This window comes from Pseudomonas sp. TWP3-1, assembly GCF_049896625.1.
Lineage (GTDB): Bacteria > Pseudomonadota > Gammaproteobacteria > Pseudomonadales > Pseudomonadaceae > Aquipseudomonas.
In genome coordinates this window covers 114847-229228 of record NZ_JAFCUQ010000005.1, presented here as the reverse complement: position 1 = coordinate 229228, position 114382 = coordinate 114847, and the positions used below count along the sequence as shown (strand labels likewise).

Annotated in this window: 105 protein-coding genes and 1 pseudogene (2 of these 106 running past the window's edge); 66 read left to right on the top strand and 40 right to left on the bottom strand. The window is 58.2% G+C overall.

Going from position 1 to position 114382, the window contains the following annotated elements:
- Positions 1 to 283: the 3' end of an EAL domain-containing protein gene (locus ACP7BN_RS09870; protein ID WP_420650027.1), read on the top strand. Its footprint begins 1334 nt before the window's first position; the window shows 283 of its 1617 coding nt (coding positions 1335-1617); its start codon lies beyond the left edge, outside the window; its stop codon occupies positions 281 to 283.
- Here the strand turns inward: ACP7BN_RS09870 and ACP7BN_RS09865 are convergent.
- Positions 280 to 2067 carry an ATP-binding protein gene (locus ACP7BN_RS09865; protein ID WP_426203630.1) on the bottom strand — a complete coding sequence of 596 codons (1788 nt, stop codon included), beginning with the start codon at positions 2065 to 2067 and terminating at the stop codon, positions 280 to 282. The two genes, ACP7BN_RS09870 and ACP7BN_RS09865, sit on opposite strands and share 4 nt — an antisense overlap.
- 10 nt (positions 2068 to 2077) lie before the next feature.
- Positions 2078 to 3424, bottom strand: coding sequence for a sigma-54-dependent response regulator transcription factor AlgB (gene algB / locus ACP7BN_RS09860; RefSeq protein WP_420650029.1), 1347 nt, complete (start codon positions 3422 to 3424; stop codon positions 2078 to 2080).
- Positions 3425 to 3852: 428 nt separating this feature from the next.
- On the opposite strand from algB, the gene ACP7BN_RS09855 reads away from it, so the two are divergent.
- The 5 genes from ACP7BN_RS09855 to ACP7BN_RS09835 all read left to right on the top strand — a co-directional run bounded on the left by ACP7BN_RS09855 (position 3853) and on the right by ACP7BN_RS09835 (position 8216).
- Positions 3853 to 4137 carry a hypothetical protein gene (locus ACP7BN_RS09855; protein ID WP_426203628.1) on the top strand — a complete coding sequence of 95 codons (285 nt, stop codon included), beginning with the start codon at positions 3853 to 3855 and terminating at the stop codon, positions 4135 to 4137.
- A 64-nt stretch (positions 4138 to 4201) separates the two neighbouring features.
- Positions 4202 to 4366 (top strand): DUF1328 domain-containing protein, encoded by a 165-nt coding sequence (locus ACP7BN_RS09850; protein WP_003380232.1) that lies wholly within the window; start codon positions 4202 to 4204, stop codon positions 4364 to 4366.
- 2 nt (positions 4367 to 4368) lie between these two features.
- Positions 4369 to 4833, top strand: coding sequence for an inhibitor of vertebrate lysozyme family protein (locus tag ACP7BN_RS09845; RefSeq protein WP_426203624.1), 465 nt, complete (start codon positions 4369 to 4371; stop codon positions 4831 to 4833).
- Positions 4834 to 5552: 719 nt separating this feature from the next.
- Entirely contained in the window at positions 5553 to 6884 is a 1332-nt protein-coding gene (gltP, locus tag ACP7BN_RS09840; protein ID WP_420650032.1) for a glutamate/aspartate:proton symporter GltP, read from the top strand.
- A gap of 102 nt (positions 6885 to 6986) precedes the next feature.
- Positions 6987 to 8216 (top strand): nucleoside recognition domain-containing protein, encoded by a 1230-nt coding sequence (locus ACP7BN_RS09835; protein WP_426203622.1) that lies wholly within the window; start codon positions 6987 to 6989, stop codon positions 8214 to 8216.
- A gap of 148 nt (positions 8217 to 8364) precedes the next feature.
- Here ACP7BN_RS09835 and ACP7BN_RS09830 read toward each other — a convergent pair whose 3' ends face one another.
- The 9 genes from ACP7BN_RS09830 to ACP7BN_RS09790 form a co-directional block, all read right to left on the bottom strand.
- Positions 8365 to 8991 (bottom strand): ABC-type transport auxiliary lipoprotein family protein, encoded by a 627-nt coding sequence (locus ACP7BN_RS09830; RefSeq protein ID WP_426203620.1) that lies wholly within the window; start codon positions 8989 to 8991, stop codon positions 8365 to 8367.
- Positions 8988 to 9926, bottom strand: coding sequence for an MlaD family protein (locus ACP7BN_RS09825; RefSeq protein ID WP_426203618.1), 939 nt, complete (start codon positions 9924 to 9926; stop codon positions 8988 to 8990). Before ACP7BN_RS09825 ends, ACP7BN_RS09830 begins: the two co-directional genes overlap by 4 nt.
- A 1-nt stretch (position 9927) precedes the next feature.
- Positions 9928 to 10731 carry an ABC transporter ATP-binding protein gene (locus ACP7BN_RS09820; protein WP_426203616.1) on the bottom strand — a complete coding sequence of 268 codons (804 nt, stop codon included), beginning with the start codon at positions 10729 to 10731 and terminating at the stop codon, positions 9928 to 9930.
- Positions 10728 to 11876 (bottom strand): MlaE family lipid ABC transporter permease subunit, encoded by a 1149-nt coding sequence (locus ACP7BN_RS09815; RefSeq protein ID WP_426203613.1) that lies wholly within the window; start codon positions 11874 to 11876, stop codon positions 10728 to 10730. Before ACP7BN_RS09815 ends, ACP7BN_RS09820 begins: the two co-directional genes overlap by 4 nt.
- A 55-nt stretch (positions 11877 to 11931) precedes the next feature.
- Positions 11932 to 12960 (bottom strand): DUF5924 family protein, encoded by a 1029-nt coding sequence (locus tag ACP7BN_RS09810; protein WP_426203612.1) that lies wholly within the window; start codon positions 12958 to 12960, stop codon positions 11932 to 11934.
- A 156-nt stretch (positions 12961 to 13116) separates the two neighbouring features.
- Positions 13117 to 14505 carry a M16 family metallopeptidase gene (locus ACP7BN_RS09805; RefSeq protein WP_426203610.1) on the bottom strand — a complete coding sequence of 463 codons (1389 nt, stop codon included), beginning with the start codon at positions 14503 to 14505 and terminating at the stop codon, positions 13117 to 13119.
- 177 nt (positions 14506 to 14682) lie between these two features.
- Positions 14683 to 16341, bottom strand: a complete 1659-nt coding sequence (locus tag ACP7BN_RS09800; protein ID WP_426203608.1) for a Na/Pi cotransporter family protein — start codon at positions 16339 to 16341, stop codon at positions 14683 to 14685.
- 306 nt (positions 16342 to 16647) lie between these two features.
- The gene (locus ACP7BN_RS09795) at positions 16648 to 17415 is read right to left on the bottom strand and encodes a TerC family protein (RefSeq protein ID WP_420650041.1); all 768 of its coding nucleotides are present in this window, start codon (positions 17413 to 17415) and stop codon (positions 16648 to 16650) included.
- 83 nt (positions 17416 to 17498) lie between these two features.
- Positions 17499 to 18806 (bottom strand): CitMHS family transporter, encoded by a 1308-nt coding sequence (locus tag ACP7BN_RS09790; RefSeq protein WP_420650042.1) that lies wholly within the window; start codon positions 18804 to 18806, stop codon positions 17499 to 17501.
- Between the two features lie 321 nt (positions 18807 to 19127).
- Here ACP7BN_RS09790 and ACP7BN_RS09785 point away from each other — a divergent pair, with 321 nt between their 5' ends.
- Entirely contained in the window at positions 19128 to 19529 is a 402-nt protein-coding gene (locus tag ACP7BN_RS09785) for a GFA family protein (RefSeq protein ID WP_426203604.1), read from the top strand.
- Between the two features lie 122 nt (positions 19530 to 19651).
- Complete coding sequence (locus ACP7BN_RS09780; RefSeq protein WP_426203601.1) at positions 19652 to 20317, top strand: NAD(P)-dependent oxidoreductase; 666 nt, start codon at positions 19652 to 19654, stop codon at positions 20315 to 20317.
- On the opposite strand, the gene ACP7BN_RS09775 is transcribed toward ACP7BN_RS09780, so the two are convergent.
- Positions 20306 to 21241 (bottom strand): choline sulfate utilization transcriptional regulator, encoded by a 936-nt coding sequence (locus ACP7BN_RS09775; protein ID WP_426203599.1) that lies wholly within the window; start codon positions 21239 to 21241, stop codon positions 20306 to 20308. The genes ACP7BN_RS09780 and ACP7BN_RS09775 overlap by 12 nt on opposite strands.
- Positions 21242 to 21355: 114 nt before the next feature.
- On the opposite strand from ACP7BN_RS09775, the gene betC reads away from it, so the two are divergent.
- From betC to ACP7BN_RS09760, 3 genes are all read left to right on the top strand, one after another.
- Positions 21356 to 22870 (top strand): choline-sulfatase, encoded by a 1515-nt coding sequence (betC, locus tag ACP7BN_RS09770; RefSeq protein ID WP_426203596.1) that lies wholly within the window; start codon positions 21356 to 21358, stop codon positions 22868 to 22870.
- A gap of 16 nt (positions 22871 to 22886) precedes the next feature.
- Positions 22887 to 23807, top strand: coding sequence for a choline ABC transporter substrate-binding protein (gene choX, locus ACP7BN_RS09765; protein WP_426203593.1), 921 nt, complete (start codon positions 22887 to 22889; stop codon positions 23805 to 23807).
- Between the two features lie 280 nt (positions 23808 to 24087).
- Complete coding sequence (locus tag ACP7BN_RS09760; protein WP_426203591.1) at positions 24088 to 25656, top strand: SulP family inorganic anion transporter; 1569 nt, start codon at positions 24088 to 24090, stop codon at positions 25654 to 25656.
- Positions 25657 to 25747: 91 nt separating this feature from the next.
- On the opposite strand, the gene aroE is transcribed toward ACP7BN_RS09760, so the two are convergent.
- Together aroE and hemF are read right to left on the bottom strand one after the other, a co-directional pair.
- Positions 25748 to 26569 carry a shikimate dehydrogenase gene (gene aroE, locus ACP7BN_RS09755; protein ID WP_426203589.1) on the bottom strand — a complete coding sequence of 274 codons (822 nt, stop codon included), beginning with the start codon at positions 26567 to 26569 and terminating at the stop codon, positions 25748 to 25750.
- Between the two features lie 13 nt (positions 26570 to 26582).
- A complete protein-coding gene (gene hemF / locus ACP7BN_RS09750; RefSeq protein WP_426203588.1) occupies positions 26583 to 27497 on the bottom strand; it encodes an oxygen-dependent coproporphyrinogen oxidase in 915 nt (304 codons plus the stop codon).
- A 177-nt stretch (positions 27498 to 27674) separates the two neighbouring features.
- Here hemF and ACP7BN_RS09745 point away from each other — a divergent pair, with 177 nt between their 5' ends.
- On the top strand, positions 27675 to 28652 hold the full coding sequence (locus tag ACP7BN_RS09745; RefSeq protein WP_426203586.1) for an NADPH:quinone reductase: 978 nt from the start codon (positions 27675 to 27677) through the stop codon (positions 28650 to 28652).
- 23 nt (positions 28653 to 28675) lie between these two features.
- On the opposite strand, the gene ACP7BN_RS09740 is transcribed toward ACP7BN_RS09745, so the two are convergent.
- The 8 genes from ACP7BN_RS09740 to ACP7BN_RS09705 form a co-directional block, all read right to left on the bottom strand.
- The gene (locus tag ACP7BN_RS09740) at positions 28676 to 29989 is read right to left on the bottom strand and encodes a phenylacetate--CoA ligase family protein (RefSeq protein ID WP_426203583.1); all 1314 of its coding nucleotides are present in this window, start codon (positions 29987 to 29989) and stop codon (positions 28676 to 28678) included.
- Positions 29979 to 31247: an aminotransferase class I/II-fold pyridoxal phosphate-dependent enzyme gene (locus ACP7BN_RS09735; RefSeq protein ID WP_426203581.1), complete on the bottom strand. Its 1269-nt coding sequence runs from the start codon at positions 31245 to 31247 to the stop codon at positions 29979 to 29981. Before ACP7BN_RS09735 ends, ACP7BN_RS09740 begins: the two co-directional genes overlap by 11 nt.
- Positions 31244 to 32338 (bottom strand): DUF3419 family protein, encoded by a 1095-nt coding sequence (locus ACP7BN_RS09730; protein ID WP_426203579.1) that lies wholly within the window; start codon positions 32336 to 32338, stop codon positions 31244 to 31246. The genes ACP7BN_RS09735 and ACP7BN_RS09730 overlap by 4 nt, the downstream gene beginning before the upstream one ends.
- 33 nt (positions 32339 to 32371) lie before the next feature.
- Positions 32372 to 33106, bottom strand: a complete 735-nt coding sequence (locus ACP7BN_RS09725) for an iron-containing redox enzyme family protein (protein ID WP_426203578.1) — start codon at positions 33104 to 33106, stop codon at positions 32372 to 32374.
- Positions 33084 to 33755, bottom strand: a complete 672-nt coding sequence (locus ACP7BN_RS09720; protein WP_426203576.1) for a hypothetical protein — start codon at positions 33753 to 33755, stop codon at positions 33084 to 33086. The genes ACP7BN_RS09725 and ACP7BN_RS09720 overlap by 23 nt, the downstream gene beginning before the upstream one ends.
- Positions 33756 to 34025: 270 nt before the next feature.
- On the bottom strand, positions 34026 to 34583 hold the full coding sequence (locus ACP7BN_RS09715; RefSeq protein WP_420650059.1) for an L-threonylcarbamoyladenylate synthase: 558 nt from the start codon (positions 34581 to 34583) through the stop codon (positions 34026 to 34028).
- A 70-nt stretch (positions 34584 to 34653) separates the two neighbouring features.
- On the bottom strand, positions 34654 to 35754 hold the full coding sequence (gene dprA / locus ACP7BN_RS09710) for a DNA-processing protein DprA (RefSeq protein ID WP_420650060.1): 1101 nt from the start codon (positions 35752 to 35754) through the stop codon (positions 34654 to 34656).
- 79 nt (positions 35755 to 35833) lie between these two features.
- Positions 35834 to 36859, bottom strand: coding sequence for a LysM peptidoglycan-binding domain-containing protein (locus ACP7BN_RS09705; RefSeq protein ID WP_426203573.1), 1026 nt, complete (start codon positions 36857 to 36859; stop codon positions 35834 to 35836).
- Positions 36860 to 37028: 169 nt separating this feature from the next.
- Between ACP7BN_RS09705 and def the strand changes: the two genes are divergently transcribed.
- The 5 genes from def to ACP7BN_RS09680 all read left to right on the top strand — a co-directional run bounded on the left by def (position 37029) and on the right by ACP7BN_RS09680 (position 41742).
- The gene (gene def, locus ACP7BN_RS09700; RefSeq protein WP_166222103.1) at positions 37029 to 37535 is read left to right on the top strand and encodes a peptide deformylase; all 507 of its coding nucleotides are present in this window, start codon (positions 37029 to 37031) and stop codon (positions 37533 to 37535) included.
- Between the two features lie 57 nt (positions 37536 to 37592).
- Positions 37593 to 38552, top strand: coding sequence for a methionyl-tRNA formyltransferase (gene fmt / locus ACP7BN_RS09695; RefSeq protein ID WP_426203570.1), 960 nt, complete (start codon positions 37593 to 37595; stop codon positions 38550 to 38552).
- Entirely contained in the window at positions 38549 to 39859 is a 1311-nt protein-coding gene (gene rsmB / locus ACP7BN_RS09690) for a 16S rRNA (cytosine(967)-C(5))-methyltransferase RsmB (protein ID WP_426203568.1), read from the top strand. The genes fmt and rsmB overlap by 4 nt, the downstream gene beginning before the upstream one ends.
- A gap of 22 nt (positions 39860 to 39881) precedes the next feature.
- A complete protein-coding gene (gene trkA, locus ACP7BN_RS09685; RefSeq protein WP_426203566.1) occupies positions 39882 to 41255 on the top strand; it encodes a Trk system potassium transporter TrkA in 1374 nt (457 codons plus the stop codon).
- A 172-nt stretch (positions 41256 to 41427) separates the two neighbouring features.
- The gene (locus ACP7BN_RS09680; RefSeq protein WP_426203564.1) at positions 41428 to 41742 is read left to right on the top strand and encodes a tetratricopeptide repeat protein; all 315 of its coding nucleotides are present in this window, start codon (positions 41428 to 41430) and stop codon (positions 41740 to 41742) included.
- Positions 41743 to 41746: 4 nt separating this feature from the next.
- On the opposite strand, the gene ACP7BN_RS09675 is transcribed toward ACP7BN_RS09680, so the two are convergent.
- From ACP7BN_RS09675 to ACP7BN_RS09665, 3 genes are all read right to left on the bottom strand, one after another.
- The gene (locus ACP7BN_RS09675; RefSeq protein ID WP_426203562.1) at positions 41747 to 41986 is read right to left on the bottom strand and encodes a PilZ domain-containing protein; all 240 of its coding nucleotides are present in this window, start codon (positions 41984 to 41986) and stop codon (positions 41747 to 41749) included.
- A gap of 74 nt (positions 41987 to 42060) precedes the next feature.
- Positions 42061 to 42948 carry a lysophospholipid acyltransferase gene (locus tag ACP7BN_RS09670; RefSeq protein WP_420650067.1) on the bottom strand — a complete coding sequence of 296 codons (888 nt, stop codon included), beginning with the start codon at positions 42946 to 42948 and terminating at the stop codon, positions 42061 to 42063.
- 40 nt (positions 42949 to 42988) lie between these two features.
- On the bottom strand, positions 42989 to 43546 hold the full coding sequence (locus tag ACP7BN_RS09665; protein WP_426203560.1) for a DNA-3-methyladenine glycosylase I: 558 nt from the start codon (positions 43544 to 43546) through the stop codon (positions 42989 to 42991).
- Between the two features lie 81 nt (positions 43547 to 43627).
- Between ACP7BN_RS09665 and glyQ the strand changes: the two genes are divergently transcribed.
- The 4 genes from glyQ to ACP7BN_RS09645 all read left to right on the top strand — a co-directional run bounded on the left by glyQ (position 43628) and on the right by ACP7BN_RS09645 (position 48038).
- A complete protein-coding gene (glyQ, locus tag ACP7BN_RS09660; RefSeq protein WP_025112261.1) occupies positions 43628 to 44581 on the top strand; it encodes a glycine--tRNA ligase subunit alpha in 954 nt (317 codons plus the stop codon).
- A complete protein-coding gene (gene glyS, locus ACP7BN_RS09655; RefSeq protein WP_426203557.1) occupies positions 44578 to 46632 on the top strand; it encodes a glycine--tRNA ligase subunit beta in 2055 nt (684 codons plus the stop codon). Before glyQ ends, glyS begins: the two co-directional genes overlap by 4 nt.
- Before the next feature lie 4 nt (positions 46633 to 46636).
- A complete protein-coding gene (gene gmhB / locus ACP7BN_RS09650; RefSeq protein WP_426203555.1) occupies positions 46637 to 47176 on the top strand; it encodes a D-glycero-beta-D-manno-heptose 1,7-bisphosphate 7-phosphatase in 540 nt (179 codons plus the stop codon).
- Positions 47177 to 47258: 82 nt separating this feature from the next.
- Positions 47259 to 48038 carry a lysophospholipid acyltransferase family protein gene (locus ACP7BN_RS09645; protein WP_420650072.1) on the top strand — a complete coding sequence of 260 codons (780 nt, stop codon included), beginning with the start codon at positions 47259 to 47261 and terminating at the stop codon, positions 48036 to 48038.
- A 168-nt stretch (positions 48039 to 48206) separates the two neighbouring features.
- Here the strand turns inward: ACP7BN_RS09645 and ACP7BN_RS09640 are convergent, their stop codons facing one another.
- A complete protein-coding gene (locus ACP7BN_RS09640; RefSeq protein WP_426203554.1) occupies positions 48207 to 49736 on the bottom strand; it encodes a sensor histidine kinase in 1530 nt (509 codons plus the stop codon).
- A gap of 144 nt (positions 49737 to 49880) precedes the next feature.
- On the opposite strand from ACP7BN_RS09640, the gene ACP7BN_RS09635 reads away from it, so the two are divergent.
- Positions 49881 to 50600, top strand: a complete 720-nt coding sequence (locus tag ACP7BN_RS09635; protein WP_426203552.1) for a response regulator transcription factor — start codon at positions 49881 to 49883, stop codon at positions 50598 to 50600.
- Positions 50601 to 50655: 55 nt separating this feature from the next.
- Here the strand turns inward: ACP7BN_RS09635 and gyrB are convergent, their stop codons facing one another.
- Genes gyrB through dnaA form a run of 4 tightly spaced genes read right to left on the bottom strand, consistent with a single transcriptional unit; the run spans position 50656 to position 56863 of the window.
- A complete protein-coding gene (gyrB, locus tag ACP7BN_RS09630; protein ID WP_420650075.1) occupies positions 50656 to 53073 on the bottom strand; it encodes a DNA topoisomerase (ATP-hydrolyzing) subunit B in 2418 nt (805 codons plus the stop codon).
- 5 nt (positions 53074 to 53078) lie between these two features.
- Positions 53079 to 54182: a DNA replication/repair protein RecF gene (gene recF / locus ACP7BN_RS09625; RefSeq protein ID WP_157714406.1), complete on the bottom strand. Its 1104-nt coding sequence runs from the start codon at positions 54180 to 54182 to the stop codon at positions 53079 to 53081.
- Between the two features lie 17 nt (positions 54183 to 54199).
- Positions 54200 to 55303, bottom strand: coding sequence for a DNA polymerase III subunit beta (dnaN, locus tag ACP7BN_RS09620; RefSeq protein WP_420650076.1), 1104 nt, complete (start codon positions 55301 to 55303; stop codon positions 54200 to 54202).
- Positions 55304 to 55342: 39 nt separating this feature from the next.
- Complete coding sequence (dnaA, locus tag ACP7BN_RS09615; RefSeq protein ID WP_426203545.1) at positions 55343 to 56863, bottom strand: chromosomal replication initiator protein DnaA; 1521 nt, start codon at positions 56861 to 56863, stop codon at positions 55343 to 55345.
- A 567-nt stretch (positions 56864 to 57430) separates the two neighbouring features.
- Between dnaA and rpmH the strand changes: the two genes are divergently transcribed.
- The 21 genes from rpmH to glmS all read left to right on the top strand — a co-directional run bounded on the left by rpmH (position 57431) and on the right by glmS (position 77645).
- Complete coding sequence (rpmH, locus tag ACP7BN_RS09610) at positions 57431 to 57565, top strand: 50S ribosomal protein L34 (RefSeq protein WP_003213577.1); 135 nt, start codon at positions 57431 to 57433, stop codon at positions 57563 to 57565.
- 16 nt (positions 57566 to 57581) lie between these two features.
- The gene (gene rnpA / locus ACP7BN_RS09605; RefSeq protein ID WP_420650078.1) at positions 57582 to 57983 is read left to right on the top strand and encodes a ribonuclease P protein component; all 402 of its coding nucleotides are present in this window, start codon (positions 57582 to 57584) and stop codon (positions 57981 to 57983) included.
- Positions 57976 to 58221 (top strand): membrane protein insertion efficiency factor YidD, encoded by a 246-nt coding sequence (gene yidD / locus ACP7BN_RS09600; protein WP_010465488.1) that lies wholly within the window; start codon positions 57976 to 57978, stop codon positions 58219 to 58221. Before rnpA ends, yidD begins: the two co-directional genes overlap by 8 nt.
- A 2-nt stretch (positions 58222 to 58223) precedes the next feature.
- On the top strand, positions 58224 to 59906 hold the full coding sequence (yidC, locus tag ACP7BN_RS09595; RefSeq protein WP_426203543.1) for a membrane protein insertase YidC: 1683 nt from the start codon (positions 58224 to 58226) through the stop codon (positions 59904 to 59906).
- 81 nt (positions 59907 to 59987) lie between these two features.
- The gene (gene mnmE, locus ACP7BN_RS09590; protein ID WP_426203540.1) at positions 59988 to 61358 is read left to right on the top strand and encodes a tRNA uridine-5-carboxymethylaminomethyl(34) synthesis GTPase MnmE; all 1371 of its coding nucleotides are present in this window, start codon (positions 59988 to 59990) and stop codon (positions 61356 to 61358) included.
- Positions 61359 to 61909: 551 nt separating this feature from the next.
- On the top strand, positions 61910 to 63808 hold the full coding sequence (mnmG, locus tag ACP7BN_RS09585; protein ID WP_420650081.1) for a tRNA uridine-5-carboxymethylaminomethyl(34) synthesis enzyme MnmG: 1899 nt from the start codon (positions 61910 to 61912) through the stop codon (positions 63806 to 63808).
- Complete coding sequence (gene rsmG, locus ACP7BN_RS09580) at positions 63805 to 64449, top strand: 16S rRNA (guanine(527)-N(7))-methyltransferase RsmG (RefSeq protein ID WP_426203538.1); 645 nt, start codon at positions 63805 to 63807, stop codon at positions 64447 to 64449. The genes mnmG and rsmG overlap by 4 nt, the downstream gene beginning before the upstream one ends.
- 18 nt (positions 64450 to 64467) lie before the next feature.
- Complete coding sequence (locus ACP7BN_RS09575; protein ID WP_003229787.1) at positions 64468 to 65265, top strand: ParA family protein; 798 nt, start codon at positions 64468 to 64470, stop codon at positions 65263 to 65265.
- 9 nt (positions 65266 to 65274) lie between these two features.
- Complete coding sequence (locus ACP7BN_RS09570; protein WP_420650083.1) at positions 65275 to 66147, top strand: ParB/RepB/Spo0J family partition protein; 873 nt, start codon at positions 65275 to 65277, stop codon at positions 66145 to 66147.
- Between the two features lie 148 nt (positions 66148 to 66295).
- Positions 66296 to 66703, top strand: coding sequence for a F0F1 ATP synthase subunit I (locus ACP7BN_RS09565; RefSeq protein ID WP_420650084.1), 408 nt, complete (start codon positions 66296 to 66298; stop codon positions 66701 to 66703).
- A gap of 16 nt (positions 66704 to 66719) precedes the next feature.
- Positions 66720 to 67589, top strand: a complete 870-nt coding sequence (gene atpB, locus ACP7BN_RS09560; protein WP_420650085.1) for a F0F1 ATP synthase subunit A — start codon at positions 66720 to 66722, stop codon at positions 67587 to 67589.
- 134 nt (positions 67590 to 67723) lie between these two features.
- A complete protein-coding gene (atpE, locus tag ACP7BN_RS09555) occupies positions 67724 to 67981 on the top strand; it encodes a F0F1 ATP synthase subunit C (protein WP_003097235.1) in 258 nt (85 codons plus the stop codon).
- A 58-nt stretch (positions 67982 to 68039) separates the two neighbouring features.
- Complete coding sequence (locus ACP7BN_RS09550; RefSeq protein ID WP_420650086.1) at positions 68040 to 68510, top strand: F0F1 ATP synthase subunit B; 471 nt, start codon at positions 68040 to 68042, stop codon at positions 68508 to 68510.
- A 12-nt stretch (positions 68511 to 68522) separates the two neighbouring features.
- Positions 68523 to 69059, top strand: coding sequence for a F0F1 ATP synthase subunit delta (locus tag ACP7BN_RS09545; protein ID WP_426203532.1), 537 nt, complete (start codon positions 68523 to 68525; stop codon positions 69057 to 69059).
- A gap of 21 nt (positions 69060 to 69080) precedes the next feature.
- On the top strand, positions 69081 to 70625 hold the full coding sequence (gene atpA / locus ACP7BN_RS09540) for a F0F1 ATP synthase subunit alpha (protein WP_158830525.1): 1545 nt from the start codon (positions 69081 to 69083) through the stop codon (positions 70623 to 70625).
- A 50-nt stretch (positions 70626 to 70675) separates the two neighbouring features.
- The gene (atpG, locus tag ACP7BN_RS09535) at positions 70676 to 71536 is read left to right on the top strand and encodes a F0F1 ATP synthase subunit gamma (protein WP_420650088.1); all 861 of its coding nucleotides are present in this window, start codon (positions 70676 to 70678) and stop codon (positions 71534 to 71536) included.
- A 27-nt stretch (positions 71537 to 71563) separates the two neighbouring features.
- Positions 71564 to 72943: a F0F1 ATP synthase subunit beta gene (gene atpD, locus ACP7BN_RS09530; protein ID WP_042556890.1), complete on the top strand. Its 1380-nt coding sequence runs from the start codon at positions 71564 to 71566 to the stop codon at positions 72941 to 72943.
- A 45-nt stretch (positions 72944 to 72988) separates the two neighbouring features.
- Positions 72989 to 73414: a F0F1 ATP synthase subunit epsilon gene (locus ACP7BN_RS09525; protein ID WP_420650089.1), complete on the top strand. Its 426-nt coding sequence runs from the start codon at positions 72989 to 72991 to the stop codon at positions 73412 to 73414.
- Positions 73415 to 73532: 118 nt separating this feature from the next.
- Complete coding sequence (gene glmU, locus ACP7BN_RS09520) at positions 73533 to 74900, top strand: bifunctional UDP-N-acetylglucosamine diphosphorylase/glucosamine-1-phosphate N-acetyltransferase GlmU (RefSeq protein ID WP_426203530.1); 1368 nt, start codon at positions 73533 to 73535, stop codon at positions 74898 to 74900.
- Positions 74901 to 75033: 133 nt separating this feature from the next.
- Positions 75034 to 75810: a DeoR/GlpR family DNA-binding transcription regulator gene (locus ACP7BN_RS09515; RefSeq protein ID WP_426203528.1), complete on the top strand. Its 777-nt coding sequence runs from the start codon at positions 75034 to 75036 to the stop codon at positions 75808 to 75810.
- A gap of 2 nt (positions 75811 to 75812) precedes the next feature.
- A complete protein-coding gene (gene glmS / locus ACP7BN_RS09510; protein ID WP_420650092.1) occupies positions 75813 to 77645 on the top strand; it encodes a glutamine--fructose-6-phosphate transaminase (isomerizing) in 1833 nt (610 codons plus the stop codon).
- 118 nt (positions 77646 to 77763) lie between these two features.
- Here the strand turns inward: glmS and ACP7BN_RS09505 are convergent, their stop codons facing one another.
- Entirely contained in the window at positions 77764 to 78627 is an 864-nt protein-coding gene (locus tag ACP7BN_RS09505) for a helix-turn-helix transcriptional regulator (RefSeq protein WP_426203525.1), read from the bottom strand.
- A gap of 196 nt (positions 78628 to 78823) precedes the next feature.
- Here ACP7BN_RS09505 and ACP7BN_RS09500 point away from each other — a divergent pair.
- From ACP7BN_RS09500 to ACP7BN_RS09420, 17 genes and pseudogenes are all read left to right on the top strand, one after another.
- Positions 78824 to 79315: pseudogene (locus ACP7BN_RS09500) on the top strand (asparagine synthase-related protein); the annotation flags it as partial.
- A gap of 56 nt (positions 79316 to 79371) precedes the next feature.
- Positions 79372 to 80574 (top strand): MFS transporter, encoded by a 1203-nt coding sequence (locus tag ACP7BN_RS09495; RefSeq protein WP_420649398.1) that lies wholly within the window; start codon positions 79372 to 79374, stop codon positions 80572 to 80574.
- A gap of 395 nt (positions 80575 to 80969) precedes the next feature.
- The gene (locus ACP7BN_RS09490; RefSeq protein WP_426203523.1) at positions 80970 to 81362 is read left to right on the top strand and encodes a TauD/TfdA family dioxygenase; all 393 of its coding nucleotides are present in this window, start codon (positions 80970 to 80972) and stop codon (positions 81360 to 81362) included.
- 18 nt (positions 81363 to 81380) lie between these two features.
- The gene (locus ACP7BN_RS09485; protein WP_426203518.1) at positions 81381 to 82565 is read left to right on the top strand and encodes an amidohydrolase family protein; all 1185 of its coding nucleotides are present in this window, start codon (positions 81381 to 81383) and stop codon (positions 82563 to 82565) included.
- Positions 82566 to 82674: 109 nt separating this feature from the next.
- Entirely contained in the window at positions 82675 to 83556 is an 882-nt protein-coding gene (locus tag ACP7BN_RS09480) for a hypothetical protein (RefSeq protein ID WP_426203517.1), read from the top strand.
- Entirely contained in the window at positions 83553 to 83834 is a 282-nt protein-coding gene (locus tag ACP7BN_RS09475; RefSeq protein ID WP_426203515.1) for a hypothetical protein, read from the top strand. The genes ACP7BN_RS09480 and ACP7BN_RS09475 overlap by 4 nt, the downstream gene beginning before the upstream one ends.
- A 386-nt stretch (positions 83835 to 84220) precedes the next feature.
- Entirely contained in the window at positions 84221 to 84775 is a 555-nt protein-coding gene (locus ACP7BN_RS09470) for an ATP-binding cassette domain-containing protein (RefSeq protein WP_426203513.1), read from the top strand.
- Positions 84748 to 85950, top strand: a complete 1203-nt coding sequence (locus ACP7BN_RS09465; RefSeq protein WP_426203511.1) for an ATP-binding cassette domain-containing protein — start codon at positions 84748 to 84750, stop codon at positions 85948 to 85950. Before ACP7BN_RS09470 ends, ACP7BN_RS09465 begins: the two co-directional genes overlap by 28 nt.
- Before the next feature lie 584 nt (positions 85951 to 86534).
- A complete protein-coding gene (locus tag ACP7BN_RS09460; protein ID WP_426203509.1) occupies positions 86535 to 86681 on the top strand; it encodes a hypothetical protein in 147 nt (48 codons plus the stop codon).
- Positions 86682 to 86771: 90 nt separating this feature from the next.
- Entirely contained in the window at positions 86772 to 87764 is a 993-nt protein-coding gene (locus ACP7BN_RS09455) for a cupin-like domain-containing protein (protein ID WP_426203507.1), read from the top strand.
- A 157-nt stretch (positions 87765 to 87921) separates the two neighbouring features.
- Positions 87922 to 89154 (top strand): hypothetical protein, encoded by a 1233-nt coding sequence (locus tag ACP7BN_RS09450; RefSeq protein WP_426203506.1) that lies wholly within the window; start codon positions 87922 to 87924, stop codon positions 89152 to 89154.
- Positions 89155 to 89193: 39 nt separating this feature from the next.
- Positions 89194 to 90627, top strand: coding sequence for a hypothetical protein (locus tag ACP7BN_RS09445; protein ID WP_426203504.1), 1434 nt, complete (start codon positions 89194 to 89196; stop codon positions 90625 to 90627).
- Positions 90620 to 91600 (top strand): HesA/MoeB/ThiF family protein, encoded by a 981-nt coding sequence (locus ACP7BN_RS09440; protein ID WP_426203502.1) that lies wholly within the window; start codon positions 90620 to 90622, stop codon positions 91598 to 91600. The genes ACP7BN_RS09445 and ACP7BN_RS09440 overlap by 8 nt, the downstream gene beginning before the upstream one ends.
- Positions 91601 to 91603: 3 nt before the next feature.
- Positions 91604 to 92851: an MFS transporter gene (locus ACP7BN_RS09435; protein WP_426203499.1), complete on the top strand. Its 1248-nt coding sequence runs from the start codon at positions 91604 to 91606 to the stop codon at positions 92849 to 92851.
- Between the two features lie 95 nt (positions 92852 to 92946).
- Positions 92947 to 93873 (top strand): LysR family transcriptional regulator, encoded by a 927-nt coding sequence (locus ACP7BN_RS09430; RefSeq protein ID WP_426203496.1) that lies wholly within the window; start codon positions 92947 to 92949, stop codon positions 93871 to 93873.
- A gap of 103 nt (positions 93874 to 93976) precedes the next feature.
- Complete coding sequence (locus ACP7BN_RS09425) at positions 93977 to 94603, top strand: glutathione S-transferase family protein (RefSeq protein ID WP_426203494.1); 627 nt, start codon at positions 93977 to 93979, stop codon at positions 94601 to 94603.
- A gap of 45 nt (positions 94604 to 94648) precedes the next feature.
- Positions 94649 to 96679 carry a pyridoxamine 5'-phosphate oxidase family protein gene (locus ACP7BN_RS09420; protein WP_426203493.1) on the top strand — a complete coding sequence of 677 codons (2031 nt, stop codon included), beginning with the start codon at positions 94649 to 94651 and terminating at the stop codon, positions 96677 to 96679.
- Positions 96680 to 96683: 4 nt separating this feature from the next.
- On the opposite strand, the gene ACP7BN_RS09415 is transcribed toward ACP7BN_RS09420, so the two are convergent.
- The 8 genes from ACP7BN_RS09415 to ACP7BN_RS09380 are packed head-to-tail and all read right to left on the bottom strand — an operon-like array spanning position 96684 to position 105672.
- Positions 96684 to 97814: a glycosyltransferase family 4 protein gene (locus ACP7BN_RS09415; RefSeq protein ID WP_426203491.1), complete on the bottom strand. Its 1131-nt coding sequence runs from the start codon at positions 97812 to 97814 to the stop codon at positions 96684 to 96686.
- Positions 97815 to 98945 (bottom strand): glycosyltransferase family 4 protein, encoded by a 1131-nt coding sequence (locus ACP7BN_RS09410; protein WP_426203490.1) that lies wholly within the window; start codon positions 98943 to 98945, stop codon positions 97815 to 97817.
- The gene (locus ACP7BN_RS09405; RefSeq protein ID WP_426203488.1) at positions 98929 to 100296 is read right to left on the bottom strand and encodes a glycosyltransferase family 4 protein; all 1368 of its coding nucleotides are present in this window, start codon (positions 100294 to 100296) and stop codon (positions 98929 to 98931) included. The genes ACP7BN_RS09410 and ACP7BN_RS09405 overlap by 17 nt, the downstream gene beginning before the upstream one ends.
- Positions 100293 to 101546, bottom strand: coding sequence for an ABC transporter ATP-binding protein (locus tag ACP7BN_RS09400; RefSeq protein WP_426203486.1), 1254 nt, complete (start codon positions 101544 to 101546; stop codon positions 100293 to 100295). The genes ACP7BN_RS09405 and ACP7BN_RS09400 overlap by 4 nt, the downstream gene beginning before the upstream one ends.
- Complete coding sequence (locus ACP7BN_RS09395; protein WP_426203484.1) at positions 101546 to 102343, bottom strand: ABC transporter permease; 798 nt, start codon at positions 102341 to 102343, stop codon at positions 101546 to 101548. Before ACP7BN_RS09395 ends, ACP7BN_RS09400 begins: the two co-directional genes overlap by 1 nt.
- Positions 102344 to 103786 carry a mannose-1-phosphate guanylyltransferase/mannose-6-phosphate isomerase gene (locus ACP7BN_RS09390; protein WP_426203483.1) on the bottom strand — a complete coding sequence of 481 codons (1443 nt, stop codon included), beginning with the start codon at positions 103784 to 103786 and terminating at the stop codon, positions 102344 to 102346.
- Positions 103787 to 103789: 3 nt separating this feature from the next.
- Positions 103790 to 104761 (bottom strand): GDP-mannose 4,6-dehydratase, encoded by a 972-nt coding sequence (gene gmd, locus ACP7BN_RS09385; protein WP_426203482.1) that lies wholly within the window; start codon positions 104759 to 104761, stop codon positions 103790 to 103792.
- The gene (locus ACP7BN_RS09380; RefSeq protein WP_426203479.1) at positions 104758 to 105672 is read right to left on the bottom strand and encodes a GDP-mannose 4,6-dehydratase; all 915 of its coding nucleotides are present in this window, start codon (positions 105670 to 105672) and stop codon (positions 104758 to 104760) included. Before ACP7BN_RS09380 ends, gmd begins: the two co-directional genes overlap by 4 nt.
- A 427-nt stretch (positions 105673 to 106099) precedes the next feature.
- Between ACP7BN_RS09380 and ACP7BN_RS09375 the strand changes: the two genes are divergently transcribed.
- From ACP7BN_RS09375 to ACP7BN_RS09350, 6 genes are read left to right on the top strand one after another with little or no spacing between them, the layout of a single operon-like run.
- Positions 106100 to 107659 (top strand): glycosyltransferase, encoded by a 1560-nt coding sequence (locus ACP7BN_RS09375; protein WP_426203477.1) that lies wholly within the window; start codon positions 106100 to 106102, stop codon positions 107657 to 107659.
- Positions 107653 to 108957 (top strand): glycosyltransferase, encoded by a 1305-nt coding sequence (locus ACP7BN_RS09370; protein ID WP_426203475.1) that lies wholly within the window; start codon positions 107653 to 107655, stop codon positions 108955 to 108957. The genes ACP7BN_RS09375 and ACP7BN_RS09370 overlap by 7 nt, the downstream gene beginning before the upstream one ends.
- Entirely contained in the window at positions 108954 to 109868 is a 915-nt protein-coding gene (locus tag ACP7BN_RS09365; protein ID WP_426203473.1) for a class I SAM-dependent methyltransferase, read from the top strand. The genes ACP7BN_RS09370 and ACP7BN_RS09365 overlap by 4 nt, the downstream gene beginning before the upstream one ends.
- On the top strand, positions 109862 to 110677 hold the full coding sequence (locus ACP7BN_RS09360) for a class I SAM-dependent methyltransferase (RefSeq protein ID WP_426203472.1): 816 nt from the start codon (positions 109862 to 109864) through the stop codon (positions 110675 to 110677). The genes ACP7BN_RS09365 and ACP7BN_RS09360 overlap by 7 nt, the downstream gene beginning before the upstream one ends.
- Before the next feature lie 51 nt (positions 110678 to 110728).
- Complete coding sequence (locus tag ACP7BN_RS09355; RefSeq protein ID WP_426203469.1) at positions 110729 to 111925, top strand: DUF3142 domain-containing protein; 1197 nt, start codon at positions 110729 to 110731, stop codon at positions 111923 to 111925.
- A complete protein-coding gene (locus tag ACP7BN_RS09350) occupies positions 111912 to 114050 on the top strand; it encodes a hypothetical protein (RefSeq protein ID WP_426203467.1) in 2139 nt (712 codons plus the stop codon). The genes ACP7BN_RS09355 and ACP7BN_RS09350 overlap by 14 nt, the downstream gene beginning before the upstream one ends.
- Here ACP7BN_RS09350 and ACP7BN_RS09345 read toward each other — a convergent pair.
- Positions 114047 to 114382, bottom strand: partial view of a LysE family translocator gene (locus tag ACP7BN_RS09345; protein ID WP_426203464.1) — the 3' portion only. The gene runs 294 nt beyond the window's last position; 336 of the gene's 630 nt are visible here — the last part of the coding sequence; its start codon lies beyond the right edge, outside the window; its stop codon occupies positions 114047 to 114049. The genes ACP7BN_RS09350 and ACP7BN_RS09345 overlap by 4 nt on opposite strands.

The following is a 114382-nucleotide window of genomic DNA, read 5'->3' as shown; positions in this document are numbered from 1 at the left end:
GGTGGATTGCCTGAAGATCGACAAGGCGTTCATCGACGCCCTCGGCCATGACGCCGCCAGCAGCGGCGTCGCGCCGCACATCATTCACATGGCGCAGGCGCTGGACCTGAAAGTGATTGCCGAAGGCATCGAGCTCGAATCACAAGCGGCGCTGCTCAGTAGCGAAGGCGTGAAATTTGGTCAGGGCTGGCTGTTCGCGCATGCGCTGAGCGCTGTGCAGTTCATTGAACTGATCACGCGCGGCCGACGCCTCGCGGGCCGGCGCATCGACGACGAAGCCTAAACCGCCAGCGCCATGTAGAACTGCGTACCCTGCCCCGGCCGCGAATAAACGCCCATGCGGCCGCCATGCAACTGGACGATTTCCTTGCACAGCGCCAAGCCAAGCCCGGCGCCGCCCTTCTTGCGCCCGACCTGCACGAACGGCTCGAAAATCCGTCCCTGCTGGCCGTAGGCAATGCCTTCGCCGTTGTCTTCGACGCTGATGATCACCCGCTCGCCATGGCGACGTGCCTGCAAACGGATCCGTCCGTCGCGGGCAGTGTGGCGCAAGGCATTGTCGATCAGGTTATCCAACACTCGATCAAGCTGCGCCTGATCAGCCTGCAAGCGCGGGAGCGGCCCCTGCACTTCCACATTCAGCGCGATGCCTTTTTCAGCGGCCGAATCGACGAAGCGCGACTGCGCCTGCGTCAACAGATCCTCGATGCAGCACGGTGCCAGGGTGAGTTTCTGCAGGCCGCTCTGGTAACGGGAAAAATTCAGCAGATCGTTGATCAGCTGCATCAAGCGCTGCATCTCTTCATTGACCGTATCCAGCAGGTCAGCCTCGCGCGACTCTGGCGGAAATTTCGCCCGCTCGCGAAACAGGCCGAACGCCATGTGCATGCCGGTTACCGGCGTGCGCAACTCGTGGGATGCGCGCAGCACGAATTCGCTGCGCACCCGCTCGAAGGCGCGCTGCTCGGTGACGTCGTGCAACACCATCACCGCGCCGAGGATGTGCCCTTCGGTGTGGCTGACCGGGGTCAGGCTGTAGGTCAGCAGGCGCGACTCGCCATCGACCTCGATGCTCAAATCTTCCGGCGCGCGTTCCAGGCTGCCGCCGCGCAACACCAGCTGCAACTGATTGTCCAGCTCCGGGCGTTCCAGCGCGGTGCCCAAGCCTTGCCCGAAGCGGTCGCTGTCCCAACCCAATTGGCGCTGGGCCACCGGGTTGAGGTGCTCCAGATGGCCTTCGCGGTCGATCATCAGCAAGCCGTCGTCGATACTGTCGAGCACCGCTTGCAAACGTTGCTGACCGGCCAGCAGTTCATCGACATTGGTGGCCTGGTGCTCGCGCAGGGCTTCAGCCATCAGCCCGAAGCGCCGCGATAACAGATTCACCTCCATCGCCGACGATGCCGGCAAGATCACCTCAAAGTTGCCCTGACCGATATTGTCAGCCGCTTTGGCCAACGCCTCGATCGGCGCGCCGAACCTGCTGGCAATCCCGTGCGCGGTAACGAACCCGATGATCAACACCGCCAGCCCCACCAGCCCGAGCAGGCCAGCCACCAGCAGCGCTCGATCACGCGCCACGTGTTGTACTGAGTTGATATTGTCCAGCGCATGCTTGTGTTCGGTGATCAGCCCGTTGCGCAGGGTGTTGAAGCGCTCGCGCAGGTCGCCGCCGCTTAGAGCAAGGCCCGGATCGCGTGACGCATCGAAAGCCTCGAGGAACTTCAGATAATCTGACTTCGCCTGACTGAAGCCATAATGCCGACCGTCATCTGTTTGTTCTTGGGCGATACCTTCGTCCAGCAGCTGGAAGTAGTGCTGCTTGGAAGCCTCGAAAGCCGCCGGATCGCGCTTCTCGGCGAGCATCATGATCAGTTGATCGCCGAGGGTCTGACGCAGCTTGAGGCCCAGATCAAGGGTGACGAAGTTGTTGCGGATCGTCGCCTCCTGAGTGCCGGCCATCTGCATCACGCTGACCAGCCCGAGCAACAGCCCGAGCAGGGCCACGGTGATCAGTGCGGAAATACTCAGGAACAACCGCGTCCGCAACTTCATCGCCAGTTTCATCGGCGGGCGCTCACAAGTTGTACTGCTTGCGCTTGCGATACAGCGTCGAGGCGTCAATACCCAGGGTCTTGGCGGCTTGATCGAGGGTGCCGGCAGTAGCCAGAACCGCGCCGATGTGCGCCTTCTCCAACTCGTCCAGACTCAGCGCCGCGCCGACCCGTGGCGCGTTATTGGCCGGTTGTTCGGCCATGCCGAGGTGGCTGATCTCAACGCGTTCCTGCGGACAGATGATGCTCGCGCGCTCGACCACGTTGCGCAGTTCGCGAATGTTGCCCGGCCAGCGGTAACCCAACAGGGCTTCTCGCGCTTCATCACTGAAGCCTCGGGCCGGGCGCGCGTATTCTTTGACGAAACGCGCGAGGAATCGGTCGGCCAAGGTAAGAATGTCTTCGGTACGCTCACGCAGCGGCGGCAGATGCAGGGTGATGACGTTCAGGCGATACAACAAGTCCTCACGGAATCGCCCGTCGCGCACCATGTCTTCAAGGTTCAGGTTGGTCGCAGCGAGGATTCGCACATCGGCCCGGCGGGTCACTGGATCGCCTACCCGCTCGTATTCTTTGTCCTGAATGAAGCGCAGTAACTTTGGCTGCAACGTCAGGGGAAAATCGCCGATCTCGTCGAGAAACAGCGTACCGCCGTCAGCCTGATTGACTCGACCCAAGGTGCTTTCGCTGGCGCCGGTAAATGCGCCGCGACTGTGACCGAACAGTTCACTTTCCATCAATTCAGCGGTCAGCGACGGGCAGTTGATGGTGACGCAGGATTTCTTCTCGCGCTTGCTCCAGCCGTGAATGGCACGGGCCAGTTCACCTTTACCTGTGCCGGATTCGCCGAGGATCAGAATGTTGGCGTCGGTGCCGGCGACTTGCCGCGCCGTTTCGAGTACGACTTTCATCGCCGGGCTGTGGGAATCGAGACCGTCCTTCGGTTTGCGGATCTCGCCTTCCAGCGCTTCGAGGCGCGCCGAGAGTTGGCGCACTTCCAGTTGCTTGGCGGTGGCCAGACGCAATTGGTCTGGGCTGCACGGCTTGACCAGATAGTCGGCGGCACCCGCCTGGATCGCATCTACCGCCGTATCGACCGCCGAGTGGGCAGTGACGATCACCACACGCATCCACGGCGCCTGAATGCGCATCTGCGCCAATACATCGAGGCCGTTGTCTTCGCCCAGACGCAGATCGAGGAAGCACAGATCGAAAACCTGACGCTGCAATAACGCATCAGCCTGGGCCGCACTGTTGGCGGTGGCGACGGTATAGCCTTCGTCTTCAAGGCAGTAACGGAATGTTCGCAGGATGGCGGATTCATCATCCACCAGCAGAATGCGGCCTTGGTGCTCAGTGGCAGATTCCATTATTCCTACGCTCCAAAAGTGAATGTCCTGGGTTAGTCCCGGAAAAATCGGGCAAGTTGCATGGTTGATTCTGAACGATGCTGGCCATTGGAGGGTAGCCCTCTCCTGCGCTCATGGCTAATACGCTGATTTTGTTGGTTTTTTAAACAATTTTCGAGTTACAGGCGATTGCCTGCGTTCTTTTCTGACATCCGCGCCCTGCCCTCAATTCAAAAAGAATCAATTCTCCTGCGAAATAATCGTGCAATCCGCACGACCACGAATGACCCATCGTGCAGGATGCGTCGTGCACGATTTGCGTATCACCTTCAAGCTATTGATTTTGTTGATATTTTTTTAAATAAAAAACTGGCATGCAGGCTGCAATACATATGTCAGCCCGGGCAAAACAACAATTGCCCCAACCGAACAAGAGTGAGGAACTCAGGATGACTCGCCAACGTGCCGCCCAAATGCGTATCTCGCCACTGCATATCCAGCAGGGCCTGTTTGCTGTACTCGCATTGTTGATCACGTTGATCGCTTGTCAGCAGTACCTGCGCTGGGAAAACAGCCAGCAGCCTGAGCCTTTGATCTCGATCCAGCACACCACGCAGAAGCACTTCAGCGCCGTCAGCAGCGCTCAGGCGGACAACGCCTCGATGCGCATGATGGACGTCGACCAGCCGCAGCCGCTGGGCGACATGCCACGTGAAGAGCGTTGGATCTTTTAACCGAATCTGGACGTAACCGCGTCGAGACCAGCACTACCCCTAAATAGAAGCAAGGAGAATCACCATGTTGAGTTGGGCAATCACTTTCCTGATCATTGCCATCATCGCTGCAGTACTGGGCTTCGGTGGTATCGCGGGCACCGCCACGGGTATCGCCAAGATCCTGTTTGTCGTGTTCCTGGTGATGTTCGTTGTGTCGTTCTTCTTTGGCCGTCGCGGTCGAGGTTGACCATGAGTGCTTTAAAGACACTGGCAGCCGCCCTGCTTATGGGCGGTAGTGCCATGGCGATGGCGGCCAATGATGGCCAGACGCGGGTCAACGAGATACTGAACACCGACCCGCAGTACCGCGAAACCTGGCAAGGCGTGGTCAAGAACGAAGAACGTGTGCCGGAATGGGTGATGAACCTGTCCGGTACGTCGGAACAGCAGATGAACGCTGTGACTGAGGACGGTGACAAGTATCTGGTCGGCCCGCTCTGCGAAAGTGCCGACAAGTGCCTGAACCACCGCTTGATCGTGGCCTTCAGTTTCGACAAGGACGATGCCTACGGCATGCTGGTCGATGTGCCTGAGGCTCTGCCCGCCGACAAGTCGCCGACGCGCCACGCAACTTATCGGTTCTTCGGCAAACCTGATCAGGGCATGCAGGATCTGTTGATGGAAACATTGAAGAAAGATCCGCACTGGTACTGATTTAGGGTGCTGGTCTGAGATTCGAACATGAGTGCAGCTCCCCGCTGCCCTCTATTGTGCCCACCCGATGAAGGCCGGCGCATGACCATGGGGCCGGGATGTTCTGACTGTTGCAGGGTCGGAGTGACCTACGGGTACAGGGAGTGCCTGCGCTGAGGGCCGGGTCAGGGTAAAAGCTGCGCCGCAGGTTCGCCCACCCCAGGTGGTGAGACGGACTTGCGCAGGGCTTGGCCGGAACAAAACGTTGATCTAGAGCGTCCTGCTCAGAATTTTCCCAAGCAAAATGCCGACGAAAACATTTCGCAGTGTTTCGTGGCGACCGTATATCGAGAAAGCTTCGATTTAAACAGACGGACTTTTCGCCTTCGAATGTAGGCTTTTTCCGAAATTTCGGACTGAATTCAGTTGTTTAAAAATCAGCCAACCTGCGCTGAAATGGCCGGTTCACGGCACTTATGCCTGCCGAAATGTCATATTCGAACCGGTTGGGACGCCAGTTTCGTTTAAAAAAACTCATGCCGATTCGGCATAGGGTAGGCGTTTACGGCATTAGACGTCGCAACCTTGCATCGGAATAGTTGCGCCTTTTTTCGCCTGCCGGAGAGCCGCTAATGCGCGTCCCGGGGCACCTTATACGGAGGCAGATGCACAGACTTTTCCGCTAAAGAGCGTTCCAGTTCCTGCATGTGCCTGAGTCAAACGCAAGTAAGGGTAAAGATATGAAGAAGGCAAAGCTTAGCCTCGCCTGGCAGATCCTCATCGGTCTGGTATTGGGGATTGCAATTGGTGCGTTGCTCAACCACTTCAGTGCCGAGAAGGCGTGGTGGATCAGCAACGTCCTGCAACCAGCAGGCGATATCTTTATCCGTCTGATCAAGATGATCGTGATTCCGATCGTCATCTCGTCCCTGATCGTCGGCATCGCCGGTGTCGGTGACGCCAAGAAGCTCGGGCGCATCGGCCTGAAGACCATCATCTACTTCGAAATCGTCACGACCATCGCGATTCTGGTCGGTCTGGTGTTGGCCAACGTGTTCCATCCGGGCACCGGCATCGACATGAGCACCCTGGGCACTGTGGATATTTCCAAGTACCAGGCAACTGCCGCCGAGGTTCAGCATGAACACGCGTTCATCGAAACCATCCTCAACCTGATCCCGTCGAACATCTTCGCGGCCATGGCCCGCGGCGAAATGCTGCCGATCATCTTCTTCTCCGTGTTGTTCGGTCTCGGTCTGTCGAGCCTGCAATCGGACCTGCGCGAGCCGCTGGTGAAGATGTTCCAGGGCGTTTCCGAGAGCATGTTCAAAGTCACTCACATGATCATGAACTACGCGCCAATCGGCGTGTTCGCGCTGATCGCAGTGACCGTGGCCAACTTCGGCTTCGCCTCGCTGGTGCCGCTGGCCAAACTGGTGATTCTGGTTTACGTCGCCATCGCCTTCTTCGCCTTCGTGGTACTGGGCCTGATCGCCAAGCTGTTCGGCTTCTCGGTGCTCAAGCTGATGCGCATCTTCAAGGATGAGCTGGTGCTGGCGTACTCCACCGCTTCGTCGGAAACCGTGCTGCCACGTGTGATCGAGAAGATGGAAGCCTACGGCGCACCGAAAGCCATTTGCAGCTTCGTGGTACCGACCGGTTACTCGTTCAACCTCGACGGTTCGACCCTGTACCAGAGCATCGCGGCAATTTTCATCGCGCAGCTGTACGGCATCGACCTGTCGATCAGCCAGCAATTGCTGCTGGTGCTGACCCTGATGGTCACCTCCAAAGGCATCGCCGGCGTACCGGGCGTGTCCTTCGTGGTGCTGCTGGCAACATTGGGCAGCGTAGGTATTCCGCTGGAAGGCCTGGCATTCATCGCCGGTGTCGACCGCATCATGGACATGGCACGTACCGCACTGAACGTGATTGGCAACGCCCTGGCCGTGCTGGTCATCTCGCGCTGGGAAGGCATGTACGACGACGCCAAGGGCGAGCGCTACTGGAACTCCCTGCCGCACTGGCGCAGCAAGGAAAAGCTGCCGGCTGGCGAGATTTCCAAGCACTAAGCAACTGCCGCCAGGCACACAGACAAACCCCGGAGAAATCCGGGGTTTGTCGTTTCTGGCGACCCCGTTATCATTCGCCGCATCTTCCGGGGGATTTGACTGATGCTTAATGGCCTGTGGCTTGGCTTCTTCATCGTGGCAGCCGTGTCGGCGCTGGTGCAGTGGCTGGTCGGCGGTAACGCCGGGATCTTCGCGGCGATGGTCGAAAGCATTTTCGCCATGGCCAAGCTCTCGGTCGAAGTCATGGTCCTGCTGTTCGGCACGCTGACTTTGTGGCTGGGCTTTCTGCGGATTGCCGAGAAGGCCGGCATTGTCGATTGGTTGGCAAAAGTGCTCGGGCCGCTGTTTCTGCGGCTGATGCCGGAAGTCCCGGCCGGTCACCCGGCACTGGGCCTGATCACCCTGAACTTCGCCGCCAACGGCCTGGGCCTGGACAACGCCGCCACGCCGATCGGCCTGAAGGCCATGAAGGCGCTGCAAGAACTCAACCCCAGCGCAACCATCGCCAGCAACGCGCAGATCCTGTTTCTGGTGCTCAATGCCTCATCCCTGACGCTGCTGCCGGTAACCATCTTCATGTACCGCGCTCAGCAAGGCGCGCCTGATCCGACGCTGGTGTTCCTGCCGATCCTGCTGGCGACCAGTTGCTCGACCATCGTCGGCTTCCTCTCGGTGGCATTCATGCAACGCCTGCGCGTGTGGGACCCGGTGGTGCTGGCGTATCTGATTCCCGGCGCGCTGCTGCTTGGCGGCTTCATGGCGTTGCTGGCGACCATGTCGGCGACTGCACTGGCGGGCCTGTCGTCGATCCTTGGCAACCTGACGCTGTTCGGGCTGATCATGTTGTTTCTGGTGATCGGTGCGCTGCGCAAGGTCAAGGTCTACGAAGCGTTTGTCGAAGGTGCGAAAGAAGGCTTCGACGTCGCCAAGAATCTGCTGCCGTATCTGGTGGCGATGCTTTGTGCGATCGGTGTGCTGCGTGCGTCGGGCGCGCTGGACTTCGGTCTGGACGGCATCCGCCACTTGGTGGAGTGGGCCGGCTGGGACACACGGTTCGTCGATGCGCTGCCAACCGCGATGGTCAAACCGTTCTCCGGCAGCGCCGCGCGGGCGATGCTGATCGAGACCATGAAGACCTCGGGCGTCGACAGCTTCCCGGCGCTGGTGGCGGCGACGATTCAGGGCAGCACCGAGACCACGTTCTATGTGCTGGCGGTGTACTTCGGCGCGGTGGGCATTCAGCGCGCACGGCACGCGGTGGGTTGCGCGTTGCTGGCCGAGTTGGCCGGTGTGATCGGCGCTATCGCGGTCTGCTACTGGTTCTTCGGCTGATCACAATCCTTTGGCCAAACAGATCCCCTGTGGCGAGGGAGCTTGCTCCCGCTGGGTCGCGAAGCGGCCCTCGCTTCACCTTAAAAGCGAGGACTGCTGCGCAGCCCAGCGGGAGCAAGCTCCCTCGCCACAAAGGCAGTAACTGACTTCAAGGACGCGGTGAGGGAGCGAGTTTCTGGCCTTGATCGACCGCCCACGCGACAACTTTCGCGGTAAGACGATCACTCGCCTGACCAAATCCCGCAACTACCGCCGGCATCTGCACATCGCTCAACGGCTGGCGCTCTTCGAAGCGGCGGCTGGCGAGGATGCGCTGGTCGTAGCCGCGTACCAGTAACGCGTCGAGGCGCACCACGACGCTGGCCTGCGTGCCCTGATATTCGGTCTGAAACGCCTGCAAATTGCCGCCCAGTTCCAGATCCGCCTGGAAGTTGCTGTCGTCGGTACTCAACAGTGTCACCCGGCCGTCACGCTGAAAGCCGTCGAGCAAGCGGTTGCGCAGCAGCACCGGCGCCGGATCGCTCCAGCGCGAAGCCTTGTAGCTGCTGAGCAGATCACCCTGCGGAATCACCGCGATGGTCGGCCGGTTCAACGCTTCGCTGGCCTGCAATTTATTCAACCGCAGCGACCAATGCTGAGCCGCCGCCGAACTGGCCAAGGCGGGCGCCTGAGCCACCGGCAAGCGATAAACATCCAGCGGCTCGGACTTGGGCAGGATCGAACACGAACCGAGCAGGGTGACGCCAGCGAGGAGGGCGAGGTGCGACAGCTTCATGGCGTGAACTCCTTGTTCTTGTCACTGCCCAGCAGGTAACCACTGGGGTTGGCCTCCAGACGTTGAGAGATGGCGCGTAGCGAAGACAACGTTTCGCGCAGTTCACGCACGGCCGGCGCCAGGCCATTGAGGCCTTGCATGCCACTGTCGAGAGAGTTCTGATTCTTGCTCAGCAGGCCGTTGATAGTCGCGCTGCTTTGTTCCAGCGACTTCATGGCCTGCTCGGCACTGCCCAGTGCCTGTTTGCCCTGATCGTTGAGCAGGCCGTTGGCGTTGCGCATCAGCAGCGATGTCTGTTCAAGCATGCGGCCAGCCTGTTTGCCGACGGTCGCCAATTGCTGCATGGCTTGGCGCAGATCACCGCGCTGGTCGTTGATCGCGCCCGTGGTCTGTTCGAGGTGGGCGAGGGTGGCGCTGATGCGCGTGACGTTCTCTGCAGAAAACATCTGGTTGGCGTTGTTCAACAGTGTGCTGATCCCGCTCATCAAGTCATTGCTGTCATTGAGCAGCCGCGAGATAGGCGAGGGCGAGGCGACGATCACCGGCAGCTTGCCGTCGTGGCCCTTGAGCTGAGGACTTTGTGGCGTGCCGCCGCTGAGCTGGATGATCGAAGTGCCGGTGATCCCGGTCAGGGCCAGTTTGGCCTGAGTGTCTTCTTTGACCGGCGTGTCACCGCCCAGACGAATCCGCGCCAGCACCCGGCGCGGGTCCTGCGGATCAAGGCGCAAACTGACTACGTCGCCAACCTTGATCCCGCTGTACTGCACCGAACTGCCCTTGGACAGGCCGCTGACCGCCTCGTTGAACACCACGTTGTAATCCTTGAACTCGGTGTCGACGCTGGACTTGGCCAGCCACAGGCCGAAGAGCAGGGCGCCCGCCACCACGATTACGGTGAACAGGCCGATCAATACATGATGGGCTCGGGTTTCCATGTCAGACCTCGTTAAGCAGTTTGGCGGCGTCCAGCGCCGAGCGGCCGCGAGGGCCGTGGAAGTATTCGTGAATCCACGCGTCGTCGGTTTCCGAGACCACGTCGATGGCATCGGCCACCAGCACTTTCTTCTGCGCCAGCACTGCCACGCGGTCGGTGATGGTATAGAGCGTGTCGAGGTCGTGGGTCACCAGAAACACGCTCAGGCCCAGCGCATCGCGCAGGGTCAGGATCAATTGATCGAACTGCGCCGCGCCAATCGGATCGAGGCCGGCAGTCGGTTCGTCGAGAAACAGGATGTCCGGATCCAGCGCCAGTGCGCGGGCCAGCGCTGCGCGCTTGATCATGCCGCCGGACAGCGACGCGGGATATTTGTCCGCTGCCGACAACGGCAGCCCGGCCAGCGCCAGTTTGACGGCGGCCAGATGCTCGGCATCTTCGCGACTCAGGCCGGCGTGTTCGATCAGCGGCAGGGCGACGTTCTCGGTGACGGTCAGCGAAGAAAACAGCGCGCCTTTCTGGAACAGCACACCGAAACGCCGTTCAATCAGCGAGCGCTCATGCTCGGACAGGCTCGGCAGGTTCTGGCCGAACACTTTGACGATTCCTTCGCTGGGTCGGCGCAATCCGACGATGCTGCGCAACAACACCGATTTGCCGCTGCCGGAACCACCGACCACAGCCAGAATCTCGCCTTTGTACAAATCCAGATCAAGGTTCTCGTGCACGCTCTGGCTGCCAAAACGATTGCACAGGCCACGGACTTCGATCACCGCCTCGGCGGGCGCGCGGGGTAAACGACTCACCAGCCCATCTCCATGAAGAACAGCGCAGCCACCGCATCCAGCACGATCACCACGAAAATCGACTGCACCACACTCGAGGTGGTGTGCGCGCCGACCGATTCGGCGCTGCCGCTGACTTTAAAGCCTTCCAGGCAACCAATTGCCGCGATCAGGAAAGCGAAAATCGGTGCCTTCACCAGCCCGACCAGAAAATGCTGAATGCCAATGTCCGATTGCAGCAGCGAGAGAAACATCGCCGGCGAGATATCCAGCGACACCGCGCACACCACCGCACCGCCAACGATGCCGCAGAGCATCGCCAGAAAAGTCAGCATCGGCAGCGCGACCAGCAACGCCAGCACGCGTGGCACCACCAGCAATTCCATCGGGTCGAGGCCCAACGTGCGGATCGCGTCGATTTCCTCGTTGGCCTTCATCGAACCGATCTGCGCGGTGAAGGCACTGGCGGTGCGGCCGGCCATCAGGATCGCGGTGAGCAGCACGCCGAATTCGCGCAGGAACGCGAAGCCGACCAGATCCACGGTGAAGATACTCGCGCCGAAACTGGCCAATACGGTGGCGCCGAGAAACGCGACGACGGCGCCGACCAGAAAGGTCAGCAGCGCCACAATCGGCGCGGCGTCGAGACCAGTCTGTTCGATGTGCGCGACCATCGGCGTGATGCGCCAGCGCTTGGGCCGGAACAGATTACGGGCGATGGTTTCCAGAATCAGCCCGACGAAACCGAGCAGTTGCAGGGTGTCTTGCCAGACCGTGTCGACGGCGCGACCGATACGCGTCAGCAGCTGCACGCTGACGCTGACTTCCGCTTCCCTGACCGGCACGCAGAAGTCGGTCATCGACTGATACACGGTCTGCAGCAGCGCGCGGTCAGCGCTGGAAATTGTGCAATCGGGATGTTCGGCGGATTTGCCCAGACGCTCGCTGCCAAGCAGCTCCACCAGCAGCGACGCGCCCGCCGTATCGAGGGCGCCGAGGCCGTTAAGGTCGATGGCGGCGTTGCCGTCGTACTGCCCGCGCAGGGTGGCGCTCAGTCGCTTGAGCTCGGCGTAATGCGCAAGCGTCCAGTCACCGGTAACCCGAAGCTGTGCAGGGGAGGTCGAGGTGTCGAGTTGGGCACTACCGGTGATCGAGCTGCTGGTCATAAGCTCCGTGCTTTTTCGGCTGTTTACGCTGGCATAGGTAATAGCACGAACCCGGTTACTTTTCTTTGACCGGTGTGCTGTCGGTCACTTCGAAGCGCAGCACGCCGATCAGTTGACCGTCCTCGGTCAGCACCCGCACCTGCCATTTGCCCGCCGGGTTGCCGGGGAAATTCTGCTTGTGCGTCCACGCCCGGTAGCCTTCCTTGCGCCCACCGTGGATATCGAGAGCGATTCGATCGACCTCTTTACCGTTGAACTTCCACACGTGATAAATCCGCTCGTCCAGCCCGCGTGGCGCGTTGATCGCGGTGTAGGCGTAGAGCCCGCCGCCGCGAATCTGCTCGGCGCTGACTTTCTCGAGACTGGCGCCGGGCGTGCGATCCTGCAACTGGGTGCTGATCGCCACGTCGGTCATCCACAACGTGGCTGGCGGTACCCAGGAGCGCAGCACCCAACCAAGGCCACCGATGCCGACCGTGATACAGAGGATCGCCAAGGCGTTACGCACCGTGCGGATCGGGAAGATCGACGCCAGACTCGGGAACGACAGCACCACGGCAATCCCCAGCGCCCATTTGAAACTCTGTGCAGTGGTCAGGTGCATGATCACCGGCAGCGCGGTGAGCAGGGCGGCGAACAGGGTCAGGGTGTGCAGCGCGAGAAACGCCCAACGCCGTGGCGCCAGCCATTTGTAGTACAGCGGGTCGACAATCGAAATCAGTGCCGAGATGCACAGCATCCCGGTGAAGAATAGCTGGCCGCTGTTCCACGTCGTGGTGATGAAGAAGAACGGAAGGACGAAAAACAGGCTTTCCTGGTGAATCATCTGCGTCGCGTAGCGCAGCAGCGGCTGGGGGATTTCGCGTTTGAAGATCCGCGTGAACAGCTTGGTCAGGCTGTTTTCCAGCATCAGCCAGATCCAGCTCAGGAGCATGATCGTGGTGATCCAGCTCGCCAGCCCCTGTTGCCGGTCGACCAGAATGAAACTGCCGACCCCGGAGATAAATCCACCGAGCGCAATGACCCCGGGATAGCGCTTTATCAGTTCGAGAATGCGCTGGATCAGCAGGGTCAGTTTGGACATTTGGGCGCTTCGCTACACATTAGGAAAAAACCCCGACAGAGTACCTCCCGCAGGACATTGTGGCGAGGGAGCTTGCTCCCGCTGGGCTGCGTAGCAGACCCAGGATTTTTATGGGCGCTGCGCACCCAAGCGGGAGCAAGCTCCCTCGCCACAAGGTCAGTGTTTGGCTGATTGACGGTGGTGCAGGCGCCAGCCGAGCAGGAGCAGGATCACCACGCCCAAACCACCCGCCGCCAGCCACAACACCTGATCATCACTGACCAGCGGCTTCTCGATCCGCAGATAACCCGGTTGCATCAGCAACTCGCGCATGGCCTTGTTCGCCGCCTCCAGCGTCACGCCTTGCAGCTCTCTGGCGGGATCGGCGAAACGGCCGTCATCGTAGTCACCGAGCGCGCTCCAATAATAGTCGGCCATGGCGCTGTTGCCTTGCACGGCCCAGGCCTGATGGGCGATGGCTGCCTGTTTGAGGCGAGCGAACGTCTCAGGATCAAGCCCGTTTTTCAGCAGATCGGCCTTGAGGTCTTCGAGCACCTGCTCAGCTTGGGCAACGTCATCCCGATCAAGGTCAGCGTTGAGACTCATGAAACCTACACCGCCGAACACCTGTCGATCAGCCCACGGCCCGTAAGACAGTGCATGCTGCAGGCGCAATTGGCGATAGAGCGCCCAATCCAGATAATCCTTGAGCAGGTCGAAGGTTTCGTCGTGCCGTTCCTCCAGCACCGGCTCCGGCACCAGCCAGTGCAGCTTGGCGCTGTCGCCGATGAAGCCGCGCGTCAGCGTGCGCTCATGGGCGGCACTGACGCGGATGTCCGGCAATGGACGGTGCTCGCTCGGATCGACCGCTTCGAGCGCACCCCAGGCGCGTTCCAGATAGGCCGGCAGCAGTTTGTCGAGCTCACCGACGACGATCAGGGTCATGTTGTTCGGGGCGTACCAGGCCGCGCGCACTTTCTCCAGTTGCTCTTGGGTCAGGCCCCCGACTTCGGCGCGTTGCGGGCATTTCAGACCCAGCTCAACGGCCAGTTGATTGCTCGCGGTGTGGCCCAGATCCTGGCGGTCGAGGAAGCGTTGCAGACGTGTGTAATGCCCGCCGTCCTCGCGTTCGACCACGCGTTTGGCGGCGTTGATCGCGTTGTCATCGATGCGCGTTTGCGTCAGCAGAGCCAGCAACAGATCGAGGACTTTGCGCTGGTTTTTCGCCGGGGCTTCGATCACGAAGGTAGTGTCGGCGTTGCTGGTGAAGGCGTTCCAGTCGCCGCCGAGGGCTTGCATGCGTTCTTCGAGGCCGCCTTCGCCCGTGGCGTCGATGCCACTGAACAGCAGATGTTCGAGCAGGTGCGGCAGCTCTTTGTCAGCGCAATCGAAGTCATCGAGGCCGACGCCGACCACCAGCCGGATCGCCACATGCCCGCGCTCAGTGCCGGGTTTGAGCATCAGCTGCAAGCCGTTGGGCAGGGCATAGCCTTCGACCTGAAAACGATCCAGGGCAAACGCGGGCAAGGAACCGAGCAATAGACAAGCGAACAACAGGCAACGCATAACGAGCTTCCATACGGCTGAATTGGAGATCCGTGTCGTCAGTCAGGGCCCCATCGCTGGCAAGCCAGCTCCCACAAGGATTTACGGCGCTCACAAAACCCTGTGGGAGCTGGCTTGCCAGCGATGGGGCCCTTGAGACTGAACTCTGTGTTACTGACTGACCTCAGCCCCAGACGTTCAAGGCGAATGCGTAATGTCAGCCATATCATCCGCCGCCAGCGCGCCGGTGTCAGCCGTCTCCAGCACCACATAAGCACTGCTGCAAAACAGCGAATTCAAGCGTTTCATGTCGGCAATCAGCTCCAGATGCAGCGAACTGGTCTCGATACTCTGCACGATCCTGCGTTGCAAACGGCTGACATGCGCGTGGGCCAAACGCCGTTCCTGTGCGCGAAAACGGCGCTTTTCGCGCAGCAACTGGCGGGCGCTTTCCGTGTCGGCGCTGAGAAACACCGACAAACCCAGCCGCAGGTTGGCAATCAACTGACTGTGCAGATCCGCCAGCTCTTCCAGCCCCACTTCGGAGAACGAACGACGCTGCGAAGTCTTCTGCTGCTGCACCTTGCGCAGCATGCGCTCAATCAGATCACTGGCGAGTTTGAGGTTGATCGCCAGCTCGATGATCTCGGCCCAGCGTCGACTGTCACGCTCGCCGAGATCTTCACGCGGCATCTGCGCCAGATACAGCTTGATCGCGCTGTACAGCGCCTCGACGTCATCGGTCATGCGGCGCATTTCCTGAGTGACCGCCGTTTGCTTGCCGCGCAGCACATCGAGCATGGCTTCGAGCATGTTGTCGATCAAATCACCCAGACGCAGGGTTTCCCGGGCCGCGTTGGCCAGCGCCAGGCTCGGCGTGAGCAGCGCGGTCAGATCGAGATGGCGCGGTTTGGCCGTGCCGTTGACTTCGCTGCGCTCCGGCAGCAACCAGGCACACAGCCGCGCCATCGGCCCGACACTTGGCAGCAAGATCAGGCATCGAGTGGTGTTGTAGAGCAGGTGGAAGCCGATGACCATTTCCTGCGGGCTGAAGTCGAGGCTGTCGATCCAGTGCACCAGCGGGTCGAGCACCGGAATGATCAGCAGCAGCCCGATCAGCTTGTACAACAGACTGCCGAGCGCCACTTGTCGACCGGCGGCGTTCTGCATGCTGGTGCTCATGAACGCCAACACGCCGCTGCCGATATTGGCGCCGATCACCAGACCGATCGCCACCGGCAGACTGATCACCGCAGCACCGGCCAAGGTCGCGGTGAGCAACACGGCGGCCAGACTCGAGTAGGAAATCATCGCGAACAACGCGCCGACCAAGGCGTCGAGCAGGATGTCGCCGGTCAGCGAGGCGAAAATCACCTTCACCCCTTGGGCGTGGGTGATCGGCGCAGCGGCCTCGACGATCAGTTGCAGCGCTAGAATGATCAGGCCCAACCCGATACTCACGCGGCCCATCTGCCCAAGCCGCGTCTGTTTGCGCGACAGAAAGAAGATCACCCCGACAAAAATCAGCAGCGGCGACAGCCACGACAGATCGAGCGTCAGCACCCGCGCCATCAGCGCCGTACCGACGTCGGCGCCGAGCATGGTCGCCAGCGCCGGGGTCAGCGCCATCAGGCCCTGGCCGACAAACGAGGTGACGAGCATGGCCGTGGCGTTGCTGCTCTGCACCATCGCGGTGACGATAATGCCGGCAATGAACGCGAGCCCACGCTTGGACATGTTCTGGCCAATCACATGGCGCAAATTGGAACCGTAGACCCGCAGGATGCCGGTTCGGACGATGTGCGTGCCCCAGATCAGCAGGGCCACGGCGGAGAGCAGATTGAGCAGGGTGAGCATACTGGCCCCCTGTGATTGCAGGCGCCCCAGAGGGGCAAGTTGACGGTGCCGCGCGTTTTCTACTTTGTGTACTTAAGCTGTAGTTGGCTAACGGTCTGCGCGCCAGCATTGCACAGCTAAAGTGCCGATTGAAACAAAACTGTCATGAAAACCGGTTCATCCGCACATTCTGAAATCAACAAAAAACCTGTGGGAGTCTGGCTTGCCAGCGATGGCGTGCGTTCAGCAGACATTGATGTCGCTGACACTCCGCTATCGCTGGCAAGCCAGCTCCCACAGGTTTTGTCTTGTAGCTGATCTTCCGGGTTACTGCCCCGGAATATCCTTGCGCAGTTTCACTGGATCCTGCTGTTTGCGCTTTTTCGCCATCGCGCCGCGCAGCTTGATGTTGATCGCTTCGACCGCCAGCGAGAACGCCATGGCGAAGTAGACGTAGCCTTTGGGAACGTGCACGCCGAAGGCTTCAGCAATCAGCACGGTGCCGACTACCAACAGGAACGACAGCGCCAACATTTTCAACGACGGGTGCTTGTCGATGAACTCGCTGATCTTGCCCGCGGCCAGCATCATCACCAGTACCGCCACAATGATCGCCGCAACCATGACCGGCACATGCGAAACCATGCCCACGGCAGTGATCACCGAGTCCAGCGAGAACACGATGTCGATGATCGCGATCTGGATGATCGTGTAGAGGAAGTTGCCACCCTTGCCCGATGGGCCGTCGGCGCTTTCGTCTTCGCCTTCCAGCGCGTGGTACATCTCCTGCGAGCTTTTCCACAGCAGGAACAGGCCACCGAAGAACAGGATCAGGTCGCGACCGGAAATGCCCTGGCCGAACACTTCGAACAGGTCGGCGGTGAGGCGCATGACCCAGGTGATCGAGAGCAGCAACAGGATTCGCGTGATCATGGCCAGCGCCAGACCGAATATCCGGGTGCGCTGCTGCATGTGCTTGGGCATGCGGCTGACCAGGATCGAAATCATGATGATGTTGTCGATGCCCAGCACGATTTCCAGGGCAGTCAGGGTGAAGAAGGCAACCCAGATTTCAGGGTTGGTCAGCCATTCCATGTGTATTCCTTTGAGCAGTTGTTAAACCGCAAAAGGTTCTGACTTCAAACAACGAAGGCAGAACCCGAGCGGTGAGTCTTGAGTTATAGAGTGCTGAACAGTGGGAAAGTCCCCAGCAGCAGTGCAGCAATCAGGATGCAGATACAAACCAGAATCGCCCATTTCAGGGTGAATCGCTGGTGGTCACCGAAATCAATGCCAGCCAGGGCGACCAACAGATAGGTCGATGGCACCAACGGGCTCAGCAAGTGGACGGGCTGACCGACGATCGAGGCACGGGCCATTTCCACAGCGGTAATGCCGTAGTGGCTGGCGGCTTCGGCCAGGACCGGCAACACGCCGTAGTAGAACGCATCGTTGGACATGAAGAAGGTGAACGGCATGCTCACCAGCGCCGTGATCACGGCCAGGTACGGGCCGAGGAAATCCGGGATCACTGCCAACAGGCTCTTCGACATCGCATCGACCATGCCGGTGCCGGTCAGGATACCGGTGAAAATACCGGCAGCAAAGATCAGTCCGACCACTGCCAGCACACTACCCGCGTGAGCCGCGACGCGATCCTTCTGCTGTTGCAGACAAGGGTAGTTGACGATCATCGCGATACTGAACGCCACCATGAACAGCACCGGCAGCGGCAGCAGGCCGGCGATCAGGGTGCACATCAGGCCGAGGGTCAGGGCGCCGTTGAACCAGATCAGTTTCGGACGACGCGCATCCGGGAACTGCGAGACGCTGATTTCGCTGTGATCGATGTCGTCGCCGATCAGGTGCAACTCACCCAGACGCGCGCGTTCACGTTTGCCGTAGAAATAAGCGATCACCAGAATCGCCAGCACGCCTGCGGCCATCGCCGGGATCATCGGTACGAAGATGTCCGACGGGTCCACATGCAGCGCACTGGCGGCGCGCGCGGTGGGGCCGCCCCATGGGGTCATGTTCATCACGCCGCCGGCGAGGATGATCAGACCGGCCATGATCCGCGGGCTCATGCCGATGCGGCTGTACAGCGGCAGCATGGCGGCCACGCAGATCATATAAGTGGTCGCGCCGTCACCATCAAGGGAAACGACGAGTGCCAGAACGGCAGTACCGACCGAAACTTTCAACGGGTCGCCCTTGACCAGTTTGAGGATCTTGCGCACGGCCGGGTCGAACAGGCCGGAGTCGATCATCAGGGCGAAATACAGAATGGCGAACATCAGCATCACGCCGGTCGGCGCCAGCTTGGTGATGCCTTCGAGCATCATCGGACCGATCTTCGGCGCAAAACCGCCAAACAGCGCAAAAACAATCGGGATGATGATCAGAGCGATCAGCGCGGACAGGCGCTTGGTCATGATCAGGAACATGAACGTGATGACCATGGCGAAGCCAAGGAAAGTCAGCATGGGAATACTCCAGGCGTAGCGCGTCTAGGGAATGAGCAGATCGGACGGGATCAGCGCAGAACGGGAAGGACGAGGCGTACGGGCGGAGTTGCAGCAGGGAGGCGGGTTGCAGAGGACATCAGAATCACCATTGTTGTTGTTAATTGGACCGTGCGCGCGGGGTATCACGCGCATTGGCCAACCGGTCTGTTGCCGGTAGTTGGGCGATCCTAATCGGGGAACCTTTCAGCTACCTTTCGACGCTGAAAGCTTCAGGCGAATGGGCAACCGGTCGTCGGATGCGGCTAGAGTCAATAAACACAGGGTGAGGAGGGCGATGCGATGCATCAATTGCACAGCGGTGGCTGTCACTGCGGACATATTCGTTATCAGTTCAGCGGAGCGCTGCATGACATTGCGCATTGTCATTGCTCGATCTGCCGCCGCGTAAGTGGCGGCATAGTCACCACATGGATCACCCTGCCGGCGGCGAATTTCCAATGGCTGGCGGGGGTGCCGTCGCGCTATGACTCGTCGAACAGCTGCGCGCGGTTCTTCTGCCCGAACTGCGGCGCGCAACTGGCGCTGGTGACATTGCTCAGCCCCGAAAGCATCGACCTGACCATCGCCACGCTGGATCACCCGGAGCAGGCGCCGGCCGAGCGGCATATCTGGACCGACAGCCAATTGCCCTGGCTGCATCTGGATGAGCACTTGCCTGGTGAGCCTGAAGAAACGCTTTGATCAAATATAGACAGCTCCAGCGGTCGCACCCTGTGCATTGCAACGCCTGCGAATCGGTTCGAACCCTCGGCATTGCCCGTGTGTCACACACCATACAAGGGACAATAAAAGGGACCTCAGCCATGAAAAATGCCGAAACCCCGGCGGTGAAAGTGGTGCTCTACGGTGCCATGAGTAGCCTCGGCAGTGCGTTGATGGCTGAACTGCTGCGCCGCCAGCATGAAGTCATCGCCATCCTCGACGACCTGACCGCCCTCGCGCCACGCCCCGGTTTGCGCACCAAGAGTGGCGATCTGTTCGATGCCGAGCGGGTCAATCAAAGTGTTGCCGGCAGTTCGGCGGTGATTTGTCTGTTGAATGCGCCGGGCTTGCCGTTCAACAGCGAGCACATTGAGAAATCCGTAGTGCTCGGGCCGGTCGAGCAAGTGCTGGCGGTGGATGCGTTGATCGACGGCCTGCAAGCGGCGAGTGTTGCGCGACTGTTTGTGGTCGGCGAATTCGAAGCGCTGGAGGAGCCGGAACTGGATGATCGCCTGCAGCGCCACGCCGCCGAGGAAATCCGCGAAGCGCTGCAAAGCAGCCCGCTGCACTGGACGCTGGTGAATGCGCCGCGCGGCGTGGCGGGGCTGACGATTGAGCATTTCAGTCAGGTCAGCAGTTCGCTTGAGCCGGGGTTGGCCGAGCCGCTCGAGCGATTGCAACGGGTGGCGGTGGGGATTGCGGATGAGCTGCGGTTGAATTTGCATGTGGGTGAACATGTGAGTTTTGTGGCTGCTTCAGATAGCTAAAGGATCGCAGCCTGCGGCACTGCTCGCCTGCTCCGCCATCAGCCAATCCACAAACTGCTGAATCAACACTCCGCGCCGTTTGCGCTGCGGCAGCACCACGTAGTAACCAAGGCGCGATAGCGTTGTTTGCGCTATCGGCCGCACCAGCAACCCTTGGCTGAGCAAGTTATCCACAAGGTGCCGCCAGCCAATCGCCACCCCTTGGCCGCCAATCGCCGCTTGGATCAACAGCGTGTAATTGTCGAAACGCAATTGCCCCGGCGCTGGCGGGGTGGCGATGCCGAGCTCGCGGAACACACCACTCCAGTCAAACCAGTTGCTGCTGTTTTCCCCGCGCAGGTGCAGCAGCGGGAACTCCAGTAGCGCCTGAGCCGGCAAGGGCAGGGCGCGCTCCTTGAGCAATTGCGGGCTGCACACCGGAAACACTTCTTCGCTGAACAGCCAGTGGCTTTCACCCTGCTTGAAGCGCCCGTCGCCGAACAGGATCGCCACATCGATATCGGTGCGCAGCATGTTGTGATTGCGTTCGCTGGTAACCAGGCTCACATCAACCTGCGGGTTGGCCTCGTGAAAACGGTGGAGACGCGGCATCAACCAATACGCGGCAAAGGCAAAATCGGTGGCAACTTGCAGCACCTCATGTTGCTCTTGTGCACTGATCGCACTCAATCCTGCATCGATATTCTGCAAACCAAGGCTAACTTGCTCAAATAGCAGCGCGCCAACCTCAGTCAATTCGATGCCGCGATAGATCCGGTCAAACAGCCGCGTGCCGAGCTGTTCTTCCAGGCGTTTGATCTGCTGACTGATCGCCGGTTGCGTGGTGCCCAGCTCGACCGCCGCTGCGGTGAAGCTGCGCTGACGGGCCGCTGCCTCGAAGGCGCGCAGCAAATCCAGCGACAAATCGCCAAGGGCTTCATACATAAGCTGTGCTTATCCTAGTCATTGCCCGGCGCGGGCTTTACCGGGTAGAGCATGGACTCCATGCTCGATCGCAGCAATGTCGCATAAATATTCACTATGGAATGCCGCGATCACATGAAGCGCAAGAACATCCTCTTCATCATGGCCGATCAAATGGCCGCGCCAGTGTTGCCGATCTACGGCCCGTCTCCAATCAAACTGCCCAATCTCAGCCGCTTGGCCGCACAAGGCGTGGTGTTCGACGCCGCCTATTGCAACAGTCCACTGTGCGCGCCGTCGCGTTTCACCCTGGTCAGCGGCCAGTTGCCGAGCAAGATCGGCGCCTACGACAACGCCGCCGATTTCCCCGCCGACATCCCGACCTACGCCCACTACCTGCGCCGCCTCGGCTACCGCACCGCGCTGTCGGGAAAGATGCATTTTTGCGGCCCGGATCAGTTGCACGGCTATGAAGAACGCCTGACCAGCGACATTTACCCGGCCGATTACGGCTGGTCGGTAAATTGGGACGAGCCGGACGTGCGTCCGAGCTGGTATCACAACATGTCCTCGGTGCTGCAGGCCGGGCCGTGCGTGCGTACCAATCAGCTGGATTTCGACGAAGAGGTGGTGTTCAAGGCCCAGCAATACCTGTTCGATCACATCCGTGAGGACGGCGATCAACCCTTCTGCCTGACCGTCTCGATGACTCACCCACATGATCCGTACACGATTCCCAAGGCGTTCTGGGATTTGTACGACGATGCGGATATCCCGCTGCCTACGACGCCGGAGCAACATTCACTCGATCCACATTCCCAGCGTTTACTCAAAGTCTACGATCTCTGGGACAAGCCGTTGCCTGTGGATAAGATCCGCGATGCGCGCCGCGCCTACTTCGGCGCTTGCAGTTATATCGACGCCAACGTCGGCAAGCTCCTGCAAACGCTGGAAGAAACCGGGCTGATCGACGACACGATCATCGTGTTCTCAGGTGACCACGGCGACATGCTTGGCGAGAAAGGCCTCTGGTACAAAATGCACTGGTTCGAAATGGCCGCCCGCGTGCCCCTGTTGATAAGTGCACCAGGGCAATTCGCTGCGAGCCGGGTCAGCAACGCGGTATCTACGGCCGACCTGTTGCCAACCTTCGTCGAACTGGCCGGCGGCACACTGCAAGCCGACCTGCCGCTGGACGGCCGATCGCTGCTGCCGCATCTGCAAGGGCAGGGCGGGCACGATGAAGTGTTCGGCGAATACATGGCCGAAGGCACGATCAGCCCGCTGATGATGATCCGGCGCGGTGCCTGGAAATTTATCTACAGCGAAAGCGACCCTTGCCTACTCTTCGACGTAGCCAACGATCCGCGTGAGTTGGAGGAACTCAGCCAGTCGCCGCAGCACCGCCAGTTGTTCGACGACTTTCTCGCCGAAGCGCGGGCCAAATGGGACATCCCGACGATCCACCGCGATGTACTCGAGAGCCAACGGCGTCGGCGGTTCGTCGCCGAGGCGCTGACCATCGGCAAGCTGAAGAGCTGGGATCACCAGCCGCTGGTGGACGCCAGTCAGCAATACATGCGCAACCACATCGACCTTGATGATCTGGAACGCAAAGCACGTTATCCACAACCCTGCCAAAACCAATAATGCGAAGGGGAAGTCCATGCTCAAGTTATCCACAGTCGTCACCGTCAGTCTGCTGGCAATGGGCAGCGCTTCGGCCTACGCCGAGCAGAGTTGCGACACGGTAAAAATGGCCGATCCGGGCTGGAGCGACATTGCCGCGACCAACGCCATCACCGGGTTTCTGCTGGACGGCATGGGCTACAAGGCCAAGGTCGACACCCTTGCAGTGCCGATCACCTTTGGCGGATTGAAGGATGGCCAGGTTGATGTGTTCCTCGGCAACTGGATGCCCGCGCAGCAGGGGTTCTATGACAAGTTCGTCGCGACCGGCGACGTGACGCAACTGGCGAAGAACCTCGAAGGCACCGAGTTCACCCTCGCCGTGCCGGATTACGTGTGGGATGCGGGTGTGCATAACTTTGCCGACCTGAATAAGTACGCCGACAAGTTTGAAAAGAAAATCTACGGGATCGGCTCGGGTGCGCCAGCCAACATCTCGCTGCAAGAGATCATCAAGAAGAACGATTTCGACTTGGGTCAATGGAAGCTGATCGAGTCGAGCGAACAAGCAATGCTGGCCGAAGTATCGCGGGCAGTGAAGAAGCAGAAATTCGTGACCTTCCTCGGCTGGACCCCGCACCCGATGAACGTGCAGTTGAAGATGCATTATCTGAAGGGTGGCGAGAAATATTTTGGCGACACCGGCAGCGTATTTACCCTGACGCGCAAGGGATATGCCGAAGCCTGTCCGAATGTGGGCAAGTTGCTGACCAATCTGGCCTTCACCCAGGAGATGGAGAACAGCATCATGGCTGAGGTGGTGAACAACAAAGTCAGCAACGCTCAAGCGGCGAAGGCCTGGATCAAGGCGAATCCGGGAGTGTTGGATAAGTGGCTGGATGGCGTGAAAACCGTAGATGGGAAAGAGGCTTTAGGGGCGGTGAAGGCCAAGCTCTGATCGTGGGGTGCTGACGACTTATGTTCGCTCAAGATCTTTTCCCCCCTCACCCCAACCCTCTCGCCCCAAGGGGGGCGAGGGGGAAAGGGAGCCGACCGTCGTTGGTTTCAGAACCTGAGTTCGACTGAAGACTTTCAGGTCGATGAATTTCGAATCAACACCTCGGTCAGTCCCCTCTCCCTCCGGGCGGTCCGACGTTTCGGGAGGGTTAGGGTGAGGGGCTCTTCTACTGACACCCTGATAACCTTGCAAACACCCAAATACCAAACCGCGAGACCACATGCCCCTCCCGACCCGCCGCTCACTCCTGCCCTTCCTGACCTGGCTGCCCCGGCAGACCCGCGCCAGCGTCGGGCGCGACCTGATCGTCGGTCTCAGCGGTGCGATTCTCGCGTTGCCGCAGTCGATTGCCTACGCGCTGATCGCCGGTCTCCCACCTGAATACGGCCTCTACGCGGCAATCATCCCGGTCCTGATCGCCTGCTTATGGGGTTCTTCGTGGCACCTGATCTGCGGCCCCACGGCGGCAATCTCCATTGTGCTTTACGCCAGCGTCAGTCCACTTGCCGTCCCGGCATCACAGGACTACATCACCCTGATTTTGCTGCTGACCTTCCTCGCCGGAGTTTTCCAGTGGCTGCTCGGCCTGTTGCGCTTCGGCGCGCTGGTGAATTTCGTCTCGCATTCGGTGGTGCTGGGTTTCACCCTCGGTGCGGCGGTGGTGATTGTCATCGGTCAATTACCCAACCTGCTCGGGCTGGAGTTACAGAGCAAAGCCACGGCATTGGACAGCCTGATGGATCTGCTGCGGCATCTGGGAACTGTGGATAAACCCTCGCTCGCCCTCGGTGTGGCCACGGTGCTGGTCGGCGCGGCATTGAAACAGTTGCTGCCGCGCTGGCCAACGCTATTGATCACGCTGGTGCTCGGCAGTCTGCTGGTGTGGCTGTGGCCGGCGATGTTCGGCCATGTGCAATTGGTCAGCGCCTTCGTTGGACGTTTGCCGCCGTTCAGTGCGCTGGATCTGGATCTGGACGTGATCCTGCGCCTGCTGCCGAGCGCTGTGGCGGTGGGCATGCTCGGGCTGGTTACGAGTCTGTCGATTGCGCGCTCGATTTCCGCGCGCTCGCAGCAGTTGCTCGATGCCAATCAGGAAGTCCGCGCTCAGGGTTTATCCAATATCGTCGGCGCGTTGCTCTCTGGATCGTTGTCCGCCGGGTCATTCACTCGTTCCGGATTGAGCTATGAGGCCGGCGCCTGTTCTCCGCTGGCCGGGGTGTTCTCGGCACTGTGGGTGGCGTTGTTCGCGATTTTCGGCGCGGGGTTGATAGCGCACATTCCGATCCCGGCAATGGCCGGCAGCATTCTGTTGATCGCCTGGGGGCTGGTGGATATTCGCGGGATTCGCGCGCTGCTGCGAGTCAGCCGCGCAGAATTCTTGGTGATGGCTTTGACCTGTCTCGCCACATTGCTGCTGGAATTGCAGACAGCGATTTATGCCGGAGTGCTGGCGTCGCTGTTTTTCTATCTCAAGCGCACCTCACAGCCGAGCGTGCAGCATTGGCGCGATGGCGAGGATGATGTGCTGCGGGTTGGTGGTTCGATCTTTTTCGGCGCCAGCCATTACCTGCAAGTGCGCCTGCAACGCATGCACGGCGAGCGCGTGGTGATCGAAGCGCAGCAGATCAACTTCATCGACTATTCAGGGGTAGAAATGCTGCATCAGGAGGCGCGACGCTTGCTCAAACAGGGACGCTGCCTGACATTGCGCCGCGCGCGGCCGCAGGTGGTTGAGGAGTTGAGGAAGCTGGAAGGGCCGGAGAAATGTCCGATCCGCTTTGAGGAGTGATCAGATATCGGTGTCGACTTCAATCGCTGGCAAGCCAGCTCCCACAGGGATTGAGGTGATCCTTGTGGGAGCTGGCTTGCCAGCGATGCTTTTAAAGGGCCAGTTGGCGGCGCAGTTCGGCGAGTACGGGCGCAGTGTCCGGGCGCACCCCGCGCCACAGTAAAAACGCCTCTGCCGCTTGCTCAGCCAACATCCCCAACCCATCCATCGACACCGCCGCGCCATGCTCGCTGGCCCAACGACAAAACGCCGTCGGCTCCTTGCCATACATCATGTCGTAGCACAGGGTTTTACCCGGCTCGATCAGGCTCGGTGCAATCGGCGGGACATCGCCGGTCAGGCTGGCGGATGTGGCGTTGATGATCACGTCCACCGGCTCGCGCAACCAGTCGAAACCACTGGCCGACACCGGCCCCAGATCGCTGAATAACTCTGCCAGCAATTCGGCTTTTTCCACCGTGCGATTGGCAATGATCACCGACGCCGGTTTTTCCGCCAGCAATGGCTCCAGCGCTCCGCGCACTGCACCACCAGCGCCGAGCAGCAGAATGCGTTTGCCGGTCAGGCTGAAACCGGCATTCACCGTCAGATCGCGTACCAGTCCGGCGCCGTCGGTGTTGTCGCCGAGCAGCGAACCGTCGGCGAGTTTGCTCAGGGTATTCACTGCGCCGGCCCGCTCAGCACGAGCAGTCAGGCTGTTGGCCAGGCGATAGGCGTCTTCCTTGAACGGCACAGTCACGTTGGCGCCGCGACCGTCCTGAAAAAACACCTTGGCGCAACCGGAAAAGCCGTCGAGCGGCGCCAGCAAAGTGCTGTAGTCAAGACTCTGCCCGGTCTGCTCGGCGAACAGTTTATGAATCAGCGGCGACTTGCTGTGGCCGATCGGATTACCGAAAACGACGTAACGATCCATCACAACTCCTCGTTCAGGCCTGGGCCAGCCAGTCGCGGTCTTGCAGAAAGTAGTCGGTCAGGCGTGCCTCTTCGCTACCCGGCTCGGCCTTCCAGTCGTAGGCCCAGCGCACCTGCGGCGGCAGCGACATCAGGATTGACTCGGTGCGTCCGCCCGATTGCAGGCCGAACAGCGTGCCACGGTCGTAAACCAGATTGAATTCAACGTAACGGCCACGGCGGAATTCCTGGAACTCGCGCTGCTTGGCGGTGAACTCATCGTGCTTGCGCCGTTGCACGATTGGCAGATACGCATCGATGTAGGCGTCACCGATGGCGCGCATGAAGGCGAAACTGGTATCGAAGTCCCACTCGTTCAGGTCGTCGAAAAACAGGCCGCCGATGCCACGTGGTTCGTGGCGATGCTTGATGTGGAAATAGCTGTCGCACCAGGCCTTGTAGCGCGAATAGACGTCCGGGCCGAACGGCGCACAGGCCTGCTCGGCCACGCGGTGCCAGTGGATGCAGTCTTCTTCGTTGCCGTAATACGGGGTCAGGTCGAAGCCGCCACCGAACCACCACACCGGCTCTTCGCCTTCTTTCTCGGCGATGAAAAAACGCACATTGGCGTGGGACGTCGGCACATGCGGGTTGTGCGGGTGAATCACCAGCGACACGCCGAGGGCTTCAAAGCCGCGCCCGGCCAGTTCCGGCCGATGGGCGCTGGCCGACGGTGGCAGACCACTGCCGAACACATGGGAAAAGTTTACGCCGCCCTTTTCGATCAACGCGCCGTTCTCGATCACTCGAGTGCGACCGCCGCCCCCAGCCGGACGAGCCCAGGCGTCTTCGACGAAGCGCGTGCCGCCGTCCTCGGCTTCCAGCGCAGCGCAGATGCGATCTTGCAGGTCGAGCAGATAGGCTTTTACGGCGTCGGTGCAGGTCGTCATGACATCCCCCTGGATCGGTAAAACAGATCGGGCAAAACTACGCGGCGCCCCCGCAGGCAATGGGGGGCGGCGCAAATGGGCGCGTAGCATACCATCGCAGGCCGGCACGCCGCAGTTGACGAAGATCAAGGTTGGGAGTTCGATAGGCAGCTCGCAAACGACCCAAGGAATAGGCAGATGGCAAAGCGAATCCAGTTCCACGCCCACGGCGGCCCCGAAGTGCTCGAGTACGTTGACTACCAGCCCGCCGAGCCCGGCCCGCAGCAGGTGCGCGTGAGCAACAAGGCCATCGGTCTGAACTTCATCGACACTTACTACCGCAGCGGTCTCTACGCGCCGCCAGCATTGCCGTCGGGTCTAGGTGCCGAGGGTGCCGGCATCGTTGACGCGGTGGGCAGCGAAGTCACCCGCTTCAAGGTCGGTGATCGCGTGGCTTATGGCAGCGGCCCGTTGGGTGCTTACAGCGAACTGCACGTCCTGCCCGAAGCCAATCTGGTGAAACTGCCGGACGCCATCAGCTTCGAAACCGCCGCCGGGGTCATGCTCAAAGGCCTGACCGTGCAATATCTGCTGCGTCAGACTTATGAACTCAAGGCTGGTGAAACCATTCTGTTCCACGCCGCCGCCGGTGGCGTCGGTTCGCTGGCCTGCCAATGGGCCAAGGCTCTCGGCGTGAAACTGATCGGTACGGTCAGCTCGAAAGAGAAAGCCGACCTGGCCAAGGCTAACGGCGCATGGGCGACCATCGACTACAGCCACGAAAACGTTGCCCAGCGGGTGCTGGAGTTGACCGACGGCAAGAAAGTCCCGGTGGTCTACGACGGGGTTGGCAAGGACACCTGGCTGACCTCGCTCGACAGCGTGGCGCCGCGCGGTCTGCTGGTGAGTTTCGGTAATGCGTCCGGCGCGGTGGACGGGGTGAACCTGGGGATCCTGTCGGCGAAAGGTTCGCTGTACGTGACCCGGCCGACCCTGGCGACTTACGCCAACAATGCCGCGAACCTGCAACGGATGGCGGATGAGCTGTTCGAGATGATCATCAGCGGCAAGATAAAGGTGGATATCAGTCAGCGTTATCCACTGGCTGAAGCGGCGAAGGCGCAGACCGAGTTGTCGGCGCGGCGCACCACGGGTTCGACCATCCTGCTGCCATGACGACAAGCTGCCCCGGCGATGCTTCATAAGTTGGTCGGGGTAAGTTGCAATTCAACAAAAAACGGCGTCTTGCCGGCCGAGGTTGTTGCAAAGTCCTCTCGGGCCAGACGCTGCACCTGCAACCCCAATACTCCGGGCAAGCCGAGCAATGCGCTCGCCTGAGCCTCGCCCTGCAGTGCCCGTTCGATCACCGCCTGCGCATCGGCAGCCAGTTTTTCCTGGGCGATGACCAGACGCATGCGAGCACCGTTAGCCTGACGATCGACCTGCACCTGAATATCGGCGGCGCACAACTCGGGCAACATCTGACCGAGCGCATGCATTACCTGCCGCTGAGTGATGATCGCGCCGCCCAGCTTGATCGACGTTTCGACCCGACCCTCGAGCTCCAGCACGGGCCAGGAACTGCCACAGGCACAACTCCTCACCTTGCGCAGCATTCGCCCACGATCGCCAATCCTGTACCGCAACAGCGGTACGTGATCGGGCAGCAGCGGCGTCAACAGAAATTCGCCGGTCTGCTCTTCGGGCACGGCTTGCAGGGTCACGGGATCAACTACTTCGAGCAGCACCGCGTCGGCATGCAGATGATAAAACCCGTGCTCAAGGTGTGCGCATTGAAAGCCGATGGGGCCGGTCTCCGTAGAGCTGTAGCCGAACGACCTTATCTTCAGCATCGGCCAGTCCCGGGTGAGTTGTTCGCGCAACGATTGACTGCAGGGTTCTCCGATGTAGTACAGCCACTTCAGACTGCCTAACTGCGCTGCGCCGATCTGATCATGGTTGAACAGCGCCGCAGCGAAGGAGGGTGTGCAAATCAGCGCATCGGCCGCCTGTGACTGAATCAGCTCGGCAATCCGTTGAACGCCCATCTGCGAACCGGCGGGCAACAGGCGCGCACCAATGTGCTGGACGACCGCCGATGCGTATTGAAAGGCTCCCTGCATTTCACCGCAGGTCAGACAGTTGATGACGATGCCTGGACGTTCGTCAGCCTCCCCAAACATCCGCGCACCCAAGGAAACGATGCCGGTATTGAACGCCCATGAATGGGTGATGTGCTTACGGTTGCCGGTGCTGCCTCCCGACGTGAGAGTCAGGCCGCCGTCCGGTGCGCGGTGTGAGGCTTCGCCGAGCACGGAGAACAGCACACCGCCGTGTTCGTCCTCCACGGCTTGAATCGGCAGTCGATGCAGGTCGTTTGCGGTCTGCACGTCTCTGAGCTGGGGATATAACGCGCTGAACCACGGCAGGGAGCGCGCGTGCGCCAATTTGCGCGCAAAGGCGTCAGCAGCATCCCCGTCAGCACCGGCATTGATTATCGGATCACTGCTCATCGCCACGCCCCCCCTGACGAATACCCAACGCATCGAACCCGCTGCCGACAGCGCTCGCGAGATGCTCCAGCTGGGTCTGGCTATGACTGGCACTGATGGCCAGACGCAGGATCGCCTCGCCCTTGGCCACTACCGGAAACACAGCGGTGGTGACCGCAATCGTCTGTCGGCGCAGATGCAGCGCAAGGTTGATCGCATCGCTCTCGGCGCCGACGCGCACGAACCGAATGGGTGAGGCCACTTGATGGTTGCCCAGCACCGGCCCGAGCAGACCGTCGATCACGGCCACATTGCGCCACAGATCCGCCTGCAACTGTCCCAGCTCAGGGGAAAGGTGGATTTTGCCGGAGGCGACTGCTGCGCCCACGCCGCCCATGGACAGTGGCCCGCCGAATGTATAGGTCGACGCATGGCGCCGTATCATCTCGGCATCAGCCGCCGTGTGCACAGTAATTGCACCGCCGGTGGCGCCGAACGCCTTGGACAGCGAGGACAGCAGGATCAGACGAGCGCGCTGTCGCTGGTCGGCTGCGAAAAGCGCATAGCCACCGCCTGCTTCGCCATGAATCGAAGTGCCGTGGGCATCATCCGCGTAGAGATAACCGTCGAAACGCTCCGCCAGTTGCAGCAGACGGTTGACCGGATACAAACCCCGCATTGAGCCGATGCTGTCGGTGAGGATGATCGGTGTATTGCCAGCCGCAACCGCAGTAGAGCATGCGTGCTCCACTTGCTCGAGATCGCTGCAATCGCAACGCAGCACGGGGCCGAACTGGCACAGGATGCCCTGCAGCACTTGCATCGAGGCATGCGCAGCCCGGTCGACGATCCAGCCAGGTCCACGACGCAAGGGATAGGAAGGCAATTCGCCGGATCCGAGCAGCGGCAGACAGCCAAGATGCGCGCTGCCTACCGAGTTGAAGGTCACCGAATGCCCCTGGAATATCCGGTTCAGTTGCTCATCCAGCTCGCGCATGGGCGGCAGCAGAGCCCGGGTTCGCGCAGCAGCGAACTGCACGCCGAATGACTGGACGGCGCTCATCGCGCCTTGAATAAGGCGTGGATCGCACTCCAGCCCGAGGTAAGAGCATGAGAGAAATTCAGTCAGCCGCTCACCGCTATTCAACTCGATTTCCTTGCCCTCACGTTTCACCAGGTTCAAACCGTTGAGCCCGGCTTCGAACAGTTGCTGCTGATCGTCCCGCGCCTGGCGCACACGGTTTTTGACCCAATTTACGGTTGGTTGAATCGTGTTCATGGGAAGGCCTGCAAAGGGGGTGTCTGGCGATAGACCTGCACGCGCCATAGCTGGGTTGTTTCGCGTGCGATCACTGGCTGGTATTGGGCGGTGATATCGCAGAAACCTGCACTATCAGGCTGCACCACGTGCAAATGGCCACGCATGACTATCAACGCCTGCCCGCTCAGCGCCGGGCGCAGACGTTGCAAGACACTGGCGCCGGCCCCCTGGGGCATGAAGGACGGCACGTCCGACAGCGAGACGAAATCGACATCCGCAAACGTGGCAACACAATCGAGGATGTCCGCCTGCACCACGCGCAACTCGCACTGCTGAAGTCTCTCGCGCGCACGGCTGAAAATTATCGGGTCACATTCCAGTGGGTAGCCCTGCGGATAGCGCAGTTCTCCGAAGAACAGCATTTGCAGGAAAAAGCTCTCCTTCACCACTTGAGTGGTAAACAAGGCGTGGAAAATCTGCTGATATGCCGCGCGCGAACTGATACCAAGATTGTTGGGTGGAAATGAGCCTCGATACAGCAGCGAGTTGAGCACTGCCGCGTTCCCCAGCAGCGCGATTACCGCTTTCCAGCGCGTGAGCGGGAAACGGCTTCGGTAATATTCCGTCTGCGCGCCAAGTTCGCTGTGTCGGAAAATTTCTCGACCCGCCCTTCCGGTAAACAACCCATTGACCTTGGCCAGCCGCTGCAGCGTCTGCTCGAAAGCACCCATGTAAATCGGTGCCTTCCAGTCACGGGACCGGAACAACTCCGCCAGCCAGCGGCGATCCGCCGAGGGCAAATTCAGCTGCTGAAAAATCGACTGGCGGCGTATCGCCGAACTCTCTGGCTGGTAGCCCAGGAATTCCATGAACGACGCGTGATCGGTCTGCTCCAGAAGAGCAAATCGCAACCGCGTGAAGGCGAGTTGCGGCGCACTTATATCGGTGCAGGTCATGCGCATCGGACTGCGGGCCAACAGCGGCAACAGCCGTCCGCCACACCCGGCGACACCGACTATATGTTTGGCACGCTCGGGCAGAATCGCGTGCTCAAGTGCTGTGTCTTCATCCCCCAGCGTGTAGTTGAGCCGCTCGAAATATTCAGCCATTCGCGCCTCCGCTCATCGGAGGGTGTCGGGCTCTCATGACCGGTCCAGGGCGTGGAGAAAGTCATAACGCGGCGCCAGGCCTTTTTGCCAAGCCTCATATTGCTCATATACAGCTTCAAGCATATTGCCGGTCAGGCGCAGACTGGTTTCCATTACGCTGGCAATCGCATCCCAATCAGCCTGGTTCTTGCACGTGCGCTGCAGCATGAGTTTAATTTCGTTGAAGTGCTCGATATCAATATCGGAATGGGCAATGAAGAAGGTCAGCTGGGCAGGTTTCAGCGCCAGCGTTTCACTCAGTTTATTGATGATTGGCATGATGAACTGGTAGGCGTTTTCCGCCCAATAACTGTAACCGAGCCGTTGCAGGGGATTACCTGTAAAGGAAATCCAGTACAAGTAAGCAATCAGAACGTCGGTTGCCGGAAGTGCAGATGGCATATCGAAAACTTGATTCTTCAAACCAAGACTCATGACATCGTGCAACGCCATTCTTTCATGGCCGACTTCTTGCGCTGCGTGTTCAAAACAGAATTTGGCATATACCGGATTATCCGCATGTCGGACACCCACCAACCCCTGATTTCTCGCGTTGTGGGCGGTGTAGTGAAAGGTTTCGATCATATATATCGCATACAGCGCCTTGGAAACATTGCCCTCGCGAATTACTTTCACCAACTGCGAGTTATCCAGGATATCCGTCCAGATCTTGTCGATTCTGTCATCTAGCCGGCTCAACTGTTGTTCAAAACTGCGGGGCGAGTTCATCTGCATGGATTTCCGTTTGTTTGAGAATTTTGTCGGTTGGCGGATTTACGGCCGCAAGGATTTGCGGCCACCTGGCTGAAAGCAGCCAGTAATCGCCGCGTTTGCGCTGCTCGATATGCAATGAATTGGTGGTAATCGGCGTAAGGCCGAAGCGCTGGAACAGACGCCGCTGCGGAGATCGGCACAACGCAGTGACGCCCTCATAACCGTGTTGGATCGCCCATTCGGTCGCGGCCGCAAGCAGGCCGTTGATCAACACCGGCAAGTGACTTGGCGAGTGCGCGATCAAGCGGCTGAACTCGACATGTCGAGACAGCGCTACGGTAGGAGATACATGCTGCTGCGCCAGCGCTGCCCACTCGAACGGCGCAGGTGTAACTCTTAATACCGCCACTGGCTGATCGTCCTGATACAGCAAGAAGTGAGTGCTACGTGATGTAATTGCCAAGCGTGTTTCGAGTGATCTTGCGCTGGACGTGAGCATGTAATGTTGTAATCGCAGACGAAACTGCTGAGAAACAAAACGTTCAAACTCCCGCGTGTCTGATCCAGCTTCAAGAATAACGATACGATAATTTTCATGACGACTCTTTAACGTCGCCTTGAGTGCCTGCAGATAATCCGTGAGTTGTAAATCCGTAGTATCCATTCCATCTCCGCAGAAGTTAACTTTTCGAAATGTCCGGGCGCACTTGAATGATGGATGGTTTTAGAAAAATCGCCACTTCGCGAATTCTGATAATGACGTGGGAAAATTCACGAAAGTTCGATACTTGTCGATACATCTGACACACGGAGGAAAAATACAAACAACATCGTGTTGTAAGTTGCTATTTACTCGAAGGAAAAATCGCAGGCATGCGTAGTACTCCTCGCTATAAAAGCCGAGGAGTAATCGATAAATCAAATCAGAGTTATATCAATCGGGACGGACGACGTGGCCGGTGGCCAGATCACGGATGATGCTGGGATTCTTGCGCCCACCAAGCAAACCGCCAAGCACCAGATCAAGCTGGCCACGGAAATACTGCTCGACCCGCAACCGCGAGCGCGCTGCTGGCCGACCTTGTGGATTGGCCGATGTCGACACTAGCGGTCCGACCAGTGAACACAGGTCGCGAACCAGTGGATGATCACTGACGCGCAGCGCTACGGTTTCGTGCACCCCGGTGATCCACTGCGGCAACTGGTTGCGATGCGGCACCAGCCACGTGTTCGGCCCCGGCCAGGTGCTGGCCATGCGGTCCAGCCACAGCTCCGGGAAGTCTTCGAAGAGGAAGTCGAACTGGCGGATATTGTCGGCGACCAGAATCAGGCCTTTGCCCACCGAACGGCCCTTGAGCATCAGCAACCGTTCCACTGCTTCTTCATCCCACGGATCGCACCCCAACCCCCAGACGGCTTCGGTTGGATAGGCAATGACCGCCCCGGCACGAATCTCTCGCGCGGCTTGTTGCACACGCCAACTGTTGACCATGAAAAACTCTCCGCAAACAGGTTTCGCGCAGTTTACCGATCTTCAATGTAAATCCCAGCCTGTATGAACGTTAGATCATGCGCGCAAACCAGCGGCCGTTTTCGCAGACTGCGCGGCCGTCCATCTCCAGCTCGGTCAATGCGGCCAGCACTTTGGGCAGCGCCCAGCCACTGCTGTCGACCAGCCCTTCGCTGGTGTGCGGTGCCGCGTGCAGCAGGCGCAATAGCGGGTTATCCACGCTCGTCGTCGCCTCCGACATCGGCAAATGCTGCCAGCCGCGCAACGCTTCGAGGATGTGTTCGATGGTTTCTACCAGCACCGCGCCGTCGCGGATCAACTGATGGCAGCCGCGCGCACCGGGGTGATGGATCGAGCCTGGAATCGCGTACACCTCGCGTCCCTGTTCCGCGGCCAGCCGCGCGGTGATCAGCGATCCGCTGGCCACACTTGCCTCGACTACCAGCACGCCGAGGGACAAGCCGCTGATGATCCGGTTGCGTCTGGGGAAGTTGCTGGCGCTCGGCCCGGCGTCCAGCGGAAACTCGGAAAGCACCGCGCTGCCCGCGGCGATCATGTCGTCGGCCAGGCGTCGATTGCGTTGTGGATAAAATTTTTCCAGCCCCGTCCCAAGTACCCCGACGGTTTGCCCGCCGACATCCAGCGCGGCTTGGTGCGCGGCCGCATCAATGCCCAGCGCCAGGCCACTGGTGATCACGAAACCGGCCCCCGCCAGGCTGCGGGAAAACGCGGCAGCGGTGTCCATGCCCGGGCGTGATGCGCGGCGACTGCCGACCATCGCCAACTGCGGTTTTTCCAGGATCAGTGGGTCGCCAGCGACGAACAGCAGCGGCGGCGGGTCGGGAATCTGCGCCAGCAGTGCCGGGTAATCCGGCTGATCCCACATCAACAAATGCTGGCCCGGCCGCTCTAGCCAGCGCATCGCGTGGCTGGCGCCATCACGCACCTCCGGGCAACGCCGTGCTTCGGCACACGCCGCCGGCAATCCCAACGCGCGCCAGGCACTGGCCGGCGCGCTGATCGCCTTGGAGGCCGAACCAAACGCCTCGAGCAGTCTGGCAAATCGTTTCGGGCCGATTTCCGGCAGGCGGTGCAGGCGCAAACGCGCCTCCAGTTCCGCCGGGGAAATCGGCGTACATACGGACATCATCATGGATCATCCTTGACCGTTATAAGCCCCGAACCATTCGGAACAAGCTGTGGATAAGTCTGTTGGTAACTTGTTAAGCCAGCTAAGGATTTCGCACCTTGTCGAGCACCGCCAGCGAGCGCGATGCGTTGAGCACGAGGCCGTAACTGAGTTTGTCGTAGGTGCGGAACACCATCAGCAACCCGGCGCGTTCGTCGGGGATTTTCAGCGGCTGGCCGGTGACCCGGTCGCGTACGGTTTCGCCGGTTTTCATCACCACCAGCACATTGCCTTCGGCCAGACCGTCGCGTTTACCTTTATTCAACGTGACCACATCCATCGCGCCGATCTGCGTTACGCCGCGCGGCACGTCGATGATCAGTCCGTTGATATCGGTTTGCGGGGCGCTGGGCATAAAGGTCGAATTGATCGAGCGTTCTTCGCCACTGAACAAGCGGTCGCCGAGACGCACTTCCTGGGTGGTGCGTTGCAGGGCGAGGGTGGCGACATCACCTTCGGTCGCGACAATTTCGCCGCCGCCGATGTCATCGGCGTTGATGCCGAGAAACTCCTTGCTCTGTGGATCGGTGTAGACCTTGCCTTGCCGGAAGATTCCGTAGACCGGCTGGTTCGGGTCGAAATGCCCGCGAGCGAAGATCCGGTCGCCGGTGCCACTGAGCACGCGTTCGGCATCACCCGCAACGATGTACGGCGCCTTGTCGAAGTCCTCGACCTTGTCGACGATGCGGTTGCTCAGCAGAAAGCTGTTGATCGATTTCAGCGGAATGCTCGGAATCGCGTCGGCCACCGGGCTGGTACGGATGCGTGGCGACAGCTTGATGGTGCCGCGTGAGGCGCCGCGATTGAGCATCAGACGCGGCTGGCCGTTGACGTAACTCAGCGTCAGCAGGTCGCCGGGATAGATCAGATTGGGGTTTTCGATTTGCGGATTGGCCTGCCACAACTGCGGCCACTGCCAGGGTTCGCGCAGATATTTGCCGGAAATGTCCCAGAGCGTGTCCCCCGAAACCACCGTGTATTGCTGTGGAAAACCTTCCTTGAGCTGCACTTGCCCATGCGCCGCCCCGGCCGAGACCAGAAACAGCAGGGCGAGTAGTGATTTCCTCATGCGGTGAATCCCTTTATTATGTGCGTTCGCGTGAAACGCCAGAGCCCCCGTGGCTCGCTCCGTGCTCTATTCTGAAAAGCACGGCGCTACGTTTCACAACGGTAGCCTGCATCTTCGGACCTGCCAGGCCATCGCCCGACTTTACTCAACACGTGCAGCAATCAAGCCTATGGCCATTTTAAACATCCTCGAATTCCCGGACCCGCGTCTGCGCACTATCGCCAAGCCTGTGGCCGTAGTGGACGACGAAGTGCGTCAGTTGGTCGATGACATGTTTGAAACAATGTATGAAGCGCCGGGCATCGGCCTTGCCGCGACCCAGGTCAACGTGCACAAACGTATCGTCGTGATGGACCTTTCCGAAGACCGCACCGAGCCACGGGTGTTCATCAACCCCGAGTTCGAATCGCTGACCGAAGAAATGGAGCAATACCAGGAAGGCTGCCTCTCGGTGCCGGGCTTCTACGAAAACGTCGACCGCCCGCAGAAGGTCAAGATCAAGGCTCTGGACCGCGACGGCAAGCCTTACGAACTGATCGCCGAAGGCCTGCTCGCAGTGTGCATCCAGCACGAATGCGACCACCTCAACGGCAAATTGTTCGTCGATTACCTGTCCACGCTCAAACGCGACCGCATCAAGAAGAAGCTCGAAAAGCTTCATCGCCAGAACGCTTGATGCCCTCCTTCAAAGGCTTGCTGCGGCAAGCCTTTTTCTTTTTGTGAGAACCCTCTGATGACCGAGCCACTGCGCATTGTCTTTGCCGGCACCCCGGAATTCGCCGCCGAACACCTCAAGGCCCTGTTAAACAGCCCTTACGAGATCGTCGCGGTCTACACCCAACCGGATCGCCCGGCCGGTCGCGGGCAAAAACTCATGCCGAGCCCGGTCAAGCAGCTCGCGCTGGAAAATAACATCCAGGTGTTGCAGCCGCCGACCCTGCGCAACGAAGACGCGCAGGCCGAGCTGGCCGCCCTCCAGCCTGACTTGCTGGTGGTAGTCGCCTACGGCCTGATCCTGCCGCAAGTGGTGCTGGATATTCCGCGTCTGGGCTGCATCAACAGTCACGCCTCGCTGTTGCCGCGCTGGCGCGGTGCAGCGCCGATTCAACGCGCTGTGGAAGCCGGCGATAGCGAAAGCGGCGTAACCGTGATGCGCATGGAAGCGGGCCTCGACACCGGGCCGATGCTGCTCAAAGTCGTCACCCCGATCAGCGCCGAAGACACCGGCGGCAGCCTGCACGACCGCCTCGCGGAAATGGGTCCTCCGGCTGTGGTGCAAGCGATTGCCGGTCTGGCCGCTGGCACGCTGCAAGGCGAAGTGCAGGACGACAGCCTCGCCACCTACGCACACAAACTCAACAAGGACGAAGCACGCATTGACTGGAGTCGTCCGGCGGTCGAGCTGGAACGTCTGGTGCGCGCCTTCAATCCTTGGCCGATCACCCACAGCACGCTGAATGGCGAAGCGCTGAAAGTGCTGGCGGCCACACTGGCCGAGGGCAGCGGCGCACCGGGCGCGATTCTCGGCGCCAGCAAGGATGGTCTGATCGTCGCCTGCGGTGAACAAGCCCTGTGCCTGACGCGTCTGCAACTGCCCGGTGGCAAGGCGCTGAATTTCAGCGACCTGTTCAACAGCCGTCGTGAGAAATTCGCCGTCGGCACCGTTCTCGGCGCAGCGGTGGACGCGCAATGAACCCGCGTCTGGCCGCCGCCAAGGCACTCGCCGCTGTCCTGAGCGGCAAAGCCTCGCTCAACAGCTCCCTGCCGACGCAACTGGATAAGGTCGAGGATCGCGATCGCGGTTTCACTCAGGATCTGGCGTTCGGCACCGCGCGTTGGCAGCCACGGCTGTCAGCGCTGGCAGCCAAGCTCTTACAGAAACCGTTCAAGGCTGCCGATGCTGATGTCGAAGCGCTGCTGCTGGTCGGTCTCTATCAACTGCTCTACACCCGGGTGCCGCCGCACGCGGCCATCGGCGAAACCGTGGGTTGCGCCGAGAAGCTGAAAAAGCCGTGGGCCAAAGCGTTGCTCAACGCCGTGTTGCGTAATGCACAGCGCGAAAGTGAGGCGATTTTCGCCGAACTGGAGCGAGACCCGGTGGTGCGTACCGCTCACCCGCGCTGGCTGCAAAAATCCCTCAAGGCTTTCTGGCCGGAACAGTGGGAGGCGATCTGCGAAGCCAACAATGCGCATCCGCCGATGATCCTGCGAGTCAACCGCCGCCATCACAGCCGCGACGCTTACCTGGGCTTGTTGGCTGAAGCCGGGATCGCCGCGACGCCGTGCGTTTACAGCGGTGACGGCATCATTCTCGAAGCGGCCAGCGACGTGCGCAGCCTGCCGGGTTTCGCTGAAGGCTGGATCAGCGTGCAGGACGAAGCCGCGCAACTCGCCGCCGACCTGCTCGACCTCGCGCCGGGCCAACGCGTGCTCGACGCCTGCTGCGCACCCGGGGGCAAAACCTGCCACATCCTCGAAGCCGAACCGGCGCTGGCCGGTGTGGTGGCGGTGGATCTGGAAGCCAAGCGTCTGGTGCGCGTCAGGGAAAACCTTGAACGCCTCGGCCTGAGCGCCGAACTGATCGCCGCCGACGGTCGCGACACGGCCAAGTGGTGGGACGGCAAACCGTTCCAGCGCATCCTGCTCGACGCGCCATGTTCGGCGACGGGTGTGATCCGCCGGCACCCGGACATCAAGCTCACGCGTCAGGCCGATGACATCGCCGCTCTCGCGACCCTGCAAGGCGAGCTGCTCGACGCCATGTGGCAGACCCTCGAAGTCGGCGGCATTCTGCTCTACGCCACGTGCTCGACCTTGCCGACCGAGAACACCGAAGTCATCGCCGCGTTCCTTGAGCGCACGCCCGGCGCCCGCGAGCTGGACCTGGCCACTACGGCCGGGATCAAACAGCCGCATGGTCGCCAATTGCTGGCCCAGCAGGGCGGGCATGACGGGTTCTACTACGCCAAGCTGATCAAGATCGCTGCCGCGCGCGGCTAAACGGATTCAACGGAGTGACTGGATGAAAATCATCATCCTCGGTGCGGGACAGGTCGGCGGTTCGCTGGCGGAACATTTGGCCAGCGAGGCCAACGACATCACGGTGGTCGACACCGACGGCGAGCGCCTGCGCGACCTCGGTGACCGGCTCGACATCCGCACCGTGCAGGGCCGTGGCTCGCTGCCGACCATCCTGCGTCAGGCCGGTGCCGACGACGCCGACATGCTGGTGGCGGTGACCAACAGCGACGAAACCAACATGATTGCCTGTCAGGTCGCGCACACGCTGTTCCACACGCCGACCAAGATTGCCCGGGTGCGCGAAGCGTCCTACCTGACCCGCGAAGAGTTGTTCGACAACGAAGCGATTCCGGTCGACGTGCTGATCAGCCCCGAGCAGGTGGTGACCAATTACATCAAACGCCTGATCCAGCATCCCGGCGCTTTGCAGGTGATCGACTTCGCCGAAGGCAAGGCGCAACTGGTGGCGGTGCGCGCCTATTACGGCGGGCCGCTGGTGGGCCAGCAACTGCGCCAGTTGCGCGAGCACATGCCGAATGTGGAAACCCGCGTAGCGGCGATTTTCCGCCGGGATCGGCCGATCCTGCCGCAGGGCGACACGGTGATCGAGGCCGATGACGAAGTCTTTTTCATCGCTGCCCGTGCGAACATTCGCGCAGTGATGAGCGAAATGCGCCGCCTCGACGAAACCTACAAACGCATCGTGATTGCCGGCGGCGGACAGATCGGCGAGCGCCTGGCCGAAGCCATCGAAAGCCGTTATCAGGTGAAGATCATCGAGATGAACCCGGCGCGTTGCCGCTACCTCTCGGACACGCTCGACAGCACCGTGGTGTTGCAGGGTAGCGCCTCAGACCGCGACCTGCTGCTGGAAGAAAATATCGCCGACGCCGATATTTTCCTCGCGCTGACCAACGATGACGAAGCCAACATCATGTCGTCGCTGCTGGCCAAACGGCTGGGTGCGAAGAAGGTCATGACGATCATCAACAACCCGGCCTACGTCGACCTGATCCAGGGCGGCGACATCGACATCGCCATCAGCCCGCAACTGGCGACCATCGGCACCTTGCTCGCTCACGTGCGGCGTGGCGATATCGTCAGCGTGCACTCACTGCGCCGCGGCGCAGCCGAAGCCATCGAAGCAGTGGCGCATGGCGATTCGAAGTCGAGCAAGGTCATCGGCAAGGCCATCGAAAACATCGCGCTGCCGCCAGGCACTACCATCGGCGCGATCATCCGGGCAGAAGAAGTGATCATCGCCCACGACAACACGGTGATCGAGGCGGGCGACCACGTGATCCTGTTCCTCGTGGATAAAAAGCATATCCGCGATGTGGAGAAGCTGTTCCATGTCGGGTTGAGCTTCTTCTGAGGTTTGTAGTGACTGAATTGGCCCCATCGCTGGCAAGCCAGCTCCCACAGGTTTTACGGGTGTTCACAAATCCTGAGTACAACTGAAACCCTGTGGGAGCTGGCTTGCCAGCGATTGCGGTGGCTAAAGCACAATATTCATCCCTGACACCCCTCACTCAAGGAATCCACCAATGCTCGAATCCCTGGAAAAAATGCTCGCCAAGGGTGTGGATAACTCATTGCTGCGCTTTGGCCTGGGCAAGGGTTATCTGGATCTGGGGGAGAATGCCAAGGCTGCCGAGCACTTCCAGCGCTGCGTCGAGCTGGACCCGAAATATTCGGCAGCGTGGAAACTGCTCGGCAAGGCGCATCAGACGCTGGGCGATCACGTCGCTGCGCGTCAGGCGTGGGAGCAGGGGCTGGAAGCCGCCCGCGCCCATGGCGACAAGCAGGCGGAAAAGGAAATGATGGTGTTTCTAAAGAAGCTCGACCGTCAGGCGCAGTGAGCGATCAGAGATAACGCAGACCGATGCCCTCGGCATCGACCATCACCACTTCCATGCGCACTCGTGGCGCACCTGTGGGTAAATCCTGCACCTGGCCATAGACCACCGCGCCCGTGGGCAATCCGGCGAGACGCGGATGCTGAACGTAGACGCCCGTAGTAGACAGATTGCGCGTCTGCCCTAGGCATTCGCCGAAGCTTTCGTGGGTGATCTTGATGCGCAATGATTTGCGGTGTTCGGACATCTTCATGCGCCCTTGAATGAACGGTTGTGGATAACCTGCCCGCGGGAAGTTATCCACAGATCATGCCAAATGCATCAATACCAGCGTTCTTCGCCCGGCGGACGTTTCTTGAAGCGCTTCATGCTCCACATGTACTGGCTCGGATACGCCGCCACATAGCGCTCGACCACCTGGCTCATCGCCGCGCAAGAAGTCTCGGTATCGGTGCTGTACATGGCTTCCGGCGCCGCTTCGAGGATCACCTTGTAGCCGGAACCGTCCGGCAGCCGCAGCGCGTGCAGAAACACGCCGACGGCTTTGTGCCCGGCGAGCATGTTCGGCACGAACTTGCTGGTCAGCGCCTGAGTGGCGAAGAACGGTACGAAGATCCCGGCGGATTCGGCCGGTTCCGGGTCAGCGGGAATGCCCACTGCACCACCTTTGCGCACTTCCTTGATCACGCTGAGGATGCCTTCTTTGGTTGAAGCCGCAACCTTGTTACCCAGTTGCACGCGCTGTTTGCGCAGCAAGTCATCCACAGCCTTGAGCTTGGGCGGGCGGTAGAAAATGATCGGTTTGCACTGGCTGCAATAGAAGTGGTTAAGCACTTCCCAGTTGCCGAGGTGACTGGTGATGCCGACCACGCCTTTGCCCGAGGCCAATGCGTCTTTGAGCACGTCGAGGCCTTCGACTTCACGCACCAGATCAATCGAGCGCTGCGCCGGCCAGATCCACGCGCAGGCACTTTCGGTCAGGGACTTGCCGATGTCCTTCAGGCTCTGGCCGACCAGACGCTCGCGCTCGGCCGCATCCATCTGTGGAAAACATTTAGCGAGGTTGATCCGCACCACGTCGCGGGAGCGGTTGGGGGTTTTCCACATGATCCAGCCGATCGCCGAACCCACGGCTTGCACGGCCCGCCACGGCAGCAGGGCAAACAGCCGCAGAGCGCCTACCAGCAAGGCGCCTTTAAACTTTTCCACAGGTCACTCCTGATCTTGTGCGGTGCGCGAGGCGGCCATTCTAACCGCCGTTGGCGAGCTGCGCGTAGCGGTCGCAGTTCTGGGTGTGATCCATGACCATCCCCGAGGCCTGCATGAATGCGTAGCAAATGGTCGGGCCGACGAACGTGAAGCCGGCCTTTTTCAAGGCTTTGCTCATGGCCACGGCTTGCGGGGTGATGGCCGGGACTTCGCTGCGATCCTTGAAATGATTGATCACCGGCGTACCGTCGACGAACGACCAGAGAAACTTCACCGGGTCTTCCAGCGCCAGCCAGGCTTGCGCATTACGTCGGGCGGCATTCAATTTGAGACGGTTGCGAATGATCCCCGGATCAAGCATCAACTCAGCGATTTCCGCATCGCTCATCTGCGCCACGCGCTGCACGTCAAAGCCGAACAGCACCTCGCGATAACGCTCGCGCTTGCGCAGCACGGTGATCCACGACAGGCCGGCCTGGAACCCTTCGAGCAAAAGCAACTCGAACAAACCCTGCGCATCGCGTAGCGGCGTGCCCCACTCCTGATCGTGATAAGCCATGTACAACGGATCTTCAGAACACCAAAAGCAGCGTGGCATAAGGCTCCAGGGGGTGGAGGCGCGACTGAATCGGGTATACTCCCGCTCTTTAAATCGCAGCCCAAGAAACAGGTGAATTTCGTGAGCCAGCCTACGCCAGCCGTGCGTACCTTCCAAGACTTGATCCTCGCGCTCCAGCAATACTGGGCCGAGCAAGGTTGTGTGGTACTTCAGCCCTACGATATGGAAGTAGGCGCCGGCACTTTCCACACCGCGACCTTCCTGCGCGCCATCGGCCCGGAAACCTGGAACGCCGCTTACGTGCAGCCAAGCCGCCGTCCGACTGACGGCCGTTATGGCGAAAACCCGAACCGTCTGCAGCACTACTACCAGTTCCAGGTCGTCCTGAAGCCGAACCCGGACAACTTCCAGGAGCTGTACCTGGGCTCGCTCAAGCATGTCGGCCTCGACCCATTGGTCCACGACATCCGCTTCGTCGAAGACAACTGGGAATCGCCGACCCTCGGCGCCTGGGGTCTGGGCTGGGAAGTCTGGCTCAACGGCATGGAAGTCACCCAGTTCACTTACTTCCAGCAAGCGGGCGGCATCGAGTGCTACCCGGTGACCGGCGAGATCACCTACGGTCTCGAGCGTCTGGCGATGTACCTGCAAGGCGTGGATTCGGTCTACGACCTGGTCTGGGCTGACGGCCCGATGGGCAAAGTCACCTACGGCGACGTGTTCCACCAGAACGAAGTGGAGCAGTCCACTTACAACTTCGAACACGCCAACGTCGACAAGCTGTTCGAACTGTTCGACTTCTACGAAAGCGAAGCCAAGCGCCTGATCGAGCTCGATCAACCGCTGCCGTTGCCAAGCTACGAAATGGTGCTGAAGGCCTCGCACACCTTCAACCTGCTGGATGCGCGCCGGGCAATCTCGGTGACTGCGCGTCAGCAATACATCCTGCGCGTACGCACCCTGGCGCGTTCCGTCGCCCAAGCCTATCTGCTGGCTCGCGCCAAGCTGGGCTTCCCGATGGCAACCCCGGACCTGCGTGACGAAGTACTGGCCAAGCTGGAGGCTGCACAATGAGTGCGCAAGATTTTCTGGTTGAACTGGGCACCGAAGAACTGCCACCCAAAGCGCTGAATACTTTGGCTGACGCGTTCCTCGCCGGGATCGACAAGGGCCTGCAAGCTGCCGGCCTGAGCTACGAAGCAAAAACCGTGTACGCCGCGCCGCGTCGTCTCGCTGTGCTGATTACCGCGCTGGCCACCCAGCAACCGGATCGCAGCATCAACCTCGACGGCCCGCCACGTCAGGCAGCCTTCGATGCTGAAGGCAACCCGACTCAGGCCGCGCTGGGCTTCGCCAAGAAGTGCGGCGTGGATCTGAGCGAAATCGACCAGAGCGGCCCGAAGCTGCGCTATAGCCAGAGCATCGCCGGCAAGCCGACTGCGAGCCTGCTGCCGACCATCGTCGAAGATTCGCTGAACGACCTGCCGATCCCGAAACGCATGCGTTGGGGTGCACGCAAGGAAGAATTCGTGCGTCCGACCCAATGGCTGGTAATGCTGCTCGGCGACCAGGTCATCGATTGCACGATCCTCGCGCAGAAGGCTGGTCGTGACTCCCGTGGCCACCGCTTCCACCACCCGGAAAGCGTGCGCATCGGTTCGCCATCGAGCTACCTGGCCGACCTGCGTGCCGCTTATGTACTGGCCGATGCCAACGAGCGTCGCGCAATCATCAGCAAGCGCACCGAAGAGCTGGCGACGATGCAGGAAGGCACGGCGATTGTGCCGCCAGCCCTGCTCGACGAAGTGACCGCGCTGGTTGAATGGCCGGTGCCGCTGGTGTGCTCGTTCGAGGAACGTTTCCTCGACGTGCCGCAAGAAGCGCTGATCACCACCATGCAGGACAACCAGAAGTACTTCTGCCTGCTGGACGCCGATGGCAAGTTGCTGCCGCGTTTCATCACCGTGGCCAACATCGAATCGAAGGATCCGCAGCAGATCGTCGCCGGCAACGAGAAAGTGGTTCGCCCACGTCTGACCGACGCTGAATTCTTCTTCAAGCAAGACAAGAAGCAGAAGCTCGAAACCTTCAACGATCGCCTGAAGAACGTGGTGTTCCAGGAAAAACTCGGCAGCGTTTACGACAAGGCCGAGCGCGTTTCGAAACTGGCGGCTTACATCGCCGCCCGCATCGGCGGCAACGCTTCGTGGGCTGCCCGCGCAGGCTTGTTGTCGAAATGCGACCTGGCCACCGAAATGGTCGGCGAGTTCCCGGAGATGCAAGGCGTCGCCGGTTACTACTACGCCCTCAACGACGGCGAGCCGGAAGATGTCGCGCTGGCACTGAACGAGCAGTACATGCCGCGTGGTGCCGGTGCTGAATTGCCGGCAACCCTGACCGGTGCAGCCGTGGCCATCGCTGACAAGCTCGACACTCTGGTCGGAATCTTCGGCATCGGCATGCTGCCCACCGGCAGCAAAGACCCGTATGCCCTGCGCCGTGCCGCTCTCGGCGTGCTGCGTATCCTGATCGAGAAGAAACTCGATCTGGATCTGAACGACGCCGTGGCTTTCGCCGTGAGTGCGTTCGGTGCCAAGGTCAAGGCTGCCGGCCTCAACGAATCGGTACTGGACTTCATCTTCGACCGTCTGCGTGCGCGTTACGAAGACGAAGGCGTAGACGTTGCTACCTATCTGTCGGTACGTGCCCTGAAGCCGGGCTCGGCGCTGGATTTCGATCAGCGTGTGCAAGCGGTGCAAGCGTTCCGCAAACTGCCGGAAGCGGCAGCGTTGGCAGCAGTGAACAAGCGTGTGTCGAACCTGCTGAGCAAAGTCGAAGGCGCGGTGCCAAGCGTGGTCGAGGCCAAGTATTTCGACAACGCCAACGAGTTCTCGCTGTACTCGGCGATCCAGCAGGCGGATCAGGCTGTACAGCCGATGGCTGCAGCACGTCAGTACAACGAATCGCTGGCACGCCTGGCCGCGCTGCGCGAGCCGGTGGATGCGTTCTTCGACGCGGTAATGGTCAATGCCGACGACGCCAAAGTGCGGGCCAACCGTTACGCGCTGCTGGCGCGTCTGCGTGGTCTGTTCCTCGGTGTCGCTGACATTTCGCTGCTGGGTTGAGGGATTGCTGTTGAAACTGCTGATTCTCGATCGGGACGGAGTGATCAATTACGACTCCGACGCTTACATCAAGTCGGTAGAGGAGTGGATTCCGCTGCCCGGCTCGATCGAAGCGATTGCGCAGTTGAGCAAGGCCGGCTGGACCGTGGCGGTCGCCACCAACCAGTCGGGCATTGCTCGCGGCTACTACGACCTCGCCACCCTCGACGCCATGCACGCGCGCCTGCGCGAGCTGGTGGTGGAGCAGGGCGGTGAAGTCGGGCTGATCGTTTATTGCCCACATGGGCCGGATGAGGGCTGCGCTTGCCGCAAACCGAAACCCGGCATGTTGAAGACCATTGCGCAGCATTACGACGTGTCGCTGACGAATGTCTGGTTCGTCGGTGACAGCCTTGGTGACCTGGAGGCCGCCAAAGCCGTCGATTCACAACCTGTTTTGGTAAAGACCGGGAAAGGCGTAAAGACTCAGGGCAAAACCCTGCCGGTTGGCACCCTGATTTTTGATGATCTGGCGGCGATTGCCGCAGAACTTATCCACAACTAGAGTGCTTCTGACGTTCCTGACCAGGGATTGATCGGGAGTGCGCTTGAACAGTCGGGCATTGCCCGTAACGGTAAATGTCGTCATGTCGATACTGCGGGCCATCAGAATTTTTCTCTTTTACCTGCTGCTGGGCACCAGCTCTTTGCTGTGGTGCAGCCTGAGTTTTTTTATCGCGCCATTTCTACCATTCAAGGCGCGCTATCGCTTCATCAACGTGTACTGGTGCCGCTGCGCCTTGTGGTTGAGCAAGGTGTTCCTCGGGATCACTTACGAAATCAAAGGTGCGCACAACGTGCCTGACCGGCCCTGCGTGATCCAGTCGAACCACCAGAGCACTTGGGAGACTTTCTTTCTCTCCGCATATTTCTCGCCCTTGAGCCAGGTGCTCAAGCGCGAATTGTTGTTCGTGCCGTTCTTCGGCTGGGCCATGGCCATGCTGCGGCCGATTGCGATTGACCGCGACAACCCGAAAGCCGCGCTCAAAGTCGTGGCGAAAAAAGGCGACGAGCTGCTCAAGGACAATGTTTGGGTGCTGATTTTTCCGGAAGGCACGCGCGTTCCGTTCGGCACTGTCGGCAAGTTCTCGCGCAGTGGTAGCGCGTTGGCGGTGAATGCCGAGCTTCCGGTGCTGCCGATTGCACACAATGCCGGTAAATTCTGGCCGAAAGCCGGGTGGGGCAAGACGCCCGGCGTGATCACCGTGGTCATCGGCGAACCGATGTACGCCGAAGGCACAGGGCCGCGAGCCATTGCCGCATTGAACGACCGGGTGCAGGCCTGGAACGAGCAGACGCAACGGGAAATGGGTTCGCTGCCACCGGCCGCGCAGGCACCGGCGGAAAGCGACCGGATTGCTGTCTGAGATTTTGTGGATAACCTGTGTACGGTTTTGTTGAAAAACCATGAATATGTTATCTAACTCGTTGATCTACATATATATTTCTTAAGCTCATAAAACTCCGAAAAAGGTGCATAAGTTTTTTTCGGGCGCAAAAAAGCCGGCTGATATAGCCGGTTTTTTTATGCCTGTTCATTCAGGGATCAGCGGTAACTCCAAGCGGAATGTCGTGCCTTCGTCGATCACGCTGCGGCATTCGATGCGGCCACCATGGTGATCGATCACGGCTTTGACCATCGACAGCCCCAGCCCTACGCCGTCGGTGCCTTGCGCGGATGAAAAGCGCCGGTATTGGGTGAACAGTTCGGGCAGTTCTTGCGCGGCGATGCCTTTGCCTTGGTCGGTGAGTTCGCAGTGCAGCCAGTTCTCGTGACAACTGATCCGCAGGCAGATTTTCGTGTCGGCCGCGCTGTACTTGATCGCGTTCTCCAACAGATTGAACAGCGCTCGAGTCAGCAGGCCCTGGTCAGCCATGATCAGGCGTTCCTGGGATTGCTCGTCGATTTCATGCAGCAGTTCGATGCGTTTTTGTTGGGCGATTGGCAGTGCTTGATCAAGTACGTCGAGAACCAACATGGCGAACAGGCTCGGCTGGAACTGATAAGCCTCCGATTCGGCGCGGGCCAGCAACACGAAACCATCAGTAAGATCGAGTGCCCGACGCACTTGGCGCTCGATCTGCTCGAATAGCGGCGAATCCCCAACCTCATGACGCTGCACATCAAGCAACGCGAGGATCGCCGAATGCGGTGCACGCAAGTCATGGGAGAGGAAGCGCAGTAGAACTCCGCGTTGTTCCTCGGCGGCGCGCTCGGCACTCAGATCGGTCAGACTCCACAGCCAGCCAATCGGTGTTTCGCCGTCCACCGGCAGCAGCGCGGCGCGTTCCAGACGCAGGCTGCGTTCCTTGTGATCGCGAAACTCCAGCAGCGGCAAGTCGGACAGCGCCGGGCGTGGGTCTGTGGACAACTCCGGATAACCCAGATGCGCCAACTGCTCAAGGACATCATCCCCAGCCAGAACGGCGTCAAACAGATCCCGGGCATTGCGGTTGCCCAGCAGAATCTTGCCTTTGGGGTCGCTGATCAACGTCGCGACCGGCAGGTATTCCAGACCATCAGCAATGAAGCGTCGCGTATCGCGGGTGCGACTCATGGCTTGTTCGAGGGCCATGATCTGTCCCTGCAAGCGGTCGGCGCTGGGAAACTGCGCACGGCGGCGTTCGGGGAAAACTTTCGGTTCACTGTCGAGCCGCGCCAGTTCCCAGCCGAAATAGGTCAGCACCACACTCAGGCGCCGCCAGTTCCAGATCAGGTAGCCGAATAGCATGCCCAATACCGCAGGCGTTGGTGACCACCAGTGTCTGAGTTCCGCCAGAGCGGCGCTGGACGCTAACGTGCAGGCCATGCCGATCAACGTCACCCACAACGCCAGACGTGGCCGCCATAGCAACAGCCCAAGCACGCAAGCCACCAGCGTCACCGACAACAAGGCGCTCAGTCCTGGGGAGGCGTCATGCAGACTGATTTGCGCACGCCACGAAAGCAGCGCAGTCAGCGGCAACAGCACTAGACTTATCCACAGCCACTCGCGCACCAGTTGCCGAAACAAACGCTGCACCTGACTCGGCTCACGGCTTTCATGCCGACGCTGATTATTCATGGCAAACAGGGCAGGGCGGAGTGAATGGATTCATGGGCCACGGGTCTGAGGACGGAGACCCGAAGAATCATAGCGGACGTCGATCAACGGCGGGCCGCTTACTTTCACCGGGGCAAACAGCCCAGCAAGAAGGACACCTCGCGTATGCGCGTTGCAATACTGGACGATGAACCCGCCGAACTGCGCCGGGTCGAGCAGACCCTGCAACAGATGGCCGAAGCCGGGGAGCAGCCATGGTCACTGCACAGCTTCGAACGTGGTGAAGACCTGCTGCGGCAGTTGCGCCGGGAGACCTTCGATCTGTTGATCCTCGATTGGCAATTACCCGATCTGACCGGATTGGCGTTGCTACGTTGGACTCGCGAACACATGGAGGTGCCACCGGCGGCGATCATGCTCACCAGTCGTGACGGGGAGAGCGATATCGTTCAGGCGCTGAATGCCGGGGCTGATGATTACGTCAGCAAACCGTTTCGGCCCAACGAACTGAAGGCGCGGGTGGCGGCAGTGTTGCGCCGGCACAGTCAGAAACGTACAGCATCAGCGGAAATCTTGAGCTTCAACGATTTGGTGTTCGATGACGCAGAGCTGACTGTCACCCGTGATGGCAAACCGATCGTAATGACCGAGCGCGAGTATCGGCTAGCGCATTGTCTGTTCAGCAACCTGGGTCGGCCGTTGTCACGGGATTATCTGTACGAGCGCTTTTGGCCGCATGAAGAAATGTCTACCTCGAGGCCGCTGGATACGCATATCTATCGACTGCGCAACAAGCTGGGGCTGACGGCGGATCGGGGTTGGCAGTTGCTGACGATTTACGGGTATGGGTATCGGTTGGAGAGTGTGGCGGACGCGGACGCGTAAAGATCAAAAAAAGGCCAACGCAATTGCGTTGGCCTTTTTATGGTGCCGACCGGGATCAGAAATCCAGGTTGGAAACCGCCAACGCATTGCTCTCGATAAACTCACGGCGAGGTTCGACCGCATCACCCATCAGGGTGTTGAAGATCTGGTCTGCGCCGATGGCGTCTTCGATGGTGACTTTCAGCATACGGCGCACGCTTGGGTCCATGGTGGTTTCCCACAGCTGATCCGGGTTCATTTCACCCAGACCTTTGTATCGCTGAATGGTGTGACGCTTGGTGCTTTCGGCCATCAACCAGTCGAGGGCTTCCTTGAACTCGGTCACGGCTTTCTTGCGTTCGCCACGCTGGATGTATGCGCCTTCGTCGAGCAGGGTGCTCAGTTGAGCGCCGAGGGTAACGACGGTTTTGTAGTCGTTGCTGCCGAAGAAGTCGCGGTTGAAGGTGACGTAGTTCGACAGGCCGTGGGAGATCAGTTCAACCTCTGGCAACCACACGCCGCGCTCGCGATCTTCACGCAGGCTGGCTTTGTACACCAGACCGGATTTCTCGACGGTACGCAGGCGTGCTTCGTACTGCGCCAGCCAGTCCTGCATCGCGGCGTGGTCGCCGAGCTTTTCCAGGCTCACGGCCGGCAGGTAGATGAAGTGCTCGGTCAGTTCCTGTGGGTACAGGCGCGACAGACGCTTGAGGGTCTTCATCACCATGCGGAAGTCATTCACCAGACGCTCCAGCGCCGGGCCGGAAATGCCCGGTGCTTCTTCGTTCAGGTGCAGGCTCGCGTCTTCCAGGGCCGACTGCGTCATGTACTCTTCCATGGCGTCGTCGTCTTTGATGTATTGCTCTTGCTTGCCTTTCTTGACCTTGTACAGCGGCGGCTGGGCAATGTAGATGTAACCGCGCTCGATCAGCTCCGGCAGCTGACGGAAGAAGAAGGTCAGCAGCAGGGTACGGATGTGCGAACCGTCGACGTCAGCATCGGTCATGATGATGATGTTGTGATAGCGCAGCTTGTCGATGTTGTACTCGTCGCGACCGATGCCGCAGCCCAGCGCAGTGATCAAGGTGCCCACTTCCTGGGAAGAGATCATCTTGTCGAAACGCGCCTTCTCGACGTTGAGGATTTTGCCCTTCAACGGCAGGATGGCTTGGGTCCTGCGGTTACGCCCCTGCTTGGCAGAGCCGCCCGCGGAGTCACCTTCCACGAGGTACAGTTCGGACAGCGCCGGGTCTTTTTCCTGGCAGTCAGCGAGTTTGCCCGGCAGGCCGGCGATGTCCAGCGCGCCTTTGCGGCGGGTCATCTCACGGGCCTTGCGTGCAGCTTCACGGGCACGTGCAGCGTCGATCATCTTGCCGACAACCAGCTTGGCTTCGTTCGGGTTTTCCAGCAGGAAGTCGGAGAAGTACTTGCCCATTTCCTGTTCGACCGCAGTCTTCACTTCGGAAGACACCAGCTTGTCTTTGGTCTGGGAGCTGAACTTCGGATCCGGTACCTTCACCGAAATGATCGCGGTCAGACCTTCACGCGCATCGTCACCGGTGGTGGCGACTTTGTGCTTCTTCGCCAGGCCTTCAGCTTCGATGTAGGTGTTCAGGTTACGCGTCAGTGCCGAACGGAAGCCCACCAAGTGGGTACCGCCGTCGCGCTGCGGGATGTTGTTAGTGAAGCACAACAGGTTCTCGTTGAAGCTGTCGTTCCACTGCAGGGCGATTTCCACGCCGATGCCGTCTTCACGCTGGATGTTGAAGTGGAACACCTGGTTGACCGGAGTCTTGTTGGTGTTCAGGTATTCAACGAACGCACGCAGGCCGCCTTCGTACTTGAACAACTCTTCCTTGCCGCTGCGCTCATCCTTGAGGACGATGCCGACACCGGAGTTGAGGAAGGACAGTTCACGAATGCGCTTGGCCAGGATGTCCCAGCTGAAATGAATATTCTTGAAAGTCGCGTCGGAAGGACGGAAATGGATCTGCGTACCGGTGGTTTCACTCTCGCCAACGATTTTCATCGGCTCTTGCGGAACGCCATGCACGTAAGTCTGTTCCCAGATCTTGCCGCTGCGGCGAACGGTCAGGATCAGCTCTTCGGACAGGGCGTTAACTACGGAAACACCAACACCGTGCAGACCGCCGGATACTTTGTAGGAGTTATCGTCGAACTTACCGCCCGCGTGGAGGACGGTCATGATGACCTCGGCGGCGGAAACGCCTTCCTCTTTATGCACGTCTACCGGGATGCCACGGCCGTTGTCGCGAACGGTGATGGACTCATCCGGGTGGATGATGATGCTGATGTCGTCACAATGGCCGGCGAGGGCTTCGTCGATCGAGTTGTCGACCACCTCGAACACCATATGGTGCAGGCCGCTGCCATCATCGGTGTCGCCAATATACATACCGGGACGTTTGCGTACGGCATCCAGGCCTTTCAGCACTTTAATGCTCGTTGAGTCGTACGTATTTTCTTCGCTCAATGCCTTCACTCCCGATGGTCGTGGGTCTGGGTGATACGGCCCTGTTCCACGTGGAACAGAGCGACTGGCGTTTCCGTCTGCCAGCCTTCCCTCAATAATTCGTGATCTACACAGGTGATGAACACCTGGCAGCGTAAGTCTTCCAGCAAGCGGCACAGCGCGCGTCGGTGGTTCTCGTCCAATTCAGACGGCAAGTCATCCACCAGATAAATACACTGGCCGCGTCGGGCCTGGCTCACCAGATGCCCTTGGGCAATTCGCAATGCGCAGACCACCAACTTCTGCTGACCCCGGGACAAGATGTCCGCGGCATTGTGTGCGCCCAATCTAAGACGCAAATCAGCGCGTTGCGGTCCGGCCTGGGTGTGACCCATTTGCTGGTCCCGTTGCACGGAGCCAGCCAACACAGCACTCAATTCGCGGTCTTTGTCCCAGCCCCGGTAATAGCTGAGCGTCAAACCTTCGAGCTCAACCAGTTCGCTCAAAGTCTGTTCAAAGACTGGTTTCAAGGCTTTGATGTAGGCGCGGCGGTATTCATCGATTTCAGCGCTGGCCTGGCACAGTTCCCTGTCCCAAACCGCTTGCGAAACGGCGTCAAGTGTACCATGCCGCAGCCAGGAGTTTCTCTGGCGCAGGGCCTTCTGCAAGCGCTGCCAGGTCGACATGAACCGTGGTTCCACATGGAACACACCCCAGTCGAGAAACTGCCGGCGAATCTTCGGCGCGCCTTCCAACAGACGGAAGCTGTCCGGGTTGATCAGCTGCAACGGCAAAATTTCCGCCAGCTGCGCGGCACTGCGGGCGTTCTGGCCATCGATGCGGATCTGGAACTCGCCCTGCCGGTCACGCGATATCCCCAAGGCACTGTGGCCACCCTCGGCCAGCTCAACCTGACCGAACACGGTGCAGGCGAGTTGCTCGTACTGGATGACCGGCAACAGACGCGTGCTACGGAACGAACGGGCAAGCCCCAGCAGATGAATGGCTTCCAGAACACTGGTTTTGCCGCTGCCGTTGGCGCCGTAAAGAATGTTGATGCGGGGGGAGGGGGAGAAGGTCACCGGGTGCAAATTGCGCACCGCGGTGACCGAGACGCGACTTAAGGACATCCAGGGTCAGCGCAAGATTACAGACGCATCGGCATGACAACGTAAGCCGAGTCGTCATTGTCGGACTCTTGCACCAGCGCACTGCTGTTGGAGTCAGACAGGATCAGGCGAACCTGCTCAGTGGTCATCACGCCCAGTACGTCGAGCAAGTAGCTCACGTTAAAGCCGATTTCCAGCGAGCCGCCGTTGTATTCAACGCCGACTTCTTCTTCCGCTTCTTCCTGCTCCGGGTTGTTGGCCTGAATCTTCAACTGACCGTTGGCCAGTTGCAGACGAATGCCGCGGTACTTCTCGTTGGACAGAATCGCGGTACGGCTGAACGCTTCACGCAGCGCCTGACGGTCGCCCAGTACCAGCTTGTCGCCGCCCTTCGGCAGAACACGCTCGTAATCCGGAAACTTGCCGTCGACCAGTTTCGAGGTGAAAGTGAATTCACCAGTGGTGGCGCGGATGTGATGCTGACCCAGCACGATGCTGACGATGCCATCCGGCTCGGTGAGCAGACGCGCCAGTTCAAGAATACCTTTGCGCGGCACGATCACCTGATGGCGATCTGGCTGACCGATATCGGCCTTCATCGAGCACATCGCCAGACGGTGACCATCGGTGGCGACTGCGCGGATGATGCCTTCAGATACTTCCAGCAGCATGCCGTTCAGGTAATAGCGCACGTCCTGCTGGGCCATGGCGAAGCTGGTGCGTTCGATCAGACGACGCAGCTTGCTCTGCTCCAGGCTGCAAGTCAGCGAACCCGGGCCTTCTTCCACAGTCGGGAAATCATTGGCCGGCAGGGTCGACAGGGTGAAGCGGCTACGGCCAGCCTTCACCACCAGCTTCTGCTCGTCGACCTTGATGTCGATCAGCGCATCGTTGGGCAGGCTTTTGCAGATGTCCATCAGCTTGCGCGCAGGCACGGTGATGGAACCTGTTTCAGCCGGCTCCTCGAGTTGCACACGGCCGACCAGTTCGACTTCGAGGTCGGTACCGGTCAGCGACAGTTGCTGGCCTTCGACGACCAGCAGCACGTTGGACAGAACCGGCAAGGTCTGTCGGCGCTCGACGACACCTGCGACCAGTTGCAGGGGTTTCAACAGGGCTTCGCGTTGAATGGTGAAATGCATGGTCTAGTCCCTTGCCTTAATAAGCTGCGCTGGTGTTCATCAAGTGGTCAGTGTACGCAGCAGGTTCTTGTAGTCCTCGCGGATGTCCGCGTCGGATTCCTTGAGTTCGTTGATCTTGCGGCAGGCGTGCAACACGGTCGTGTGGTCGCGGCCGCCAAACACGTCGCCGATTTCCGGCAGGCTGTGGTTGGTCAGTTCTTTGGACAACGCCATCGCGACCTGACGCGGACGTGCCACCGAGCGCGAACGGCGCTTGGACAGCAAGTCGGAAATCTTGATCTTGTAGTACTCGGCGACCGTGCGCTGAATGTTATCCACAGAAACCAGTTTGTCCTGCAATGCCAACAAGTCTTTCAGGGATTCGCGAATCAACTCGATGGTGATGTCGCGGCCCATGAAGTGCGAGTGGGCGATCACGCGTTTCAGCGCGCCTTCCAGCTCACGGACGTTGGAGCGAATGCGCTGGGCAATGAAGAACGCGGCGTCATGCGGCAAGTCGACTTTGGCCTGATCGGCCTTTTTCATCAAGATCGCAACGCGGGTTTCCAGCTCCGGCGGCTCGACGGCAACCGTCAGGCCCCAGCCGAAGCGGGATTTCAGACGTTCTTCAAGGCCTTCGATTTCTTTCGGGTAGCGGTCACTGGTCAGAATGACCTGCTGGCCACCTTCAAGCAGGGCGTTGAAGGTGTGGAAAAACTCTTCCTGGGAACGTTCCTTGCGAGCGAAGAACTGAATGTCATCGATCAGCAAAGCGTCCACCGAACGGTAGAAACGCTTGAACTCGTTGATCGCGTTCAGTTGCAGCGCCTTGACCATATCGGCCACGAAACGCTCGGAATGCAGGTACACGACCTTGGCATTCGGATTCTTCTTTAATAGGTGGTTACCCACTGCGTGCATCAAGTGGGTTTTACCCAAACCGACGCCGCCATAAAGGAACAGCGGGTTGTAGCCATGCTTGGGGTTATCCGCCACCTGCCAGGCCGCCGCACGGGCGAGCTGGTTGGATTTACCTTCGACGAAGTTCTCGAAGGTGAACGTGCGGTTCAGGTAACTGGTGTGCTTGAGCGCACCTTCGACCTGCACAGTGCGTTGCTCCGCGCGGATCGGGGCCTGCTGCGAGGCAGCGCCGGCCATCGGGTCGAAGCTGTCGCGTGACGGCTCTTCACTGATTTCAGCGGATTTCTGCGTTGCCCGTTTAGCCGGAGCAGCCGTCTGCACCTGTGCGGGTGCACTGGCCGGAGCGGCGGCGGCCTGCGCCTGGGAGGCAGCCGCGGCGAGCGGTGCGTTCGGCGCGGCACGCGGCGCCGAACTGCGTTTGCTGCCTATTAATAAGGACAGCGCCGGCGCGAGGCCGTTGCCATGCTCGTCCAGTAGTTCGATGACGCGACCGAGGTACTTTTCGTTGACCCAGTCCAGCACAAAACGATTCGGTGCATAGACGCGCAACTCGTCGCCTTCGGCTTCGACCTGTAGTGGACGGATCCAGGTGTTGAATTGTTGGGCAGGCAGCTCTTCGCGCAAAAGCTCCACGCACTGCTGCCAAAGTTCCACTGACACGGATATCCCCTAAGTTGAAAGCCGGTGAGGCAAAAACAAGCGGCCATTGTAGCGGCGAGCCGCCCACTTATCCACATGCAGGTGGTGCGGAGCACATGATTTATCAATGCGTTAACCGCAGAAAAAGCGACCAACGGCATGTGAATAAGCTCTGTGGATAACCGTGTCTAAGCTCACTGGACAACTGGGGGTTGAACTCGGTGGATAACCTGCCTGTGGATAAACACCCATTCCACCCACAGGTTATCCGACAGCGCAGCACAGGCTGAACACGGTTTTCCACTGTAGTTGTCATCCTCTGTACATCACGAGTTAGAAGGCTTTAAGGCAGTTATCCACAGAGGATGGTATGCCTAGCTTTTATAAGCTTTACAGAAAAGCTTTAAATACTTCCCTTCTTTATTTCTATATCTAGCGCACAGGCATTCACCCTGAAATGCCGTGCAGATCTATTTATAAGGAAACGCTGGTTGGAAATTGACCTGAAGGCTTGCTTTCTCTAGAATCCCCGGTCTCTTAAAACGGGGGCCATTCCGGCCCGTTGTGGACGAACCAGGTAACACGACAATGAAACGTACTTTCCAACCAAGCACTATCAAACGCGCTCGTACTCACGGTTTCCGTGCTCGCATGGCTACCAAGAACGGTCGTGCCGTCCTGTCGCGTCGTCGCGCCAAAGGTCGTGCGCGTCTGGCAGTTTGATAATCCGGCAATGGAGGTGAGTCAGGACTTCAGTCGGGAAAAGCGTCTGCTTACCCCCCGGCATTTCAAGGCAGTCTTTGACTCCCCTACCGGCAAGGTTCCGGGGAAAAATCTCCTGCTCCTTGCGCGCAACAACGATCTTGATCACCCCCGTCTCGGGCTGGTTATCGGGAAAAAGAGCGTAAAGCTCTCCGTCGAGCGCAATCGCCTCAAACGTTTGATGCGTGAATCGTTCCGTCTGCACCAGGATTCACTGGTCGGCTGGGACATTGTTATCGTCGCGCGCAAAGGTTTGGGTGACGTAGAAAACCCCGAATTGATTCAGCATTTCGGCAAACTCTGGAAACGTCTGGCTCGTAATGCGCCGGTTCCAGCAGTCAAAGCCGAAACTGTAGGGGTAGACAGTCCAGATGCGTAAACTGGCACTCGTTCCGATCCAGTTTTACCGCTATGCCATTAGTCCTCTGATGGCCAGTCACTGTCGCTTCTACCCCAGTTGTTCCTGCTACGCGTATGAAGCCATAGAAAATCATGGCCTTCTACGCGGTGGCTGGCTGACCTTTCGTCGTTTAGGTCGCTGTCATCCGTGGAATCCCGGTGGTTATGACCCGGTTCCACCTATCCCTACCTCCCGTTCTTCTTCGATGGCCGAGTAATCATGGATATCAAACGCACGATCCTGATCGTCGCCCTGGCAATCGTGGCCTATGTCATGGTCCTTAAATGGAACCAGGATTACGGTCAGGCTGCCTTGCCGACTCAGAATGTTGCTTCCACTACGACCACACCGGGCCTGCCGGAAACTTCCACTGGCAATAATGCTGCCGCCAGTGACGATATTCCGCGTGCCGCCAGCGATACCAGCGCACCAGTAGAAGCACCGGTTGCCGTCAGCAAGGATCTGATCCAGATCAAAACCGACGTGCTCGATCTCGCGATCGATCCACAAGGTGGCGACGTTGCTCAGCTGACTTTGCCGCTGTATCCGCGTCGTCAGGATCGTCCAGACGTTCCGTTCCAGCTGTTCGACAACGGCGGCGAGCGTGTTTACCTGGCTCAAAGCGGTCTGATTGGCACCAACGGTCCGGACGCAAATCCGGCTGGTCGCCCGATCTACTCCTCGGAGAAGAAGACTTATCAACTGGCTGACGGTCAGGACCAATTGGTCGTGGACCTGAAGTTCAGCAAGGACGGCGTCAACTACATCAAGCGTTTCACAGTGAAACGCGGCATGTACGACGTAACCGTTTCCTACCTGATCGACAACCAGAGCGCTCAGCCATGGACAGGTGCGATGTTCGCCCAGTTGAAGCGTGACGCCAGTGCTGATCCTTCGTCGACCACGGCTACCGGCACTGCGACTTACCTGGGCGCTGCCCTGTGGACAAGTTCCGAGCCGTACAAGAAAGTGTCCATGAAGGACATGGATAAAGGTCAGGTCAAAGAAACCGTCACCGGTGGTTGGGTAGCCTGGCTGCAGCACTACTTTGTGACTGCATGGGTGGCTCCGAAGGGCGAAAACAACATCGTCCAGACCCGTAAGGACAGCAAAGGCAACTACATCATCGGCTACACCGGTGCTTCGTTGACCGCTGCTCCGGGTGCGAAAGTTGAAACCAGCGCTGTTCTGTACGCCGGTCCGAAAAGTCAGGCAGTACTGAAAGAGTTGTCCCCAGGTCTGGAGTTGACTGTCGACTACGGCATTCTCTGGTTCATTGCTCAGCCGATCTTCTGGCTGTTGCAACATATCCACAGCATCGTGGGTAACTGGGGCTGGTCGATCATCTTCCTGACCATGCTGATCAAAGGGATTTTCTTCCCTCTGTCGGCCGCCAGCTACAAGTCGATGGCCCGCATGCGCGCCGTGGCTCCAAAACTGGCAGCACTGAAAGAGCAACATGGCGATGACCGGCAGAAAATGTCGCAAGCCATGATGGAGCTGTACAAGAAAGAGAAGATCAATCCACTGGGTGGCTGCTTGCCGATCCTCGTGCAGATGCCGGTCTTCCTTTCCCTGTACTGGGTTCTGCTGGAAAGCGTGGAAATGCGTCAGGCGCCGTTCATGCTGTGGATCACCGACCTGTCGATCAAGGATCCGTTCTTCATCCTGCCGATCATCATGGGCGCGACCATGTTCATCCAGCAGCGTTTGAACCCGACTCCGCCGGATCCGATGCAGGCTAAAGTGATGAAAATGATGCCGATCATCTTCACCTTCTTCTTCCTGTGGTTCCCTGCTGGTCTGGTGCTGTACTGGGTTGTGAACAACTGCCTGTCGATTGCACAACAGTGGTACATCACGCGTAAGGTCGAATTGGCTACGAAAAAAGCCGAGGCGTAACTTACTCTGTGGATAACACCACTCAAAACGCCCCCTAGTGGGGCGTTTTGCTATCTGCCATTTTTGTTTGGATATCGGTTTATGAGCGTACCTCGTGAAACCATCGCCGCCATCGCCACCGCTCAAGGTCGCGGCGGTGTGGGCATCGTCCGTATTTCCGGGCCGTTGGCCAGCGCTGCGGCCAAAGCAATCAGCGGCCGCGAACTGAAACCCCGATACGCTCACTACGGCCCGTTTTTCAGTGACGATCAACAGGTGCTGGATGAAGGTCTCGCGCTGTATTTCCCGGGTCCGAACTCGTTTACCGGTGAAGACGTACTGGAATTGCAGGGCCACGGCGGCCCGATAGTTCTGGATATGTTGCTCAAGCGATGTCTGGAACTCGGTTGCCGTCTTGCCCGTCCGGGCGAATTCAGTGAGCGCGCGTTCCTCAATGACAAACTCGACCTGGCTCAGGCCGAGGCGATTGCCGATCTGATCGAAGCCAGTTCTGCCCAGGCGGCGCGCAACGCGTTGCGTTCGTTGCAGGGCGCATTTTCTCAGCGTGTGCATAACCTCACTGAACAATTGATCGGGTTGCGGATTTACGTCGAAGCCGCAATTGATTTTCCGGAAGAGGAAATCGATTTCCTCGCCGATGGCCATGTGCTGAGCATGCTCGACAAGGTGCGCGACGAACTGGCCACAGTGCTGCGTGAGGCCGGGCAGGGCGCGTTACTGCGTGACGGTATGACCGTGGTAATTGCCGGTCGTCCGAATGCCGGCAAGTCCAGTCTGCTGAATGCCCTCGCGGGTCGCGAAGCCGCAATCGTCACCGAGATTGCCGGCACCACCCGGGATATCTTGCGTGAACATATCCACATCGACGGGATGCCGCTGCACGTTGTGGACACCGCCGGGCTGCGCAATACCGATGATCATGTGGAAAAGATCGGCGTCGAACGTGCCTTGAAAGCTATCGGCGAGGCGGATCGCGTGCTGTTGGTAGTTGATGCAACTGCTCCGGAGGCTGCAGATCCGTTCGCACTCTGGCCGGAATTCCTCGAAACCCGTCCCGATCCGGCGAAAGTCACGCTGATCCGCAACAAGGCCGATCTGACCGGAGAAGCCATCGCTCTGGAAATCAGCGACGATGGCCATGTGACGATTAGTCTGAGCGCCAAGTCGGCCGGAGAAGGACTGGATCTGCTGCGTGATCATCTCAAAGCTTGCATGGGCTACGAGCAGACATCGGAAAGCAGCTTCAGCGCCCGTCGCCGGCACCTGGAAGCCTTGCGCCATGCGAGCGATGCGCTGGAACACGGTCGTGCTCAGCTGACCCTGGCCGGCGCAGGAGAGTTGCTGGCCGAAGATCTCCGTCAGGCCCAGCACTCTCTGGGTGAAATCACCGGCGCATTCAGCTCCGATGATCTGCTCGGACGGATCTTTTCCAGCTTCTGCATCGGTAAGTAAGCGAGCTATCCCCCAAGACGGACCCGTTCGCGGTCCGTCTTTCTCTCTATTCTCTAAATTCCGATCCCGAGTGCGGGGCTGATTCTTCAGCCTGAGCGAATTTCTCTCGCCCAAAATTCCTTGATTCGTCGATTTTCTGTGGATTAAGCCCTGTGAATAACTGCCACTGAGGGCAGTTGATAACAGGGCCTGAAAACTGGATATAACTGCCCCTGTGGATAACCACCCCTTTCATCCACAGGCTTACACCGGTTATCCAAACCCCTCATTGGCACATGACCACAGCTTTCAATATCTCTGTACACAGCGAATTACATGGCCTACATAGATCTATCCACAGAAATCATGCTCAGTAAGAATAAGCATTAAAACAAAGGTTTTATAAATTTCTTTCTTTTTTATTCTTTTACCCGCGGGTTTTCCACAGCTGGTTAATTTTTGTGCAAAGGGTTCTTTAGAAAGGGCGAAGTCCCTATACTTGCCGACCGGGTTCAAAAACCCGAGATCGAACATTCCCGTAAATACCTACTTAAGCAGGCACGAGGTGCGTGGTGGATTTCCCTTCCCGTTTTGAAGTGATCGTCATCGGCGGCGGTCATGCCGGTACCGAGGCAGCACTGGCCTCAGCACGCATGGGCGTAAAAACCCTGTTGCTGACGCATAACGTGGAAACCCTCGGTGCCATGAGTTGCAACCCGGCCATCGGTGGCATTGGCAAAAGCCATCTGGTCAAGGAAATCGACGCCCTCGGCGGTGCGATGGCCATGGCCACCGACAAGGGCGGCATCCAGTTTCGCGTGTTGAACAGCCGCAAAGGCCCGGCCGTGCGTGCTACCCGCGCTCAGGCAGACCGGATTCTTTACAAGGCAGCTGTCCGTGAAACCCTGGAAAACCAGCCGAACCTGTGGATATTTCAGCAAGCCGCTGATGACCTGATCGTCGAGCAGGAACAAGTACGCGGTGTTGTCACGCAAATGGGTCTGCGTTTCCTCGCCGATTCCGTGGTGTTGACCACAGGTACGTTCCTCGGCGGACTTATCCACATCGGTTTGCAGAATTTTTCCGGCGGTCGCGCCGGTGATCCACCGTCGATTGCCCTGGCTCACCGTTTGCGTGAATTGCCGCTGCGTGTGGGTCGCCTGAAAACCGGTACGCCACCGCGCATTGATGGCCGATCTGTGGATTTCTCGGTGATGACCGAGCAGCCAGGTGACACGCCGATCCCGGTGATGTCGTTCATGGGCAACAAGGAACAGCATCCGAAGCAGGTCAGCTGCTGGATTACTCACACCAACGCCCGGACCCACGAAATCATCGCGGCCAACCTCGACCGTTCGCCGATGTATTCCGCTGCCGGCGAGATCGAAGGCATTGGTCCGCGTTATTGCCCGTCGATCGAAGACAAGATCCATCGCTTTGCCGACAAGGAAAGCCATCAGGTCTTTATCGAGCCGGAAGGTCTTACCACTCATGAGCTGTACCCGAACGGGATATCCACAAGCTTGCCGTTCGACGTGCAGTTGCAAATCGTGCAATCGATTCGCGGCATGGAAAACGCGCACATCGTGCGTCCGGGTTATGCCATCGAGTACGACTATTTCGATCCACGCGATTTGAAATACAGCCTGGAAACCAAGGTCATTGGCGGTCTGTTCTTCGCCGGGCAAATCAACGGCACCACCGGTTACGAAGAAGCCGGCGCCCAGGGTTTGCTCGCCGGGACCAACGCTGCGCTGCGTGCACAGGGCAAAGATGCCTGGTGCCCGCGTCGCGATGAGGCGTACATCGGGGTGTTGGTCGACGACCTGATCACCCTCGGTACCCAAGAGCCGTACCGCATGTTCACCTCGCGTGCCGAATACCGTTTGATCCTGCGTGAAGACAATGCCGACCTGCGTTTGACCGAAAAAGGTCGCGAACTGGGTCTGGTCGATGACGCGCGCTGGGCCGCGTTCTGCAAAAAACGCGAAAGTATCGAACTCGAAGAGCAACGCCTGAAGAGCACCTGGGTTCGTCCAGGCACGCCGCAGGGCGATGCGATTGCCGAAAAATTCGGCACGCCGCTGACCCACGAATACAACTTGCTCAATCTCTTGAGCCGTCCGGAAATCGACTACGCTGGTCTGGTCGCAGTGACCGGCGACGGCGCCGAAGATCCACAGGTTGCCGAGCAGGTCGAGATCAAGACCAAGTACGCCGGTTACATCGACCGTCAGCAGGACGAAATCGCCCGTCTGCGCGCCAGTGAAGACACCAAACTGCCTGTGGATATCGATTACACCAACATTTCCGGCCTCTCCAAGGAGATCCAGAGCAAGCTTGGTGCGACGCGTCCCGAGACGCTGGGCCAGGCTTCACGGATCCCGGGTGTAACCCCGGCTGCGATTTCGCTGTTGATGATTCATTTGAAAAAACGCGGCGCGGGCCGTCAGTTGGAGCAAAGCGCTTGAGTTCTAAGGTCACCTCGCAACACGCCGAAGAGTTATCCACAGGAGCCCGCGCGCTCGGTGTCGATCTCAGCGAAACCCAGCACCAGTTGCTGCTGGGTTATCTGGCCCTGTTGATCAAATGGAACCAGGCCTACAACCTGACCGCCGTGCGTGATCCGGACGAAATGGTTTCGCGGCATTTACTCGATAGTCTCAGCGTGATGTCGTTCATCGAAAACGGCCGTTGGCTCGACGTCGGTAGCGGCGGCGGCATGCCGGGCATTCCGTTGGCGATCCTGTATCCGGACTCGCAAGTGACCTGTCTGGACAGCAACGGCAAGAAAACCCGCTTCCTGACTCAGGTCAAACTCGAACTCAAACTGGATAACTTGCAAGTTATCCACAGTCGCGTCGAAGCGTTCCAGCCTGTACAGCCATTCAACGGGATCATTTCCCGGGCATTCAGCAGCATGGAAAACTTCAGCAACTGGACGCGCCACCTCGGCGACGCCGATACGCGCTGGCTGGCAATGAAGGGCGTTCATCCGGCCGATGAGCTGGTAGCATTGCCGGCAGACTTCCACCTCGATAGCGAACACGCCCTGGCCGTACCCGGTTGCCAAGGCCAACGCCATCTGCTGATACTGCGCCGCACGGCATGATTGGGAACAAAAGCAAGAATGGCTAAGGTATTCGCGATAGCGAACCAGAAGGGTGGTGTGGGCAAGACCACCACCTGCATCAACCTCGCAGCATCCCTGGTCGCTACCAAGCGCCGGGTGCTGTTGATCGATCTCGATCCACAGGGCAACGCCACCATGGGTAGCGGTGTGGATAAACATGGCCTGGAAAACTCGGTCTACGACCTGCTGATCGGCGAATGCGATCTGGCGCAGGCCATGCACTACTCCGAGCACGGCGGTTATCAACTGCTGCCGGCCAACCGCGATCTGACGGCGGCGGAAGTGGTGCTGCTGGAAATGCAGATGAAGGAAAGCCGTCTGCGCAGTGCGCTGGCGCCAATCCGTGAAAACTACGATTACATTTTGATCGACTGCCCGCCGTCGCTGTCGATGCTCACATTGAACGCACTGGTTGCCGCTGACGGGGTGATTATCCCCATGCAGTGCGAGTACTTTGCGCTCGAAGGTTTGAGCGACCTTGTGGATAACATCAAGCGTATCGCCGAACTGCTCAACCCGAACCTGAAAGTCGAAGGCCTGCTGCGGACCATGTATGACCCGCGCCTGAGCCTGATGAACGATGTTTCCGCGCAGCTCAAGGAGCACTTCGGCGAGCAGCTGTACGACACGGTGATCCCGCGCAACATACGCCTGGCCGAAGCGCCTAGCTACGGCATGCCGGCGCTGGCGTACGACAAGCAATCGCGCGGCGCACTGGCCTATCTGGCACTGGCAGGCGAGATGGTTCGCCGTCAGCGCAAAAATTCACGCATCGCCGCCGCTCAGCCAACTTAAGGAATCCCCATGGCCGTCAAGAAACGAGGTCTCGGACGAGGACTGGATGCACTGCTGAGCGGTCCGACTGTCAGCTCGCTGGAAGAACAAGCGGCGCAAGCTGACACCCGTGAATTGCAGCACTTGCCGCTGGACCTGCTCCAGCGCGGCAAATACCAGCCGCGCCGGGACATGGACCCGCAGGCGCTGGAAGAACTCGCGCAGTCGATCAAGGCTCAAGGCGTGATGCAGCCGATCGTGGTACGCCCGATTGGTGGCGGCCGCTTCGAAATCATTGCTGGTGAACGGCGCTGGCGCGCCAGCCAGCAAGCCGGACAGGAAACCATTCCGGCCATGGTGCGCGACGTGCCGGATGAAACCGCCATCGCCATCGCGCTGATCGAGAACATTCAGCGCGAAGACCTGAATCCGATCGAAGAAGCGGTTGCCTTGCAGCGTTTGCAGCAGGAATTCCAACTGACTCAGCAACAGGTTGCCGACGCTGTGGGTAAGTCCCGGGTGACTGTGGCTAACCTGTTGCGACTTATTGCGCTGCCGGAAGTCATCAAGACCATGTTGTCTCATGGCGATCTGGAAATGGGGCACGCGCGTGCTTTGCTCGGTCTGCCGGAGAATCAACAGGTTGAAGGTGCGCGACATGTTGTCGCACGCGGTCTGACTGTGCGCCAGACCGAGGCACTGGTTCGTCAGTGGTTGAGTGGCAAACCGGAGCCTGTTGAAGCGGCAAAACCGGATCCGGATATTGCCCGGCTCGAGCAGCGTCTGGCCGAGCGCCTAGGCTCTGCGGTGCAGATTCGCCACGGCAAGAAGGGTAAGGGGCAGTTGGTGATCGGTTACAACTCCCTCGATGAGCTCCAGGGTGTGCTCGCACACATCCGCTGAAACATTTACTCATGTAGCGCGCAGTCGGAAATCACTACCTGACAGTTGAATAGGGGCAGAACCGCCCCTATACTCTGCGCGCATTTTGTCGGCACAAATTATGCCAAGTTATTGAATTCTGGCAGCCGACCATTGGAGAGCAAAAGTGATGGAAACCCGCAAGCCAAACCGCCTGCCGTTCCATCGCATGGCAGTTTTTCCGGTGTTGATGGCTCAATTTGTCGTTTTGCTGATTGCCGCTTTGGCGTTCTGGCAGTGGCATGGAGTCGTTGCCGGATACTCGGGACTTTGCGGAGGCCTGATAGCCTTGCTGCCCAATGTATATTTCGCTCACAAGGCATTTCGGTTTTCCGGCGCCCGAGCAGCCCAGTCCATCGTCCGGTCATTTTATGCCGGCGAGGCAGGCAAACTGATTTTGACGGCAGTGCTGTTTGCACTGGTGTTTGCAGGTGTGAAGCCATTGGCGCCGATCGCAGTATTCGGTGCCTTCGTGCTGACTCAGTCAGTCAGCTGGTTCGCTCCCCTGCTGATGAGAACAAGACTTTCGAGACCTTAGGGCGTTTGAGGCAACCATGGCAGAAACAACCGCTTCGGGCTATATCCAGCACCACTTGCAGAACCTGACTTTCGGTCAGCATCCTACCGGCGGCTGGGGCTTTGCCCACACCGCAGCAGAGGCCAAGGAAATGGGCTTCTGGGCTTTCCACGTCGATACTCTCGGCTGGTCGGTCGCTTTGGGTCTGATCTTCGTTCTGCTTTTCCGCATGGCGGCAAAGAAGGCGACTTCCGGTCAGCCAGGTGCTTTGCAGAACTTCGTTGAAGTTTTGGTCGAATTCGTCGATGGCAGCGTGAAAGACAGCTTCCATGGCCGTAGCCCGGTGATTGCACCGCTGGCACTGACCATCTTCGTCTGGGTGTTCCTGATGAACGCCGTCGACCTGGTACCGGTCGACTGGATTCCTCAGTTGGCCATCCTGATCTCCGGCGATGCACACATCCCGTTCCGCGCCGTGTCGACTACCGACCCGAACGCGACTCTGGGCATGGCGCTGTCGGTGTTCGCACTGATCATTTTCTACAGCATCAAGGTCAAGGGTATCGGCGGCTTCATCGGCGAACTGACCCTGCACCCGTTCGGCAGCAAGAACATCTTCGTTCAAGCCCTGCTGATCCCGGTGAACTTCCTGCTGGAATTCGTGACACTGATCGCTAAACCGATCTCTCTGGCTCTGCGTCTGTTCGGCAACATGTATGCCGGCGAGCTGGTGTTCATTCTGATCGCCGTGATGTTCGGCAGCGGTCTGCTCTGGCTTAGCGGCCTGGGCATTGTTCTGCAGTGGGCGTGGGCTGTGTTCCACATCCTGATCATCACTCTGCAGGCATTCATCTTCATGATGTTGACCATCGTCTACCTGTCGATGGCGCACGAAGAAAACCATTAAGACCAGTCTCGACTAGTCTGATGTCCCTCCCGGTCAAACGGGAGGGGGCTCCTCACGGGGCACCATGAAACGATTTGTTTTACCGCTTTAATCTAAAAAACCTAAACCATACGACGTAAAAGTCGGGAGGAAAGATGGAAACTGTAGTTGGTCTAACCGCTATCGCTGTTGCACTGTTGATCGGCCTGGGCGCACTGGGTACCGCAATTGGTTTCGGCCTGCTGGGCGGCAAGTTCCTGGAAGGCGCAGCGCGTCAGCCGGAAATGGTTCCAATGCTGCAAGTTAAAATGTTCATCGTTGCCGGTCTGCTCGACGCCGTAACCATGATCGGTGTTGGTATCGCGCTGTTCTTCACCTTCGCGAACCCGTTCGTTGGTCAGATCGCTGGCTGATTACTCGGATCTTCCGGGTAATTTGGTGTGATGGACAACGTAACTGCGAGGTGTTGGCGTGAACATTAATGCGACCCTGATTGGCCAGTCCGTTGCGTTCCTGATTTTTGTACTGTTCTGCATGAAGTTCGTATGGCCTCCGGTCATTACCGCTTTGCGCGAACGTCAAAAGAAGATCGCGGATGGTCTGGACGCTGCCAGCCGAGCAGCTCGCGACCTGGAGTTGGCCCAAGAAAAAGCGGGTCAGCACCTGCGTGAAGCGAAAGCTCAGGCAGCTGAAATCATTGAGCAAGCCAAGAAACGCGGTAATCAGATTGTTGAAGAGGCTGTTGAAAAAGCCCGTATCGACGCTGACCGTGTGAAGGTTCAGGCTCAGGCCGAGATCGAACAGGAAATCAACAGTGTCAAAGACGCTCTGCGTGCCCAAGTGGGCTTGCTGGCAGTCGGCGGCGCTGAAAAGATCCTGGGTGCCACAATCGATCAAAACGCGCACGCAGAGCTGGTTAACCAACTGGCTGCTGAAATCTAAGCGAGGGCGATCATGGCAGAACTGACCACGTTGGCCCGACCTTACGCTAAGGCGGCCTTCGAGCACGCTCAGGCCCACCAGCAACTGGCCAATTGGTCAGCCATGCTCGGCCTGGCTGCAGCGGTGTCGCAAGACGACACCATGCAGCGCGTGCTCAAGGCCCCGCGACTGACGAGCGCAGAAAAGGCCGCCACGTTTATTGACGTGTGCGGCGACAAGTTTGATGTGAAGGCACAGAACTTCATCAACGTCGTTGCCGAAAACGACCGTCTCCCGCTTCTGCCGGAGATCGCCGCTCTTTTCGACCTGTACAAGGCCGAACAAGAGAAATCGGTAGACGTTGAAGTGACCAGTGCTTTTGCATTGAACCAAGATCAGCAAGACAAACTCGCCAAGGTTCTCAGTGCACGACTCAACCGGGAAGTGCGCCTGCAAGTCGAGGAAGACAAAGCCCTTATTGGGGGTGTTGTCATCCGCGCCGGCGACCTGGTTATCGATGGCTCGATTCGCGGCAAACTCGCGAAACTTGCCGAAGCATTGAAATCTTGAGTTTGAAGGGGCAGCAGAGCAATGCAGCAACTCAATCCTTCCGAAATAAGTGAAATTATCAAGGGCCGCATCGACAAGCTCGATGTGACCTCCCAAGCCCGTAACGAAGGCACTGTCGTCAGCGTATCTGACGGCATCGTGCGGATTCACGGTCTGGCCGACGTAATGTACGGCGAGATGATCGAGTTTCCGGGCGGCGTCTACGGTATGGCCCTCAACCTGGAGCAAGACTCCGTAGGTGCCGTTGTATTGGGCGCTTACCAGTCTCTTGCCGAAGGCATGAGCGCCAAGTGCACTGGCCGCATCCTCGAAGTTCCGGTTGGTAAGGAACTGCTGGGTCGCGTAGTCGACGCACTGGGTAACCCTGTTGACGGTAAAGGTCCACTGGGCAACACCGAGACCGACGCGGTCGAGAAAGTTGCTCCGGGCGTGATCTGGCGTAAGTCGGTAGACCAGCCTGTACAGACTGGCTACAAGGCTGTCGATGCCATGATTCCTGTCGGCCGTGGCCAGCGTGAGCTGATCATCGGTGACCGTCAGATCGGTAAAACCGCTCTGGCCATCGACGCGATCATCAACCAGAAAGACAGCGGCATTTTCTGCGTCTACGTAGCTATCGGTCAGAAGCAATCGACCATCGCCAACGTGGTTCGCAAGCTGGAAGAAAACGGCGCCCTGGCCAACACGATCATCGTGGCTGCCAGTGCTTCGGAATCTCCTGCGCTGCAATTCCTGGCACCGTACTCCGGTTGCACCATGGGTGAATTCTTCCGCGACCGCGGTGAAGACGCGCTGATCGTTTATGACGATCTGTCCAAGCAAGCAGTGGCTTACCGCCAGATTTCCCTGCTGCTGCGCCGTCCACCAGGCCGTGAAGCTTATCCAGGCGACGTGTTCTATCTCCACTCCCGTCTGCTGGAGCGCGCATCCCGCGTTTCGGAAGAATACGTAGAGAAGTTCACCAACGGCGCAGTGACCGGCAAAACCGGTTCCCTGACCGCACTGCCGATCATCGAAACCCAGGCTGGCGACGTTTCCGCGTTCGTTCCGACCAACGTGATTTCCATCACCGACGGTCAGATCTTCCTGGAATCGGCCATGTTCAACTCCGGGATCCGTCCTGCAGTGAACGCCGGTGTTTCGGTATCCCGTGTGGGTGGTGCCGCGCAGACCAAGATCATCAAGAAGCTCTCCGGTGGTATCCGTACCGCTCTGGCTCAGTACCGTGAACTGGCGGCATTCGCCCAGTTCGCTTCTGACCTGGACGAAGCGACCCGCAAGCAACTTGAGCATGGTCAGCGCGTTACCGAGCTGATGAAGCAGAAGCAATACGCACCAATGTCGATCGCTGACATGGCGCTGTCGCTGTATGCCGCTGAGCGTGGGTTCCTGACTGACGTTGAAATCGCCAAGATCGGCAGCTTCGAGCAAGCGCTGATTGCTTTCTTCAACCGCGATCACGCCGATTTGATGGCGAAGATCAACGTGAAGGGTGACTTCAATGACGAAATCGACGCTGGCATGAAAGCCGGTATCGAGAAGTTCAAGGCCACCCAAACCTGGTAAGCCGCAGCGGGAGCCGCGAGGCTCCCGCTTGCTAACCTGATAGGTGTTACATGGCAGGCGCAAAAGAGATTCGCAGTAAGATTGCGAGCATCAAAAGCACGCAAAAGATTACCAGCGCCATGGAAAAAGTGGCGGTCAGCAAAATGCGCAAGGCACAAATGCGCATGGCTGCTAGCCGTCCTTATGCGGAGCGCATCCGCCAGGTTATTGGGCATCTGGCCAACGCCAACCCGGAATACCGCCACCCGTTCATGATCGACCGCGAAGTAAAGCGTGTCGGTTATGTCGTAGTGAGCAGTGACCGTGGTCTGTGCGGCGGCTTGAACACCAACCTGTTCAAGGCCTTGGTCAAGGACATGGCGGTAAACCGCGATAACGGCGTCGAGATTGATCTGTGCGTAGTTGGTAGCAAGGGTGCGGCCTTTTTCCGCAACTTCGGCGGTAACGTCGTTGCAGCTATCAGCCACCTGGGTGAAGAGCCGTCGATCAATGATCTGATCGGCAGCGTCAAGGTGATGCTGGATGCCTACCTGGATGGCCGTATTGATCGCCTGTCCGTGGTGTCCAACAAGTTCATCAACACCATGACGCAACAGCCTACCGTGGAGCAGTTGATTCCATTGGTGGCGACCCCGGATCAAGAACTCAAGCACCACTGGGACTATCTCTACGAACCGGATGCCAAAGAGCTGCTTGACGGCTTGATGGTCCGTTACGTCGAGTCGCAGGTCTACCAGGCGGTGGTCGAGAACAACGCGGCTGAACAAGCTGCGCGGATGATCGCGATGAAGAACGCTACCGACAACGCCGGTGATTTGATCAGCGATTTGCAGCTGATCTACAACAAGGCGCGTCAGGCTGCGATCACCCAAGAGATCTCGGAAATCGTCGGCGGCGCTGCCGCGGTTTAACGGTTCAAATATTCAGAGGATCCAGCTATGAGTAGCGGACGTATCGTTCAAATCATCGGCGCCGTTATCGACGTGGAATTTCCACGCGACAGCGTACCGAGCATCTACAACGCTTTGAAAGTACAAAGCGATGCCGGCACCACTCTGGAAGTTCAGCAGCAGCTGGGCGACGGCGTGGTTCGTACCATTGCGATGGGTTCCACCGAAGGCTTGAAGCGCGGTCTGGAAGTCACCGACTCTGGCGCAGCCATCTCCGTACCGGTCGGTAAAGCGACTCTGGGCCGTATCATGGACGTCCTCGGTAACCCGATCGACGAAGCTGGCCCGATCGACACCGAAGAGCGCTGGGGCATTCACCGTCCGGCACCTTCGTTCGCTGAACAGGCAGGCGGCAACGACCTGCTGGAAACCGGCATCAAGGTTATCGACCTGGTTTGCCCGTTTGCCAAAGGCGGTAAAGTCGGTCTGTTCGGTGGTGCCGGTGTAGGCAAAACCGTAAACATGATGGAACTGATCCGTAACATCGCCATCGAGCACAGCGGTTATTCCGTGTTCGCTGGTGTGGGCGAGCGTACCCGTGAGGGTAACGACTTCTACCACGAGATGAAGGACTCCAACGTTCTGGACAAAGTGGCACTGGTTTACGGTCAGATGAACGAGCCGCCGGGTAACCGTCTGCGCGTAGCACTGACTGGCCTGACCATGGCCGAGAAGTTCCGTGACGAAGGTAACGACGTTCTGCTGTTCGTCGACAACATCTATCGTTACACCCTGGCCGGTACTGAAGTATCCGCACTGCTGGGCCGTATGCCTTCCGCAGTAGGTTACCAGCCGACCCTGGCTGAAGAGATGGGCGTTCTGCAAGAACGTATCACTTCGACCAAGGAAGGTTCGATCACTTCGATCCAGGCGGTATACGTACCTGCGGATGACTTGACCGACCCGTCGCCAGCGACCACCTTCGCCCACTTGGACGCCACCGTCGTTCTGTCCCGTGACATCGCTTCCCTGGGTATCTACCCGGCGGTCGATCCACTTGACTCGACTTCGCGCCAGCTGGATCCGAACGTAATCGGCCAGGACCACTACGACACCGCTCGCGGCGTCCAGTACGTTCTGCAACGTTACAAAGAGCTGAAAGACATCATCGCGATCCTGGGTATGGACGAACTTTCGGAAGCCGACAAACAGTTGGTTAACCGTGCTCGTAAGATCCAGCGCTTCTTGTCGCAGCCGTTCTTCGTGGCTGAAGTCTTCACCGGTGCTTCGGGTAAATACGTTTCCCTGAAAGACACCATTGCTGGCTTCAAAGGCATCCTCAACGGTGACTACGACCACCTGCCAGAACAAGCGTTCTACATGGTTGGCGGCATCGAAGAAGCGATCGAGAAAGCCAAGAAACTGTAATCCCGGCGCCCGGCAACGGGCGCTAATTTAGGTTGAGGCAATCAGATGGCTATGACAGTCCATTGCGATATCGTCAGCGCGGAAGGAGAAATCTTTTCCGGCCTGGTCGAGATGGTGATTGCGCACGGTGCACTGGGTGATCTTGGTATCGCTCTGGGCCACGCGCCGCTGATCACTAATCTCAAGCCGGGTCCTATCCGCCTGATCAAGCAGGGCGGGGAAGCCGAGGTGTTTTACATCTCCGGTGGTTTCCTCGAGGTTCAGCCGAACATGGTCAAGGTTCTTGCCGACACCGTGCAACGCGCAGCCGACCTGGATGAAGCCTCCGCTCTGGAAGCCGTTAAGGCTGCCGAGAAGGCCTTGCATGAAAAAGGTTCGGAGTTCGATTACGGCTCCGCTGCCGCTCGTCTGGCCGAGGCCGCAGCTCAGCTGCGTACCGTCCAGCAGATCCGCAAGAAGTTTGGCGGTTAATCCGTCAGCCGCTTGTTGTGCGATTGATTAAAAAGGGTAGCCTCGGCTACCCTTTTTTCTTTTCCGAATTCCCAAAACCCGGTCGCAGTTGCTGACCACCCAGGATTGGTAGCCAGTCATGTCTCTCGAAATTGTAATCCTCGCGGCCGGTCAAGGCACCCGTATGCGTTCGGCACTGCCGAAAGTGCTGCACCCGATTGCTGGCAACTCCATGCTTGGCCATGTTATCCACAGCGCCCGTCAACTCGATCCGCAGCGGATTCATGTGGTGATCGGCCATGGCGCCGACGCCGTGCGAGAACGCCTGGTGGCTGACGATCTGAATTTCGTGCTGCAGGATAAACAACTCGGCACTGGCCATGCCACCGCCCAGGCCGTGCCGTTTATCACCGCTGACACAGTATTGATCCTCTACGGCGACGTGCCGCTGATCGAAGTCGAAACCCTGCAACGCCTGCTCAAGCAAGTCGTTCCGGGGCAGATGGGCTTGCTGACCGTCGAACTCGATGACCCGACCGGTTATGGCCGCATCGTGCGCGATGCCGACGGCAAGGTCGCGGCGATTGTCGAGCACAAGGACGCCAGCGAAGCACAGCGCGCGATCACTGAAGGCAACACCGGCATTCTTGCAGTGCCTGCCGCTCACTTGGCTGACTGGATGGGTCGCCTGTCGAACAACAACGTTCAGGGTGAGTACTACCTGACCGACGTGATCGAAATGGCGGTCAGCGACGGCTTGGTTGTCGCGACTGAGCAACCTCACGATCCAATGGAAGTGCAGGGCGCCAATGATCGCAAGCAGCTCGCCGAACTGGAGCGCCATTACCAATTGCGTGCTGGCCGCCGCCTGATGGCCCAAGGCGTGACTTTGCGCGATCCGGCTCGCTTCGACGTACGCGGTGAAGTGACCGTTGGTCGCGACGTAATGATCGACATCAACGTGATTCTCGAAGGCAAGGTTGTCATTGAAGACGACGTGGTGATCGGCCCGAACTGCGTGATCAAGGACAGCACCCTGCGCAAAGGCGTGGTGATCAAGGCCAATAGTCACATTGAAGGCGCGATTATGGGCGAAGGTAGCGACGCTGGCCCGTTCGCGCGTTTGCGTCCGGGCACAGTGCTCGAAGCTCGCGCGCATGTGGGTAACTTTGTCGAACTGAAGAACTCCCACATGGGCGAGGGCGCCAAGGCCGGACATCTCACGTACTTGGGTGACGCCGAAATCGGCGCGCGCACCAACATTGGCGCTGGCACCATCACTTGCAACTACGATGGCGCCAACAAGTGGAAAACCGTGTTGGGTGAAGATGTATTCATCGGTTCCAACAATTCGCTGGTAGCGCCTGTGGATATCTCTGCTGGTGCGACCACTGCGGCGGGTTCGACCATTACCCAGAATGTGGATAAAGCACAGTTGGCGGTAGGCCGCGCGCGGCAGAAGAACATCGATGGCTGGAAGCGGCCAGAGAAGATCAAAAAGAGTTGAGTTATCCACAACGGCTTGAAGATAAAAAGATCGTCCGGTAACGGACGATCTTTTTTTTGCCCGCGGCTTGACGATTTCCGGCCAATAGGTTTTGATTGCTTACGTTATCTTTCGAATCGAAACTTAGGCTCCCATGTCGAAACGCAATACACCGCAACGTCGCCGCAATATTCTCGCTTTGCTCAATGAACAGGGTGAAGTCAGCGTGGACGAGTTGGCCAAGCGCTTCGAAACTTCGGAAGTCACGATTCGCAAGGATCTCGCTGCGCTGGAAAGTCATGGTCTGTTGTTACGCCGTTACGGCGGGGCGATTACCCTGCCGCAGGAACTGGTCGCAGACACCAGCCAAGTAGTCTCCAAACACAAACAGGCGATTGCCCGCGCTGCCGTGACGCGCATTCGCGAGCACGCGCGCATCATCATCGACAGCGGCAGCACCACCGCCGCGATGATTCCAGAACTCGGCCAGCAGCCGGGACTGGTGGTCATGACCAACTCCCTGCACGTCGCCAACGCCTTGAGCGAACTCGAACACGAGCCTGTTCTGTTGATGACCGGCGGCACCTGGGATCCGCACTCGGAATCGTTCCAGGGCCAGGTCGCCGAGCAGGTACTACGCTCTTACGACTTCGACCAGTTGTTTATCGGTGCCGATGGCATCGACCTGGTGCGTGGTACCACCACGTTCAACGAATTGCTTGGCCTGAGCCGGGTGATGGCGGATGTAGCGCGGGAAGTGATCGTGATGGTCGAGGCCGACAAGATCGGCCGCAAGATTCCCAATCTGGAGCTGCCATGGAGCAGCGTCCATACCCTAATCACCGATGAGCGCTTGCCCCAAGAGGCACGCGATCAGATTCAGGCCCGCGGTATCAATCTGATTTGCGCGGCTGTCAGTCAGGAGAAATAAGCATGTGTGGAATTGTCGGCGCCGTTGCTGAACGTAATATTACCGCCATCCTGCTCGAAGGCCTCAAGCGCCTCGAATACCGCGGCTATGACAGCGCCGGTGTGGCGGTCTACACCAACGACCAGACCCTTGAGCGCATGCGTCGCCCGGGCAAGGTCAGCGAGCTGGAAACCGCTCTGGCCGAACACCCGCTGGTCGGTCGTCTGGGCATTGCCCATACACGTTGGGCAACCCACGGCGCGCCGTGCGAGCGCAACGCCCACCCGATGTTTTCCGAAGGCATCGCGGTGGTGCACAACGGCATCATCGAAAACCACGAAGCGCTGCGCGAGCAACTGAAGGCGCTGGGCTATGTGTTCACCTCCGATACCGACACCGAAGTCATCGCCCACCTGCTCAATCACAAGCTCAAGGATTTGCACGATCTGACCGTTGCCCTCAAGGCGACCGTCAAGGAACTGCATGGTGCTTATGGCCTGGCCGTGATCAGCGCGCAGCAGCCGGATCGCCTGATTGCCGCGCGCAGTGGCAGTCCACTGGTGATCGGCCTGGGTCTGGGCGAGAACTTCCTTGCATCCGATCAACTGGCGCTGCGTCAGGTCACCGACCGTTTCATGTACCTGGAAGAGGGCGACATCGCCGAAATCCAGCGTGACAAGGTGCAGATCTGGGACGTCAACGGCGTGGCCGTCGAGCGTCAAACCGTGCAGTACACCGACGGCGCCGAAGCTGCCGACAAGGGCGAGTATCGCCACTACATGCTCAAGGAAATCCACGAGCAACCGACCGTGGTCCAGCGCACCCTCGAAGGTCGCCTCAGCCACAATCAGGTACTGGTGCAAGCCTTCGGCCCGCAGGCTGCCGAGCTGTTTGCCAAAGTACGCAACGTGCAGATCGTCGCCTGCGGCACCAGCTACCACGCGGGCATGGTTGCGCGTTACTGGCTCGAAGAGCTGGCCGGCATCCCGTGCCAGGTCGAAGTCGCCAGTGAATTCCGCTATCGCAAAGTCGTGGTGCAGCCGGACACGCTGTTCGTGACCATCTCGCAGTCCGGCGAAACCGCTGACACCCTGGCTGCACTGCGCAACGCCAAGGAACTGGGTTTCCTCGCCAGCCTAGCCATCTGCAACGTCGGCATCAGCTCGCTGGTGCGTGAATCCGACCTGACCCTGCTGACTCAGGCCGGTCGCGAAATCGGCGTGGCCTCGACCAAAGCCTTCACCACGCAACTGGTCGGTCTGCTGTTACTGACTCTGTCCCTGGGCCAAGTGCGCGGCACGCTCGCCGAGGGCGTTGAAGCCCGCCTGGTAGAAGAACTGCGCCGTCTGCCGACTCGCCTCGGTGAAGCGTTGGCGATGGACAGCACCGTGGAAAAAATCGCCGAGCTGTTCGCCGAGAAGAACCACACGCTGTTCCTCGGTCGTGGCGCGCAATTCCCGGTAGCGATGGAAGGTGCCTTGAAGCTCAAGGAAATCTCCTATATCCACGCCGAAGCCTACCCGGCCGGCGAACTCAAGCATGGCCCGCTGGCGCTTGTGGATAACGACATGCCGGTGGTCACTGTCGCGCCGAACAACGAACTGCTGGAGAAGCTCAAATCCAACCTGCAGGAAGTCCGCGCGCGTGGCGGCGAACTGATTGTGTTCGCCGACGAGAAGGCCGGGATGACCAACGGCGAAGGCACGCACGTGGTGCAGATGCCGCACATCCACGACATCCTGTCGCCGATCCTCTACACCATTCCGCTGCAACTGTTGTCGTACTACGTCGCTGTGCTCAAAGGCACTGACGTGGATCAGCCACGTAACTTGGCGAAATCGGTCACTGTGGAATAAGTTATCCACAGAGCGAATGGTTCGAACTGTGCGACAACCAAAAAAGCCCCTGACGTCAGGGGCTTTTTCATTTGCGTGTCACCGTCGTGGCTCTGTGCACGGCAGATGAGCGTAAGCGTTATGAAATCTCGACTAGTGGGCCTGTGATTGCTCCTTCAAGCCAGCTCTCAAACTCAATCAGAGATTGTCCCTTAGCTATCGGCGCGTAGTAGACCAGGCGCAAGTGCCGTTCGATATCGATCGTCAATGTGGTGTGTTCCAACGTGATATTGCCGAATGACTCAATCGACAAATGCCGAATACCTTGGCAGGGGCCGTGGATGTCCTGCCTTGACCACCAGCCCTTGAATTCTGCACTGACGTTTTCAAGCTCACTTACGAGCGAAGCAATGTCGCTGTCCTTGGACGCGTGCACATACTCCCTGCGAAAACTCGAAAGCATCTGGATCACTTGGTCGTCCCAAGGGCAGAACAGTGATCGCGTGTGCGGATCGGTAAACAGCATCCACAACATGTTGCGTTGCTCGGGTGATTTATCTGAAAACCTGAAGATTCGATCAGCCGCGCAGTTCCAGGCCAGAACATCCCAACGAAGATTCAATACATAAGCCGGTCGAAGGGGCATATCCGCCATCAAGCGGTGGACAATCTTGGGCACAACGCACCATGTCTTGCCTTCCTCGGCCGGTGGACGCTGATGGGAGAGGAGGTAAAGGTGTCGGCGCTCGATTGCGCTGAGCTTCAGTACTCGGCACAGATTGTCCAGAAAGGCGGGTGACACACCGATGTCGCGGCCCTGTTCGAGCCATGTGTACCAGGACACTCCAACACCTGCCAACGCCGCTACTTCTTCACGACGTAGCCCGGGTGTCCTGCGTCTGCCACTCGGAGGTAACCCAGCTTCTGCTGGCGATATACGCTCGCGGCGACTGCGCAAAAAATCAGCGAGGTCCTGCCGAGTGCGATCCAGAATCCTTTCCATTATCCAGTTACTCCTTGTAACACCATAAGCAGTGGCCATTGTACGGACTATTAGCTTGCTAAAGAATCCGCGTTGCCCGGACACAGGGCCAATTCGTCCGCACTGGATTATCGCGGGTTCTATGCCAAGGAGTAGAACGGATGTATCAGGCACTTTTGCAGGATAAGCTCGAGACCCTGCGCACCACTGGGCAATATCGGCAACCGATCGGCGCATGCGCGAGATGACCCACGTAAACCTGACACGCTTCGTGCAGACCTTGCTCGACCGCAAGGATCGCATGAGCATGGCTGTCGGCCTCGAAGTTCGAGTGCCGTTCTGCGATCACCGACTGGTTGAATATGCCTTCAACATCCCGTGGGCGATCAAGGCTTTTGACGGCCGCGAGAAGAGCGTTTTACGCGCAGCGACCCGGGATCTGCTTCCCGCCTCGATTTCCGATCGTGTGAAGAGTCCGTACCCGTCCACGCAAGACCCAGCTTATGAGGCCGTTCTGCGGGCGGATCTGGCCGCCATCATGGCTGATCCCAATGCGCCGGTTCGCGCACTGCTCGACAGCCAGCAAGTCAGTGACACCCTTACGCGCCAACTGGGCAGCAACTCTCCTATGTACGATCGCATGGGCATGGAGCTGGCGGTGGGACTCAATGCATGGCTCACCGAGTATGACGTGAACCTGGTGATCTGATGAAGCGCGGGGGTGGCTGTTGCAGCGCCCCCGCGCGTCGTAAAAAGGAGAAAGTAATGTCCAAGACAATTCCGGCACCCGTGTACCTGATTGCCATTGGCGCCTTTGCGCTAGGGATGGCGTCATATGTAACCGCTGGCCTGATCCCGATGATCGAGCATGCGTTTGATGTACAAGTTGCCGTCGCTGCGCAACTGGTCACCGCGTTTACCCTGGCTTATGGCATTGGCTCGCCTGTGTTCGTTGCGATACTGCCGGCCAAGCGACAGCGGCTTGGCCTACTGGTCGCTTTGGCACTGTTCGTTATCGCTAACGTGGCAAGTGCCCTGGTCGATAACTTCGCAGCACTGCTGGTTTGCAGAGCGGTGGCAGGCATCGGCGCAGGTGTTTACCTCGCCACCGGAATCGCTGCATCGGCGGCAGTATCAGCACCGGAAAAACGTGGCAAAGCCATCGCCGTGATCATGGGTGGCATGGCCAGCGGGACAGTCCTCGGGGTACCAGTCAGCCTGCTGCTCGCCGAGCAATTTGGCTGGCAGATGGCACTGTGGCTGGTGGCCTTCCTCGGGCTGATTTCGTGGTTGGGTCTGATCTTCAAACTGCCTGCGATTCCCGCAGGTCCAGTGATGCCGATGAGTCGCAAGCTTGCCCTGCTGGCAGACAGGAATGTGCTGACCATTCTGATGGTTTCGCTTCTGGCGGCAGTCGCCAGTCTGGGCATGTACACCTTTATGGTTCCGCTGATGGCCGATCCTGAATATGGCGCGGTGCAAAATATAACGCCGTATCTCTGGGTGTGGGGACTGGGCGGTGTCGTCGGCAGTTTCCTTGTTGGCCCTCTGGCTGATCGTATCAAGGGACCGATGCTCACGTTTCTGATTCTGGTCATTCTCAGCGTCGCATTGTTCGCGCTGCCGGCAGCCGCTGCGGTAACGCCTTGGCTGGCAATGATCCCGATTGCTATATGGGGGGCCGTCGGCTGGGCGCTGCAAGTGCCGCAGAATAATGAGCTGATTGCAGCACGCGACCATAAAGGTGACGGCAATCTTGCCGTTGCTCTGAATGAATCGGCGCTCTATCTGGGCAGCGCATTGGGGGCCGCAGCCGGGGGATTCATCCTGCTCCTGCAAATGCCGGGCTGGACATTGGCTATCAGCGCAGGCGCGGTATCGGTCGCCGCCACCCTCTTGCAGATTCTGCAGTTACGCAACAGGAAAGTACTCGCCGACAACTGCTCTGCAGGCGTTTCCGTACAGTAACGACCCATAGTCTGCTGTTGCATCAAAGTGCCGAGTGATCGGCACTTTGATTGCGTGCCGTCTGGAATTACCTGGCGTTGTGCATGGGTGCGCGCGCATTCATATAAATAGCCGAAACCATAACTACTTATACAAGTTATATCGTGGAGGTGAATTCATGGAAGAGTCATGTGGCGTTGCCCATGTTTTTTGTTTGACTGATGTTGAGAAAGAAGCAATTCGCGACGCCCTGGTGGATATTTGCTACGAGCCTACAGGCGATTGCAATTCCATCCAGAAGATCCGCACAACGGCTTATCGAGTATTTCCGGAACGTTTACTGGCAAAACTTGAATCACTTAAAAGTGACGACGCGTCTTTCTGCGTATTCGAGAATCTGCCAGTGGATCAGGCCAGTGGAAGTCCGCAGCGAGATGCAGACAGTCTGGGTTTCAAAAACGGTTATCTCTCGGAAAATGTATTGGTGGCGTTTGACCGAACTGCCTCGGGTAACTGCGGCGTTTTATCCGGACATGGTCATTCCTGTCGACGATGCAGCAAAGAATGCCTATGCAAAGTTTTATCACGCGCTGAAACAGGTTGCACACGGCGTTGATATACAGCCGGGCAAGTTGGTCTACGTAAATAATCGATTCACCCTGCACTCGCGTGACAGGTTCACTCCCGGCTTTGACCCAAATGGTCAAGCCTGGCGCTGGGTTCAACGGGTGTTTCTGACTAATAACTTGTGGAATTTCCGGACCTTTAAAAAGAACGGCCCGCGCATCTTTTTCCCCACCGCGCACTGAATTCAAGAGGTAATGTAAATGTTGGCTCCAAACAGCTACACATCAATTATCCATAACATTGGCACGTTCCTGACGGGTGATCTTGAAAGACCACTGATTGATGCGGATACGCTTGTCAGCGTCGATGGCATCATTACTTACATCGGGCAGGCCAAGGACGTTGATTTTGCCAATGCAGACCTGCTGATCGACGCGAAACAGACCACCGTCATGCCAGGGTTGATCGACAATCACACCCACCCGACCCTCGGTGAGTACAGCCCGCGCTCCGGCAATCACAACTGGATCTGGCACTCATTGCAGGGCGGCGTCACCACCATGATTTCCGCCGGCGAAGTCCACGTTCCAGGTCTGCCGACTGATAGGGTCGGCATGATGGCCATGGCCATAGCCGCGCAACGCTCGTTTGCCAATGTGCGTCCTTCCGGGATCAAGATGGAAGCCGGTGCGCCGCTGCTCAATGACGAGTTTTCCGATCAGGACTTCGCCGAAATGGCCACTCAAGGCATTCGCCAGTTGGGTGAGGTCGGCATCGGTCCCGTCAAATCCGTGAGTCGCGCAGCCGAGTTGGTCAAGATGGCCCGCAAACACGGCATGACCTCCATCACCCATACGGGCGGCCCGTCCATCTCTGCCTCACAGAAAATGGGCGCAGAAGAGATCCTCGAAATTGCCCCGGACATCATCGGCCACATAAATGGCGGCTACACCGCACTCGCGCCCAACCAGATTCGCTGCCTGTGTGAAGGCTGCCTCGGTGCGCTGGAAATCGTGCACAACGGTAATGAGTTCGCGGCGGTGACCACGTTGAACTACGCGCGAGAACTCAATCAGCTGGATCGCATTGTGATCGGTACCGATTCTCCTGCCGGATGTGGGGTGCCCGCCCTCGGCATGCTCAGAGCCATCGCTTTGCTCAGTAGTTTTGGCGATGTACCTGCGGAAAAAGCTGTGTGCTTTGCGACCGGCAATACAGCAAAGGTCAGAAAACTCAATCGTGGAATTCTGAGTGTCGGCAGGGAAGCGGACTTGTTGGTTGCGTGCGGCCCGCTGGGTGGCGCACAGCCTGGCGTACTGGGCAGTTTCAGCAGTGGTGACCTGCCGAGCATCACCGCGATTCTGATTGATGGGCGCCTGGTCGTCAGACAGTCCAAAAACCCCCCGCCACCATCGGTTTCACCCGAGATAACTCTCCACTCTTAATGGATGCGTCCCGAGCGGGACGCAGTCTGAGTACTAATGTATGCATAGAATTCTCGGTGAAATAACCAAGAGGGGACCTACGGTGCTCGCCTCCGGGTGTGCGATTGGCTTGGTCATTCCTGATCTTGCAGCCCTGGCCAGACCGTTACTGCCGGTCATGGTCTTTATATTCGTGCTCGGCACGCTCCTGCGTATCAATAACGCGGAGGTCATCAAAGCGGCAAAAAACCTGAAAATATCACTGATATTTCCAGCGCTGATGGTGGTGGCGTGTCCGTATTTTTTCGGGATGCTGTCGCTGTATATCAGCGGTAATCAGGAACTGTCGCTTGCCATCGCGATTGCGGTTGCCGCTCCACCGGCCAGTGGTAATGCAGCGGTGGCGAGAATGCTCGGGCTTGACCCTTCCATGTCGCTGGTCACTGCGCTGTGCTCGATGGCAATCATTCCGATAACGGCGCCGCTGATCCTGCATGTATTTGCCGACGGCCTTTCCCTTTCGATCGACCCGATCGACCTTGCCATCAGACTTGCCATATTGATTGGCGGGGCCGAAGGTGCGGCCATATTGATCCGGCGCTTTTCGCAATCGTTTGTCGCCACGTATGGTCTGGCCATCGACGGTATTGTGGTCATTGCGCTGTTCTTGTTTGCAATTGGAACGATGGCGGGCATGCAAAGCATTATTCTGCAAACGCCGTCGCTGGCGATCTCAATGATCCTCATCGCTTACGGCGTAAATGTTTGCATGCAACTGCTCATGGGCTGCTTGTACCCTGGGTCGCTGGTGTCCAGATTCACCATGGCGCTGAATGGCGGAAACCGCAATGTCGGATTGTTATGGTCCGCACTGGGCTTCAGTCTTTCGCCGACCATGGCCCTGTATTTCGCCTGCAGTCAGTTACCCATCCATACCATGCCGAAAATACTGCAGTTTGTTTTGCCCAGAATTGAAGGCCTGTTTAAAAAGCCCGGTTTAACCCAGAGTTGAGCCTGATCGATGATCTTCTGGAACTCGATGAAATGATGCTTACACCCGAAAAAATTCAGCAGATAGCCACGCACTCTTTGCTTGAATCGAAACATTGCTCGTGTATTCGAGGTCTGTCGCGTGGCTGGGAGAGTCTGCCTGGCGCGCTGGCGGCGAGCACACTCCTGAAATGGGTCGGCCAGGTCAGCATCGGTAAAGAAGCGGAGCCGACCCTCGATGAATATCACCCGGCCGCAACGCACTTCCGGTCTGAAGATGCACCGATCTGCTTCGTGTGACCAGTAGCTTCTACAGCAACTTGATCGACGGCCAGCTCACCGAACCTGTGACATTTCTCCATCCGCTCCCAAACGTCATCACAAGGAACTGCCAGAACTTGCAATGACGCACATCAGTACGCAGCAAGCCTTCGAAAGGTCATTGGCTGTGCACAAAACCCATCCTTGGGACGCAATGTTCAACCCTGCGCTTGTTGCACGTGTGTACCGAAGGTTTTTCCTCGGTGCCAGCGAGGAACAATTGAGTATGAGAGTTTGAACGGCATTACGCAGGGGCTGCTGGAGAGTGTCTAGAAAACCCGGGGAGATTCATTATCGACTATCGTCAGTATTTTTGACGCTCAGCATTTCTATTTCCACGTTCGTGAACTTGAGTAAGCCTGATAATGACTACCCTGCTTTCTTCACAATCTATCAGTCACGATAATACCTTTGGCCCTTTGTTCGCTGATATTTCCTTCGGCCTTAAAAAAGGTGACCGCATCGGCCTCATTGGTCATAACGGTTGTGGCAAAAGTACCCTGCTGAGAATCCTTAGCGGCGATCTCGCTGCAACTTCCGGCACCATTACCCTGTCAAGCCAATGCCGGATGGCACGGGTTGAACAGCATCTGCCCGCGGACCTGAATGCTTACACACTCCTCGAGGCGGTAATCAATCATGCTCCAGACAGTTTGCATCAATACGAACGCTGGCAGGTCGAAGCGCTGCTGGCCAGTTTGGGGTTTGATGAAGCTGCCTGGAAATTGACTGCCGGAACGCTCAGCGGAGGGCAGCACACGCGCCTTCTGTTGGCCCGTGCACTGATCCGGCAGCCGGACTTATTGTTGTTGGACGAACCCAGTAACCATTTGGATTTGCCCACGTTACTTTGGCTTGAACACTTCCTGAAAACCTGGGGGGCAGCTTTGTCTTGGTATCCCATGACCGCAGCCTTTTAGATAACGTCACCAACTGCACATGGGTATTACGCGACCAGACCCTGCAGTTTATTCGACTACCCTGCACGCAGGCGCGTGAAGCTCTAGCAGAGAAAGATATTGCAGATACCCACCGCCGTCAGGCCGAGCAAAAAGAGATTGACCGAGTTGCAAAAAGCGCTAAACGCCTGGCAATCTGGGGCAGCGTCTACGATAGCGAGAAGCTGGCGCGCAAAGCCAAACAAATGGAGAAACAGGTCGACCGGATGAAGGATGACCAGACTCAGGTCACTGCAGGTACTCAGTGGCAGTTGCGTCTTAATGGCGAAGCGTTAACAGCCGACCGTTTGTTAGAGCTATCACATTTGCAGGTTCGGCCCGCGTCAGATGCACCAGTGCTGTTCGAACTGGGCGAAATTCGGGTTAAATGCGGTGACCGGATTGCACTTGTTGGCCGCAATGGCTGTGGTAAATCCTCACTCCTGCATACCCTATGGCGCGCCTTCTGTTCTCCAGAGGCAATGGAGGATGGCGTGGTATTCCACCCGAAAGTACGCGTCGGTTACTATGATCAGAGCCTGCAGCAGCTGCGTGACGATGACACCTTAAACGAAGCACTCGTCCCTTTTTCGTCGCTTACAGATGACCAGAGAAAAATGGCACTAATAAGTGCCGGTTTCCCATACCTGCGCCATCAACAAAAGGTGAGCACCCTGAGCGGCGGCGAGCGTTCACGGTTGTTGTTTATCGGTCTCACACTGGCAAACTATTCGTTGTTGTTGCTTGATGAGCCTACTAACCACCTGGATATGGAAGGTAAAGAGGAACTGGCGGAAACGCTAAAGTTGTTCAGCGGCGCCGTATTGCTGGTTTCTCACGACCGTACACTGATTGAGCAAAGCTGTAATCGTTTCTGGTTAATAGATAACCATAGGCTGAAAGACTGGCACGATCTTGCGCCAGTGTATGCCAATCTGGCAAACGCTCATGTACCCATCACGTTAGCCGCGCCGTTGCAGGATGAACGATCGTTTGTATTGCCGGAATCAGAAGAACTCCTACTGACGACTCTGTTGGATCTGGAAAGTAAACTAGCGGAGGACCTAGCGCGTAAAGTCAAGCACCAGAAGCCAGAGTTACAGCGTGAGTGGCAGCAACAGATTGCTCAGCTCGGCGTCCTGCTCGATTTAGGGTAGCGCGTGGAGCACGGCCAAGTAGCTATAAACATCACTACGAAGACAGCGTGCTGCTCCGGGTCAGGCAATTCGAATACGGCAAGACCGCAACTGCGTGTCAAGGTTGAGCCTCTCTCCTAGGTGATCAACGCGCGCTTCAATCCCCAGCACCTCCCGAAAACCCATGCGGTGCAACTCCCGGTTGATGGTCGATCCATGCAATCCGACATTGAGGCCTTGGGCATCACCGAATAAATAGGGGAGGTCTTCGGCACTCAGTTTTTGGTGATAAATGGCGCTGCGCCGTATCGCAAAGGTCGGGTGCTGCAACTCACGCTATGCGGCCTCTATGTTTTTACTCCTGCGGGTGAATTGCAGCAGCTATATCTCCCATCACGGATGGGCTGACACACACACTTACAAAGTCTGCATTTGCGTAATACTGAAACATGGTCTTTATTCAGACGGGCACTGATTAGTTCAGACGTTACGCGGATCTTCCCTGATAAAACAGGGTCAGTCCGGGTCGAAAAGCTCAACTAATCAATGACTGCTTAATCTAAAATTGCTAATACCTCATCATTCTAACTAATGAGAATACAAAAATGAAAAATGAAGAAGTGATTGAATATGTATTGGAATCAGACAACCCAAATGTTTTTTCAGCTACCACAGAAAATGAAGACGTCTCTTTCTTCATGGATTCAGCCGATGATGAACTGATGCTTCAAGCAGTTTTCGGCCGCTGTTAATAGTTTGCTAGAAGCATGATAAAAAAGGTCATTCATAATGTTTGACCTTTTTTTGAATCAGCAGTTGCCTATTGAGCAAGGATTGTTCACTTGGAAAATAAAGCCATTATTCTTCTTGATAGCATTGATGCCAATGACACAATGTTATTCCAAAAGAATTATCTCATGAATGAAAAGCCAGTCATTCTAAAAGGAATGGGCAAGGATTGGCCCGCCATGAGGCGCTGGTCTGCGGACTTTTTCAGAAAAACTTATGGGCACGTTAAAGTACCTGTCTGTTACTACAAGACAAAACGGCAAGAGCTTTATAAAGACCAAACTAAAATGCCTCTGGGAGAGTACATAGATTTAGCACTAAAAAATAACGCTTTTGATAATAATGCTGAGTTACCCTATTTGGGTGGATGGATCTATCACAAAGATTATCCTGAGCTTCTAAATGATATAGACATGACCCTCCCTTGTTTTCCTGATAATTGGTTATACAAACTACCATCTTCAATCTCAATACCACCGACAAATTTGCTCATCGGCTATCAACACGTATCAAGCCCTTTGCATACAGATTCTTTTTTTGTTAATTCGGTGTTGACAATGATTGTGGGTCAAAAAAAAGCACGCTTGGTATCGCCATCCCATACATTTGCGGTTTCGAATGGGCAAGATTTATTTAATCCTGATATTGCGAATGAAGTACTCAAGCAAGGTGTCGATATTTTTGAAGGTGCAATATCGGCAGGTGATGCAATATATATTCCCCCAGGTTGGTGGCACAACGTAATAAACTGTGGATTCACTATCGCTGTTCAAAACTTACACGTAGACACTTGTAGGTTTCCACTTTTTGAACAGCAAATGCGTGGATTCGTTCTACCTCTATTAAGTAAAATTGAAGAATTAGGAAGAGCGGCCAGGGAGGAATTATTTAAAGCAGAAAAGACACTATCTCCACCCTTGTCTCATAAGATCGGGGGGTTTGTTGAGCATGAGAAAAATTATATCTTGTTTCTCAAAAAATCAGCAAAAAAGTCTGAAGATTACCTAAGCGGTTATCATCAGCAGAATTCTTTTGGTAACGAATAACCGATTCACCACAACCAAATTTATAACACATTAACTGAAAACTGTTTTTGCACGCTATCTTGCGGTACATATTGTTTAGACCGCTCTGAGATAATTTGCTCTAGATAACTGTAATATTTAATATCCCTGGAAAGCTGGCACTAAGTAAGGAAGCTATGTGACGGAGAAGAATCACTTAATTAGAATCGCTGTGGATGCACCTCCTGGATCATTAAAATCTCCTCGAAATTATGGGGCGCTACAGATAGCGAGTCTTGGTGCGCTTCCTCCACGAGCGCCATTGTCTTCGCCACTGCCAAACGTGGATATAGAGGGCGGCTGTGATATAAATATAAAAGATGAAGGGCATACTTACATTCTTTCTCCCAATGCGAATAGCAACCGTAACGTAGGTAATATTTCAGGGGCGGATTATTTAAATGGACTTAATTATCTTGCGAGTCAGGATGTTATTGTCCGTCATCTAATTATGAGTAAAGCAACGTTAGGGTTAACACAAGATGGCAGTGCTATTATCAGATTCCAGGACAAAGTTCCTGCCTTCGATGGATTGCTATCCTCTCCTGCCTGGATACCGTTCCGCACTGATAAATGGCCAGGAGCCCGACAAGTCTGTGAAATTGCCCCTAATCGGTGGGAGGCTTTCTGCCCTCACCATAGCATTCCTCCTATTCTGATAGAAGTCGTTCGTAACCCTGAAGAGAATCTCACTCTTTATGAAAACGGTATCATTAATCAGACTGCAGATACCGCCACTCCATTTAACTCAATGCCATCAGTAAATGGACAGCGTATTGTTAATAGAACATCTCTCAGAGCTATTCTTGTTTTCTCAGGCAAGCTTATTGGAGATGACAAAAAATCACTTCGCAAAGAAATTAAATGTATTTTAGAACAAACAAACTGCGGAGAACATGTAGGTTGGGCAAGAGCCTCTACACTATCTGATGATCCAGTACCGCTAAGAAATCTAATACCTTTAGATTGGCCGCCGATAGCATCGAGAGAAGGTATCACTCTAGCTTTTTCCGATTATTATCCTAATGCTACGGTAGCTTGGTCTATTGCGACGACTCTTCATCAAAATGGCATATGGTGCACGCCGGTTTCTGACAGCTATTCAGCGCCTAAAGTTAAAGCAGATATGCGATTAATGATAGTTTCTGGACCAACAGATGATGCTTGGGGGAGATATGCGTCAGTCATATTATGCCCCGCCTGGCGAAGTGAATCACAAGCCCAACAATTATATGTTGATACATTAAAGTCATCTATGTTTACCAGCGCGCATATACAATTGCTTGATGATTTATTAGATGATATATGTCCAAGCGTGATAATTGGTGCTATTCCAAGCATTTGTTTGAGTAATGTTAATTTTAAAAATTGATGTACCCATTGCAACTATTCAGCTAATGAGGTCCTAGCTATGAATATGATACACACAAAAGTGGATTTACATATTCCCCCGCTAAATAGTTCGAGCAAGGTTTGCGAGGATATAATTAAAACGTTTGGCCTGTCCGAAGAAGGGTGGATGGAGTCGCTATCAAATCTAGACATTCCTGCGGACGGAATTGTGCTGATAACAGGGGCAAGTGGTGTTGGTAAAAGTTTACTATTAAAAGATATTTCTCGCCATTTTACGAATGTAAGAGAAATACCAAATGACTTTGAGAAAGAGAAACCTATCGCCGAAATTATCCCTTATGGAGATGCAGGTGAGGTCATTCGCTATCTTTCCAAATTTGGGTTGGGAGAACCACGTATCCTGATTGGTCCTTTTTCGCACCTGTCTGATGGACAAAAAGAGCGCTTCCTTATTGCGTTAGCTTTACTAAAAGGTGTTGGGCCACTTGTTCTTGACGAGTTCACTACACGATTGGACAGGCGTACAGCTCTGATTGTAGCCATGAATTTAGGGAAAATTCTTCGCTCCAATAAACAAAGTGCTTTTATTGCAAGTTGCCACGATGACATTGTCGATTTCTTAAACCCAGACACTCATATTAAGCTTTGCTCTAACGGTAAACACAGTGTCTTCAACAGAAAACCAATTAGCCCGAATATATTACAAAGCCTTGAAATAACAATTAGAAAAGGCACTATAGACGATTATAAAAAACTTTCTCGCTATCATTATGAAAATGACAATAAAAATGACATTGATATGTTGGCGCCCCTAGTTGATCATGTTGTCACCGCTTACTCCAAGGGGGAGTTGGTGGGTGTTAATTTGTGTATTCGCCCGTGGCCAAAAGCGTTTGACATATTCCCTGCATTTTCGGAAATCAATAAATATGTGTTGCAATCATTTCGGGTTATTGTACATCCACAGTACCGTGGCATTGGATTAACCAAGGCATTAGACGTTATTCCCAACGCCGATACAAAGATACTCTTATCATGGTCTGCATTTTCTTCATATTACTCTTTCCCTATCCTTGCAAGCTATCAACGATTAAATAGCCCATTCGAAACAATGAGTTACGCAGAGACCTTGCTTCAAGCATTTGTTGAGCCACGACAAAACAATAAAAAGAAATCACTTCATCTCCTTATGGAGTGCAATCAACTTTGGCAAGCACTCACAAATGAAGAGAAAAAAATATTGAAGACGCTAATTGTAGATGCAGCCAGTGAGAAAAGTTTGCGTCTGGCACTCTTTCAGAGAAAAATATCTGGTTTGGATACTTCCGCTGAATCGATAAGCTTTATTAAATCGATTTTTCTACAACTTTACTCAAAATCTAGCAATGAAGTTTTACCCATGATGTTGGCTGAAACGGTTTATAGGCCTATGGCTATGTTTGTTAAAAATATAAGTGATGCCAATGTGACTGAGGTATCCCACCTTGCTTAAAAAAGAAAGCCTATGGGTATTACGTGGTGATGTCGTAATTCTTAGTGATGACAATCAACTTAAATTGGTCACAGAGAATGGCATAAAAACTATCACTCCCTCAAATTTACATACTGCTAATCTACTTCATCGATTGAGTACCGTAGGCATAGAAGTAGAATTGGATAATGAGCCAGGAGGAAGCCTTCTTCGAAAACTTAAAGATGCTAATCTCATACATACTGCGCCGCCTTATGGGATGACGCCGTTACAGACTTTGCAATGGTCGTGGAATGAAGCTGTTGCACCAAATAAAGAAATGAGTCAGCAGCTAAAAAACTCATCAATAGTAGTTGTCGGATGCGGTGGTACAGGAGCTTTAGTTGCACAAAGCCTTGCCGGTTCAGGTGTGGGGTCTTTCATTTTGATTGATTTCGACAAAGTAAGCATGAACAATCTTAATCGTCAGTTTGTTTTTGGTACGCACGATATTGGTCAATATAAAGCAGATGTACTTGCTCAAAGACTAATGGAAAATCAAAAAGTAGTCGACGCCACCTCCATTATAGCTGAGGTATCGTCCAGTAGGCAGTTAGCAAAGTTTGCGAAGGGAGCGGATTTAATAATCTGCTGCGCTGATGAACCTAAAGGAGCAATTCAGAGTTACGTCGCTAACGCAGCAGTCCAAGCAGGCACATCGGCGCTGTTTGGTGCCGTTGGTATTAATAACGGTATCCTGGGGCCACTTCTCAAAGAGAAATCTTCATTTCAGGCCTATCTGCGCTGGATTAAAGAGGTGCGTAGCGTTTGTAAAAAAACAATTGTTCCTGCGCGGTTTCCGTCCAATGGAATAACTAACTCGATTGTTGCTAACCTTATCGCGTGGGAAGCTTTTCAGTATTTGGCAAAAATGGGGCCTTCAAAAACAGATGGATGCACCTTAAACCTAAATTTCCATTCTTTTGAGTTTACAAAAAAACAGGTGTTTAAATAAAAAATGGGCGCATTAAAAATTTTAAAAAATAAGAACGATAACTTATTTTATACATTATCGATTTTTATGAATTCGGATGTTCAGAGAAGTTTATTCGTACTTTATCTGCTGCAACTTGGTGTTTCACAAGGAGAAATAGGTATTCTCCAATCTTTTTTATTCTTTTCTGCCGTAGCGTTAGAAATTCCATCTGGTCTACTCGCAGATCGATATGGTCGTAAAGTATCTCTTGTGATCGGCTTTTTAGGGCTGTTTATAAGTGGCATTGGTTTTATGCTTTTTTCATCTTTCATTCCTTTTGCAATTATATTTTGCCTGTTCGGCGCTAGTATTGCGATGGGCTCTGGTTCAGACAGGGCCTTGTTGTATGATAACTTACTAGCTGAAAATCGAGCTGAAGAGTATCCTAAGATAATATCGCGTGCCCGGGCCATTGGTGCGGTATCGTTAGGGTTGTCGATGCTATTGGGTGGCGTATTACAAGACACTTGGTCTTGGAATAGCGTGTACATCTTCTTTGCCATGTCAAAGCTGGTTGGCGCTATTGTTGTAACGCTAATTCCCGAAACCAAGCTTCCTTCTAGCTCACTAAACGCCCATAAAGCAAGCGACATGAACGACGAAAAAACAGAGGGGGTTCTTACATTATTAATTAACTTTTTCCGTTCCAAGAAAGGCGCGTTTCTGATGCCTTTATTTATTGGATATGCTTTGTTCGAACTTTCAACGATTCCGTTGTTTATCTATGGCCAACCATTCTTCTCCATGCAGGGCTTAGAGATTCCTGTAATTGCTGGTATTTATGCTGCCGTTGAAGCTATATCGGCAGGCATGTTCGTGGCTGCCGGGTTTATTTGTTCCAGGTTTTCTCTCGGTATCATTGCTTTTACTACTACTGTTATTGTTACTTTTCTTCTTTTTATTTTGTCATTGAATATCGGTACAATCACTTCAGTTGTAACTTTCCTACTGATCATGTCACTCCCCGCTATCTATGAAACTTCATATGAAACCTATATTCATGATAATGTCGAGTCACGTATTCGAGCTTCCTGTCTCTCTGTTGCAAACCTGGTTAACTCAGTTGTTATCGGCATCTCCTATACTGTGTTCGGTGGACTATTAGATCTATATGGTTTCTCGTTGACTTTGATCATAGTTGCAGCCACGTGTTTTGTTGGCTTGTTTGGCGTAGGTACGACATTGCTGTTAGGGAGGCAAAAAGTCCATTTTAAAAAACAAGAAGCTTAGATCGTTCAACTGCTGGCGGTTAGAGGCATGACATGTATGTAGTCCTGACTCAGATGTTCACCGACTGAGGACTGCTACCACTTAGAGGTTGATGAATGGATCGTTTCCAGGAAATGCAGGTGTTCGCCGCCGTCGCCCAGGAGCAGGGCTTCTCTGCGGCTGCGCGCCGCCTGGGTTTGTCCGCCGCGAGCGTTACCCGCGCGGTTGCAGCGCTGGAGCAACGCATCGGTACGCAATTGCTGATCCGCACTACACGTAGCGTGCATCTGAGCGAAGCGGGTCAGCGGTATCTGGAGGATTGTCGGAGAATTCTCGCCGAGGTGCAGGAAGCGGAGGATTCCGCCGCAGGCAGTCACACTCAACCGCGTGGGCAATTGACGGTGACGGCGCCGGTGTTGTTCGGCGAGCTGTTTGTCACACCGGTGATGGCCGGTTATCTGACGCAGTATCCAGACGTTTGCATCAATGCCGTGCTGGTCGACCGGATCGTCAGCATGGTCGAGGAAGGCATCGATGTGGCGGTGCGTATCGGCGAGCTGCCGGACAGCAATCAGCATGCGATTCGCGTGGGTGAAGTGCGGCGGGTGATTTGTGGTTCGCCGGCCTGGTTCGCGGCCAATGGTCGGCCGACTCATCCACAGGCACTGGCGAGCGCGCGGGTGGTGGCGACCTCCGCGATAGGCCATTTACGCAACTGGCCTTTTCTTGAGCATGGAGAACTGATCAGCGTGCGCCCGGAACCGCGCCTGGTGGTGACCGCCAATCAGGCTGCAATCAGTGCCGCTTGTCTGGGCTTGGGCCTGACCCGAGTGTTGTCCTATCAAGTCGCGAGCAAGGTCGCTTCGGGTGAACTGGAAATTGTCCTCGCCGATTTCGAACTGCCGCCGCTGCCGATTCATGTGGTGTATCAAGGTGGGCGCAAGGCCCCCGCGCGGGTGCGTAGTTTCGTCGACTATGCGGTGCAGGCTCTGCGTGAGCATCCGGCGCTGAAGAACGCGGCATTATTTCCTTCAATGAAATAATCGATTGCGAATGCTGGTGATTCTGTTGTTTTGACGATGGGTAGAAGATGACTGCCATCGGTGACGTCAGTCCAGAACGGCACCTCTACCAGCGGAGTCGACCATGCAACCGATCAAACTCTACAACTTCCCGCGTTCCGGCCATGCTCACCGTGTCGAGCTGATGTTGTCGCTGCTGCAATTGCCGACCGAACTGATCTTCGTCGACCTGGCCAAGGGCGAGCACAAGCAGCCGCAATACCTGGCCATCAATAGCTTCGGCCAAGTGCCGGCGATTGATGACAACGGCGTGGTACTCGCCGATTCCAACGCGATTCTGGTGTATCTGGCGCAGAAGTATGGCAATGGCCGTTGGTTGCCCAGCGATCCAGTGGGTGCCGCGCACGTGCAGCGCTGGTTGTCTGCGGCGGCCGGTCCAATTGCTTTCGGCCCGGCAGCGGCGCGGCTGATCACGGTGTTCGGGGCGAAACTCAACGCCGAAGAAGTGATCACCCGAGCCCATAACTTCCTCAAGGTGATGGACGCCGAACTCTGCAAGACGCCATTTCTGGCCGGCAGCGAACCAACCATCGCCGACGTCTCGGCCTACAGTTACATCGCTCATGCACCGGAAGGCAATGTGTCGCTGGACGGCTACGCCAACGTTCGCGCCTGGCTGGCGCGCGTCGAAGCCTTGCCCGGTTTTGTCGGTATGCCGCGCACCGTCGCCGGTCTGCAAACCACTGCTTGATACTCGCAATCCACACTGTGCCAATGGCGCGGGGGAGAGGTCGTGATGGAACGTTCACCGTGGCACGCTGGCGAACAGCAGTTGCAGGCACATGTCGGTGTTGCCGAAAGAATGGAGCAGTTCGGGCGTAAGGTGATTCGCAGCTGGATGCCGGATCAGCACCGTGAGTTCTATCAGCAATTGCCGTTCATGCTGTACGGCGCGGTGGACGCGCATGGCTACCCTTGGGCCAGCGTGCTCGAAGGCGCGCCGGGTTTCGCCCGGTCGCCTGAACCCACTGTGTTGCAGTTCGCCAGCCAGCCTGCGGCCGACGACCCGGCACAGTTGCAGGACGGAGCGGCAATCGGCTTGCTCGGAATCGAACTGCACACGCGGCGGCGCAATCGGCTCAACGGGCATGTCGCCAATCTGCGCGCGACAGGTTTCGATCTGACAGTCGATCAAGCCTTCGGCAACTGCCCGCAATACATCCAATTGCGCCAGTTTCAGCGCGTCCCGCTAAGTGATCCGGCGACGCGACCTGCTCAGCACCTGGAGGCACTGGATGACGCCGCCGTCGCCATGATCGAAAGCGCCGACACCTTCTTCGTCGCCAGTTACGTCGATGTCGATGGACAGCGCGCTGTAGATGTTTCCCATCGTGGCGGGCAGCCCGGTTTCGTCCGCGTCGAAGGCAATCGCCTGACCATCCCGGACTTCGCCGGCAACCTGCACTTCAACACCCTCGGCAACCTGCTGCTCAATCCCCGGGCCGGGTTGCTGTTCATCGACTTTTCCACAGGCGATGTGCTGCAACTCACCGGGCGCACTGAAATCGTTCTTGAGGGGCCGCAGATCGAAGCCTTTCAGGGCGCCGAGCGTTTGTGGACATTCGAAGTGGAAAAACTGGTGCGACGCCCGGCAGCATTGGCGTTGCGCTGGCGCTTCGACGGCATGTCGCCGACCAGTCTGTTGACCGGCAACTGGGCGCAGGCCGAGGCACGCTTGCAGGCGCAGGCACTGGGCGATCGCTGGCGGCCCCTGCGTGTCACGCGCATCCAGGCGGAAAGTCAGAACATTCGCTCGATCTATCTTGAGCCAGATGATGGTGCCGGTCTGCCGGTGTTTATGGCCGGTCAGCATCTGCCGCTGCGTTTCAGCCTCAATGGTGAATCGCAGATTCGCACTTACAGTCTGTCGAGTGCGCCGTCGGACGATTTCTTCCGCATCAGCGTCAAGCGTGACGGTTTGGTTTCCAGACACCTGCATGAACAAATCCGCGTCGGTGATGTGCTCGAGGCGCGCGCACCGAAGGGGCATTTCACCGTGGCGCCGCTGGAACATCGGCCATTGGTGTTGCTGGCGGCAGGGGTGGGAATCACGCCGTTGCTGTCGATGCTGCGCGAGGTGGTGTATCAGGGACTGCGCACGCGGGGCATTCGTCCGACCTGGTTCATCCAGAGTTCGCGCACCCTGGCCGATCAGCCGTTCGTGGCGGAGCTTGATCGATTGCTTGAAGACTCAGGCGATGCCGTAAGCGTGCTGCGCTTGCTCAGTCAGCCCGAGAGCGATTTGATCGAGGGCGAAGATTACGATTTGCGCGGGCGAATCGACGGTGCACTGCTGCGTAACCTGCTGACGGTCGAAGATTTCGATCAGGTCGATTTTGTGCTGTGCGGTCCAGGCGCTTTTACTCAGGGTTTGTACGACACCCTGCGCGAGATGGACGTACGCGATGCGCAGATCCACGCCGAAACCTTCGGTCCCTCGACGCTCAAGCGCCAGGCTGATCCGGACGCCATCGTCATCGAACAATTACCCGCCGCGACCACATCGGTGTCAGTGGTGTTCGAACGCTCGGCGAAAGAGGCGCGCTGGCAACCGGATGGCGGCAGCCTGCTGGAGCTGGCGGAAAGCCGTGGCCTGCTCCCGGAGTTCAGCTGTCGCGGTGGGTCGTGCGGCACCTGCCGGACGCGGTTGATCAGCGGCGCGGTGAATTATCCACAGCCCCCGGCGGAAGTGCCGGAGGAGGGACAAGTGCTGATTTGCTGTGCGGTGCCGGCACAGAGTGCGCAGCCGTTGGTGCTGGATCTGTGAGGGTTCAGGCGTACGACAGGGATTTTTCCGCCAGCAACTCCTGATACAGCTCGGTCCACTTGCGGCCCATTTCGTCGGCTGTGAATAACTGGCGGTAACGGGCCTCAGCCTTGACGCCCATTTCGGCGGCGCGGGTCGGGTTTTCCCACAGGGTGCGCATCGCCTCGCGGAAGGCCTGTGGATTACTCGGCGGCACCACCAGGCCTGTCTCGTTGTGGATGTTGATGTAGCTGGTGCCGGTGCCGATCTCGCTGGAGATCATCGGCTTGCCGTACATCGCACCTTCCAGCAGGGAAATGCCGAACGCCTCCGAGCGCAGATGCGACGGAAACACGATGGCATAGCTCAGTTGCAGCAATGCGACCTTGTCCTCATCGCCCAGGCGCCCGAGGAAGTGGATATTGCGCAGCCCCAGCGCAGCGGCTTGCGCATGCAGTTCCTGCTCCAGCGGACCGGCGCCGACGATCACTACCGGGTAATCCACGTCTTTCAACGCATCCAGCAGGATGTGCAAACCCTTGTAGTAACGCATCACTCCAACGAACAGAAAAAACTTATCCCCAAGCTTCTGCCGCCAGTGATTCATCCGTTCGGTGTCGGGCTGTGGATAACCTGCCTTGTTCAAGCCGTACGGGATAACTCGGGTCTTGTCATGAAACTGCTGCAGCACATCACTGGTGTGCAGGTAGTTTGGCGACGCGGCGACAATCCGGTCGGCGCTGGACAGAAACCGGTTCATCAGTGGCCGGTAGAGTTTCAACAGGTGCTTCTGACGAATGATGTCCGAGTGATAGGTCACGACCGTAGGTTTATTCACGCCGCTGGTGAAATGCACCAGATCCATGAACGGCCACGGAAAATGGTAATTGACCACGTCGGCCTCGGCAGCCAATTCACGAAACTGCTTGAACACGCTCCAGGAGAACCCGGTGGAGGCAAACTGAATATCCAGTTTGGCCCGGTGCACTTCGTGCTGGCCGAGCTTGACCACTGGCGGCACTGGATCGGTGCTCAGGGTCAGCACCTGGCCTTCGATGCCGTGCGCGGCGCCGCTTTCGCAGAGCTGGAAGATCACTTGTTCGATACCGCCGACCGAATCCGGCAGGTACGTTTTGAAAAAATGAAGAACTCGCATTCAACCTCCCATGGCCTGGCGATAGGCGCTGGCCGTGGCCCGCGCGCAATGTGTCCAGGAAAAAAGCCGTGCCTGGTGCAATCCGGCTTCTCGGCATGCCTGCCAATGCGCTTGATCGTCGATCAGTTGGCTCATTGCGTCGCGCAAGCCTGCTGCATCGTCAGCTTCAATATAGTTGCCGGCAGCGCCCGCGACCTCCGGCATCGCCGAAGAACGGGTGACCACCACTGGTGTGCCGCTGGCCATCGCTTCCAGAACCGGCAAGCCAAAGCCCTCATACAGTGAAGGAAAAATCAGCGATCGAGCGCCGGCCAATAGCTGCGCGACTTGTTCATCTGGCAGATAACCGAGCAGGCACACATGCCCGCACGCCAGCGCCTGGTGCAGCTCGTCACTGAACTGCTCGCGCTGCCAGCCAGCCATGCCGACGATCAACAGCGGAAAACGCTGGCGCACGGCTTCGGGCAGCAAGGCGTGAGCGCGCAGGGCCAGGCTCAGATTCTTGCGCGGTTCCAGCGTGCCGACGCACAGAAAGTACTCGCGCGCGGTGACCGCATGCGCCTTGAGCACGGCGTCGATGGCGTGCGGCTCGCGTGGATGGAAACGCTCGGCCACGCCCAGCGGCGCCACCACGAAACGCTCGGCGGGCAGGGCGAAATACGCCTGCGCCTCGTCGGCGATGGCTTGCGAGTCAGTGAGGATGACTTGCGCCTGCTGCACGCCAATGGCCAGCCGTCGCTCGATTTCCTTGAGCCGCGCCGGCGGCTGGGTCTCGGGGAAGTGCAGATGGGTCAGATCGTGCAGCGTAATCACGGTCGGACCGTCGAAGGCCAGCGGCCACAGGCTCGGTTCGTGATACAGATCGATGTTTTGAGCGCGGCCCTGATCGAAGCGTTTCTGCTCCAGCCAGCGGCGCGCCTGATAGGCGCCGGGGATCTGCCGCAGCAGCGGCGTCAGACGCGAATAACCGGGCATCGCCGCGTCGGGCAGTTGCGAGCTCCAGCCCCAGCCGTGGAACAGCGCCACCTCGACATCATTCTCGCTGCGCAACGCGTTGACCAGTTCGGCGACGTACTGGCCAATGCCGGTGCGCGGTGCTTGCAGAATGCGTGCGTTAAGGGCAATGCGCATAGGCCCTCGCTTGCGCCGTCGGCGCCTCAAGCACATTGCGCGCGGTGCGCTCCGCCAGTTGCAGACTCGCCTCGCGCCAGCCGATCCATTGCCAATCGGCCACATTGCGCGCGGCGGGAAACTCGCCGCTGCGCTCAAACCCGGTCACCAGATCGGCAAGGCTTTGCGGGTCGTGCAGATCGAAATAGGCCATGAATTCGCCACCGATTTCACGGAACACTGCAATGTCGCTGCCCATCGCCGGCAAGCCACGCTGCATGGCTTCCACCAGCGGCAGGCCGAAGCCTTCGACGAACGATGGAAACACCAGCGCGCTGGCGTGGGCGTAGGCGTGTTCAAGGCTGGTGTCGCTCAGATCGTTGAACATGAACAGTCGGCGGTTCAGCTCGGGATGGTTGCGTATCCGGGCGAGCAGGGCGTCGCATTTCCAGCCGATACGTCCGGCGATGCACAGCCGCGCTTGCGAGCCGCAAGCCCAGGCGCGTTCGAAGGCGTCCAGCAGGTAGTCGTGGTTCTTGCGCGGCTCGATGGTGCTGACCATCAGGAACACCGGCTCGGGGCGGGTGAACATCTGCTTCAAACGCGGCTCGACCGCGGCGTCGGCGCTGCGCAGATCCAGTTCCGATCCGAGGTGAAAGAAATCAAACCAGCGTTTTTCTACTTCGGCTGTGCCGATCCGCTGCTGCAGTTCTGCCCGCACCTGATCGCGTACGGTTGCAGAAATTGCCATGTAGCCGTCGGCGTTGCGGCTGATCCAGTCGAACCATTCGCCGTACACCTCGACCAGCCGCGTGTCGTAAAACTGCGGATGCGATAAGGGAATCAGGTCGTAGATCACCGCCACAATGCCCACGCCGTCATGCTTGAGGCGTTCGGCATGCAGGAAAAAATCCGAGTGCCAGGACGAATCCAGCAGCACCAACTGATCGCCCGGCTGGTGTTGCAGCGGCTCACAGCGCTGGGGCAATTGATAGCGGTTGATCTGCTCGATCAGGCGCAACGGGATGCCGAACAGGCCGAACGAAGTCAGCCGGTAACCGACGTACAACAGACGCCGCAGTGTTTTGCTGCGCCAGCGGCTGTCGAGGCGCTGATGGAGCTGCCAGAAGCGATGCGCCAGGCGTTCGAAGCGTTCGCCGAAGGTCACAATCGTGTTGAAAATCGGTGAGTCCAGCGGCGCGAGGCGCGTCACGCGGTACAGCTTGCCCTTGAGCACCACCACCGGCAGGCACTCGACGCCCCGCGCGCTCGGCGGCAGTTGTTGGATGACGTTGCGCACCACGCGCTGAATCCCCGAATTGATTTTCGGGTGTTTGAACACATGCGTGCATTCGACCAGCAGGCGAGTCATGGCGCGCGCTCCGTGAGCACGGCTTCGGCGCTGCGAGTGATCGAGGTTTTTGCCCCCAGCCACGAGCAGCCGACGAAGTCCTCCTGACGGTTGTTGATCACGTGGAACACCAGCCCGTAGTCACGCCATTCGAAATTGCGATCCAGATGCGAATCCAGCCGCGACAGGCTCAACGCCACCGAATAGTTACCCTTGCCCAGGCCCATGACGAAGGCAAAACGGTAGGTAATGCGCTCACCCGCATGCAAATCGTCCAGCGCCTGATTCTGCCGGTGGGTGTTGATGCCGTACATGGCCTGACCGAGGCGGTCCTTGATCATGAAACCGAGCACCAGCCGTTCAATGTCCTGGCGGATCTCGACCTGCACCTCGAGCACCACCGCTTGGCCGACTTCAGCCGCGTCGATCGAGCGCTCGCGTTCGTCGAGCAGGCGCACGCTGAGGATCCCGGCCTCACCGGTGCCGGACACGGTTTGCACCTGGCCGCCGGCGAGGGTTTCCTGGCGCACGGTCTGGCCTTCGCGTTCGGCGAGCAGGGCGTTGTAGTAATCCATGACCGCTTCCGGCTTGTCGTGCATGGCCATGCGCCCGCCCTCGAGGAGGATCGCCGAGTCGCAGATCGACTGAATCGCCGAGCGGTCATGGGACACAATCAACAGCGTGGTGCCGGCCTTGCGGAAGCTGCGAATGCGGTCGAAGCTTTTATGCTGAAAGTACGCATCGCCGACTGACAGCGCTTCGTCGACGATCAGAATGTCCGGACGCCGCGCGGTGGCGACGCTGAACGCCAGGCGCATCTGCATGCCGCTGGAATAGGTGCGCACCGGGTGATCGATGGCTTCGCCGATTTCGGCGAAACGTTCGATGTCCGGCATCAGCGTTTCGATTTCTTCGACCTGCATACCGAGCAGTTGCCCGGCCATTATGGCGTTTTGCCGGCCAGTGAAATCCGGATGGAAACCCATGCCCAGTTCCAGCAACGCAGCGACTCGACCCTCAAGCTGAATCTGCCCGCAGGTCGGTTGAGTTGTGCCGGTGATCATCTTCAGCAGGGTGCTTTTGCCAGCGCCGTTGACGCCGACAATGCCCACCGCTTCACCGGGGGCGATCTCGAAATTCACATCCTGCAAAACCCAGTGTTGACGGTGACGCAGCGGCGAAAACGGGATCAGCCATTCCGCCAGTCGGCTCCAGCGCGTGGGGTATTGCTTGTAGGCCTTGCCCAGACCGGTGACGCGTATGTGCCCCATCAGAGTTCATCCACCATTTCGCCGACCCGGCGGCGGAACAGGCGCAGACCGATTGCGCAGAACAGCAGGCCTATGACGAAAATCGGCAGCAGCGAACTCCACACCGGCCATTGGCCGTAGAGAAACAGGTTCTGATAACTACCGATGAGGTTGGTCAGCGGGTTGAGTTGCAGCAGACGCTGTACCCATTCCGGCAGGATCGTGATCGGGTAAACGATCGGCGTCAGCCAGAACCAGAATTGCAGGCAGATGGCGAACAATTGCCCGACATCGCGAAAAAATACGTTCAATACGCCAAGAATCATCCCCAGCCCGGCACAGAACAGCACTTGCAGCGCCAACAGCGGCAGCAACGCCAACAGTGCCATGCCCGGCCAGCGTCCGGTAATCAGCAGGAAACCGAGAAACAGACCGATGATGATCGCGAAGTTGATTCCGGCATTCATCAGCACGATCACCGGCAAGCAGATGCGCGGGAAGCTGATCTTCTTCAGCAGGTTGGCGTTTTCCAGAAACATGTTCTGGCTGCGCAGGGTGATTTCCGAGAACAGACCCCAGGTCAGCAGACCGGCGCACAGGTACACGCTGTAGGCCATGCCATCGTCCACACCGGGCAATCGCGCGCGCATGATGTGCGAAAAAATCACCGTGTAGACGATGATCATCGACAGCGGATTGAGCACCGTCCACAGCGCGCCGAACAGCGAATTGCGATACCGCGCTTGAAACTCTCGCTGCACGCTACCGAGGATGAAGCCACGGTAGCTGTGCAGCGAGCGGTACAGGGAAAGCAGCATTCAAACCGTCCTGCCGTACTGATCTTCGAAGCGCACGATGTCGTCTTCGCCCAGGTATTCGCCGCTTTGCACTTCGATGATCACCAGATCGATCACGCCGGGGTTTTCCAGGCGGTGCTTGTGTCCGGCGGCGATAAACGTCGATTCGTTCTTGGCTACCAGCGTGGTGCCGCTGCCATTGTTGGTGACTTTGGCCATGCCTTCGACCACCACCCAGTGCTCGTTGCGATGATGGTGCATCTGCAACGACAACTTGGCCCCCGGCTTGACCACAATGCGCTTGATCTTGAAGCGCGGGCCTTCCTCGAGCACGGTGTAGGTGCCCCACGGGCGGCTGACCGTACGGTGCAGGCGATAGGCTTCGTGGGATTTGTCCTTGAGCTGCTTAGCCACGCGCCGCACGTCCTGCGCGCGGTCGGCATGGGCCACCAGAACGGCGTCGGCCGTGTCGATGACGATCAGGTTATCCACGCCCACGGCGGCTACCAGACGGCCTTCGCTCTGTACGAAGTTGTTGTGGCTGTCGATGAAAATCGCTTCGCCACTGGTGCGGTTGTTGTCGGCATCGGCCGGTACCAGCGCCGCGACTGCGCCCCAGGAGCCGATGTCGCTCCAGTCGAAACCGGCGGGCACCACGACGACTTTTTCCGAGCGTTCCATCAGCGCGTAGTCGATGGAAATGTCGGTGATCGCGGCGAACAGTTCGGCTGACAGTTCCTGTTGCAGGCAACCACCGGTTTCCACTGGATCGCTGACGGCCATGCAGGCGCGGGTCTGTTCCAGCAACTCGGGGGCGTGTTTTTGCAACTCGGCGATCACGGCTGCGGTGGTGAAGCAGAACATCCCCGAGTTCCACAGGAAGTTGCCGCTTTCCAGATAATGAGTGGCGGTTTGCAGATCGGGTTTTTCCACAAAGCGCTGCACTTTGGCGGCGCCGCGAGCATCCAGTGGCGCGCCGGTTTCGATGTAGCCGAAGCCGGTTTCCGGAGCGTTCGGCACTACGCCGAAGGTCACCAGATAACCGTCCTTGGCCAATTGCACGGCGTGTTCGACCGCGCTTTTGAGCGCCTCTTCGTTGACGATCAAATGGTCGGCGGGCATCACCACCATGATCGCTTCATCGCCATGCAACGCTTGCAGCGACAGGGCAGCGGCGGCGATGGCCGGTGCGGTATTGCGCCCGGTCGGCTCCAGCACAAAGTGCCCGCGATGGCGCGACAGGCGCGCGGCCTGATAGTGATCCTTGCTCTGGAAGTAGTACTCGCGATTGGTCACCGTGACGATGTCGCCCCAACCGTCGAGCAGCGCGGCCGCGCGCCGGTAGGTCTTGCCCAGCAGCGACTGGCCGTCGGGCAGGGTCATGAACGGTTTCGGATGGCCCTCGCGGGACACCGGCCACAAACGAGTCCCGGCACCGCCGGACAGAATCACGGGGATCAGCATGGCCTACTCCTTGGCGACGCGTTTCATGTCCGCATCCATCATCATGCGGATCAGGGTGTCCAGATCGGTTTTCGGTTTCCAGCCCAGCACGCGCTGCGCCTTGGCCGGGTTGCCGAGCAGTACTTCAACTTCGGCCGGACGGAAGAATGCCGGGTCGATCTTCACGTAATCACGGTAGTTGAGGCCGACGTGATCGAAAGCGATGCGGCACATCTCGCGCACGGTGGTGGTCACGCCGGTGGCGACCACGAAATCGTCAGGCTTGTCCTGTTGCAGCATCAGCCACATGGCTTCGACGTAGTCGCCGGCAAAACCCCAATCGCGTTTGGCGTCGATGTTGCCAAGGCTCAGCTCGTGCTGTTTGCCTTGCTTGATGCGGGCGGCGGCGTCGGTGACTTTGCGCGTAACAAATTCGATGCCGCGCAGCGGTGATTCGTGGTTGAACAGGATGCCGCTGCTGGCGTGCAGGTCGAAGCTTTCGCGGTAGTTGACGGTGATCCAGTGGCCGTAGAGTTTGGCCACGCCGTACGGGCTGCGCGGATAGAACGGCGTGTTCTCATCCTGCTGCTCAGCCTGGATCAGGCCGAACATTTCGCTGGTCGAGGCCTGATAGAAACGCGTGTGCGGACTGAACTGGCGGATCGCTTCGAGCAGGTGAGTCACGCCCAGGCCATCGACGATGCCGGTGGTCACCGGTTGATCCCAGGACGCCGCGACGAAGCTTTGCGCGGCGAGGTTGTACACCTCGTCCGGCGCCGATTTGATTACCGCGCGCTGCACCGAGCAGGCATCGGCCATGTCGCCGTCGAGGTAGACGATATCGGCTTCAACGCCCATCTCGCGCAGGCGCCAGCGCGAATCGCTGCTGCGCCGTGCGACCAGACCGTGAACCTTATAGCCCTTGTCCAGCAACAGTTTGGCCAGATACGCGCCGTCCTGACCGGTGATCCCTGTGATCAATGCACTTTTTGTCATTCTTGTAATACTCGCTTCTCCCAGTCGGACAGGATCGCCCGCAGGGATTGTTGTGTTGTGATTGCAGGCGTCCATCCTGTGGTTTCGCTGAGCTTTTGATGGCTTGCGCAAACGCGACGCTGATCCGCGCGACGCATGCGCGCCGGATCCTGAACCAGTTTCATCTCGACCTCGGCCAGGTCGCCCATCTGTTCGATCAGGCTGCGAATGCTCTGCTCGCGCCCGGAACAGATGTTGTAGATCTGCCCTGGCGTGCTGTTTTCCAGCAGCGCGAAATAAGCCGAAATCACATCACTGACATCGAGGAAGTCGCGCGTCACGTCAATGTCGCCAACTTCCAGCTGCGGCGCTTGCAGACCGTGCTTGATGCGGTTGATCTGCCGTGCGGCGCTGGCGATGACGAAGCTGTCTTTCTGCCCCGGGCCGATATGGTTGAACGGCCGCGCCACCAAGACCCGCAAACCTTCGCTCAAACCCCATTGCAGACAAAGGAATTCGGCCGACAGTTTGCTCACCGCGTACGGGTTGCGCGGGCAGGGTGGTTGGTGTTCGGTGATGGGCAACGCGGATTCCGCGACCTGACCGTAGACGTCGCCAGAGCTGACGTACAGGAACGTTCCCTTGAAGCCACGCGCCTTGAGCGCTTGCAACAGATTGAGGGTGCCGAGCAGGTTGATGTCGAAGGTGCGCGCGGGATCACGGAAGGCTTCGGGTACGAATGTCTGGCCGGCCAAGTGAATGACGGCATCAGGCAGTTGCGGCCATAGGTCGATGAGGCTGTCCGGTTTTGTCAGGTCGTAGGCTGATGCGGCAGGCAGCAGTTGCCACGACGCGTCTTGCGCGTTGAGACGTGACTGGATGTGTTGTCCCACGAACCCACTGAGGCCCGTGATGAACAGACTTTTTTTCAAACAGCGACCCCTTGGTCTTTGACTTTCACCTATTCCCACAGGCTTACCAGAAATGTCTGACAGAACGTAGGAAAAACCGGGCAGAACGGCAGGTGAAGTCTTTGTTGTAGTTGTTTGGCTGCCAATCTGTGCCAATTGCGCAGCAATTTCAACAGGACAAATCGTGACTGGTCAGTTCTCGTCAGAGTAGCTGGATTTTTCTCGTCGGGCGGTTCACGGAACCGCAACGGATGTGTTTAGAATGCCCCTCGTCGCGATTCTTCAAGGTTCTGCAGAGGAATCGCACGACAGGGTAAAACCGACCACTAAAACAAGAACAGAGACGTGCCCCGAAGACGCAGGACGAGCACCGCTGATGGCGGTTCGATCCGACGCTCGGCCGTCATAGCGTGAGGCTGCCGGGATGGCGGTTTCAGCGTGGGATGCCATGAACTTCATTCTTTATTCGGACGTCAACGACCGTTCCATCAGCCAGAGTCTCGGACGTCCGGAATACAGTTACTACTTCGTGCTCAAGGCCTATCGGCCGGTGCTGGAAAGCCTCGGGCGCGTGCATGTTGTGTCGTCTGCTGGCGAGGTTGATCCGCTCTATCGGCAACTGGTCGCTGCTGGCGAAGACAGCGTTTTCCTGTCGTTCACCCCGCCGCAGAACACCCCGTCCGCTCTCGAGTGCCCGACGATCTGCGTGATTGCCTGGGAATTCGATTCGATCCCCGACGAGTCCTGGGACAACGATCCGCGTCACGACTGGACGCAGATGCTCGCGCGCCAGGGCCGGGCCATTACGCTGTCGAGCCATACCGCACGCGCGATTCGCCGCGCCATGGGTGAAGATTTTCCGGTGCTGGTGCTGCCCACTCCATTGTGGGAAAACTTCGCCGCCATTCGCGAGCAACACCTCAGTGTGCCGATCAATCCCGGCGCGGCCCTGGCGATCAAGGGCTGCATTTTCGACAGTCGCACGTTGGGGCTGTGCGCCGATGACCTGCTGCCCAAACCGCTGACGCCTGAGCAACTGGCGGAAATCGAGGCACAGCGGCCGCCACCGCTGACCTTCAAACGCCGCCTGGTCATTGCCCGTCATTATTTGCGCCTGTGGGCGCTGAATCCTCCTCAGGCTGAGCCGGTCGGGCGCACGACGTTTCTGCATAACTGGTACTGGGAAGGACTGCGCGATCTGTTCCCGGACAAGGCCCACGCCTGGCTCGAACAACGGCTGCCAGCCATCGCCGGGCCGCACGCGGTGACCGTGGCCGAGCCGGCTCCGCTGGATCTGCCGGATAGTTCTGCGGTGGTCGAAACCACGGTCGACGGCGTGATCTACGTCAGCGTGTTCAACCCCAGGGATGGCCGCAAGAACTGGCATCATCTGGTCACCGCGTTCTGTTGGGCCTTTCGCGAAACGCCTGATGCGACGCTGGTGCTGAAAATCACCCAAAGCGATTTGTCCTCGTATTACAGCGAGCTGATGACGCTGCTCGCGCAGTTGTCGCCGTTCGCCTGCCGGGTGTTGGTGTTGCACGGTTATCTGGACGATGCGCAATACGCCCGGCTCTACGCCGCCGCCAGTTTCTACGTGAACGCCTCGCGCTGCGAAGGGCTGTGCCTGCCATTGATGGAGTTCATGTCCAGCGGCAAACCGGTGATCGCCCCCGATCACACGGCGATGGAAGACTACATTGACGACTCGGTGGCGTTCGTCGTCGAGTCCAGCGAAGAACTGACAATCTGGCCGCAGGACACGCGCATCATTTACCGCACCTTGCGTCACCGGCCGGACTGGAACTCGCTGAAAAACGCCTACGAAAACAGCTACCACATGGCCAAAGACCAGCCGCAGGATTACCGGCGCATGTCCATCGCGGCTGTCGAACGCATGCACGAATACTGCGCGTTTGCCCCAGTGCAGCGGCGCATGGCAGATTTTTTCGGCCTCGTGCCTGAGGGCGTCGACGTCGGCCCCGTGACGGATACCACCGCATGCTGATCATCATTCATTCGGAAACCAACCAGCACACCATCGCGCAGAATCTCGGGCGCTCGGAGTACAGCTATTACTTCGTGCTCAAGGAATATCGACCGGTGCTCGAACGTCTCGGCCGGGTGATCGAAGTGACTGATCCGGCGCGTGAGGTCGACACGCTGTATCTGGAGTGCGTGGCGCGCGGCGAGCCGTGCGTGTTCCTGTCGTTCTCGCCGCCGCACCGCACGCCGATCCATCTGGCCTGCCCGACACTGCCGGTGTTCGCCTGGGAGTTCAGCACCATTCCCAACGAGCCATTTGCCGGCGAGCCGCGCAATGACTGGCGCACGGTGTTGCAAGCCTGCGGAGCGGCGATCACCCATTCCAGTTACACGGTCAACGCGGTGCGCGCGGCGATGGGCGCGGATTATCCGATTGTCGCGGTGCCGGCGCCGGTGTGGGATCGCTTCGCGGCGCGCGGTGCGCAGTTGCAAGGCCAGCCTTCGACGGGGTCGGTGCGCTTGATGATCAAAGGGCTGGTGGCTGACAGTCGCCAGCTCGACCTCGACGCCTTCGGTCCAGAGCATTTGCGACGTGGCACAGGCATCGATTTCGAGGCACCGGTCAGTGAGCAGGAGTTGGTATTGGACGGCGTGGTGTACACCTCGGTGTTCAATCCGGGTGACGGCCGCAAGAACTGGGAAGACATGCTCAGCGCGTTTTGCGTGACCTTTCGTGACGTCGAGGACGCCACGCTGGTACTCAAGCTCACTCATCACGATGCTGAAGAAGCGCTTGGCGACATTCTTCATCATCTGTACAAAAATCAGTCTTACCGCTGCCGCATCGTGCTGATTTACGGCTATCTCGCCGACGCCGATTACGAGCGGCTGGTGCAGGCCACGCGGTACGTGGTCAACACGTCCTATGGTGAAGGTCAGTGTCTGCCGCTGATGGAATTCATGTCCTGCGGCAAACCGGCGGTGGCGCCGCGTACTACGGCGATGATCGATTATCTGAGCGCAGACAATGCGTTCGTGGTCGATTCCACCGATGAACTCACGGCCTGGCCGCACGACCCGCGCAAGGCGTTTCGCACGCTGCGCTACATGACCAATTGGGCGTCGGTGTGCAGCGCTTATCGCACCAGCTACGAGGTCGCGAAAAACCAGCCGCAACGCTATGCGCAAATGTCTGAGCAAGCGGTGTCGAGCCTGCAAGCATTTTGCAGTCAGGCCGTGGCTGAGCAGCGTCTGGGTGATTTTTTCGCGCAACTGTTCGAGCACCGTGCGTTGAGTGCCGCGCAGGTGCCTGCCTCATGATCCGCGCTTTGCTCCGACGCCTGATGCCCGCTGCGCCACCTGCGCCACCTGCGCCGACGCCGACTCCTGAGCCGCTAACCGAGCGCGTTTCGCCGCGGGATATCGGCCTGCTCGACGCCGTCCTTGATGGCTGGTTTCGCGGCGATACAGGTGAGTTACTCAAGGGTTTTGCCATCGGCGCCGACGACACTTTGCTTGATGTCGGTTGCGGCGAAGGCGTGGCCACACTGTTTGCCGTACGTCAGGGCGCTTCGGTGATTTTTACCGACAGCGAACTCGACAAAGTGCGCGAACTCGCCCGGCAGGTTGATGCGCAATCGACCAAGGCCAATCTCGGGTTAGTCAGCAACAGCCTGCCGTTGCCGCTGGCCGATGGCTGCGCGAGCAAAGTGGTGTGCATGGAAGTGCTCGAGCACATCGATGATCCCGAACCGTTCATGGCCGAGCTGGTGCGCATGGGCCAGCCCGGTGCGCAGTATCTGCTGAGCGTGCCGGCACCGGTCGGCGAGCATTTGCAAAAGGGCATCGCCCCGGCCAGTTATTACCAGTCACCCAATCATGTGCAGATTTTCACGGCGGAGCGCTTCGCGGCGCTGGTCGAGGACGCGGGTCTGGTGATCGAGCATCGTCAGGTCAACGGCTTCTTCTGGGTGATGGGGATGATTTTTTTCTGGGCCAGCGAGCGTGCGGCCGGACGTGATCTGGACGGTGCGGTACGCGACCGGATTCAGGCGCCGTATCCGCCATTGATGGAGAGTTGGGCGCGCACCTGGCACGACCTGCTGTCGCAACCCGACGGCCCGGCAATCAAGCAGGTGCTCGACCAACTGATGCCCAAGAGTCAGGTGATCATCGCTCGCAAACCGCATGCTGCTTCGCCATCCGCTATTTCTGGAGCCACCCCATGCTGAGACTGTTGAAGAAACTCACGGCGCCGACGCCTGCACCGGCAGCCGCGCCGGTAGCGCCCGCAATCAACGCGTTCGACCTCGGTTTGCGCGACGCGATGCTCAGCGGCTGGTTCAACAATTTCACCGGCGAGCTATACAAAGGCTTCCCGGTGACGGCCGAGGACACGGTGCTGGACGTTGGCTGCGGTGACGGCGGCAACATGCAGTTCTGCGGCATGCGCGGCGCGAAGCTGATCGTCGCCGATATCGACGCCAGCAAAATCGATGCGGCCCGCCAGCGGTTGGGCGAAACCACGGCGCAAAGTGTCGAGTGCCATGTGACGGACGGCAACCCACTGCCGATCGCCGATGCCACGGCGACGCGGGTGGTGTCCACCGAAGTCCTCGAACACGTCGATGATCCGGCGCAGTTCCTTGCCGAGCTGGTACGCGTGGGGCAACCGGGCGCGTTGTACTTGCTGAGCGTGCCGCATCCGAGTTCCGAGGATCTGCAAAAGGGCATCGCTGCGCCGGCGTATTTCGAGAAGCCGAATCACATCCGCGTGATCACTGAAGAACAGTTCAAGCTGATGGTCAGCGAGTCCGGTCTGGAGATCATCAGCCACAGCCAGTACGGGTTTTACTGGTCGATGTGGATGCTGCTGTTCTGGGATGCCAAGGTCGATCTGCACAACCCGGATCACCCGCTGCTCAACCACTGGGCCGAGACCTGGCAGGCGGTGCTCGACTCGCCGCGTGGGGCGCAGATCAAAGAAGCGCTGGACGGGGTGGTGGCAAAAAGTCAGGTGATTATCGCGCGCAAGCCGTAACAACTTTTTTGTGTACCCTTGCAGCCTTGTGATGACGGGGTTGGCAAAGGTATGCGCTTTATCGTGGGTTTTTCGGGCCTGCTGGCAGCTGTGTTTCTGCTGGTTGCTTGCGAGCGGCAGGACGCAGCGCCGCTCGACCAGCAGCTCTACATCTGGCAACGCCAGTGGACGCCGGCCCACGAGCCTGCGCTCAAGGACAGCCGCGGCGATTTTTCGACGTTGCGCGTGTTGGCGTTGCAGGCCTTCCCGCGTGCCGGATGGAGCCGTGCGCGAATCAATGCACAATTGCTCAAGGACGATGGCCGCCCGCTGATTGCAGTGATCCGTCTCGACGGTCAGCTCAAGTCATTGGATCAGGATCAGGTTACCGCGCAGATCCTTCAGGTTATTGATGACTGGCAGCAGCAGGGCCTGACACTCGCCGGGGTGGAGATTGACCACGATGCCGGGAATGCGCGGCTGCCGGCCTACCGCGAATTCCTTGCACATCTGCGTTCTGCGTTGCCCGCATCGTTGCCGTTGAGCATCACCGCACTGCCGGCGTGGCTCGACAGTGCGCAACTGCCAGCCTTGTTGGCCACGGTCGACAGCAGCGTGCTGCAGGTGCACGCGGTCAGTGATCCACGGCGCGGACTGTTCGATCCGCAGCAAGCGCAACGTTGGGCAAAAGCCTGGGCGCGAGTCACGCAAAAACCCTTTTATCTCGCTCTGCCCGAGTATGGCATGGCGCTGCTGCCGGACGACGGCGGGGCGCCAGTGGTGGAAAGTGAAGTGCCGGTCGGGCAGGGCGGGGAGCGGCGGGAGTTGCTTGCCGATCCGTTGCAACTGAGCCAATTCGCCCAAGCGTTGCGTGACGATCGTCCGTCGCATCTGGCAGGGCTGATCTGGTTCCGCCTGCCGCTGGCACATGATCGCCGGGCGTGGAGTCTGACCACGTTGCGCGCGGTGTCCAGAGGCGATGCGTTGACCAGCCATTTCGCTGTGACGATCACCGCGCAAGGCGATCTGTACGACATCAGCCTGGGCAATCAGGGCAATCTCGACGCGCCCTGGCCCGCGCGATTGAGCGTGGCAGTCAGTGGCTGTGAGGGGGCGGATGCACTGGCCGGTTATACGTTGCAACAAAGCCCGGATCTGCTTACCTTCACGCGCCTGCACGACGGTCGGTTGCCGGCGGGCAAGCAGCGCGCCATCGGTTGGGCGCGTTGTGCACATATTGATCAAGGAGCTTCGCATGTTGACCCGTAACTGGCCCCGCCATCTGCTTTGTCTGAGCCTCAGCCTGCCGCTGGGTTCGGCGCTGGCCTGCGGCCCGGATTTCCCGGCGCGCCTGCTCGATAACCGTGGGCAGACCATGTCGGAGCTGCCTGCGGGCAATTTCAACTTCGAGATCAATCGTCTCGGCAAGTCCATCGCCGGGCTGAAGAATCTGACTCCCGACGCTGACAGTCCGGGTACGCTCTACGCCGAACCGAGCGACCCCGCCGAGCAACGCGACAAAGCGGAAATGTCCGGCTTGAGCGGGCCGCAGCAAGCGTTGGTCCGGAGCCTGCGCGGCTTGAGCGATGCGCGGGAAGCCTTTGCTCAGGGCAGCAATCTGCCAGCGGAAATCCGTCTGTACGTGGCCGGTGCGGTGGCGTTCAACGCAGGCAATCAGCAACTGGCGGTCGAGTATTTCCGCCAACTGCTGGCGCTGCCGGCCGAACAGCGACCACTGCGCAGCACTTGGGCGGCGTATTCCGCAGGGCGCGCGCTGTATGCCATGAGTGCCGAGGCGAACGATCGGCTGGAACCGCTGGAAGAGGCTATTGCTGCGTTCCGTCAGGCACGGCAACTGAGCATCGACGGTTTCAGCGATCCGCTGGGGCTGGGCGTTGCCAGCCTCGGTGAAGAAGCGCGGGCAGAGCGCTTCGCCGGGGGCTGGGATCGCGCCATCGAACTGTATGCGGCGCAGAGCGTGCATGGCTCGATGGTCGGATACACCTCGTTGAAGCAGTTGGCCAACGAATTGGCAGAAATGCCCGAGCCAGAATTGGCGCAGTTGATGCGGCATGAAGGCGTGCAGAAACTGCTGACGGCGTACTTGGTCAGCCGTCTCGGCTGGTCATATGGCGAAGAACCGCCGAGCGAGAAAAAACTGGTCAAACTGCTGCAAAACAGCACGCGCGGCAGCCTCGACAATGCTGATCGACTGGCCGCGATGAATTATCGCCAAGGCGATTACGCCAGTGCCAAGGGCTTTCTCGAACACGCAGGGGACAGCGGTCTGGCCTGGTGGCTGCGGGCGAAACTGGCGGTGCGCGATGGCGATAAAAATGCCGCAGCGGCCGCCTATGCCAAAGCCGCGCAGGCGTTCCCGCAGGGCGAATCCTGGGGCGAACGACGCACCACGGACTGGGCGCTGGAATCGCTGCAACCGAAGTGCCGGGTCGAAGGCGAGAGCGCAATTCTCGCCCTGCAACGCGGCGAATACCTGCAAGCCTTCGATCAGTTGTATCGCAGCCAGAGCATCTACTGGTTCGACGCCGCGACAGTGGCCGAGCGGGTGCTGACGGTCGATGAACTCAAGCACTACGTCGACACACAAGTGCCAGCGCCTCCTGCGCTGAGCCAGCAGGATCGCGATAATTACGTACCGTTGGCGGTGGCAGCGAGCCTGCGCAATCTGCTCGGCCGGCGCCTGCTGCGCGAAGGGCATTACGAGGACGCGGTCGGTTATTTCGACAATCCCGATTTGCAGAACAAGGCCAGACTCTACGGCCAGCAACGCCTGAAGGCTGATTCGGCATGGTGGCCGACCAAACGTGCCAGCGCGCTGTACAACGCCGCGTGGACGGCCCGCGAGTGGGGCATGGATATTCTTGGCTACGAGATGGCGCCGGATTACGCGACGTTCGGCGGCAATTACAGCCTGGAAACCACCGAACTCAAGGTCGGGCCGTTGGTGGCTGAGGCCGAGGTACAACGCCAGAAAGCCAGTCAAGCGCAGCCGGATCAGCGTTACCACTATCGATTCGTCGCCACCGCGCTGGCCAGTCGTGCGGCGGATAACTTGCCGCATACCAGTCAGGCATTCGCCGCTGTGTTGTGCAATGCCGCAGGCTTCAACAGCAGCATGGCAGAGCAAAGTGCTATTTATCAGCGTTATGTGAAGGAAGGCCCCTACATGCCGTGGGGTGGTTATTTCGGCCAGCAGTGTCCGTATCCCGACTTCGAAAACGCCGACAAGCGTTACGTGACGCAAGTGACGGACTCTGTGCGCTCAACGCTGCGGCCATATAAATGGCCGGTGCAGATCGGTGCGATTGTGTTGATCACCGGCGTTGCGTTGCTGCTGATCACCCGTCGTCAGCGCAAGGCGCGCAAAGCCTAAACCTGCTGAACGAAGGTCAGGCGTACGGCGAAGCCGATCAACAAACTGCCGAACAGCCATTGCTGCAGGCGCTGGGCGGTCGGGTTGTGATGCAACCAGCGACCCAGCGCCGCGCCGGTCACGGCGTAGGCGCTGTCGAACAACAGCCCGATGCCAACCAGCATGGCGCCGAGCACAGCGAACTGCGTCAGCACCGGCGCGCCGTCGGCGACGATGAATTGCGGCAGCAACACTGAGCAGAACAGCAGCGGTTTGGGATTCAGCAGGTTGGTCAGCAAGCCTCGGCGAATCGCCTCGCGCCATTGCGCCTTACGCTCAGGTACGGCGCTGGC

What these genes read in the sequence shown, in the direction of transcription:
- trkA (WP_426203566.1), top strand. Translation starts at nt 39,882, where the DNA reads ATGAAAATCATCATCCTCGGTGCGGGACAGGTCGGCGGTTCGCTGGCG.
- atpA (WP_158830525.1), top strand. Translation starts at nt 69,081, where the DNA reads ATGCAGCAACTCAATCCTTCCGAAATAAGTGAAATTATCAAGGGCCGC.
- ACP7BN_RS09855 (WP_426203628.1), top strand. Translation starts at nt 3,853, where the DNA reads ATGACTCGCCAACGTGCCGCCCAAATGCGTATCTCGCCACTGCATATC.
- ACP7BN_RS09365 (WP_426203473.1), top strand. Translation starts at nt 108,954, where the DNA reads ATGATCCGCGCTTTGCTCCGACGCCTGATGCCCGCTGCGCCACCTGCG.
- ACP7BN_RS09395 (WP_426203484.1), bottom strand. Translation starts at nt 102,343, where the DNA reads ATGCTGCTTTCCCTGTACCGCTCGCTGCACAGCTACCGTGGCTTCATC.
- ACP7BN_RS09845 (WP_426203624.1), top strand. Translation starts at nt 4,369, where the DNA reads ATGAGTGCTTTAAAGACACTGGCAGCCGCCCTGCTTATGGGCGGTAGT.
- ACP7BN_RS09730 (WP_426203579.1), bottom strand. Translation starts at nt 32,338, where the DNA reads ATGGCTGAATATTTCGAGCGGCTCAACTACACGCTGGGGGATGAAGAC.
- ACP7BN_RS09570 (WP_420650083.1), top strand. Translation starts at nt 65,275, where the DNA reads ATGGCCGTCAAGAAACGAGGTCTCGGACGAGGACTGGATGCACTGCTG.
- ACP7BN_RS09810 (WP_426203612.1), bottom strand. Translation starts at nt 12,960, where the DNA reads ATGTCCAAACTGACCCTGCTGATCCAGCGCATTCTCGAACTGATAAAG.
- betC (WP_426203596.1), top strand. Translation starts at nt 21,356, where the DNA reads ATGAAGCGCAAGAACATCCTCTTCATCATGGCCGATCAAATGGCCGCG.
- ACP7BN_RS09780 (WP_426203601.1), top strand. Translation starts at nt 19,652, where the DNA reads ATGAAAAATGCCGAAACCCCGGCGGTGAAAGTGGTGCTCTACGGTGCC.
- ACP7BN_RS09665 (WP_426203560.1), bottom strand. Translation starts at nt 43,546, where the DNA reads ATGCCACGCTGCTTTTGGTGTTCTGAAGATCCGTTGTACATGGCTTAT.
- atpE (WP_003097235.1), top strand. Translation starts at nt 67,724, where the DNA reads ATGGAAACTGTAGTTGGTCTAACCGCTATCGCTGTTGCACTGTTGATC.
- ACP7BN_RS09420 (WP_426203493.1), top strand. Translation starts at nt 94,649, where the DNA reads ATGGAACGTTCACCGTGGCACGCTGGCGAACAGCAGTTGCAGGCACAT.
- rsmB (WP_426203568.1), top strand. Translation starts at nt 38,549, where the DNA reads ATGAACCCGCGTCTGGCCGCCGCCAAGGCACTCGCCGCTGTCCTGAGC.
- ACP7BN_RS09430 (WP_426203496.1), top strand. Translation starts at nt 92,947, where the DNA reads ATGGATCGTTTCCAGGAAATGCAGGTGTTCGCCGCCGTCGCCCAGGAG.
- glmU (WP_426203530.1), top strand. Translation starts at nt 73,533, where the DNA reads ATGTCTCTCGAAATTGTAATCCTCGCGGCCGGTCAAGGCACCCGTATG.
- ACP7BN_RS09705 (WP_426203573.1), bottom strand. Translation starts at nt 36,859, where the DNA reads ATGAGGAAATCACTACTCGCCCTGCTGTTTCTGGTCTCGGCCGGGGCG.
- ACP7BN_RS09805 (WP_426203610.1), bottom strand. Translation starts at nt 14,505, where the DNA reads ATGCGTTGCCTGTTGTTCGCTTGTCTATTGCTCGGTTCCTTGCCCGCG.
- rpmH (WP_003213577.1), top strand. Translation starts at nt 57,431, where the DNA reads ATGAAACGTACTTTCCAACCAAGCACTATCAAACGCGCTCGTACTCAC.
- ACP7BN_RS09785 (WP_426203604.1), top strand. Translation starts at nt 19,128, where the DNA reads ATGCATCAATTGCACAGCGGTGGCTGTCACTGCGGACATATTCGTTAT.
- ACP7BN_RS09865 (WP_426203630.1), bottom strand. Translation starts at nt 2,067, where the DNA reads ATGAAACTGGCGATGAAGTTGCGGACGCGGTTGTTCCTGAGTATTTCC.
- ACP7BN_RS09720 (WP_426203576.1), bottom strand. Translation starts at nt 33,755, where the DNA reads ATGGATACTACGGATTTACAACTCACGGATTATCTGCAGGCACTCAAG.
- ACP7BN_RS09525 (WP_420650089.1), top strand. Translation starts at nt 72,989, where the DNA reads ATGGCTATGACAGTCCATTGCGATATCGTCAGCGCGGAAGGAGAAATC.
- mnmE (WP_426203540.1), top strand. Translation starts at nt 59,988, where the DNA reads ATGAGCGTACCTCGTGAAACCATCGCCGCCATCGCCACCGCTCAAGGT.
- ACP7BN_RS09515 (WP_426203528.1), top strand. Translation starts at nt 75,034, where the DNA reads ATGTCGAAACGCAATACACCGCAACGTCGCCGCAATATTCTCGCTTTG.
- algB (WP_420650029.1), bottom strand. Translation starts at nt 3,424, where the DNA reads ATGGAATCTGCCACTGAGCACCAAGGCCGCATTCTGCTGGTGGATGAT.
- ACP7BN_RS09375 (WP_426203477.1), top strand. Translation starts at nt 106,100, where the DNA reads ATGAACTTCATTCTTTATTCGGACGTCAACGACCGTTCCATCAGCCAG.
- glmS (WP_420650092.1), top strand. Translation starts at nt 75,813, where the DNA reads ATGTGTGGAATTGTCGGCGCCGTTGCTGAACGTAATATTACCGCCATC.
- ACP7BN_RS09735 (WP_426203581.1), bottom strand. Translation starts at nt 31,247, where the DNA reads ATGAACACGATTCAACCAACCGTAAATTGGGTCAAAAACCGTGTGCGC.
- yidC (WP_426203543.1), top strand. Translation starts at nt 58,224, where the DNA reads ATGGATATCAAACGCACGATCCTGATCGTCGCCCTGGCAATCGTGGCC.
- ACP7BN_RS09545 (WP_426203532.1), top strand. Translation starts at nt 68,523, where the DNA reads ATGGCAGAACTGACCACGTTGGCCCGACCTTACGCTAAGGCGGCCTTC.
- gltP (WP_420650032.1), top strand. Translation starts at nt 5,553, where the DNA reads ATGAAGAAGGCAAAGCTTAGCCTCGCCTGGCAGATCCTCATCGGTCTG.
- ACP7BN_RS09715 (WP_420650059.1), bottom strand. Translation starts at nt 34,583, where the DNA reads ATGGTCAACAGTTGGCGTGTGCAACAAGCCGCGCGAGAGATTCGTGCC.
- ACP7BN_RS09370 (WP_426203475.1), top strand. Translation starts at nt 107,653, where the DNA reads ATGCTGATCATCATTCATTCGGAAACCAACCAGCACACCATCGCGCAG.
- ACP7BN_RS09400 (WP_426203486.1), bottom strand. Translation starts at nt 101,546, where the DNA reads ATGGGGCACATACGCGTCACCGGTCTGGGCAAGGCCTACAAGCAATAC.
- ACP7BN_RS09355 (WP_426203469.1), top strand. Translation starts at nt 110,729, where the DNA reads ATGCGCTTTATCGTGGGTTTTTCGGGCCTGCTGGCAGCTGTGTTTCTG.
- atpG (WP_420650088.1), top strand. Translation starts at nt 70,676, where the DNA reads ATGGCAGGCGCAAAAGAGATTCGCAGTAAGATTGCGAGCATCAAAAGC.
- ACP7BN_RS09830 (WP_426203620.1), bottom strand. Translation starts at nt 8,991, where the DNA reads ATGAAGCTGTCGCACCTCGCCCTCCTCGCTGGCGTCACCCTGCTCGGT.
- ACP7BN_RS09740 (WP_426203583.1), bottom strand. Translation starts at nt 29,989, where the DNA reads ATGAGCAGTGATCCGATAATCAATGCCGGTGCTGACGGGGATGCTGCT.
- glyS (WP_426203557.1), top strand. Translation starts at nt 44,578, where the DNA reads ATGAGTGCGCAAGATTTTCTGGTTGAACTGGGCACCGAAGAACTGCCA.
- recF (WP_157714406.1), bottom strand. Translation starts at nt 54,182, where the DNA reads ATGTCCTTAAGTCGCGTCTCGGTCACCGCGGTGCGCAATTTGCACCCG.
- hemF (WP_426203588.1), bottom strand. Translation starts at nt 27,497, where the DNA reads ATGACGACCTGCACCGACGCCGTAAAAGCCTATCTGCTCGACCTGCAA.
- ACP7BN_RS09485 (WP_426203518.1), top strand. Translation starts at nt 81,381, where the DNA reads ATGTTGGCTCCAAACAGCTACACATCAATTATCCATAACATTGGCACG.
- ACP7BN_RS09410 (WP_426203490.1), bottom strand. Translation starts at nt 98,945, where the DNA reads ATGCGCATTGCCCTTAACGCACGCATTCTGCAAGCACCGCGCACCGGC.
- ACP7BN_RS09635 (WP_426203552.1), top strand. Translation starts at nt 49,881, where the DNA reads ATGCGCGTTGCAATACTGGACGATGAACCCGCCGAACTGCGCCGGGTC.
- atpB (WP_420650085.1), top strand. Translation starts at nt 66,720, where the DNA reads ATGGCAGAAACAACCGCTTCGGGCTATATCCAGCACCACTTGCAGAAC.
- ACP7BN_RS09445 (WP_426203504.1), top strand. Translation starts at nt 89,194, where the DNA reads ATGAATATGATACACACAAAAGTGGATTTACATATTCCCCCGCTAAAT.
- ACP7BN_RS09460 (WP_426203509.1), top strand. Translation starts at nt 86,535, where the DNA reads ATGAAAAATGAAGAAGTGATTGAATATGTATTGGAATCAGACAACCCA.
- ACP7BN_RS09675 (WP_426203562.1), bottom strand. Translation starts at nt 41,986, where the DNA reads ATGTCCGAACACCGCAAATCATTGCGCATCAAGATCACCCACGAAAGC.
- ACP7BN_RS09350 (WP_426203467.1), top strand. Translation starts at nt 111,912, where the DNA reads ATGTTGACCCGTAACTGGCCCCGCCATCTGCTTTGTCTGAGCCTCAGC.
- ACP7BN_RS09835 (WP_426203622.1), top strand. Translation starts at nt 6,987, where the DNA reads ATGCTTAATGGCCTGTGGCTTGGCTTCTTCATCGTGGCAGCCGTGTCG.
- ACP7BN_RS09680 (WP_426203564.1), top strand. Translation starts at nt 41,428, where the DNA reads ATGCTCGAATCCCTGGAAAAAATGCTCGCCAAGGGTGTGGATAACTCA.
- ACP7BN_RS09575 (WP_003229787.1), top strand. Translation starts at nt 64,468, where the DNA reads ATGGCTAAGGTATTCGCGATAGCGAACCAGAAGGGTGGTGTGGGCAAG.
- atpD (WP_042556890.1), top strand. Translation starts at nt 71,564, where the DNA reads ATGAGTAGCGGACGTATCGTTCAAATCATCGGCGCCGTTATCGACGTG.
- ACP7BN_RS09495 (WP_420649398.1), top strand. Translation starts at nt 79,372, where the DNA reads ATGTCCAAGACAATTCCGGCACCCGTGTACCTGATTGCCATTGGCGCC.
- dnaN (WP_420650076.1), bottom strand. Translation starts at nt 55,303, where the DNA reads ATGCATTTCACCATTCAACGCGAAGCCCTGTTGAAACCCCTGCAACTG.
- ACP7BN_RS09775 (WP_426203599.1), bottom strand. Translation starts at nt 21,241, where the DNA reads ATGTATGAAGCCCTTGGCGATTTGTCGCTGGATTTGCTGCGCGCCTTC.
- ACP7BN_RS09505 (WP_426203525.1), bottom strand. Translation starts at nt 78,627, where the DNA reads ATGGAAAGGATTCTGGATCGCACTCGGCAGGACCTCGCTGATTTTTTG.
- ACP7BN_RS09565 (WP_420650084.1), top strand. Translation starts at nt 66,296, where the DNA reads ATGGAAACCCGCAAGCCAAACCGCCTGCCGTTCCATCGCATGGCAGTT.
- ACP7BN_RS09435 (WP_426203499.1), top strand. Translation starts at nt 91,604, where the DNA reads ATGGGCGCATTAAAAATTTTAAAAAATAAGAACGATAACTTATTTTAT.
- yidD (WP_010465488.1), top strand. Translation starts at nt 57,976, where the DNA reads ATGCGTAAACTGGCACTCGTTCCGATCCAGTTTTACCGCTATGCCATT.
- gmd (WP_426203482.1), bottom strand. Translation starts at nt 104,761, where the DNA reads ATGACAAAAAGTGCATTGATCACAGGGATCACCGGTCAGGACGGCGCG.
- ACP7BN_RS09405 (WP_426203488.1), bottom strand. Translation starts at nt 100,296, where the DNA reads ATGACTCGCCTGCTGGTCGAATGCACGCATGTGTTCAAACACCCGAAA.
- def (WP_166222103.1), top strand. Translation starts at nt 37,029, where the DNA reads ATGGCCATTTTAAACATCCTCGAATTCCCGGACCCGCGTCTGCGCACT.
- ACP7BN_RS09790 (WP_420650042.1), bottom strand. Translation starts at nt 18,806, where the DNA reads ATGCTGACTTTCCTTGGCTTCGCCATGGTCATCACGTTCATGTTCCTG.
- ACP7BN_RS09825 (WP_426203618.1), bottom strand. Translation starts at nt 9,926, where the DNA reads ATGGAAACCCGAGCCCATCATGTATTGATCGGCCTGTTCACCGTAATC.
- ACP7BN_RS09390 (WP_426203483.1), bottom strand. Translation starts at nt 103,786, where the DNA reads ATGCTGATCCCCGTGATTCTGTCCGGCGGTGCCGGGACTCGTTTGTGG.
- ACP7BN_RS09425 (WP_426203494.1), top strand. Translation starts at nt 93,977, where the DNA reads ATGCAACCGATCAAACTCTACAACTTCCCGCGTTCCGGCCATGCTCAC.
- ACP7BN_RS09795 (WP_420650041.1), bottom strand. Translation starts at nt 17,415, where the DNA reads ATGGAATGGCTGACCAACCCTGAAATCTGGGTTGCCTTCTTCACCCTG.
- ACP7BN_RS09815 (WP_426203613.1), bottom strand. Translation starts at nt 11,876, where the DNA reads ATGACCAGCAGCTCGATCACCGGTAGTGCCCAACTCGACACCTCGACC.
- choX (WP_426203593.1), top strand. Translation starts at nt 22,887, where the DNA reads ATGCTCAAGTTATCCACAGTCGTCACCGTCAGTCTGCTGGCAATGGGC.
- ACP7BN_RS09415 (WP_426203491.1), bottom strand. Translation starts at nt 97,814, where the DNA reads ATGCGAGTTCTTCATTTTTTCAAAACGTACCTGCCGGATTCGGTCGGC.
- ACP7BN_RS09850 (WP_003380232.1), top strand. Translation starts at nt 4,202, where the DNA reads ATGTTGAGTTGGGCAATCACTTTCCTGATCATTGCCATCATCGCTGCA.
- ACP7BN_RS09470 (WP_426203513.1), top strand. Translation starts at nt 84,221, where the DNA reads ATGACTACCCTGCTTTCTTCACAATCTATCAGTCACGATAATACCTTT.
- ACP7BN_RS09725 (WP_426203578.1), bottom strand. Translation starts at nt 33,106, where the DNA reads ATGAACTCGCCCCGCAGTTTTGAACAACAGTTGAGCCGGCTAGATGAC.
- aroE (WP_426203589.1), bottom strand. Translation starts at nt 26,569, where the DNA reads ATGGATCGTTACGTCGTTTTCGGTAATCCGATCGGCCACAGCAAGTCG.
- ACP7BN_RS09800 (WP_426203608.1), bottom strand. Translation starts at nt 16,341, where the DNA reads ATGCTCACCCTGCTCAATCTGCTCTCCGCCGTGGCCCTGCTGATCTGG.
- ACP7BN_RS09745 (WP_426203586.1), top strand. Translation starts at nt 27,675, where the DNA reads ATGGCAAAGCGAATCCAGTTCCACGCCCACGGCGGCCCCGAAGTGCTC.
- ACP7BN_RS09645 (WP_420650072.1), top strand. Translation starts at nt 47,259, where the DNA reads ATGTCGATACTGCGGGCCATCAGAATTTTTCTCTTTTACCTGCTGCTG.
- ACP7BN_RS09640 (WP_426203554.1), bottom strand. Translation starts at nt 49,736, where the DNA reads ATGAATAATCAGCGTCGGCATGAAAGCCGTGAGCCGAGTCAGGTGCAG.
- dprA (WP_420650060.1), bottom strand. Translation starts at nt 35,754, where the DNA reads ATGATGATGTCCGTATGTACGCCGATTTCCCCGGCGGAACTGGAGGCG.
- fmt (WP_426203570.1), top strand. Translation starts at nt 37,593, where the DNA reads ATGACCGAGCCACTGCGCATTGTCTTTGCCGGCACCCCGGAATTCGCC.
- ACP7BN_RS09760 (WP_426203591.1), top strand. Translation starts at nt 24,088, where the DNA reads ATGCCCCTCCCGACCCGCCGCTCACTCCTGCCCTTCCTGACCTGGCTG.
- ACP7BN_RS09360 (WP_426203472.1), top strand. Translation starts at nt 109,862, where the DNA reads ATGCTGAGACTGTTGAAGAAACTCACGGCGCCGACGCCTGCACCGGCA.